Here is a 111,113-nt window from a genome sequence, read left to right on the forward strand (position 1 = left end):
GTCAGGGGTGCGAACGCCAGCAGCATGAGGCTCAGACGGTTCATGCCCCGCCTCCCCGCAGCACGTCCTTGCAGTCCATGTCCTTATAGCGCGGATCGTCCCGGTTCATCATCCGGCACAGGTTGACCCGTTCGCCGCCGCGGCGCGCGTCATCCTCGCGCCGCTCCAGGGACGCGGCCGGATCGGTCGGCGCCGGAGCGGCGATGGGCGCGAATGTGCAGGCGGCGAGGCCCCACGACGCGACCAGGGCCAGGATGACGGTGCGTGGGCTCATCTACGCACCCACCGCGAAGACGCGCCAGGCGGCGGTGATGACCACGGCCACCAGCGACGCGGGCAGGAAGATCTTCCAGCCCAGGCGCATCAGCTGGTCGTAGCGGTAGCGGGGCACGAAGGCCTTCACCAGGGCGATGGCCAGGAACCAGAACACCGTCTTGGTGAGGAAGGTCAGCAGATAGATCGTATAGGCGATCCAGGCCGGCAGGCCGTCCAGCGTCTCCTGCGACAGGAAGCCGGGGTTCCAGCCGCCGAAGAACAGGATGCTGATCATCGCCGACATGAAGACGATGTTGACGTACTCGCCCATCATGAACAGCAGATAGGTCGTCGAGCTGTATTCGACCTGATAGCCGGCCACCAGTTCGGACTCGGCTTCAGGCAGGTCGAACGGCGGACGGTTGGTTTCCGCCAGGGCCGAGACGAAGAAGACGATCGACATCGGGAACAGGACCACGATCAGGGGCCAGGTGCCCTGCCCGCCGCCGAAGGCGTACCAGTTCCAGAAATAGCCGCTCTGCCCCTCGACGATCTGCGACAGGTTCATCGTGCCGGCCAGCAGGATCACATTGATGATGATCAGGCCCAGCGAGACTTCATAGGACACCATCTGCGCCGCCGAACGCAGCGAACCCAGGAACGGATACTTCGAGTTCGAAGCCCAGCCGCCCATGATGATGCCGTACACGCCCAGCGACGAGACCGCGAAGATGTACAGGATGCCGACGTTCAGGTCCGACACCACCCAGCCCGGCGCGAACGGGATCACCGCCCAGGCCATGAAGGCCAGGACGACGGTGATGATCGGCGCCAGGATGAAGACCGCCTTGTCGGCGCCGGAGGGGATGACCACCTCCTTGAGCACGAACTTGATCATGTCCGCGAAGGACTGAAGCAGGCCGAAGGGGCCGACGACGTTCGGCCCCTTGCGCATCTGCACCGAAGCCCAGACCTTGCGGTCGGCCAGCAGCAGGAAGGCGACGGCGATCAGCACGCCGACCGTGATCAGCAGGATCTGACCGACGGTGATCAGCGTCCAGCCGCCCGGCGTGGCCCAAAAGGAAACAGCAGCGTCCATGACTTACTCCGCCGCCATCGCGACCGGGGCGATCCGCAGGGCGGACAGCTCGGCCATGGTCGCGCTGGCGCGCGCGATCGGGTTGGAAAGATAGGGGTCCGTGATCGCCGAGGCGAAGACCCGGTCGCCCAGGTCGCCCTTGACGCCCAGCTTGGACGGATCGAAGGCGGCCGGCGCCGGCAGATAGTCGATCCGGCCGAAGGTCGGATGATCGGCCATCAGCTTGGCGCGCAGCTGATCCAGGGTGTCGTAAGGCAGGGTCTGGTCGACGCGGGCGGACAGGGCGCGGATGATGGCCCAGTCTTCCTTGGCCTCGCCCTTGGGGAAGACGACGCGTTCGGCCATCTGCACCCGGCCCTCGGTGTTCACATACAGGCCCGACTTCTCGGTATAGGCCGCGCCGGGCAGGATGACGTCGGCGCCGTGCGCGCCGCGGTCGCCGTGGCTGCCCAGATAGACGCGGAAGGCGTTCGAACCGGTGGGATCGACCTCGTCGGCGCCCAGCAGGAACAGCACGTCCAGCGCCCCCGGCTTCAGCATGTCCGAGACCGTCAGACCGCCTTCAGCCGGCACGAAGCCCATGTCCAGGCCGCCGACGCGCGCGGCGGCGTGGTGCAGGACGTTGAAGCCGTTCCAACCTTCGCTGACGACGCCGACCTTCTTGGCCAGGGCGCCCAGGGCGTTCAGGACGGCGGCGCCGCCCTCCCCGTTCAGCGCGCCGGAGCCGACGATGATCGCCGGACGCTCGGCCTTGGTCAGGAAGTCCATCGCCGACTTCGGCAGCTTGGCCAGGGTCTTCGAACCGGCGCCCAGATAGGCGTAGTCGAAGGTCAGGTCTGCCTGTTCGCCGATGACGCCGATCTCGACCCCGCCCTTGATCCAGCTCTTGCGCAGGCGGGCGTTCAGCAGCGGCGCCTCGATGCGCGGGTTGACGCCCACGATCAGAATGGCGTCAGCCTTTTCAATACCTTCCAGGCCGGAGTTCAACAGCCAGCTCTCGCGCGGGCCATAGCCGAGCGCAGCGCCGTCCTGGCGGCAGTCGGTGTTCTTCGAGCCCAGGGCGCGGAACAGGTCCAGCGTCGCCTTCATCGACTCAGCGTCCTGCAGGTCGCCGGCGATCACGCCGATGCGGTCGGCAGGGGCGGCCTTCAGCCTGGCGGCGACGGCGTCCAGGGCCTCGTTCCACGAGGCGGCGCGCAGCTTGCCGTTCTCACGGATCCACGGGCGGTCCAGGCGGCGGGCGGTCAGGCCGTCGACGACATAGCGGCTCTTGTCCGACAGCCACTCCTCGTTGATGCCCTCGTTCACGCGCGGCAGGACCCGCATGACCTCGGAGCCGCGGAAGTCGGCGCGGATGTTGGAGCCCAGGGCGTCCATGACGTCGATGGTCTCGGTCTTCTTCAGTTCCCACGGACGATAGTGGTACTGCCAGGGCCGGTGCGTCAGGGCGCCGACCGGGCACAGATCGTTGACATTGCCCGACAGTTCGGACGCGACCGACTTCTCCAGATAGGTGGTGATCTCGGCGTCCTCGCCGCGCGAGATCATGCCGATGTCCGGCACGCCGGCGACTTCGGTGATGAAGCGGACGCAACGGGTGCACTGGATGCACCGCGTCATGAAGGTCTTGATCGTCGGACCCATGTCCTTTTCTTCGACCGCGCGCTTGTTCTCGGCATAGCGAGACCCATCGCGGCCATAGGCCATGGACTGGTCCTGAAGATCGCACTCGCCGCCCTGGTCGCAGATCGGGCAATCCAGCGGATGGTTGATCAGCAAGAACTCCATCACGCCTTCCCGGGCCTTCTTGACCATCGGGGTGTCGGTGAAGATTTCCTGACCTTCGGCGGCCGGCAGGGCGCACGAAGCCTGGGGCTTCGGCGGTCCGGGCTTCACCTCGACCAGGCACATGCGGCAGTTGCCGGCGATGGACAGGCGTTCGTGGTAGCAGAAGCGCGGGATTTCCTGCCCCGCGCGCTCGGCGACCTGGAGCACGGTCATCCCGGGCTCGAACTCGACTTCGACGCCGTTGACCTTGGCGACTGGCATCAGCGGGCCTCTTCTTTAGCGGGAACGGCCAACTCGGCCTGTTCCGTCGTCCCATCCGGGAGGGTCTGGGTGATGGTGATCGCCTGACCGTCCATGACGTAGCGGATCACGGGATCGTCCGACTGGTTCATCCAGCGAACGAGGGTGGGATCGGGCAGATCAAGCGGCTTCCACACGATGAGGTCTTTCTCGACCCGGCAATCGGCGCGCATCCGGCCGCCGTCGACCGGGGCCCGCCACGAGGCGTGAACCACTCCGCCGGCGACGCCGTCGACGTCGATCGCCATCGGCTCTTGCCCGTGAACAGCGGCCAGACCCGCGCGGCAGACGCGGCGCAGATCGGCCGCGTTCAGAACCTCAGGCGCCGTCTGCACGGCGTCGGAAGGCTTCGCCGCAGCCGCAACCTTTTCCGCAGGCGTGGGCGCAGCTTCACGCTCGCCGCAGGCGGCGAGTGCGAAGGCTCCGATCACGATGGCGGGTGAAAGGCGCATGCCTACTCCGCCGCGATCGCGTGGCCGGCGAAGTTCGCGCGGCGGCTGCGGTAGTTGGCGATACGCTCTTCGATCTCGTGGCGGAAGTGACGGATCAGGCCCTGAACCGGCCAGGCGGCCGCGTCGCCCAGGGCGCAGATGGTGTGGCCCTCGACCTGGCCGGCGACGTCCAGCAGCAGGTCGATTTCCGACGGATCGGCCTCGCCCACCGACATCCGCTCCAGCACGCGCCACATCCAGCCGGTGCCTTCGCGGCACGGCGTACACTGGCCGCAGCTCTCGTGCTTGTAGAAATAGCTGATGCGGGCGATGGCCTTCACCAAGTCGGTGGAGTTGTCCATCACGATGACGGCGGCGGTGCCGAGGCCCGAACGCATTTCGCGCAGGCTGTCAAAGTCCATCAGCGCCGTCTCGGACATTTCGCGCGTGATCAGCGGCACGGACGAACCGCCCGGAATGATGGCCTTCAGATTGTCCCAGCCGCCGCGCACGCCGCCGCAGTGTTCTTCCAACAGTTGCCTCAGCGGGATCGACATGGCCTCTTCGACCACGCAGGGCGCGTTCACATGGCCCGAGATGGCCATCAGCTTGGTCCCGGTGTTGTTCGGACGGCCGAAGCCCGCGAACCAGCCGGCGCCACGACGCAGGATGGTGCCGACGACGGCGATCGACTCGACGTTGTTCACCGTGGTGGGGCAGCCGTACAGGCCCGCGCCGGCCGGGAACGGCGGCTTCAGGCGCGGCTGACCCTTCTTGCCTTCCAGGGATTCCAGCAGGGCGGTCTCTTCACCGCAGATATAGGCGCCGGCGCCGTGGTGGATATAGACGTCAAAGTCCCAGCCGTGGACATTGTCCTTGCCGATCAGACGGGCCTCATAGGCCTGCTTGACCGCCGCCTCCATCCGCTCGCGCTCGAGGACGTATTCGCCGCGCAGATAGATGTAGCAGGCGTGGGCCTGCATCGCGAAGGAGGCGATCAGGCAGCCTTCGATCAGCAGCTGGGGATCATGGCGCATGATCTCCCGGTCCTTGCAGGTGCCGGGTTCGGATTCGTCGGCGTTGACGACCAGGTAGTGAGGACGATCCTTCACCTCCTTGGGCATGAAGGACCACTTCAACCCGGTCGAGAACCCGGCGCCGCCGCGGCCGCGCAGGCCCGAGGCCTTGACGTTGTTGATGATCCAGTCGCGGCCAAGGTCCAGCATGTCCTTGGTGGCGTTCCATGCGCCGCGGGTCTTCGCCCCGTCCAGCGTCCAGTCCTGGAAGCCGTACAGATTGGTGAAGATCCGGTCCTTGTCTTCGAGAATGCCGACCATCAGGCTGCTCCTACGTCTGCGCCGACGGGGGGGACCGAGAGCGGACTGGCGTTCGAGGCCGAGATCGCGCTGGCCGGGCGGCGGCTGACGAGGTTCAGGGCTGGGGTTGTTACGCGGTTCGGAAGCATTAGCAGGACCGGGTGAAGGCGTAGATGAAGCGGCCGCGGGGGCGACCGAAGGCGAGGGGGGCGGGGGTTCCGCCGATACGGGTCCGGCGCTCAGCGACAGACTGGCAGCGCCGGCCAGATTGGCCAGCAGCCTGCCTGTGCCGGACGGGCTCCACCCGCCCCGGCCGCGCTTGGGCGCCCGGCGCCCTGCCCGTTTCTGATCCATCGACATGGCGCCCCCCGGCACGCTGCATCGAATTCATGGAACCACAATCGATCAACGGCGTCATGACGACATGACGTCCAACTGGCGCATCCGGCGTTTGTGGTGCCGGTTTCGGGCGTAGATGGCGCCGATGACGCAGGCCCAGCCGGCGCCGAGCATGACGTAGGACAGGGTGAAGGCCCAGTCGCCCAGGCCCGGCGTCCCCTGACGGGTCAGCAAAATCAGCATGGCCGCGCCGACCACCAGCGCGAGCCCGCCCGCGCGCAGGGGCCGTGCGACAAGGCGCAGCTCCTTGCGGTACGCGGCGCGGCCTTCGTCGCTGTCGAGGTCGGGCGCAGGCATCAGGCGGGGGCCTTCTCGACCGGCGCCGGGTCGCTGTTGGGCAGTTTGGCGATCGGCTGGGCGGCCGAACCGTCGTACAGTTTCGGATCCAGCAGGGTCTTGGCCCCGCCGGCCGGCTCGGACGTGGCGCGCCCCTGATAGGAGCCCGGCTTGGGCGTCTTGCCGGCGGCGAAGTCGTCGATGATCTGGGCCAGGGACTCGGGCGTCAGGTCTTCGAAATAATAGTCGTTGATCTGGGCCATGGGCGCGTTCGAACAGGCGCCCAGGCATTCGACTTCCTGCCAGGTGAAGCGGCCGTCGGCGGACAGATGGTCCTTGGGACCGATCTTCTCCTTGCAGACCTTCATCAGCTCATTGGCGCCGCGCAGCATGCAGGGCGTCGTGCCGCACACCTGGATCAGGGCGGTCTTGCCGACCGGCTCGAGCATGAACATGGTGTAGAAGGTCGCGACCTCCAGCACCCGGATGAAGGGCATGCCCAGCAGTTCGCCGATGGCGCGGATGGCGGGCTCGGAGACCCAGCCTTCCTGCTTCTGGACCAGCCACAGGATCGGGATCACCGCCGACTGGCGACGGTTTTCCGGGTACTTCTTGATCCACCATTCGGCCTTGGCCGTCGTATCGGCCGAGAAGGCGAACGAGGCCGGTTGTTCCTTGGCGAGACGACGAACGCTCATCGGTCCACTTCTCCGAAAACGATGTCGAGCGAGCCCAGGATGGCGGAGACGTCGGCCAGCTGGTGGCCGCTGTTGATCCAGTCCATCGCCTGCAGGTGACGGAAGCCCGGCGCCGAGATCTTGACGCGATAGGGTTTGTTGGTGCCGTCAGACACCAGATAGATGCCGAACTCGCCCTTGGGCGCCTCGACCGAGGCATAGACCTCGCCCTCAGGCGTCTTGAAGCCTTCGGTATACAGTTTGAAGTGATGGATCAGGGATTCCATCGACCGCTTCATCTCGCCGCGACGCGGCGGAACGATCTTGTTGTCCTCCAGCATCACCGGTTCGCCGGGGCAGTTGCGCAGCTTGTGGATGCACTGCTCCATGATCCGCACCGACTGCTTCATCTCCTCGATGCGGCAGAGGTACCGGTCCCAGCAGTCGCCGTTCTTGCCGACCGGAATATCGAACTCCAGTTCGGCGTAGCACTCATAGGGCTGCGACTTGCGCAGGTCCCAGGCGATGTCGGAGCCGCGCAGCATGACGCCGGTGAAGCCCCAGGCCAGGGCCTGTTCCTTGGACACCACGCCGATGTCGACGTTGCGCTGCTTGAAGATGCGGTTTTCGGTGACCAGGCTCTCGATATCGGTCAGGGCCTTGGGGAATTCGTGGCACCAGCGACCGATGTCGTCGATCAGGTCCATCGGCAGATCCTGGTGGACGCCGCCGGGACGGAAATAGTTGGCGTGGAGACGCGCCCCGCTGGCGCGCTCGTAGAAGACCATCAGCTTTTCGCGCTCTTCGTGGCCCCACAGCGGGGGCGTCAGGGCGCCGACGTCCATGGCCTGCATGGTCGCGTTCAGCAGGTGGTTCCCGATCCGGCCGATTTCCGAATACAGCACCCGGATCAGCTGGGCCCGGTAGGGAACCTCGACGCCGAGCAGCTTCTCGATGGCCAGGCAGAAGGCGTGTTCCTGGTTCATCGGCGCGACATAGTCGAGCCGGTCCAGATAGGGCACGTTCTGCAGATAGGTGCGCGCCTCCATCAGCTTCTCGGTGCCGCGGTGCAGCAGGCCGATGTGCGGATCGACGCGTTCGACGATCTCGCCGTCCAGCTCCAGCACCAGCCGCAGCACGCCGTGCGCGGCCGGGTGTTGCGGGCCGAAGTTGATGGTGAACTTGCGGTCGTCCATGTCCTTGGCGTGCGCGGTGCGGTGATCGACCGGCATGTCCTCGAACGGATCGACAGCGCCGTTCACGGGCGCGGTTACGGGGGCTCCGTCAGCCATCAGCCCTTAACTCCAGCCTTTTCGTCGCCGGGAAGCACGGGCGCCGGGTAGTCGGCGCCTTCCCACGGCGACAGGAAGTCGAACGTCCGGAATTCCTGCGTCAGCTTGACCGGCTCATAGACGACCCGCTTCTGCTCTTCGTCGTAGCGGACCTCGACATAGCCGGTCATCGGGAAGTCCTTGCGCAGCGGATGGCCTTCGAAGCCATAGTCCGTCAGCAGACGGCGCATGTCCGGATGCCCCGAGAAGATCACGCCGTACATGTCGTAGGCTTCGCGCTCGAACCAGCCGGCCGACGGATAGACCCCGGTCACGGTGGCGACGGGCTGGACCTCGTCGGTCACGACCTTGACGCGGACCCGGGCGTTCCGGGTCATCGACAGCAGGTGATAGACGACCTCGAACCGCTCCTCGCGATCCGGATAGTCGGCGCCGCACAGATCCAGCAACTGCTGGAAGCCGAACTGGTCGCGCAGCGCGGTCATGACCTCGACGATCCGCTCGCGCGGCGCCAGCAGGGTCAGTTCGCCGAAGGCGACCTGCGCCTCGACGCCCAGAGCCCCGACCATCTCGGCGCCCATCGGCGTCAAAGCGGCCTCGAACCGTTCTTGAACAGCCAGCGAGCTCATCGGTCGATGGTCCCCGTGCGGCGGATCTTCTTCTGCAGCTGCAGCAGGCCGTACAGCAGGGCCTCGGCCGTCGGCGGGCAACCCGGGACATAGACGTCCACCGGCACCACGCGGTCGCAACCGCGAACGACGCTGTAACTGTAGTGATAGTAGCCGCCGCCGTTGGCGCAGCTGCCCATGGACACGACATAGCGCGGGTCGGGCATCTGGTCGTAGACCTTGCGGATGGCCGGGGCCATCTTGTTGGTCAGGGTGCCGGCCACGATCATCAGGTCCGAGTGACGCGGGCTGCCGCGCGGAGCCATGCCGAAGCGTTCGACGTCGAAGCGCGGCATCGACATCTGGATCATCTCGACGGCGCAGCAGGCCAGGCCGAAGGTCATCCACATCAGCGAGCCGGTGCGCGCCCAGGTGATGACGTCGTCCAGCGAGGCGGTCAGGAAGCCGCGCTCGCCCAGCTCCATGTTGACCGACTCGAAGAACTTGTCGTGGATCTTGGGGTCATACCCCTCGACCATCGAACGCGCGGCCGAATTGGCGGGAACCAGGGGCCCCGCCGAAACGCCGGGCAGCGGCGAGGAAGGCGCGACTATTCCCATTCCAGGGCTCCCTTCTTCCATTCGTAGATGAAGCCGATGGTCAGGACGCCCAGGAAGACCATCATCGACCAGAAGGCGAAGATCATTCCGGCGTGCGACAGGTCGAACATCGACACCGCCCACGGGAATAGGAAGGCGACTTCCAGATCGAAGATGATGAACAGGATCGACACCAGATAGAAGCGCACGTCGAACTTCATCCGGGCGTCGTCGAAGGCGTTGAACCCGCACTCATAGGCGGACAGCTTCTCTGAATCGGGGCTCTTGGGCGCCAGCAGCATCGGCAGGGCGATGAAGAGCACGCCGATGAAGGCGGCGATGCCGGCGAAGATAATGACCGGCAGATATTCGAGCAGAAATGCGTTCATTCAAAGAACCTCGGCCGCCGGGGAGAGGCGGGATTCGGCGCTTCTTAGACCCAACGTTCGCGAGGTTCAAACCCCTGCGTCCATTGGATTTTTGTTGAGAACGGATCGCAAGTTCCCGGGCCATATGTCGCAGCCCCGACGCTTGCGGTTCTGGCCCCTTCCCGGCCCTACTGCCGCCTTGAAATCCCAACCGAAAGTCATCCGCATGAGCCTGGGCGCCCGTGTCCTGAACACCGTCGAGCGGGTCGGGAATCGCCTGCCCGATCCCGTCTTCCTGTTTCTATGGCTGATCGCCGGCCTGATCGTGCTGAGTCTGGTCGGGGCCGGACTGGGCTGGTCGGCGGTCAATCCGGTGACGGGGGACCGTCTGGTCGCGCAAAGCCTGCTGTCGCCCGAAAATCTGGAGCGGCTGATCATCGGCATGCCGCGCACCCTGGCGGACTTCCCGCCGCTGGGGATCGTCATCACCATCATCTACGGCGCGGCGGTGGCCGAAAGGACCGGGATGTTCTCCACGGCGATTCGCGGCGCGCTTCTGAATGCGCCCCGCGCCATATTGACGCCGGTCGTCGTGATCACCGGCATGGTGTCGCACCATGCATCCGACGCCTCCTATGTGGTGGTGATTCCCTTGGCGGCGGTGATTTTCGCGGCGGCGGGGCGTCATCCCCTGGCCGGCCTGGCTGCAGGCTTCGCCGCCGTGTCGGGCGGTTACGCCGGCAATCTGTTCCCCGGCGCCAGCGACGCCCTGATCCTGGGCATCACCGAGCCCGCCGCCCACCTGATCGATCCGTCCTATTCGGTGAACATCGCCGGCAACTGGTTCTTCATCGTCGGGGTGGTGTTCGTCTTCACCCCCATCGTCTGGTTCCTGACCGACCGGGTGATCGAGCCCCGGCTGGGCAAATGGACCCCGTCCGAAGGCGTCGCCGCCCCCGCGACCTCGGAAAAGGAGCCCCTGACCGCGGCCCAGAGACGCGGTCTCCAATTCGCCGGCCTGGCCCTCCTGGCCATGATCGCTCTGTGGACCCTGATCACCCTGCTGCCAGGTTCGCCCTTCGTGGATCCCGACGCCGATCCGGAACAGAGGTTCAATCCCCTGTACCGATCCCTGGTCGCCTTCTTCGCCGTGGTCTTCTTTGTCGCGGGCGCGGCCTTTGGGGCGGGATCCGGCTCGATCCAGTCCCATCGCGATCTGGTGCGGATGATGCGCGACGGCATCGCCCAGCTGGCGCCCTATATCGTTCTGGCCTTCTTCGCCGCGCACTTCGTGGCCATGTTCAACTGGTCGGGCCTGGGGCCGATCCTGGCGGTCAACGCAGCCGCCGAGCTGAAGAGCCTGGCCCTGCCCGCGCCCCTCCTGCTGATCTGCGTCGTCCTGGTGTCCTGTTTCTTTGATCTGTTCATCGGCTCGGCCTCGGCCAAATGGTCGGCCCTGGCCCCCATCGTCGTCCCGATGTTCATGCTGCTGGGCATTTCGCCGGAGATGACGACGGCCGCCTATCGCATGGGCGATTCGGTGACGAACATCGCCACGCCGCTGATGAGCTATTTCCCGCTGATCCTGACCTTCGCCCAGCGCTGGGATCCGCGCTTCGGCCTGGGCTCCCTGATGGCGACCATGTTGCCGTACGCCGGGGCCTTCCTGGTGGCCGGCCTGACCATGGTGGCGGCCTGGGTCGCCTTCGACCTGCCGGTGGGGCCCGGCGTGGGCGTTCATTACGAGCCGCCCGCCCCCGCCGTCGCCGCTCAGGAGCCCGCCACGGGCGGCCTGTCGGGCCCGCACAGCCCGCCCCAGGCGGCCGCAGTCCCTCCGTCCACGCCCCTTCCGCGCTGAGGCGGGTCTTTCTCGGAAAAGGCCGCTTGACGCGCTGGGTCAGCCCGCCTAAACGACGCCCCTCGCCGGGGCGCACAGCCGCTTCGGCCGGGAAACGCGGGTGTAGCTCAGTTGGTTAGAGTGCCGGCCTGTCACGCCGGAGGTCGCGGGTTCGAGCCCCGTCACTCGCGCCACTCTTTCTAGAAATAGACAGAGTGGCGCTACCGCCTTCCCTTCATAGTTTTCGAAACAACTCAAAAGTTTCGACCTGATACGCGGGTGTAGCTCAGTTGGTTAGAGTGCCGGCCTGTCACGCCGGAGGTCGCGGGTTCGAGCCCCGTCACTCGCGCCACTTCTTCCAGACGAAGAAGTGGCGCGCCGCCCCTCATTTCCCGACTATCTTCAGACCAGACGCGACGGCCCGGATCTTCGCGTCGAGATATCGACCCGAAATCACGACGTAACGCGTCAGTGAACGGCGAACGCCTCTTCGGGCTGAACAAAGGCGGCCTCGCCCGTCAGTTCGCCGTAAACCATGCACAGGTCCTCGAACACGCGGCTCCAGGCGAACTGGCTGACGGCCTTTTCGCGGGCGGCGCGGCCGATGGCCTCAATGTCGCGCGCAAACAGGGCCTCGACCGCCTGGGCGTAGGCGTCGGCGTCGGCGCTGGTCGCCAGTTGGCCGACCGTCTCATCCACGGTCTCCGCCACGCCCCCGGCGTTGACGCCCACGACCGGGCGGCCACAGGCCATGGCCTCCAGCACGATCAGACCGAAGGGCTCCTTGTCATTGGCGTGGACGAAGGCGTCGCAGCTGGCGATGATCCGCGCCACCGCGCGCGGATCCTTCTCATAGGGCATGGAGATCACCCGGTCCTCGGCGGGCATGCCTGAACCCGCCCCGACCAGGACCAGATGATAGGGCGCGCCCAGTTTCTGGACCGCCTCGATCAGAATATCGACATTCTTCTCCTTGGCGGGACGGCCGGCGAAGCACAGCAGGCGGGCGTCCTCGCCCAGGCCCAGTTCTCCCAACAGCCATTTCCGATCCCGGCGTTCGGGCCGGAAGGTGTCGATCTCCACCCCCAGGGGCCGGATGACGATATTGTCGACGCCCGCCTCTTCTAGTCGACGGGCTATGAAACGGCTGGGCGAGATGACGCGGTCGAACTGGGAAAACAGGCGCGCCCAGCGTTTCTCAACCGGCTTCTTGGCCCATTCGCCGAAATGCAGCGCCGCCAGCCCGGCGGGATCCGAGTGACAGAAGCCGACGACCGGACACCCGACCCGCTGGCCGGCCTCCAGCGCGCCCTGACCCGGCGTGTAGGGGTCGCCGGCCTCGATGATCGACGGCTTCATCGCCGCGACCCAGGCGCTCCAGCGCTTGACCGAACTGGGCCAGCGATAGCCATCGCCGAACGGCAGTTTTGTCGCCCGCAGTTGCACGATCCCGTCGGCCCGCGCCTTGTGCCGCGCGCCCGGGACGATCAGCGAATGGCTGACGCCCGGCCGATTCTCCTCGATCCAGGCCTTCTTCGACAGAAGATAGCGCTTCACCCCGCCCGAGCGCGGCGCATACAGCATGGTGGTGTCCACCAGCCTGGGCCGGTCGTCCATCGACGCCAGCTTCAGCGCTCTCAACGTGTCGGCGACCTCGACGTCCAACCCCGGAATCAGCCGGAGTTCGCTTTCGTGAACGTCGAGGTCGGTCAGTGTCATGAAGAGGTTCTCGCCGGGTCTGGGCTAACCAACGCCGGGGGGCGTGGGTTGGATGCGTCGCGGTGAAACGCGGTGGACCGTTCTTCCGCCCGTAAACCCCGCCGTCGGAAACCTCAATACCTCTGAGCCAAAACCTTCCGCACCCCACCTAATAGACCGCGAAATCAGCCCCTTATCCAAGCTACGGTTGCGACACGCTCTTGCAACAGACTGGACACGGCCTTGCATTCGCCTCAAATTCGATAAACTTGGGCACGGTTAGCGTCGATCCTGTAAAGGACCGTCTGCTTCGTGATCGCGTGACCATCAGGGGTTTTCTTCCGAATGCGTATTCTACTCGCGACCGCCGTAGCGATCGCCCCCTTGCTGGCTGTTACGGGCGTTCAGGCCGAGGTCGTCGTCTCGACAGCCCGCACCACGCCGATCCAGACGTCCAACGCCACCGGCACCGCGGCTGACAATGTCCGCATCGCCAGCGGCGGCTCGATCGCCGTCACCTCCGGCGCAGCGATGACGCTAGATTCGAACAATACGGTCGATATCGACAGCGGCGGCTCCATCACCATGGCCAAGGCGGCCGATGGCGCCACGGGCGTCCTAGTGAACGGCGGCAATACCGGCTCCGTCACAATGGGCGGAACGATCAACATCACGGACAGCCAGGAAACGGCGGACATCAAGGACACGGACGGCGACGGCGATCTTGACGGGCCGTTCGCCACCGGGACCGGCCGCTACGGCGTTCGGGTCACGGGCGCCTCGCCCTTCGTCGGCAATGTCCTGGTCGAATCCAGCGGCTCGATCTCCGTGGAAGGCAACAACTCCTACGGCCTCGCGGTCGAAGCGCCCCTGACCGGCAAGCTGCAGAGCCTCGGTACTGTGCGCGTCGTCGGCGACAACAGCGTCGGCATCCGCACGACCGGCCCGATCTCGGGCAATGTCGACCTTGCGGGCTCAGTGTCTGCGACCGGAGCCGGCGCCACGGGCGTGTCGATCGAAGGGAACGTCGGCGGCGCCCTGAAAATCCATTCGGCCGTGACGACCACGGGCTACCGGTACACCTCTCCGCCCCCCGTCCGCCCGACGACGGGCACCTACGACAACGCCTCGACCATATTCCTGGACGAACTGGACGCCGACGATCTGTTGCAGGGCGGTCCGGCTGTGCGCGTGGCCGCCAATGTGGCCGGCGGCGTCCTGCTGGATACGGGCCCGGCCTATTCCTCGGCCGGGATCGACGGCGACGACGACAAGGACGGCGTCAAGAACGGCGACGAGGATGACGACGGCGACGGCGTCAAGAACCGCGACGATGCGGATCGCGACGGCGACGGCGTGCCGGACGCCAGCGAAACGACCGCCTCCCTGACATCGGTAGGCGGCGCGCCCGCCCTGCTCATCGGCTCCGCAACCAATGCGGTGACCCTCGGCGCCGTGGGCGCCGGCGACGCCGCCTATGGCCTGATCAACCGCGGCTCCATCACCGGGACCGGCGTCTATTCCGGCGTCGAATCGCGCGCCCTGCAGCTGGGCGTGGCCGGCGGCCAGACCGTCACCGTCGCGGGCGGGGTGCGCAACGAAGGCGGAATCGCCTCCACGGCCGTGGACGCCAACGCCACCGCCATCTGGATCGGCTCCGGCGTCACCGCCCCGGCCATCTCGAACACGGGCAATATCCAGGCCGTCGCCTCCGGCAAACAGGCCCACACGGCCACGGGCGTGCTAATCGGCGCCGGCGCCAATGTCGGTTCGCTGACGAACACCGGCAATATCGTGGCGTCGTTCGGTGGAAACCACGGCGCCGCGACGGTCATCCGCGACCAGTCCGGCACCCTGACCCAATTGAGCAACGCCGGTTCCATCATCGGCTCGCTGTCGGCGGACTCCACCGACACGACGGCGATCGACGGCACGGTGACCGCCATCGACCTGACGGCCAACACCAGCGGCGTCACGGTTCGTCAGTACGGCATCCCGGCCGCCGCCGGCAGCACGGCGACCGATACGGACAAGGACGGGGTCCCTGACGCCAGCGAACCCGTCATCGTCGGCGCGGTGAAATTCGGTTCGGGCGCGGATGCCTTCAACGTCGAGAACGGCACGGTCATCGGCGACATGTCCTTCGGCGCCGGCGCCGACCGCCTGTCCATCAGCGGCGGCGCGGCGGTGAGCGGCGCTGTCACCGACAGCGACGGGGCTCTGGACATCAACGTCTCCAAGGGCACGCTGAACGCGACCCAGACGACCGCCACTTCCATTTCCAGCCTGAACGTCGGGGCCGAGGGCGTCCTGATCGTCGCCGTCGATCCTCAAGGCGATCGCGCCGGCGGATTCAACGTCAGCGGCGCCGCAACCCTGGCCACGGGCGCGCAACTGGGCGTCCGCTTCTCGTCCCTTCTGGAGTCGCCGGAGCGGTTCAGCGTGATCAAGGCCGGCGCCCTGAACGTCGGTGACATCAACCAGAGCCTGCTGACCGATAATTCCCCCTATCTTTACGTCGTTCAGGCGGGTGTCGATCAAGCCGCAGGGGAGGTCTACGTCGACGCCCGTCGCCGCACCGCCCAGGAGGCCGATCTGATCCCCGTCGAGGCCTCGGCCTTCGACGCCGTCTATGCCGCCCTGGGCAGCAATGAGACGATCCGGAACCTGTTCCTGGGCCAGACGAACCGGGACGGCTTCATCGACGCCTATGAGCAGATGCTGCCGGACCACTCGGGCGGGCCTCTGATGTCCCTGTCGGCCGGCGTCGACGCGGTGACCCGCGCCCTGACCGGCCGCAACGCCTCCGCCGCCCCCGGCGAGACCAGCGCCTGGGTGCAGGAGATCAACTTCTACGCCGACAAGGACAAGACCGATTCCTACGGCTTCCGCTCTGAGGGCTTCGGCGTCGCGGGCGGCGTCGAAAAGGGCACCGGCGCGGGCGCCTTCGGCCTGACCGCCGCCTTCACCTCGTCGGACATCAAGGACCCCGAGTCCGAGGCCGAGGAAGTCCTGTCGGCCAACCTGCTGGAGCTGGGCCTCTACTGGCGTGCGCAGGGCCAGTACTGGACCACCTGGGCGCGCGCGGCCGGCGGCTACGCCAGCTTCAACGCCGACCGGTCACTGGTCGCCAACGGCGTCTATCTGAACAACAAATCCGACTGGCATGGCTGGACTGCAGCCGCAGCGGGCGGCGCCTCCTACGAGCGCAACTACGGTCGCCTGAACGTCCGTCCCGAGGTGTACGCCGAGTACTTCCGCCTGTCGGAAGGCGCCCGCTCCGAATCGGGCGGCGGCAGCGGCTTCGATCTGGATATCGACTCGCGCGACAGCCACATCTTCTCGGCCGTTGCGGCGATGAACGTCGGCTACGGCTTCGGCAAGGACGGCTGGATCCGTCCGGAACTGCGCATTGGCTATCGTCAGAACCTGTCCGTCGACGCCGGCGAGACCATCGCCCGCTTCGCCAGCGGCGGCCCGGACTTCGTCCTGTCGCCGGACGGGGTCGAGGGCGGCGGCCTGATCCTGGGCTTCCGCATGAACCTGGGCAACGACCTGGGCATGCTGTCCCTGACGGGCGACGCGGAACTGCTTGAGGATTACGTCCGCTATTCGCTGCTGCTGCGGGCCAGCTTCCGGTTCTGACCGGGGCGATCGCCAAAAGACAAAGGCCGCCGGATCGCTCCGGCGGCCTTTTTGTTTGGTAGGCGGCGACGGGTTCGAACCGCCGACCCTCTCGGTGTAAATGTGGGGGTGCGCTCTTTCCCTACAATTCCCTTCGTGTCATTATGTGTCTCAAGTCCAGTCATGGCGGGCATTTGAGGCGGACGCTGTTAGATCGTCATTCCCTCGCTTTCGCTTCATCTGGTATCTGGATGGTATCTGGACATGGAGGCGACGATGGCGACCACGATCAAGGCCAAGCTGACGAAGCGGACAGTGGACGCCACCACGCCTCCGGCCGAGGGCGAGACGTGGGTGTGGGACACCGAGATCAAGGGCTTCATCCTGCGGGTGCGGCCGAGCGGTCGGAAGGTCTATGCCGTCCGCTACCGCCTCGGTTCGCGCCAAGCGACCTATACGATCGGCACCCACGGCTCGCCTTGGACGCCAGACGATGCGCGCAGCGAAGCGATGAACGTCCTAAGCCGCGTCCGTGATGGCGAAGATCCGACGACGGTCAAGCGCGCGGCTCGAGACGCCATGACCGTGACCCAGCTGGTCCAGGCCTATGTGACTGACGGCCCAGCGACGAAGCCGAACAAGCGCGCCAGCACCTGGATGAATGATGCGTCCAACCTCCGCCGGCACGTCGTGCCCCTCTTGGGTCGGAAGCTGGCGGACTCGGTGAGCAACGCCGACGCCGCCCGCGCCTATCGGGATATTGTGAGCGGCAAGACCGCCGTGGACGTGAAGACAGGGCTCAGAGGCCGCGCGATCGTGACCGGTGGTGAAGGCGTCGCTCGTCGCACCCGGACCACCGCTGCCGCCATGTTCGCCTGGGGTATCGCCCACGGCCTGGTCAAGACGAACCCCTTCGCTTCGGTGAAGCTGACGGCCGCGCCGACCCGTGAGCGGTTCCTATCGCGCCAAGAGGCTGCCAGCTTCCTGGACAAGCTGACCGAACTGGAAGCGGCGGGCACCGTCGCCAGCGTCTTCGCCGATGCCACGCGGCTGCTTCTGCTGACCGGGGCCAGGAAGACAGAAATCCTTGGCCTCCGGTGGTCAGAGGTTGAGGTCGAGCGGCGATCGCTCCGGCTGCCGCCTGAACGCACGAAGGCGGGTGGCACGTCAGGCGAGCGGCGAGTGGTCCTCTCCCCGGCCGCGCTGACCATCCTCTCCCGGCGGATGCAAGAACGGGACGAAGCCGTAGCGAAGGCCAAGGCTGAAGGCGACACACCAACGGCGTCGCCCTACGTCTTCCCGTCCAGCCGAGGCGTCGGCCACATCATCGGATTGCGCCGGCCATTCAAGCTGGCGATGGAAGCCGCGAAACTGGACGACGTGCGCATCCACGATCTCCGGCACTCGTTCGCGTCCTTCGCGGTCGCAGACAAGCAGAGCCTGTTCATGGTCGGGAAGCTCTTGGGCCACGCCAGCACCCGCACCACCGAGCGATATGCCCACCTCGCTGACGATCCTCTTCAGGACGCGGTGGCGGCGATTGGCGACCGGCTGATCCCAACGGTGGTCGAAGGGAGCGGCGGCGAGGTCGTGGCCCTCCCCCGGCGCGGTTAGTCGACAATGTCAGCGGCGGCCTGACGCTCTGCGTCGGCCCGGCTCCAGCCACACCCGAACTCCAGCCAGGCCGCCCGCTCGCCCCACGCATACCAGGCGGCGACATGAGCATCTGCGTCATCGAAGCTCCGACCCTTCTCATTTTCGGTGGGGACGGTGGGTGCGGTGGGAACTTCGGACCTATCCCCTTGCAGGGTAACCCCTTTTCGGGTCCCCACCTCCCACGAGGCCGGTCCCCACCCGCCCGGTGGTGGGGACGATGCGAACGGCGTACGCATCCCCTGGTCAACTTGTCCGAAGCCCCCTCTTCCGGGTTCTGCCTCTTGCGGACCGGGCATTCGCCCGCTCCCCGGCAGACCCCGGCCGGAAGACCACCGGGATCTGGCGCGCTCAATCGCGTCAGCCAGCGGATCAGTCAGTGTCCAACTCCAGTAGCGACGCCTTGACCCAGTAGAACCGGCGGTTTTGAGACTGAACCTTCTTTTGCTTCTTCAGGTGTTTGCCGTCGCCCTTCTCCAAATAGCCAGCGTCCAGCACCGTCTGGGCCGCAAAGCGCAGATCAAAGCCTCGGAATACCTCAGCCCAGCCCGCATCGTGGAAAAGGTAAAATGTGTCCGGGCCCGACACATGGCGCAGACCCAAGGTGGACAGCGAACGGGCCTCGCCCGCGCGATCGCTCGTTGCCTCTTCCCACTCAGTCCCCCGGTCCTCGTTGAGATTGGCGAAGCGGCTCAGCTGCTGTTCGATCGATCCCTTGAGCGTCCGCAGAACGTCCCGCTCTTCCCGTGGCGCTGATCGACCGAAGGCGTCGGCCCATCGGTTGAAGAGCATAAGGCAGGCCGCCGACGCTTCGCCACCTTCCCAGGGAGCCACACCGAAGGCGGCGGCCAATTCTCCCGCCGCCGCCACCAGGGCGAACCGGAGGGCGGCGCGGTGCACCTGGCCATGATCGTCAGCCCGCTTCGCCGTCGCCATGAAGCCAGCCATGACCTCGGCAGCAATGCGCTTCGCATCTTCAATGTCGCTGACGAAGCGCTCAAGGAACGCCGGACCCGCGTGGCCGTAGTGGTCACGGGTCGCCGCCTTCAAGGCGTCGGACAGCTCAGCCGGCCCGGTGAAGGTGTGCAGGGTTTCCCACACGCCCATGCCCTTCCCGGCGTCGGCGGCAATATCTAGGAGCCGCAGCTCTTGCCCCGCCATGGCGCGATCACCCCGGCGGCTGGACCGAATGTGATCGGCGAGGCCGATCTCCCCTGTCGACAGCATGATCGCCCGCCATTCCGACCGCTTGCGCAGCTGGCCGTCCGTTTTCGAGCGCGCCTTCCCTTGGCCGGTCGCTAGGGCATAGGCCGCCTGTCCGGCTTCCTCCGGCGCTACCAACGCCAGTTCGTCCAGGACCAACAGGGTCTCAGAATGCCCGTAGGCGATCATCTCTAGCGCGTTCGCTGTAGCGCGCCAGGAATGGGCCGAACCGAGCGGACCACCGCCGCCCCAGATCGAGCCGGCGGCGAGGCCCAGCGTGGTCTTGCCGCTAGATGAGCCGCCCCTGAAGTGGAAGCCGCCGCCCTCCATTCCCAGCGGGCGTAGAAGCGGCCCAGCGAAGCCGATCGACAGGGCCAACAGCAAAAGCGGGTTTCCGGAGGCCTTCGCGGCGACCGCTGCCCGCCAGCCATCCAGCGTGCCCGCCGTCCGATAATGCAGCGCTCCGGCGTCGCCCGTGAACAGCACCTGTTCCGCGCCCGGTGGTCCAACGACGCGAGACGGCAGCACGAAGCGGTCCCCTGGAGCCCAGCCGGTGGCGTTCACGAGCGTTATCCGGCGCGTGCACCGCAGTTCGGCCAGGCAGGCAGTGAAGCGGTCATACTGGCCCCGGCCGGGCACGATCATCAGCCCTTCACTGGCGAGCCGGGCCTTGACCCCCGCCCCGTCCGAAACCAGGGCAGAGCGCGAGACCACTTCGGTCTTCACGCGTCCGTCCGGATCACGGAAGCGGATCACCACCGCCCACCCGCTGCCGTCAGGGTCGCGCGCCTCGCCTAGCGGCTCGAACGGAGCTGAGACCTTGAAGAAGGTCTTCTCACCCTTCTTGCCGGTCACCACTTCAAACCACAGGCCTTCGGCGTCGAGCTTGAAGCCATAGGGCAGCTCCACCCCACCGGCGACGCCCTCAAACCGGGCTTCCTCAATCGCGGCAGCGGCCTCGGCCGAGCCGAACCCAACGGGCCAGGCGTCGGCCAAGTCCCAGCCGTCCGGCAGGAAGGTGGGGACATTCACCACCGACACAGCATCTGCGCCGGCCGCGCTCGCTCGCCGTGCCACATCGTCAGCAGCCTTGCGACCAGGAGCGTCGGCGTCCGGGAAGATGGTCACCTCGCGACCCGCCAGGGGAGACCAATCGACCTTACCCGTCGCCTTGGACCCGCCCGGCCAGGTCACCACCGCGAAGCCTGGGAAACGATCCCGCGCGGCATCGGCGGTCTTCTCGCCTTCCACCACCAGGACCGGGGAGGTCGGCATCTGAGCCAGGTGGTCGAGCCCATAGAGAGGGCGGGGATCGGAGAAGCCCTTCCACCGCCACCGCAGCTCGCCCGCCTCGCGCCAGCAGGTGAGCGGAAGCACCTGCTTTCCGTCCTCGGCATCAATCCGGACAACATAGCCCAGGACAGCGCCAGTCGCGTCCCGATAGGTCCAACGGGCAGACCATTTGCCCTTAGACGGGTGATGATCAGGCGGTGGCGGTGCATTGGATTGCACCGGCGCCATAGGCTCGCCGTCAGCCTTGGTGCGAACGCCGTTCGCACCACCTGTAGCGCCGGCCTCGGTTTCCGCCTTCACTCGGTCGAAGGGGTTTGAGGGTTCACTCACAGCCGCCGCCCGGCCTCGCGCTGAAACTGGATGATCCGCGCCGCCCGAGCCTGATCATGGAGGTCGGCAGCATTCACACGCGCCGCCGCCCAGGGCGCATAGATCAGGCCGCGCCAGCCGAACCAGCTGAACAACTGAACGTCATAGATTCCTCGCCGATTGAAGAAGCGCTGGAGCGCCTTCGTTTCCGAAGCTGTGAGCGCATCGCTGCAGTCATCGACATACGCGCGAATGGCGCTCGCTTTCACATCGATCTCAGCCGCAAGGAAGCCAGCGGACAAACCGGCCAAGGCCAGCGCCGCCGTCAAAAGCGGCCCCTCAAATGGAGCGGCAGGCAGATTATCAGCCCAGCCCTGAAGGCGGCGAACCTGGCGCTCGCACAGGCCCGCAACGTCGCGAGCGACGGTGGTCATCATGTTCATATCTCCTGGATTGGGGCGCACGCCGCGCGCCGAGGATTAGGTCAGCTGCGGCTTTCGAAGGGATCGACGCCAAGGCTTTCAGCAAGGCGGATAGCCGCCTCTCGTTGAGGCAGAGCCGACACGAATGCGGCGAGGCTCACCAGATCACCACCGCGATCAGAGGTGGCGAAATCGCCCCACTTGCCCGTGATCAGATTGACCTTGAAGCTGCCTGGCTTGCGATCATTCCTGAGCGGATTTCGCGCCACCCACTCCATGCCGTCGCGACGGCCGTCAGGCAGCAGGCCCCGCACCACCGCGTCCGCGTTGCGAAGGGCGGCGGCGTTCACCCGGTCGAAGTCGATTCGGCCCGTGCGATGGTCGCTGGACATCAGACCGACGCCCCATATTCTGACGTGGATCCGGCCGCGCCTTCGGCGGCCCAGCTTTCCAGGTCTTCGACCCGGTAACGGATCGCACGACCGAGGCGCACGAACTTCGGCCCCCCACCAGTCAGACGGGCCTTGTTTAGGAAGCTCTCCGAAACCTTCGCCCAGCGAGCGGCTTCGGACACGGTGAAAAGTTCAGATGGCATTGGGTTATCCTCTCTAACCGGCTCACATTGGAGCCGAGAGGGGACATGCCGCCGTTCAGAAAGGCGCTCACTAGCGCATGGCGATCACACGCTAGCGGTTGGTTAGCTTACGCCAGCGAGGCGCACTGTTCCCGCATCTATCGCTGCTTTGAGATACCGCTTGACGGTCGGTAGGGACGGCGAATCTTCCAGCTTCCATCGCATCAATACTTCGATGGCTAGGGCCTCAAGAGCCCAGGGTCGCGTCTTTTTTGCCGGAAGCGGGTTAGCCAGAATCACATTTGCAAGCGAAGCCGCATGATCACGCCCAATCCTGGCCTTCTCGGCGCGGCGGGCATTCGTCTGACCGGCTCCAGCGGAAGTCGCGGCCTGGCTGTGTTGACCCTTCTCAAGCATCCTCCCGTGCAGGTCCCGCAACCGATGTTCAGCAAGATGAGCACCTAAGCCGAAGGCGGCATGCCAAAGAACAGCCGCCAACTCGGCCACATGCTCCCCATGGTTCGCCAACTGATCCTCGACATAGGTCATAGACTCGGAAGCACCGTATACCCGCTTCGCCCAGGCAATAGCCCCGAAAGCAGGCCAGGCGGCTGCGAACCGGGGACCTTCCTGGGCGATGAAGTACGACGTTGTGATCGGCACGGCGGTGGGTTCCATTGTGCCGTTCATACGGGGTCTTGGCAGCACGACTCGACCGGCCCTGTCCGGCACCTCGGCCCAATGCAGATCCTTTCCAACCCAAGCCCAGGCTATAGCGCGGTGCATGTAGTCACGCGGGTAGTTGTGCGCTTCCAGTATAGCCACTGCCGTTTCGCGCGCTTTGAGTGCGTCACCGGAGCGCCATGGTCTGTCCAACTCGACTGGCGTTCTCGGCCCCCATACGCCTTTCGGCACTTTCGCTTTTCGGGTTTGGTCAAACCCGATCCCCACAACAGATACATCCGGAGAGACTGTCACCAGTTGGGCAGACTCGCGACTACCGAGCAGAAAAACTGCGCCGGCCTCCGTCACTTCTTGAAACCCAAAAGCCCGCGCCTGCACCGGAGCGGACGCCGGTGCAGGCATTCCCACTTCCTCCTCAGGTCGCAACCGTTCCCAGTTTAGGGAACAGTCCTCTCCCGTAGACAACCGATAGGTCGGAAAGGTCATCCAGGAGCCCGACCAGACAAGGCGACAACAGCGCCGGTTCGATCTTGTTCGTCGATGACTTCAACTCCATGCGCATGGAAGGCCGCAATGATTTTGGCCGACGTCGCGTCCCGTGCGCTGACACCCGCTTCCAACCGATTGATCGTGGTCCAGGCGACGCCACTGCGTTCAGCCAGGTCCCGCATGGACCATTTGAGTATCGCCCGCCCAGCACGGCAGGCCTCCGGTGTAACTGCCATTCGCTCTCTTTCAGTCTAACGCAGAGTTAGATGATACAAGTGTATCAATCTCGTTGACAAGAGGGGACCGTTAAGCATACAAGTGTATGCATACGGAGACGGTCATGCAGATCACCAACGAAACCCGCCGCAGCGTTATGAAGGTCGCCTGGGCTCTGTTCCGGGAAGCCGCCACGAACGGCGTAGCCCGCCCCTTCCACGATGCACTGGCCGGAGCCTGGCGCTTCATCAAGCGCATGGCGGCGGCAAAGAAGCCGTCCAGGATTATCGCAAACGGCGGTTGCCTTGAGTTCCGGACCCCGCTCGTCCGCAGCCCCATCGCACGTCGCTATGGCGCCATGGCCCGCGTCGGCGGCCGGTCGAGCCTGGCCTACCTCACCGCGCGGGTCGGATCTTGAAGGAGGAACCAATGGCCCGATCATTGCCGAAGAAGGGGCGCGCCGGCGCGACCCGGCCGCTTTCCAACCCAAAGGGAGACACCACCATGAGCGCTGCTATCGCCCTCCACCCGAAGGCCACCACCGCACGCCGCCAGGCCCAGGCCGAGGCCTGCCCCGTCGCCGCTCTAGCAGACGAAGCCGCAGACCTTGTCGCCGCTTGGCAGGGTTTACGCGCCGCCATCCTGCCTCACCGAACGGAAACTTGGATCGGGCTGGCCGAAGTCATAGGGGAGCCTGCACCAACGGACCACGAAGAGGAGGTCAGTGCACGCGGGGTCCAGACGGCGATCAGGGAGCGCCTCGAAGGAATACAGGGCATCGCGCTTCATCGACGGGCCGCTAGTGCGAAGGGCGCGGCTTTTCAGGCGCTCATATTGAACCTGCACGTGAGCGATCTTCACTGCCTGGGCCTGGAGGCCGAGCCGACCCCCGAGCAACGCGACGGCATGGAAAAGAGCGAACACGCCGTAGAGCGAGGCCTGACTTCGATCATTCATTACCTCGCTGGCGCAGACGGCGAACTGCCCCCGCACCTGATTAAGCACTACATGATGGCGGCCCACGATCAGCCTGCAAGCTGCATTGAGCGAGCCGTGGCCCACTTCCGCCAACGCTAAACCAGAATGCGAACGCCGTTCGCGCCGCCCGCCAGGCCAGCCCTGGCGGGCTTCTTCGTGCTCAATTCCTTGCGAAGACGCCTGATGTACGCGGCCGCCGATGGATGGCACGGGCGGCCTTGGGTCCCCTGGACTCCAGCAAACCGAACCCCCTACCCCCCAGTTTAGTGCTGCATGCCGCTCAAACGTTCAGCCGTTCCCCGCGAGGGCAAGGGGAGCCCCACTTGCGCGCGGGGCAGGAGCGCGGAGGGGTTGGATCATGCCGCTAGATCTTCGGCCTGGAGCAACGGGCGAAGTTCAGAGCTTGTGAACATTGTCCCCACCCGTACCCACCATTCAGCAGTCGGTGGGTACGGCGTCTGGGAGCCAGAGAGCTAGAGATTGAAGGATTCTAGAAGAGAGTTCCCACCGGTCCCCACTGTCCCCACCCCTATCTAAGCTCTTTCGTTGCGAGGACCTGAAGGCGCAACGGTTCAAGGAGCCCTCCATCCAAGGCAGTGCGTCGGAATGCTACGGCGACGTTGCAGGCGCAACGGCTGTTGCACCGCTCGCGCAACCGCACACTATTTCACTCAAACGCTCTGCCGCACCCTATAGGCGGAAAGCGTCCGGGAAGGACCCGCAACTCCGATGTTCACCAGGTTCATAATGCTTGAACTGGTGAACGTGGCGTGAAGGCGCGCTCTGCCCCACCGTATAGAGGCCACCCCCCTAGGAAGGACCCGCGATCTCGACCGCAGGCCTGCCTCGCGCAAGTGGGGCCTCCCCCGCCCCCCAGCGCGGCGCGGTCGTGGAGGCCTCGTAACGAAGGCCTCGAACGGCGCTTGGATGGCCTCGAAATCCTGCGCGCGGGTATCTATTTGGTATCTGGTCAGCTTGACCAAGCATTCACCCCTGAAGGGGATTGCTCTAACGCGCTGTAATCATTGATAAACGGTGGTAGGCGGCGACGGGTTCGAACCGCCGACCCTCTCGGTGTAAACGAGATGCTCTGACCAGCTGAGCTAGCCGCCCAAGAAACCGAAGTGGAAACCGGAGCCGGGCTTATGCCCGTTGGGCTTCAACCGTTCAAGGCGCTTTTCAAGCCTTCGCCGGGGCGAAAGCGCGCGGTGCGGGAGGCGGGCCGGGCCACGGCCTGACCTGTCTGGGGGTTGCGGGCGACGCCGGCCTTGCGATCGACGGGGGTGAAACTGCCGAAGCCGATCAGCTTGACGTCCCGGCCCTGGGTCAGGGCTTCCACCACGCCGTCGGTGAAGGCTTCGAGCGCCGTCTTGGCCTGATCGCGGCTGATGTTCGCGGCCGTCGCCATACGGCCGATAAGTTCGGCTTTCGTCATGTCATCCTCCCAAGCGAGCCAGTAAAGGGCGGATCGGCGGTTGCGTCAAAAGCGAAAACGCCGCCGACAGAGGTGTCGGCGGCGTTTCGTCTGCGACTTAGGTCGCGGTTCAGTGGCTGACGGTCGCCGCAGCGCCGTCAAGCGGAGGCACGGGCGCGGGCAGAGGATCCGTCGCCTCATCCCATTCGACCGGTGTCAGGGGACCGGTCAGGGCCCAGTGCAGGGCCTCGTCCGCCGTGGAGATCGGCACGATTTCGAGCGCCGATTTGACGTTGTCCGGCACGTCCGCCAGGTCCTTCTCGTTCTCCTGCGGTATCAGCACCGTCTTGACGCCGGACCGCAGGGCCGCGAGCAGCTTCTCCTTCAGACCGCCGATGGCGGTGACCCGGCCGCGCAGGGTGATCTCGCCGGTCATGGCGATGTCCTTGCGGATCGGGATGCCGGTCAGGACCGAGACCATGGCCACGGTCATGGCGGCGCCGGCGGACGGACCGTCCTTGGGCGTCGCGCCGTCGGGCACGTGGACGTGGATGTCGGTCTTCTCGAACACCGGCGGCTTGACGCCGAAGGCCAGGGCCCGCGACCGCACATAGGAGGCCGCCGCCGAAATCGACTCCTTCATCACGTCCTTCAGGTTGCCGGTCACGGTCATGCGGCCACGGCCCGGCATCTTGATGGCCTCGATGGTCAGGATGTCGCCGCCGAACTCGGTCCAGGCCAGGCCGGTGACGATGCCGACCTGATCCTCCTCGTCCGTCTCGCCATAGCGGAACTTCCGGACGCCGGCGTATTCGGCCAGCTTCTCGGCGTCCACCGTGATCGACGTGACCTTGGTCTTGGCCATCTCGCGCACGGCCTTGCGAGCCAGGCCGCCCAGGGCGCGTTCCAGCGACCGCACCCCGGCCTCGCGGGTGTAGTAACGGATCAGGTCGCGGATCGTGTCTTCCGGCACGATCAGTTCGTCGGCCTTCAGCCCATGGTCCGTCAGCTGCTTGGGCAGGACGTGACGCTTGGCGATCTCGACCTTTTCGTCCTCGGTGTAGCCCGACACCCGGATGATCTCCATCCGGTCCATCAGCGGCTGCGGCATGTTCAGGCTGTTGGCCGTCGTCACGAACATGACCTGGGACAGGTCGTAGTCCACCTCCAGATAGTGGTCGCCGAAGGTCGAGTTCTGGGCCGGGTCCAGCACCTCGAGCAGGGCCGAGGACGGGTCGCCGCGCCAGTCGGACCCCAGTTTGTCGATCTCGTCCAGCAGGACGAAGGCGTTGGTGGTCTTGGCCTTCTTCATCGACTGGATGATCTTGCCGGGCATGGAGCCGATATAGGTCCGGCGGTGACCGCGGATCTCGCTCTCGTCGCGCACGCCGCCCAGCGACATGCGGACATATTCACGCCCGGTCGCCTTGGCGATGGACTTGGCCAGCGAGGTCTTGCCGACGCCGGGAGGGCCGACGAGGCACAGGATCGGCCCCTTCAGGCTGCCGGTACGGGCCTGGACCGCCAGATATTCGATGATCCGTTCCTTGACCTTCTCCAGGCCGAAGTGGTCCTCCTCGAGGATCTCCTCCGCCTTGACCAGATCGATCGGCTTCTGCTTGGCCTTGCCCCACGGCACGGACAGCAGCCAGTCGAGATAGTTCCGGACCACGGTCGATTCCGCCGACATCGGCGACATGTTGCGCAGCTTCTTGACCTCGGCCTCGGCCTTGGCGCGGGCTTCCTTGGACAGGCGCGTCTTACGGATGCGCTTCTCCAGGTCCATGATCTCGTCGCGCGCGTCGTCGGTCTCGCCCAGCTCGCGCTGGATCGCCTTCATCTGCTCGTTCAGATAATATTCGCGCTGGGTCTTCTCCATCTGGCGCTTCACGCGCGAGCGGATCTTCTTCTCGACCTGCAGGACCGAGATTTCGCCCTCCATCAGGCCATAGACCTTCTCCAGCCGCTTGGGCACGTCGAAGGTTTCCAGCAGGCCCTGTTTGTCGATGATCTTGACCGACAGGTGGGCGGCCACCGAGTCCGCCAGCTTGGAGGCGTCGGTGATCTGGGGGATGGAGCTGAGGGCCTCGGGCGGGACCTTCTTGTTCAGCTTCACATAGTTTTCGAACTGTTCGACCACGGCGCGCAGCATGGCCTCGGTCTGGGAGGCGTCGCCCGGCTCGTCCTCGATCTCGACGGCCTCGGCCTCGAAATAGTCCTCGCGGTCGGTGAAGCGGGTCAGGCGCGCCCGGCCCTTGCCCTCGACCAGAACCTTGACGGTGCCGTCGGGCAGTTTCAGCAGCTGCAGCACGCTGGCCAGCACGCCGATCGGATAGATGGCGTCGGGCGACGGATCGTCGTCGACGCTGTTCTTCTGGGTCGCCAGAAGGATCTGCTTTTCGCCCTTCATGATCTCGTCGAGGGCCTTCACCGATTTCTCGCGGCCGACGAAGAGCGGCACGACCATATGCGGGAAGACGACGATGTCTCTCAGCGGCAGGACGGGCAGGATCTTTGTTTCAGTCATGATGCGTACTCCTGGGCCATTGATGATCTCCGGCCCGCCGCCACGGTCGCCCGGACAAGAGGTCCGACCAGCGCATGACAGCCCGTCGATTCCGACGGCGTTCGGATGAGTATGTGGTTTGAAAGAGCCGTGGTTCAAGCGTGGCTGGCGAACGGCCCACACCTGCGTGGTTTGGACGCCGCACGCACATGCGGAATTGGCCCTGTCCTCGCCGTTTCGCGGCGAAGTTGGGGAGGGCGTGGGACGCCGGGTCTGCACCCGGGGTTTGAGGTTTTAAGTACCGTTTCGGCGCAGTCGTCGTCCCACGCGGTCGTTTTCCACACGCACTCCGGCTGGCGGCCCTATTCTTCGAGCCTTGCCGGATCGGCGGGCCGTCTTGCGACGGCTTCGCCGGGGCGGACATGCCGACAAGGATCGACAGCGGCCCGCTTTCCTAGGCGTGCGGCGAGCAGGAGGCGGCATCCATCGCCGCCCCTAAGGACCCCGGCGGTCTCCTCCCCGCCGGCTTCATCGCTCGACCACAGCCCCGCCGCCGTCAGGGCGCTGGATCCGACGCCCTCCCCATCGGCGGGGATGAGAGGATGATAAGGGCGCCGGCGGGTATGGCGGGCAAATAGGGGCGAGATTCTTTTAGGGCGTTGAAATCGTTCGATTCAGACCAGCGTCATTGTGACAGTTGGCCTAGGTTGTCGATCATCACTTTCGTCATTCCGGGCGGAGGGCCGCTTGGCCCGCAGACCCGGAACCCAGCGGCGCGCGAGAGCGCGAACCTGCCGCGGATTAGGTCGTCCGGCATTGTGCGGCGGATGGATTTCGCCTTTGGCGCCGCTGGGTTCCGGGTCTCCGCTGCGCTTCGCCCGGAATGACGAAAGAGGGAGGGCGGCGAGGTGAATGTAGCGCTTTACGTCCGCATTACGCCGGCCCGCGCTTTCGACATGGCGGCTTTACGGGGTTTGGGCGTCTTCTGGTCGGCGAAGGAGAGACCATGAGCCGTTCACATCTACTGGCGGAATCGCTGAAACGATCCGCAGACAAACCGTCCACACTGAAGATGGCCTGGACCGTCATCGGCGCTCTGTTCGGTGCGCCGATTCACCGGGGGCCGTCGCGATGATGCAGGGCCATCTGGAAGGCGGGGCCGCCGAGCCGGTCCCGCCGCGACGATACAGGGTCGTGGCACGTGCGGCCGGATGGGCCGTCGCGGTCAACGGCGCGGCGACCCGTCCCCTGCCTGATCGGGCCGCAGCCGAACGGCTTGCGGCGCGGCTGCAGGCCGAGGCCGATCGGTTGAACCGCGACCAGCACAGGCGGGCGCAATGATCGCCGCCCCTCCCCCTTCGCCGCCCGCTGTCGAAACCCTGACGATCCAGCCCGCGAACGGCCGCTGGCTTGTCACCTCGAGCGACGGTTTGTTCGAGGGCGTCTTCACCGACGCCAAGAGCGCCGTTCAGTGCGCCCGGGCCGAGGCGGAAGCCCATCCCGGTCATATGCTGGTGCTGGGCGGCTGATCAGATCTTCCCCCGCTTGCGGGGGAAGTGTCGCGTCGTGGCGCGAAGCGACACGCGTGACGATGGGGGAAGTCTTCTTCCAGCAAGCCAGCCTCCCCTCTCCGACCCTGGTCCGCTGCGCGGACGCCGGGCCACCTCTCCCGCAAGCGGGAGAGGGTCTGAGCGGAGACAGAAAAAGGGCCGGAGCGTTGTCGCTCCGGCCCTTCATTTCAGTGCGGAGCGACGCCCGATCAGGCGGCGCCGTCGGCCTTCTTCTTGGAGGCCTCGGAATAGATCAGCAGGGGCTGGGCCTTGCCGTCGATGACCTCGGCGTTGACCACCACTTCCTCGACGCCTTCGAAGGTCGGCAGTTCGAACATGGTTTCCAGCAGAATGCCTTCCAGGATCGAACGCAGGCCCCGCGCGCCGGTCTTGCGGGTGATGGCCTTCTTGGCGACGGCGATCAAGGCGTCGTCGGTGAAGGTCAGTTCGACATTCTCCATCTCGAACAGGCGCTTGTACTGTTTGACCAGGGCGTTCTTGGGCTCGGTCAGGATGGTGACCAAGGCGGTTTCGTCCAGGTCTTCCAGGGTCGCCAGCACGGGCAGACGGCCGATGAACTCGGGGATCAGGCCGAACCGCATCAGGTCGTCAGGCTCGACGCCCTTGAGGATGTCGCCGGTGCGACGCTCGTCGATTTCCTTGACCTGGGCGCCGAAGCCGATCGAGGCCCCTGCCCCGCGCGCCGAGATCACCTTCTCCAGCCCGGCGAAGGCGCCGCCGACGATGAAGAGGATGTTGGCGGTGTCGACCTGCAGGAACTCCTGCTGCGGATGCTTGCGGCCGCCTTGCGGAGGCACGGAGGCGACGGTGCCTTCCATGATCTTCAGCAGGGCCTGCTGCACGCCCTCGCCCGAGACGTCGCGGGTGATGGAGGGATTGTCCGACTTGCGGCTGATCTTGTCGATTTCATCGATATAGACGATGCCGCGCTGGGCCCGTTCGACATTGTAGTCGGAGGCCTGGAGCAGCTTCAGGATGATGTTCTCGACGTCTTCGCCCACATAACCGGCTTCGGTCAGGGTGGTGGCGTCGGCCATGGTGAAGGGCACGTCGATGATGCGCGCCAGGGTCTGGGCCAGCAGCGTCTTGCCCGACCCGGTCGGGCCGATCAGCATGATGTTCGACTTGGCCAGCTCGACGTCGTTGTTCTTCGTCGCGTGGTTCAGACGCTTGTAATGGTTGTGAACGGCGACCGAGAGGACCTTCTTGGCGTGCGACTGGCCGATGACGTAGTCATCCAGGACGTCGCGGATCTCCTTCGGCGTGGGGACGCCGTCGGTGGTCTTCTTGAACCCGATCTTGTGCTCTTCACGGATGATGTCCATGCACAGTTCGACGCATTCATCGCAGATGAACACGGTCGGGCCCGCAATCAGTTTGCGGACCTCGTGCTGGCTCTTTCCGCAGAACGAGCAGTACAGGGTGCTTTTGGCGTCAGAGCCGGCTGCTTTGGTCATAGACCCTTATCTCACTCCCGCGGAGCGGACCGAAATGGCCCGAAACGCGCTTCCTCCACGTTGATTCCAGCACTCTGGACGCAAAGGTCTTCAAAAAATGACAATCACCCATCCCACGTTCAACGACAACCCCGAAGGCGGCAGGGGAATGTTGCAAGGCGGGGATGGATCAGTGTCGGTGGGGATCAAGGCGAATGTCTGACATGGGGAGCTTGCAGGATTTGCGCCAGTCCCGGACGAAGTCGGTAGACGCGCCGGACCGGGGCGCGGCGCCCATCGTGGCCTTTGATTTCGACGGCACCCTGACTATTCGCGACAGTTTCACCGAATTCCTGCGCTGGCGCGCCGGTCCCGGCGGCTGGGCCCTGGGCCTGGTCAAGCTGGCGCCCGCCCTGGCCGTCTATGCGCGGGACCGGGATCGGGGTCGGATCAAGGCCGCCTCGGTGAAGGAATTCCTGGCCGGCGAGACGAAGACGGCCCTGGAGGCCGAGGCGACGCAATTCGCGGACACCGTCTGGGATCGCTTCATACGGCCCGACGCGCTGAAGGTCTGGAACGATTGGGGCGAACGCGGCGCCCATCGCGTGATTGTGACCGCCTCGCCCGAGACCACGGTGGCGCCCTTTGCACACAGACTGGGCGCCGAGGCCTTGCTGGGCACCCCGCTGGTGTTCGATTCGGAACAGAGGGTGACGGGCGCATTCGCTGGGCCGAATTGTCGCGGGCTGGAAAAGGTGCGGCGTCTGAAGGCCGCCTATGGCGAGGACATGGTGCTGACCGCCGCCTATGGCGACACCTCGGGCGACCGCGAGATGCTGGCCATGGCGAAGCAGCCCGGATTCAGGGTGTTCCGCCAGAAGCCGTGACGGTCAGGCGCCGTCCGCATCCACATCAAACACGACCGCCTTGCCGCGCGAGGTCGGGTCCCATCCCGCCTCCATGGCCGAGGCGACGGCGTTGCGGACCGCATCGACATTGACGCGCTGCTTCTCGACGTCGGGCCGGCCGTTGGGGCGCAAGGGCGGCGGAAACTGCACGATGGCTTCGCGCTTGAAATCGACGTGGCGCAAAGACACGGCCATGCCCTCCCAGACGTTGCCGCCCTTGGGTTGAGGCTGGCGACGGATTTCCCAAACATAGGTCTCGCCGTCGACCTCGACCGTGCCGCTGGGATCTCGTGTGAACTGCATGACGGTTCCGATAGCACAAAATGAAAAGGGCGCGCCGCGACGGCGCGCCCTTTCGCCATATCATCCGGCGGTTTAGTGGCCGGGCGTCTTGACGCCGTCGGCGTCGGCCTGTTCGCGCTTGTCGTAGACGTGGTCGACGATGCCCCAGGCCTTGGCCTCTTCGGCCGACATGAAGTGGTCGCGGTCCAGGGTCTTTTCGACTTCTTCGTAGGTCCGGCCGGTGTGGTGGACGTAGATCTCGTTCAGACGCTTCTTGGTGTAGCGGATGTCGGCGGCGTGCAGCTCAATGTCCGAGGCCTGGCCGCGGAAGCCGCCCGAAGGCTGGTGCACCATGATACGAGCGTTCGGCAGGGCGATGCGCTGGCCCGCGGCGCCGGCCGTCAGGATCAGCGAGCCGGCCGAGGCCGCCATGCCCATGACCACGGTCGAGACCGGGCTCTTGATGTACTGCATGGTGTCATAGATCGCCAGCGCCGAGGACACCTGTCCGCCGGGGCTGTTGATGTACATGGAGATCTCCTTCTTGGGGTTCTCCGATTCCAGGAACAGCAGCTGGGCGCAGATCAGCGAGGCCATCGTGTCCTCGAAGGGCCCCGTCAGGAAGATGATCCGCTCGCGAAGCAGGCGCGAGAAGATGTCGAAGGAGCGCTCGCCCCGGCTGGACTGCTCCACCACCATGGGGACGAGGTTCATGTTCATCAGTTCGATCGGATCGCGCATATGGCCTTCTCGATAATGCGGGGGACGGGCGAATCAGTGATCGCACGCCTTGTTAGTCTGCATATCGCGTCATGAAGACCTCCTTACAAGGCCGGCCCTGGACACGAAAAAAGCGGAGGCCTTGCGGCCCCCGCCTTTTGGAACATCAAACTCGGGGAGCGATCAGCCCTCTTCGTCTTCCTTCAGCAGCTCTTCCTTGGTGATCGGCTTGTCGGTCACTTCGGCCAGGCCGACGATCAGGTCGACGACCTTTTCCTCGTAGATCGGGGCGCGCATCTGGGCGGCGGCGTTGGGGTTCTGGCGGTAGAAGTTCAGGACGGCCTGCTCCTGGCCCGGATAGTTGCGGGCTTCCTGAAGCAGGGCGGCGTTCAGCTCCTGGTCGGTGACCTGGACATTGTTGGCGCGGCCGATCTCGGCCAGGACCAGACCCAGGCGCACGCGACGCTCGGCGATCTTGCGGTATTCGGCCTTCAGGTCTTCGTCGGACTTGGCGGCGTCCTCTTCCGGCAGACGGCCGGCGGCCTTGTCGGCCTCGACCTGTTGCCAGATGCCGTCGAACTCGGCCTCGACCATCTTCGGCGGCAGCGGGAAGTCATGGGCCGTGTCCAGCTGGTCCAGCAGGGCACGCTTCAGCTTGAAGCGGGCGGCGCCGGCGTATTGCTGGTTCAGGTTCTGGCTCAGCAGTTCCTTCAGCTTGTCCAGGGATTCCAGACCGATGCGCTTGGCGAAGTCCTCATCGACCTTGGCTTCGACCTCGGCCTTGATGGCCTTCACCTTGACGTCGAAGGTGGCCAGCTTGCCGGCCAGATGGGCGGCCTGATAGTTTTCCGGGAAGGTGACCTCGATGGTCTTTTCTTCACCGACCTTGGCGCCGGTCAGTTGCTCTTCGAAGCCGGGGATGAAGCGGCCCGAGCCGATCACCAGGTCCGCGTCCTCGGCGGCGCCGCCGTCGAAGGGTTCGCCGTCCAGCTTGCCCAGGAAGTCGATGGTCAGTTGGTCGCCCTCGGCGGCCTTGACGGTCTTGCCCTTCTTGTCCTCGTAGGACTTGGCCTGGCCGGCCAGCTCGGTCAGGGCTTCGTCCAGATCGGCGTCCGAGGCTTCGTAGGTCGGGCGGTCCAGCTTCAGGGTCTTGGGATCGACCGGGGTGAAGTCCGGCATGATTTCCAGGGCCATCTCATAGGCCAGGTCTTCCTGACCGGCGATGACCTTGTCCATGTCGGAGGTCAGCTTCATCTCGGCCGGGGCGGCCGGACGGACCTTGGCCTCGTCCAGGGCCTTCTGGCTGGTCTCGTTCAGTTCGGCGTTGATGATCTCGCCCATGAACTCGCGGCCGAAGGTCTTCTTGACGTGGGCGACCGGCACCTTGCCCGGGCGGAAGCCCTTCAGCTTCACCTGGGGGGCGACTTCCTTGACGCGGGCTTCGAGCTTCTCGTTCAGCTCCGCGACGGGAATGGTGACCGCGAGCACGCGGCTGAGGCCTTCGTTCGACTTTTCGACGACTTGCATGGTCGGGATTTCTGACGCTCTGGGGCGCATGGACCGTCGAGACGGCCGGCGCGGAATGGATAAAGCAAGAAGGCCGCCCCGTTAGGAGCGGCGCCTCGAAGCCCGCCCTTATGTCGAGAAGGGCTCCAAAGGTCAACGCGAGCGTGGCCTCGGACAGTGGTTTCACGCCGCATCGGGGGTTATGTTGGCCGAATGAGCCAGCCAGCCTCCCCCATCGGCGTCTTCGTCACGCCCGTCACCCCGCTTCAGCAGAACTGCACCACCGTCTGGTGCACCGCGACGAACAAGGCCGCCGTGATCGATCCGGGCGGCGCGGTCGATGCGGTTCTGGGCGAGGTTGAGCGGCGGGGGCTGACCCTCGATCAGATCTGGATCACCCACGGCCACCTGGACCACGCCGGCGGCGCGGCCGAGATGCAGGAGAAGACCGGGGTCCAGATCACCGGGCCGCAGAAGGCCGATCAGTTCTGGATCGACCGGATCGTGGAAAGCGGCCGGATGTACGGCCTGCCCGACGCCCGCCCCTTCACCCCCGACCGGTGGCTGGAAGACGGCGACACGGTCAGCCTGGGCGAGACGACCTGGGAGGTGCGCCACTGCCCCGGCCATACGCCGGGCCATGTGATCTTCTTCAATCGCGCGGCGCGATTCGCCCAGGTCGGCGACGTTCTGTTCAAGGGGTCGGTGGGCCGCACCGACTTCCCGATGAGCGATCCGCCCGCCCTGATCCGCGCCGTGGTCGAGAAGCTGTGGCCGCTGGGCGACGACGTGACCTTCGTGCCGGGGCACGGGCCGATCTCGACCTTCGGCGAGGAGCGGCGGACCAATCCCTTCGTGTCGGATGCGGCGCTGCAAAGGGCGCCGATCCAGCGGGAACCGGTGGGGCCGGCTTAGATTCCTTCCTTCTCCCCTTGCGGGAGAAGGTGGCCCGAAGGGCCGGATGAGGGGTCCGGCGGCGGGCCAACTCGCACCACCTTACCCTCACCCTTTCGCGCAAGGACGATCGCTGCGCTCTCGTGCGCTCAATCCCTCTCCCGATGGGAGAGGGTGTCTATCTAGCGGCGCAGAAGCATGCCGATGATGACGCCGACGCCCAGGGCGTAGAGGGTGGTCTTCATCGGTTCATCGCGGATGCCGTCGCGGGCGGTTTCGACCCGGCCGACCACCTTGCTGCGGATCAGTTCGGCGTCGTCGCGCAGGGCCTGACGCAGGGAGGTCGTATTTTCGAAGCTGCGGCGCTCGCCTTCGGCCAGGATGGCGTCGGCCTGACGGTCCAGGCGCTGGGTCAAGGTGTCGTCTTCCAGGACGATGTCGTCGGGCGATGCGGGGGTGATGGGGGTCTGGGTCATGGTGATCTCCGGGGTTCGGACACTGAACCGGCGCGCCCCGATCCAGTTCCAACCCGGCCGTGAACATTGCGGGTCGCGTGGCGTTCTTTCAGCCTCAAAGGAGAAGACCATGACCTATGTCGAACCCACGCCCCCCGGAACGCCGCAACCCGAGATCCAGCCGGACCCGACGCCCCAGCCCGAAATCGATCCGTCCGACACGCCCGACGAAATGCCGCCGATGGAGCCCGGCGGCGGCGGCGAAGGCGATTCCCGCCCCTACGGAGCCGATTGAAGTCAAACCACAAAGACGTTCAGAGGCGGGACAGTAAAACGAAGTTCCGCACGGAACCGTCACCGAGTCACAGGGTTCACTTCGGCAAGCGCAACCGCAGCACTGAAAGGAACACCGATGGACAGCCAACCCACGCGACCCTCCGGCGTTTCCAAGCGAGGCTTCGCCTCGATGGATCCGGAACGGCAGCGCGAGATCGCGCGCAAAGGGGGCGCCAGCGTCCCCAGCGAAAAACGAAGCTTCTCCCAGGACCGCAGCCTGGCGGCCCAGGCCGGACGCAAGGGCGGCGAGGCCTCTCACGGGCCGAAGAAGGACGCGGCTTCGAACGAAGCCGAGTGATACGGCTTCAGTGACATTCTGCAGGGCGGCGCGTCAAAGATGCGCCGCCCTTTTTTTTGGTCCGGTCGGTCTGCGGACAGCTCATGAATGAGAGAGACAGCGACACGGTCAAAGGTCGGACGCCGGCGCCCGTAAGCGGACGTTTCAAACGGCTGTTATGGGTGGTTAGCGGACATTTCGACCGCGAAGGTATTCCACCGTGTAGGCCAGTGTTGGGATGACGATTACAACCACAGCAAGGAGTCCGAGTCGCCCGCCCCACTCAGCGGGGAAAATGGACTGCAAGGCCCCGAAGGTTACACCAGCCAAGCCGCCCCACAAGCCGATGCGCAATCTCGACATTCTATTACCTTTAGTGTTCTCGCCGCCTACAGAACAACCACAAGCGGTCCGGTTCTGCAATGGGTCGGTCCCCACTCTCAGGCCGGGATCTGGACACTGCCCGGATCACCGGTGAGCTGACCTTCCGGACTTCGCCTAGGGGTGGGAAGCGGACTTAAGGAATTTCGACCGCAGCGATGCCAACCTCGCCACCACTGAACTTCTTGTGGCTGCCCCGAACAATCGTCCCCGGAGCGAAAGCCCACTCCTCGTCTTCAGGCATCTCCCCCTCGACGCGATAAGTGTCGGCTGACAACTGTGTCGCTTCGACCGGACGCCAAACGCTCGTGCCTTCGTTCAATAGCGGCATGTAGATGGTGGGCATCTCAAACTCCTCCCGCCATGCTGGATCGCGGAACGATTGTCCGCAATGGGTCGCGAAGCGAAATTGACCCACCGTCAGAAAGCCGACCGTCAGATCACGACTGCAGGCGCTGCCGGCCTTGCGGAAGCTCGCCCCGGGGGTTCACCCTCGCAGCAAGGCCAGGGCGACGCGGGGTTCGGGCGAAACCTCGAAACCGGCCATGGACCAGCCGGACTCCTTGGCCAGTGCGGCGACCGAATCCCGCGTGAACTTGCGCGAGCTTTCGGTGTGGATGGTCTCTCCGGCCATGAAGTTAAAACGGGCCTCGCCGACATGCGCGGCGGTTTGACGCGTGGCCTGGAGGTGCATCTCCATTCTGGACTGATCCGGGTTCCAGACGGCGCGGTGGGCGAAGGCGTCGAGGTCGAAATCGGCGGCCAGGTCGGCGTTGGCGCGGGCCAGGAGGTTCAGGTTGAAGGCGGCGGTGACGCCCTGGCTGTCGTCATAGGCGGCGACCAGGATCGCGGGATCCTTGACCAGATCGACGCCCAGAATGAACAGCGCCCCCTCCCCCAGCATCCGACGCGCCGAGGCCAGGAACCGCACCGCCTCCTCGGGCTCCAGATTGCCGATGGTCGAGCCGGGGAAGAAACCGATGCGCCGGCCGTGCGGCAAATCGTCCGGCAGGGGCGCCAGATGTTCGAAGTCGCCGAGCAGCGGCTGGACCCGCAGGCGGGGATAGTCGGCGCGGATACGGGCGGCGGCGTCCAGCAGGGCCGTCTCGCTGATGTCCAGCGGCACATAGGCGCCGAGGTCGGGCGCGGCGTCGAGCAGGAGGCGGGTCTTTTCGCTGGCGCCCGATCCGAACTCGACCAGGACGGCGTCGGGGCCGAAGTCGGCGGTCAGGGCGGCGGCGCGGTCGCGCAGCAAGGCCGTCTCCTGACGGGTCGGATAATATTCCGGCAGGGCGGTGATGTCCTCGAACAGGCGCGAGCCCTCGGCGTCGTAGAACCATTTGGGCGGCACGGCCTTCTGGCCGCGCGACAGGCCCTGGACCAGGTCACGCCGGAAGGCGGCGGTCTGGGTGTCGTCCTCGGGGGAAAGCTTGCGCTCGCGCGGAGCGTCTTCGGCCAGTCTCAGACCCATGAAGGCCCACCTCTGTTGGGGGTAGAAGAAGTTGCGATAGGTGATGCGGGCGTGGCCGGGGGGCGTGGCGAATGCGCCGCCGCGCAGGACCATCTGATTGGCCATGAACTTGCCATTGTACTCGGCCGCCGTGCCCGGCGTCGGCTGGAAGCCGGGGTATGGGGCGTAGGCGCTGGACGTCCACTGCCAGACCTCACCCGACAGGTTGGAGAAGGCGTCGGGGGCCGTGGTGGCGGCGTGCTCCCACTCGGCCTCGGACGGCAGGCGTTTGCCGGCCCAGCGGGCGTAGGCGTCGGCCTCGTAGAAGCTGACATGACGCACCGGGGCGGAGGGATCGACGGGAACGCGGCCGGTCAGGCCCATGACGGTCCAGTCGTCGCCGTCGCGGCGCCAGTAGAGGGGCGCGGTCCAGGCCTCGGCCTTCACCGTGGCCCAGCCGTCGGACAGCCACAGCTCGGGTCGGGCGTAGCCGCCATCGGCGATGAAGCCCAGCCAGTCGCCGTTGGTCACGAGGTCGGCGGCCAGGGCGAAGGGCTCGAGCCAGACCCGGTGCGACGGGCCCTCGTTGTCGAAGGCGAAACCGGCGCCGTCGTGACCGATCGAGACCAGGCCGCCGTCGAAGGCGACAGCGCCGCCGCGCGGACCCTCAACCGGCGCCTGACGCGGCTCGACCGCATAGGCGGCCGGGTCTAGCGGCGAGCGGGACATCAGGTTCAGCAGGTCCATCAGGAATAGCTCCTGATGCTGCTGGTCGTGGTGGAGGCCCAGTTCGAACAGATAGAGTTGCTGACCGCTGGACGGCCCCGAGGCCAGCCAGGCGGCCATGCGGCGATCGATCTCGCGCCGATAGGCCAGGACCTCGTCCACCGAGGGGCGGGTCATCAGGCCGCGCTGGGGCCGGGGCACCCGTTCGCCCAGGGCCTCGTAGTAGGAGTTGAACAGCTGCTGGAAGCGCGGATCGACCGGCGCGTAGCCCGGATCGGCCGAGAGGATCATCGCCTCGAAGAACCAGCTGGTGTGGGCCAGGTGCCATTTGCCGGGACTGCAATCCGGCATGGACTGGGCCGACAGGTCCTCGGGCGAAAGGCCGTCGGCCAGGGCGGGCATGGCGGCCCGGGTCTCCCTGAAACGCGCCACATCCGACGCCGCCCGCGTATCGGGCTCGAAGCGAGCATTCATGTCAGCCGTTCCGTCCCGCCTCAGCCCCGAAGCCCCGGCGGGCGTCGCGTCGTCCAAGCAGAACGAACGTCACGCCTCAGCCGGAGTTCCCCTGATCTAGGAAGCGTAACGGTGAATTCAACGCACCGGCTTGCCGCCGTGTTTGGCGTACTCCAGCCGGGCGATGCTGCGGTTGTGAACCTCGTCCGGGCCGTCGGCGATCCGCAGGGTGCGCACCGTCGCATAGAGTTCGGCCAGGGGCGTGTCGCCCGAGACGCCGGCGCCGCCGAAGGCCTGGATGGCGTCGTCGATGACCTGAAGCGCCATGCGGGGGGCGGCGACCTTGATCTGGGCGATTTCGGAGCGGGCGTTCTTGGCCCCCGCCTCGTCCATCATCCAGGCGGCCTTCAGCACCAGCAGGCGGCACATCTCGATATTGGTGCGGGCGTCGGCGACCCTCTGCTCCCAGACCGAATGTTCGGCCAGCTGTTTCCTGAAGGCGGTGCGGTTCAAGAGGCGCTTCACCATCAGCTCCAGCGCCCGCTCGGCCGCGCCGATCACGCGCATGCAGTGGTGGATACGGCCGGGGCCGAGGCGCCCTTGCGCGATCTCGAACCCCCGGCCCTCGCCGGCGATCAGGTTCGAGGCGGGGACGCGGACGTTCTCCAGCACCACCTCGGCGTGGCCGATGGGGCGTTCGTCATAACCGAAGACCGACAGCATCCGCTCGACACGGAAGCCGGGCGTGTCGACGGGGACGATGATCTGGGACTGCTGGGCGTGGGTGGCGGCGTCGGGGTCGGTCTTGCCCATGACGATGGTCACCGCGACGTTCGGGTGGGCCATATTGGTCGACCACCATTTGCGGCCGTTGATGACATAGTGGTCGCCGTCGCGCTCGATCCGGGTCTGGATATTGGTGGCGTCGGACGAGGCGACCTCGGGCTCGGTCATCAGGAAGGCCGAGCGGATCTCGCCGGCCATCAGCGGCTTCAGCCAGCGGTCCTGCTGGGCGGCGTCGCCGTACATGTGCAGGACTTCCATATTGCCGGTGTCGGGGGCGTTGCAGTTGAACACCTCCGACGACCACAGATGGGCGCCCATCATCTCGGCCAGGGGGGCGTAGTCGAGGTTGGTCAGGCCCGCGCCATGCTCGCCCGGCAGGAACATGTTCCACAGGCCCGCCTCGCGGGCGGCGGCCTTCATGGCCTCCATGACCGGGGGCTGGCGGTTCGGGTTCTCGCGAACCTGGGCGAAATATTCGGCCTCGCGCGGGATGACCTTTTCATCGAGGAAACGGCGCACGCGGGCGTGCCAGTCCAGGGCGCGGTCGGAATGTCTGAAGTCCATGTCGTTTCCTCGTTTTTCGTTCGCGTCTCTGACGGGCGCTGAAGACGAAAACGGCGCGGCCCCGAGGGGAGCCGCGCCGCAATCAACTGTTGCTCAGCCTGCCATCAGCGCTTCAGCAGCGGGGCCAGTTTCTGGGCGATCATCATGTCGCCGGCGATCTTCAGCTTGCCCTGCATGAAGGCCATCATCGGATCCAGCTTGCCTTCCGACAGGGCCATGAAGTCATCCCATTTCATCGAGATGGTGGCGTCGGCGGGCTTGTCTTCGTTGGTGACGGTGTTCGGCGCCGAGGCGCCGTCGATGAAGATCTTGCCCTCGTCGCCGAGGTCGAGCTTCACGGTCTTGCCGAGGCCGGAGTTGTCGCCGACGGCGCCGCGGATGTGTTCTGTGACTTGTGCGAGATCAGGCATTGGAGGCGTCTCCCTTGGACGTTGGAACACATGCCGTAACCCGCATCGCGCAGGGCGCCAAGATCACGTCGGGTAAAGCTGTCGTCACTTGTCGTCGGACGAGCGCGAATACAGGCCGGCCAAGGCCAGCGCGGCCATGAAGAAGACGAAGGCCGCGACGATAGCGGCGACGAATGGGACTGCGTCCTGGGGCATGCGAAATCTCCTCCGCCCACGATTGCGCCGTCAGACAGGGTTCGCCTTGATCCGGATCAAACCGTCACGCTTCGGGATCGCCGTCCCGGAACCGCCATTTCATCGCCAGCACGCCCGAGGCCATGACCAGGGCGCATGAGTTGGCGATGGTCACCGGCCAGGCCTGGGTCATGACGCCATAGACGACCCACAGGGCGAAACAGGTCACCGTCAGGGAATAGGTCTTCAGACTGACCGAGGAGGCGTCGCGCTCCTTCCAGATCTTGACCGCCTGGGGCGCGAAACTGGTCACGGAGCAGACCGCTGCGGCCGAGCCGACGATATTGGCGATCAGGTCGCTCATGCCGCATCCCCTGCGGCCGCGACCGCCCGATGTCAGGGCCGGGATACAGGCGGCGGCCGCCGCGCCTGCGTCGCCTGTTCGAAGGCGTAACCAAGGGAAAGGATGCGCGCGTCATCCCATTTTCCACCGATAAAGCTGAGACCTACGGGCATATTCTGATCAAACCCCATCGGCACGGTCAGGTGGGGATAGCCGGCGACGGCGGCCAGACGGCTGGCGGCGCCCTGCATGTCGTCGTCGTCCCTGGGGTCATTGGTCCAGGCGCGCGAGGTGGTGGGGGCGACCAGGGCGGACAGGCTGTGCGCCCGCATCAGCCGGTCGATCCCCTCATCCCCCGCCAGTCGCATCGAGGTGGCGCGAGCGGCGATATAGTCGGGGTCGTCCAGCCCGCCCAGGGCCTGGGCCTGTTCGAAGATGTCCTGGCCGAACAGCACGGTCTCGCGCGGTTCGGCGGCGTTGAAGGCGATGACGTCGGCCAGGGTGCGTGTCTTGACCTGGGTCGGGTCGGTCGAGGCCAGATAGGCGTTCAGATCGTGCTTCAACTCGTACAGCAGCACCTTGAACTCTGCCTCGCCCAGGGTGCGGCCGTCAGGCCCCTCCGGCAGATCGACCAGGACGGCGCCGGCGTCGCGCATAGCTTGGAGGTTCTGTTCGAACACCGCCTGGGTCTCGGGCGAATAGCCCTTGAGGAAACGCATCACGCCGATGCGCGCGCCACGCAGCGACCCGGCGTCGAGGGCGGCGACATAGTCGGTCTTGCGCGCATCCGCCTCGACCGTGGCGGCGTCGGCAGGGTCCGAGCCGGCGATGACGGTCAGCACCCGCGCGGCGTCGCGAACGGTCGCCGCCATCGGGCCTGCGGTGTCCTGGGAATGGCTGATCGGCACGATGTGGGTGCGCGAGACCAGGCCGACCGTGGGCTTGAACCCGACGATCCCGTTGACCGAGGCCGGACAGGTGATCGAACCGTCCGTCTCTGTGCCTATGGCCGCAGGCGTCAGGCCCAGGGCCACCGCCGCGCCGCTGCCGGACGAGGAGCCGCAGGGGGTGCGGGCGAGATCATAGGGGTTCAGGGTCTGGCCGCCGACCGCGCTCCAGCCGCTGATCGAGTCCGACGAGCGGATATTGGCCCATTCCGACAGATTGGTCTTGCCGACGATGACCGCGCCCCCGGCGCGCAGACGGGCGACCAGGGGCGCGTCGCGGCCCGGCGCATTGTTCGCCAGAGCCAGAGACCCGGCCGTGGTCGGCATGTCCGCCGTCTCGATATTGTCCTTCAGCAGGATCGGCATTCCGGACACGGCGGACACGCCGCGGCCGGTCGGCGAAGAGTCGCTCCAGCGCAGGACGGCGTGGGCGCTGTCGTTCAGGCGGCCGGCCGCGACCACAGCTGCGGCGGACGGATATTCCCCGGCCTGACCGCCCGCCCCGGCCGCACATCCCGCCAGGGACAGCGCGACCGCAGCCGCGAGGATCAGTCGGCGGCCGGTTCCGCCCGCTTGCCGATCGTGCGGTCCAGGAAGTCGAGATAGGTGCGCCATTGCTGAAGTTGCCTCGGTTCGCCGCGGACGCCGTGTCTCTGGCCGGGATAGAGCATCATCTCGAACGGCGTGCTCTTGGCCTGAAGGGCGTCGATCACGCGGGTGGCGTTGCCGAAGATGACATTGTCGTCGGCCATGCCGTGCAGGATCAGCAGCCGGCCGGTCAGATCGTCCAGGCGCGGCAGGACGTCGGTGGCGGCGTAGCCTTCGGGGTTGTCCTGCGGCGTGGACATGTAGCGTTCGGTGTAATGGGTGTCGTAGAGGCTCCATTCGGTCGGCGCCGCGCCCGCCAGTGCGGCCGCCAGATCCGCATCCTTGTCGGTCAGGGTCAGCAGGCTGAGGAAGCCGCCGAAGCTCCAGCCCATGACCGCGATATGGTCAGGATCGACATAAGGCAGCGTCTTCAACCATTTGGCGGCCAAGGCCTGATCCTCGACCGCAGGAAGACCCAGGCGGCGATAGATGCTGGTCTCGAAGGCCTGGGACCGGTCGCCCTCGCCGCGGTTGTCGACGCGGAAGACGATATAGCCGGCCTCGGTCAGCAGTTGGTTGGTCAGGGGCTGCCAGCTCTTCTGCACGCCCGCGCCGGTGCCGGGGCCGCCATAGACCTGCATCACCACCGGGTACTTCTTCGACGGATCGAAGTCGGGCGGCGTGGTCATGCGCCAGACCAGGGTTTCGCCGTGGCTCTGCATCGTGCCGAACTCGGGCGTGCGAAGACGCGAGACATAGGGGGCGAAGGCGTGGGCGGCGTCGAGCCTGTTCTCTTCGATCCAGCGGATCCGCGTGCCGTCGATACGGTACAGGGCCGACTGGGGCGGGGTCTTGGGATCGGAATAGTTGCCGACATAGGCCGTCGCCGGCCCGTTGACCGAGACGTTCCACCAACCGCCGGCCGGGGTCACCGCCACCGGATCGACCGTGCGGTTCAGGCTGGCGCGGAACATCTGCTGTTCAATCGGCAGTTCCTTGCCGTCGCGCATCGAGGCGGTGAAATAGACCTCGCCGGTCTGTTCGTTGACGCCGTCCAGATGTTTGACCGGATAGTCGCCGCGCGTGATGGCGCGCAGGCGCCGACCGTTGCGGTCGTACAGATACAGGTGGCGCCAGCCGCTGTCCTCGTTCGACCAGATGAACCGGCCGTCCGCCAGGACATGGAAGTCGTTGTTCAGATCGACCCAGGCCTGGGCCTTCTGGCTGAGGATCACGCGCGCGGCGCCGGTGGCCGGGTCGACGCTGAGCAGGTCCAGCGTCTTCTGGTCGCGCGACTGGCGCTGGACATACAGGGTCTTGCCGTCGTCGGCCCAATCGACCCGCGCCAGATAGATGTCGGTGTTCGCCCCCAGGTCCACCTTGACCCGCGCGCCGGTCTGCAGGTCGCGGACATAGAGTTCGACCACGGCGTTGGGCCGGCCGGCGCGGGGATAGCGCTGCTCGACCATGGTGGCGCCGGCGCCGGTGATCTCGAACCGGGGCACGATATCCACCGGGCTTTCGTCCACGCGGGTCAGGGCGATGTAGCGTTCGTCGGGGCTCCACCAGTAGCCGGTGTCGCGGTCCATCTCCTCCTGGGCGATGAACTCGGCCGTGGCCCAGGTGATCAGGCCGGCGCCGTCGTCGGTGATCGGCGTCTCCTGGCCGGTGGCCAGATCATAGATCACCAGGTTCTGGTCGCGGACATAGGAGACGTAGCTGCCCTTGGGCGAGACCTTGGCGTCGATCTCGTCGGCGGCGGTCTCGGTCAGGCGACGCACCTTGCCGTCGGCGCGGCTGGCCAGGAAGATGTCGCCTTCCAGCGGCGCCAGGATGTAGCGGCCCAGCTGGTCCCAGGAATAGTCGACGACGCCGCGGGCGCTGATCCGCATCCGCTCGCGCCGGGCCTTCTCGGCCTCGGACAGTTCGCCGGCGTCGGGGACCAGGGCGCGGGCGTCGATCAGCTTATAGGCCTCGCCCTCGCCGGTCGGGGCGGCCCACAGGTCCTGGACGTCCACATTGTCCTCGCGCGAGCGCAGGAAGGCCACCAGTTGGCCGTCGGGCGACAGGCTGACCCCCTTGGCCACCGGGCCGTTCAGGCTGGGGCTGGAGAAGACCCGCTCGGGCGTCAGGATGTTGGAGGGCGACTCCTGGGCGACCGCTGAACCGGCCGAGAGGAGGATGGTCGAGGCGAGAAGAATTGTGCGCATGGTCGGCGACGCTAGCGGCGCTTCTGCAAGCCGTCACGAGGAAAAGTCGTCATCGGAGCGATGGCTTTTCCTTCCCTGCGAGCGGGTCTCAGATTAGAGAAGCGCACGATGACCGACGCCGCCCTCTCCCCCGCTCCCGTCAAAGCCAGCCCGTTCAACGAACTGGAGGTTCTGTGGGTCCGCCACTGGACCGACAGCCTGTTCAGCTTCGGCGTGAAACGGCCCGAGGATTTCCGCTTCCGTTCGGGCGAGTTCGTGATGATCGGCCTGCCGGGAGAAGACGGCGGCAAGCCGGTGCTGCGCGCCTATTCCATCGCCAGCCCCTGCTGGGCCGAGGAGCTGGAGTTCTTCTCGATCAAGGTCGCCGACGGTCCCCTGACCTCGCGCCTGCAGAAGATCCAGCCGGGCGACACGGTGCTGATGGGCAAGAAGCCGACGGGCACCCTGGTCCTGGACGCCCTGACCGGCGGCGAGCGGCTGTTCCTGATCGGCACGGGCACGGGCCTGGCCCCCTGGCTGAGCGTGGCGCGCGATCCCGAGACCTATTCCCGCTTCGGCCATGTCTATGTGATCCACACGGTGCGCAGCGTCGCGGACCTGGCCTATCGCGACTTCTTCACCCGCGAGATCCACGACGATCCGCTGATCGGCGACGAGGCCAAGGCGCAGCTGACCTATTATCCGACGGTCACGCGCGAGGAATTCCAGACCCCCGGCCGGATCACCGACCGGATCAAGTCGGGCGACTTCTTCCGTGACCTGGGCCTGCCCGAAGGCTTCGATCCGGCCAAGGACCGCGTCATGCTGTGCGGCTCTATGGCCATGATCAAGGAAGCCGGCGAACTGCTGGAGACCTATGGGCTCAAGGAAGGCTCCAACGCCGAGCCTGCCGACTATGTGCTGGAACGCGCCTTCGTCGGCTAGGGGTTGAAAAGTCCGCCCATCCCGGCGAAAGCCGGGGCCATGCACCACCCTGCCCTTGTCGCCGTCGACGCCCGCGTCGATCCCGCCGAATGCCAGTCGATGGCCGAGGTCCGCCAGGGCGTCGACGCCCTGGACCGCGCCCTGGTCGCCCTGCTGGCCGAACGCCAGCGCTATATGGAGGCGGCCGCCCGCATCAAGCCCGACCGCGACGCCGTCTTCGACCAGGCCCGCATCGACGACGTCGTGGCCAAGGTCCTGACCGCCGCCGAAGCCCACGACCTGGCGCCCGAGATCGCCGAACCGGTCTGGCGCCTGCTGATCGACCGCTGCATCGCCCACGAGTTCGCGGTCTACGACCGGACTCGAAGCTAACGCCTTACAGTGATATTCTCCTGACATGGCGCATCAGGAACCTTCTATCTTCAGCCAGCCTGACCCCGAGGCGGACGCCCGATCCCTGGAAGAGGCGGAGGCCGATTTCGCGGCCGGCCGGGTCGTCCCGCATGAAGAGGTCGCAAAGTGGCTTCTGACCTGGGGCACACCTGAGGAAGGCCCGCCGCCGGAGTCTTGGGGCCTGGATGACTAGGGTGGTTTGGACGATCAGGTCCCTTCGGAGCCTCCGGTCGATCCAAGCCTATATTTCCCACTTCAACCCGCTGGCCAGTCAGCGCATAGCCATTCGGCTCAAGGCCGCCGGCGATAGTCTGGCTGATTTCCCCGAACGTGGAGCGCCGATAGGCGGCGGTCGCCGCCAGTTGACGCATGTCCCACCCTATTTGCTGCGTTACCGCGTAGTGGGAGACATGGTGGTGATACTCGACATCAGACATTCCGCCCAGGACCTCGACTAGCCTCGCAGCCCTCGCAGCATCAGCTCGTGGCGATAGGCGGCCACGTCGGCCAGGGCGACATCCAGCGCCGTCTTGACACGGTCCAGCGCCGGCGCCGCCAGGGTCTGTTCCGCCGCTTCCGCCTCGGCGCAGATCGAAGCCAGGTCGCCGGCGCCGATGCTCGCCGCCGCGCCCCGGATGGTGTGGACTCCGTCCCGCCAGCCGTCGATCTTCGGATTCAGCAGGGCGGACCAGAGGGCGGCCTGTTCGACGAACAGGTCCAGCACCTCCTCCGAAATCGACGCGTCGCCGCCGGTCATGCCCTCCAGCACGCTGAAGTCGACGGCGCCGGTCAGGTCGCGACGCGCCATCAGGCGGCCTCTTCCTCGCCCTTGGCCAGGCGCGAGTTTTTCGACGACCACAGCAGATAGATGGCCACGCCGATCAGGTTCCAGACGACGAAGCCGACCTGGGTGACCGGCTTCAGGCTCAGGAAGAAGACAATACAGCCGATAACCGTTACCGCTCCGACCAGGGGCCACAGCGGCGCCTTGAACACCCGACGGCGGCCCGGCTCGCGGATCCGCAGCACCACCAGACAGACCCCGACGGCGCAGAACGCCGCCAGTGTGCCAGCGTTGGCCAGAGAGGCCAGTTCATCCAGCGGCAACAGGCCCGCCAGGATCGCCACCACCACAGCCGTGAAGACCGTCACCACCGCCGGCACGCCGCGCACCGACACCTTGGCCAGGCGACGCGGCAGCAGGCCGTCGCGCGCCATACCGAGGAAGATGCGGCTCTGGCCGAAAAGGAAGGCCAGTAGCACGGTCGGGAGCGCGATCACCGCCGCCGCCGCGATCCACTGGGCCGCCGTCCCCTGCCCCATCTGACGCAGGATCAGGGCCAGGGGTTCAGGGCTGTCGGCGAAGTCCGCCACGGGCCGGGCGCCGATGGCGGCGGCCGCGACCACCAGATACAGGGCCGTGCAGATCAGCATCGAGCCGACGATGCCGATCGCCAAGTCGCGCTCGGGCTTCTTGGTTTCTTCCGCCGCCGTCGAGATGGCGTCGAACCCATAGAAGGCGAAGAAGATGATGGCCGCCGCCGCCATGACCCCGGTCTGGACGAAGGGCGCGCCGAAGCCGTTGGGCATGAAGGGGGTGAAATTCTCGGTCTTGAAGGCCGGCAGGGCGATGGCGACGAAGACGACCAGGGCGGCGATCTTGATCACCACCAGCACGGCGTTCAGCGTCGCGCTCTCCTTGGTGCCCAGCAGCAGCAGGCCCGTCACCACGCCGATGATGGCCACGGCCGGCAGGTTGATGATCCCGCCCGCATGCGGCCCGGCGACCAGGGCGGCCGGCAGATCGACGCCCAGACCGCTAAGGAAGCCGACCGCGTAACCGGACCAGCCCACCGCCACGGCGCTGACCACCAGCGAATACTCCAGGATCAGGCTCCAGCCCACGACCCAGGCGATCAGCTCGCCCAGGACGGCGTAGGAATAGGTATAGGCGCTGCCCGCCGCCGGCATCATGGTCGACAGCTCGGCATAGGCCAGGGCGGCGCAGGCGCAGACCAGGCCGGCCAGGCCGAAGCTGATCAGCACCGCCGGCCCCGCCAGCCCCGCCCCGACCCCGATCAGGGTCAGAATGCCGGTCCCGACGATGGCGCCCACGCCCAGGGCCAGCAGGTGCGGCCAGCTCAGCGTCGGTTTCAGCCGCGGTCCGTCGTGCGGCGCCGTCATGACGTCGATCGAACGACGCCGGTTCCAGAAGGCCATGATGCTTGCTCCCCCGCCGCCCCACGCGACCGATTCCGTGCGGACCATGCCCGTCAAAGAAAGTTTGCGAAAGCGCTTGCCAACCCCCCAAGGGCTGGGTAGTAGGAGCGCCCTTCGGCAAGGCCTCTCGCCCCCGAAGACGAAGACGACCGGTCGGGTGATTAGCTCAGTTGGTAGAGCAGCTGACTCTTAATCAGCGGGTCGTAGGTTCGAACCCTACATCACCCACCATCGTCTTTCCCTTCAGAAATCAGAAAATTCAGCCGCTCTCCGGAACGAGACGGCTGTCGAACCGACTGCGAAATCACGGTTCCGCGGCGTCGCCGGGTTGAGAGTCAGCAACTCGCATCTCGCCCTCAACCGTCTTCGCCCGCCAGCGTCTTGGCTGGCGGGCGTCGCATCCGGCCTGCCCCTAGCGGTAGAGGGCCCGCTCTCGCGAGATGTCTTCACTGCTGTAGGGTTGAGCATCGCTGTCGAACCGGCTCCAACCGGAGGCGCGATAGGCTTCGCCCCGCGACACGGCGTCAAAGCCCTGGCGGCCGTTCAGGATGGCCTCGACCCGGCTTTCATCGTCACCGTCTGACTTGACGCTGACCAGGGTTCCGCCGCGCCGGACCCCTTCGGCGTAGACATTGGCGTCTTCGTCCGAGTGGCCGGCCTCCTTCAGGGCGCCGAGCAGGCCGCCTGTAGCGCCCCCGGCCGCCGCGCCTATGGCGGCGCCGACCGCCGTCGAGGCGAGCCAGCCTGCCGCCACGACCGGCCCAAGCCCGGGGATGGCCAACATTCCCAGACCGGCCAGGAGACCGGCCCCGGCTCCGGCCAGGCCGCCGGTCGCCGCGCCCGTGCCGGCTCCGTCGGCGACATCATTCTCTCCGTCGCCGTTGCGGTCGCCGAGCGGGCCCGCGCCGTCCTTGTGGGGATGCGAATGGCCGGCGTGCCAGTTGTCGGCGTTGTTGGACACGATGCTGATGTCGTCAGGCTTGAAGCCGGCGGCTTCCAGATCTGACACGGCCTGCAGGGCCTGGGTGTGGGTGTCGTAGAGACGGGTGACGGTCGCCATTGGGCGCTCCTGAATCTGATGGTTTGAAAATCTGGGGAGACGCGCGCGCCTATTGCGCGGTGACGACGCCCTTGTAGTCGACCGAGACGGTGGCTTGAGCGCCGTCCTTCATGGCCGTGGCGGACCAGACGCCGTTCTCGTTTTGCATCAGCGGTCCGACGTCCGTGTAGCCTTGCTTCTCGATCGCTTCCCGGGCCTGGCCTTCGGTGAAGGAATTGGCGCCGGGCGTCAGCGCCGTGGTCTGGGTGGAGTCGTCCATATCCACCGCAGGATTGCGGGGCGTTTCCGACGTCGAGACCGCCGGACCTTCGACCGGTCCGGTCGTCTGGTCATTGTCGCCGCAAGCGGCCAGCAGAGCGCCGGCGGCGACGAGCGCGAAGATGGGCTTGATCATGATGCGTGTCCTTTCGAGATACAGATTTGAAGTGGCCGCCGCCTCAAATCGTTCCGAAAGAAACGCCAATTAGGGCCATCATCCGCGCAACAGAGCCGTAACGATCGCCTGAACTACGACAACGGCTACGGCTTTTACTGCAACGCTTTGCAATTGGCTGATTGCTCGGCAGACATGACGCAATCATCTGGTTCAGAGCTACTGAAGCCAGGCTCACTCGACCTATTTCCAGGCGGAAGTCTTTACACCGGAAGGTCTCGTTCGGCGGGGGCTTGCCCGGCCCGGTCAAAACCGCGTCGCGGTTTCACCCGCGGCAAGGCGCTAGACCTTGGCGATACGTCCCCCTCCGGTCTCTATCGCATCCAGCAAGTCCATGACGGCGTCGAGGGTGTCCGCCTCGCGTGCGGGTTTGTCCCAGCGGATGCGGCTGACGCGCGGAAACCGCATCGCCACGCCCGACTTGTGCCGGGTCGAACGCTGAAGCCCCTCGAAGGCGATCTCCAGCACCAGGCCGAAATCCCGCTCGGCCCGCACCGACCGCACCGGGCCGAACCGGTCCACCGTGTGGTCGCGCACGAACTTGTCGAGTTGTTTCAGTTCTTCGTCGGTGAAGCCGAAATAGGCCTTGCCCACGGGGGTCAGCGCCCCCTCCTCCGTCCACACTCCGAAGGTATAGTCGGAATAGAAGCTGGACCGTTTGCCGTGCCCGCGCTGGGCGTACATCAGCACGGCGTCGATGACGTGAGGATCCCGCTTCCACTTGAACCACGGCCCCTTGGGGCGGCCCGCCACATAGGGGCTGTCCCACCGCTTGAGCATCAGCCCCTCGGCCGCCGCCCCGACCGGCGGATCGGCCCGCAGCCGGGCCAGGCTGTCCCAGTCCGCATAATCGACCAGGGGCGACAGATGCAGCCGCCCGCCCCCATGGCCATGGACCAGGGTCTCCAGTCGCGCCCGCCGCTCACGCAGGGACAGGCTTCGCAAATCCGTCGCGCCGTCCGCCAGCAGGTCATAGGCGACCACCGCCGCCGGAAAGGCCGCCATGGTCTTGGCGTCCACCGTCTTGCGGTTCAGCCGTTGTTGCAGGTCGCCGAAGGGGGCGATGGCGCCGTCGCGCCAGACCACCAGTTCGCCGTCCAGCGCGCCCTCGAACGCCAGGGCCTCCATCACATCGGGGAAGGCGCCCGAAATCTCGTCCCCGGTGCGGGACCACAGTTTGCGGACCGCGCCCTCGACCACCGCCTGAACCCGGATGCCGTCCCACTTCCATTCGGCGGCGTAGTCGGCCGGGGCCATCTTGGGAAAATCGACCGCCTCGTCGACAGCGACGGCCAGCATCACCGGCCGGAATCGACCCGGCGCGTCCGGACTGGGCGGTTCGGCCCGTCCCTCAAGCCAAGCGAACAGGTCGCCATAAGGGGGCGGGACCGCATGCCAGACCTCCTCGATGGCCGAAACGTCCACGGGCTCCAGGGGCGTGATCGTCTCCGCTTCGTCCGGCGACGGCGGGGCCAGACGCGTCTCGGGCCGCATCATCGCCGCCGCCGTCTTGGCCAGCCGGCCCGACAGCCCAACCCGCAACCCGCCGGTCATCAGCTTCAACAAGGCCCAGCGTCCCTTGGGCTCCAGGGCGTCCAGCCAGCCCTCCAGCAGGCCCTTGACCTCGGCGCGGGTCGCGGTCCGCAACCCCTCGATCACCTCGCCCAGTTCGGGCTCGCGATTGGGCCTGCGGTCGGACGGCGCCGGCCAGATCAGGGCGACCGTCTCGGCCAGGTCGCCGACATAGTCATAGGACCAGCCGAACAGCACCCCGTCCACCCGCGCCTCGACCGCCTTGCGGATCATGGCGGGCTTGGCCGCATCGAAGGTCAGGTCGCCGGTCAGGGCCGCCAGGGCCCAGCCCCGATCCGGATCGGGCGTCGTCTTCAGATAGTCCCGCACCAGCACCAGTTTGGCGTTCCGCGAGGCGGTCAGCGACAGGCGGTCCAGAAGTTCAGCGAAGGCGCGCATGGGCATCCATATTGGGCGCTCGAGACGTCGCCGTCAGCCCAGAACGAAAAACGCCCCGGAGGTTTCCCTCCGGGGCGCAGATCGATCACGCGACGATCAGTTGAACAGGCCGGCGATGACGGCGGTGATCAGACCGCCTGCGACCGCCGCCAGCACCACGTCATTGCCGCTCCGGACATACTGATAGCCGCGCGGCGGCGCGCGCAGGCCGTAGCGGCCGAAGTCGTTCACCACATAACCGTTGCTGCGGTAATAGGACGGCATGCGCTGGCCATAGCTCCAGGTGCGAACCGCATAGCCGCGCGGGGCGACATAGCGCGGCGCATGATAGCGACGCTGGGCCTGCTGCCAGCGGCCGTACTGCCGTTGATCCTGGCGATACTCCTGACGATCCTGACGCTGGTCCCGACGGAAGTCGCGGCGATCATCCCGGCGGTCGTGGCGCTCATCGCGTCTTTCGTCACGACCGTCATGGCGATTGTGCTGGCGGTTGTCCTGGCGCTGTTCGTAGCGGCGGTCGTCACGAGACTGGGCCGAGGCGGCTCCGGCGGCGCCCACGGCGGTGGCGGCCAGGACCGCGGCCATCGTGGCGGTGAGAATCTTCTTCATGGGATGTCTCCATCTGCGGCCGAACCATTCGACTGCCCACACTATGGAGACCGGCGGCTGAGGCGGGTCTGAACCGGCGCGGTCGCCTGCCGTTCAGACCAGGACCGCCTTTCAGCCTCAATCAGGCGGCGACCGACTGTTCCGCAGGCGACATGGCGCGGCCCACGGCCTCGCGTCCGCCCGGAACACGGCTCATCATCTCAGCCAGGGCCCCGAAATCGATGGGTTTGGTCAGATAGGCGTCCGCGCCCGCGTCCAGGCCGGCCTGATGATCTTCACTGCGCGCCGAGGCGGACAGCACGACGATGGGCGTGTCGGCGTTGAGCCCCTGGCCTTCGCGGATCCTGCGGGTGGCGGTCAGGCCGTCCATCACCGGCATGTTGACGTCCATGATGATCAGGTCGAACTGCTGCTCGCTCGCCGCCTCCAGGGACAGTTGCCCGTTCTCGGCCGTGGCGGTGACATGCGAGGCCGTGCTCATCCAGGCCTCCAGAATCATGCGGTTCACCGGATGGTCCTCGACCACCAGCACCCGCAGGCTTTCACAGCACTCTATCTCGGTCTCGACCCGTTCGATCGAGACACGGCGGCTCCATTCCACCACCTCGGCTTCGACGGTCAGGGTGAAGCTCGACCCGTGGCCCACGGAGGAATCGACGCTGATGTCGCCGCCCATGATGTTGGCCATGCGTCGCGCGATGGTCAGCCCCAGGCCCGTGCCGCCGAACCGGCGCGTCGAAGAGGCGTCCACCTGGGTGAAGGGCTGGAACAGCCGCTCGAGATCGGTCGGAGAAATGCCGGATCCGCTGTCGGTGACGCAGAACTCGAACCCGACCCTGCGGTCGGAAATACGTCGGCCGCGCACGACATAGCGGATTTCGCCGACGTCGGTGAACTTGACCGCGTTCGAGAGCAGGTTCTGCACGACCTGGCAGACCCGTAGCGGATCCCCGCGCACCACGGCCGGAATATCCCCTTCCAGTTCGGACACGAAGGTCAGCCCCTTGGCCTCGGCCTGGGCCTCGAAGGGTCCGGAAATCCGGCGCTGCAGGTCATCGACGACGATATCGACGACTTCGAAGGTCATCTTTCCCGCCTCGATCTTGGTCATGTCGAGGATGTCGTTCAGCAGGGACAGAAGATTGTCGCCGGAATTGCGGATGATCGACAGATATTCGCGCTGGGTCCCTTCAAGTCGCGTGGCGCTGAGCAGCTGCGCCGCCCCGAGGACGCCGTTCATCGGCGTGCGAAGCTCGTGCGAGATGACGCCCAGGAAGTTCGACTTTGCGTCGTTGGCGGCGTCCGCCTTGTCGCGTGCAGCCTCCAGTTCCTCGATCAGATGGGCCTGATGCGCCTGGAAGGCGTCGATCCGGCGTTCGCGCAGCATGGTCATGGTGACCAGGACGAACAGGCAGGCCATGGTGAACGGCAGGACGGCCAGCATCGACCAGAACTGCGGCGTCCCCCACAGGCTGAACAGGATAACGCAGGCGGCGACGCCATAGGGCGAAGAGATGATGACGGCCTGCCGCGGCGAATTGCGCAACTGGGCGAAGACCAGCACATAGCCCGAAATGATCAGGGCGACGGCCAGGGTCTGACCGAACGCCGAATTCGAAAACCAGGCCATCAGCGGCGCAGCGGCCCATGCGGCGGTGGTGACGGTCGCCACGGCGGGGAAAACCATGCCCCAACCGACATCGACGCGGTGGCTGAGCTTGTGTTCGACGACGCCGCGGATGGAACCGGCCGCCAAAGTGACCACGAACCATATCATGGCCTGCCACCACGCCACCGTGCCCAGCAGACCCAGGGCCCAGCTGGCGATGATCAGGTACCGCAGATATTGGGTCTGCAGGATGGCCGTCAGGGCCTGAGCAGGATCGCCCGCGCGCCGGTCGCCCGCAAAGGCCTTCGCGACGCCGTCAGATTCCACCATGTTCCAGCCGTCCCCACGTTCTGTTTGGTCGCGTGACGCTAGGACGAAGGTTCTAAGACGGAGTGAACGCTGGTTTTCTTCGCAATCAGGCGCTGTGGGAATCTTCGACGGGGGTGAGAGCCCGGATCGACAGGGCGTGAATCGGGCCCGACAGCTCCTGTTTCAGCACCCCGTTGACCGTCCTCTGCCGCTCCAGCCGCGACTGTCCTTCGAAGGCCGCGGAAACGACCACCAGATTGAAGTGGCTTTCGCCGCCGGGCTTTGCGTCCATGCCGCCTTCGTGGTGGTGGCCGGCGTGCCGTCCGCTGTCGTCTTCGATCTCCAGCCGTTGCGGCGAAAGCGCGGCGTTCAGTTTTTCACGGATAATCGTCGCCACGGGGCCGTCTGACATGATCGTTTCCTTGAAGAGGTCCAATTCCACACTACACTTCGGGCGATGTCCGCTTCCTTTCAATACAAGCCGCGCTTCACCGACATTCGGGTCAAGCCGCCGAAGCCCGAGGAGGAAGCCGCCAAGGCGGACGTCCTGCACCTGAAGCCGGGCGAAAAACCGTGCCAATGGCCCGACTGCCGCAAGGCCGCGACCGCCAGGGCGCCCAAGTCGCGCGAGCGGCTGAACGACTTCTACGAATTCTGCCAGGGGCATGCGGGCGAATACAACAAGGGCTGGAACTTCTACGCCGGAATGAGCGAAGGCCAGGTCCGCGCCGTCCAGGAGAACGAGGCGATGACCGGCGGTCGTCCGACCTGGGAGATGAAGGCCGGCAAGTTCACGCGCGAGGCCGCCGCCTTCTCCGCCAAGATGGGCACAGCGAACAACACCGGCGCCGGCTCCTGGCGTGACAGTTTCGGCCTGTTCGGCCGTCGCGGCGACCAGGCCCCGCAGTCCCCGACCGAGGATCGCCGAATCGGCAAGCTGGAACGCGCCGCCCTGGCCGATCTCGATCTCGATCCCGGCGCCGAAAAGGCCAAGATCAAGTCTCAGTACCACGACCTTCTGAAACGCTTCCATCCGGACACCAACGGCGGCGACCGCGGCGCCGAGGCCAAGCTGCAACGCGTCATCAAGGCCTGGAAGACACTGAAAAAGGCGGGCCTGGCCTAAACCAGGCTGGCGGATCCGCGCCTTCAGTCGGCGTAGATCATCTTGCGGGTCATGCCGCTCTCTTTTTCATAGTCACGCAAACCGCTGAGCCGAAGCCTGGTTGCAGCCGAAGTCAGGGCTGCCCGGCTCCATCAGTCGACGCCGTCATCAACGGGGCCGTCGGCTCCCGGAAATAGCGGTCGATGCCGTCAGCGACCGACTTCATCAAACGGCGACGCGCGCGTTCGTCGGTCAGCAGACGCTCGTCCTCGGGATTGGTGATGAAGCCCATTTCCAGCAGCACGGCCGGCACATCGGGCGCCAGCAGCACGGCCAGGCCGGCGTCACGGTGGCTGCGGCGCAGCAGCGGATGGTCCGAGCCCTCCAGATGGGTCAGCAGGACGCGGGCGAACTGGGCCGAGCGGTTCTGGGTGGCGCGCTGGGTCATGTCCAGCAGGATGCGGTCCACCGACGGGTCCCGCCCCGGCAGGTGCAGTTCGCGGTGCCAGTTGTCGGTCCGCGTGAACTCGCGCACGGCCCGTCCGGCGCCCTGTTCCGACAGGGTATAGACGCTGGCGCCGCGCAGGGCCGGATCGGACCCGGCGTCGGCGTGCAGCGAGATGAACAGATCGGCGTCCGACTGGCGGGCGATGGAAACGCGGCGATACAGATCGACATAGGTGTCATCGGCCCGCGTCAGGCGAACCCGATAGCGGCCGGTGCGCTCCAGCTCGGTCTTCAAAACCAGGGCGGCGGCCAGGGTGACCTGTTTCTCACGGGTCAGGGCTCCGCTGGCGCCCGGGTCCTTGCCGCCGTGCCCCGCGTCGATAACGATCAGCGGGCGTTCGGCGCGACGCGGCGCAGGCGTCGTCCGCGGCGCGGGTCGTGACGCGGCTATAGCTCCACCGACGGCCTTCAGATCGACGACATAGCGATAATGGGCCACCCCGTCGCCGGGCGGCAGCAGAAAGCGGCGCTCGATCTCGCTGCCGCGCGCCAGCTCCAGCTCAATCCGTGACGCCCCGCCCGAGGCGCTGACCTGATAGGAGCGGACCAGGCCCGAACCGCCGCCGTTCAGGCCGCGGCCGGGCGCGACGCCGTTCAGGGCCAGGGTGACCCGGCCCGCGGCGCCTGTATCGATGACGCGCCCCTGTGTCGACTTGTCCAGATCGATGACCACGCGGGTCCGGTCGCCGTCCGCGCCGAAGCGCACGCCCAGGACATCCCCCTGGGCGCCCCAGGCGAAACCCCGCGTCGAAAACAGGGCGACCGTGCAGATGACGACGAAGGCCAAGGCGGTCATCGCCCATTCCCTCGCGCCCCAGCGCTCTACACCTGTCAAAACACGACCGCCCATAACGACGTCGAACCCAATCCTACTGGAACCTGGTCGCCATGATGCCAGATGCTCGTATTCAGGGGGTTAAGGCCGAACACCTTTTAATTCGCGTCCGGCGTGACTATGATGTGACTGCTCGCGAACCGATCGCGCCTTCTTCGCCTCAGCGGAACCCGGCGCGCCCTCCTCGCGGCGCTGACTTTTCACCAATCCGAGAACCGCGCCGGCGTCGCCGGTGGTTCGAAGAGCGGACCAGTGTCGCGGCCTTACCCGTTTCAACGGATTGGCGCGCACGGTTCAGGACCGACGACCTCCATGGGCCTTTCCGCCTGCGTCCCCCTACGGCTTGACCAAGCCCGCTTCGCCGTTTTCGGCGAGGGGATTTCGCGCGCCCCGGCCCCTCCCCCCATTCGGCGAGCCGCCGTGACCCTGTCCAGAGTTCTGGAAGGGCCGGCCCGTGCGCGCCAGAGAGAGACTTTCCATGTCAAAGACAATGCTGATCGACGCGGCCCACCCGGAGGAAACCCGGGTCGCCATCGTGGACGGACGCCAGATTGAGGAATTCGATTTCGAATCCCGTGCGAAGCGCCAGCTTCGCGGCAATATCTACCTGGCCAAGGTCACCCGCGTAGAGCCCAGCCTGCAGGCCGCCTTCATCGAATACGGCGGCAATCGCCACGGCTTCCTGGCCTTCAACGAAATCCACCCGGACTATTACCAGATCCCGGTCGCCGACCGCGAAGCCATCATGGCCGAAGCGCATGACGACGACGATGACGACGATCTGGGCCGCGAATCCGACGACGACGCCGATCCCGAAGCCGCCCTGGCCGACGAGGAGCGCCTGAAGCGCCGCCTGATGCGCCGCTACAAGATCCAGGACGTCATCAAGCGCCGCCAGATCCTGCTGGTCCAGGTCGTCAAGGACGAGCGTGGCGCCAAGGGCGCGGCCCTGACCACCTGGCTGTCGCTGGCCGGCCGCTACTGCGTCCTGATGCCCAATACGGGCAAGGGCGGCGGCATCAGCCGCAAGATCACCAACACCTCCGACCGTCGCCGCCTGAAGAGCGCCGTCTCGGCCCTGGAAGTGCCCAAGGGCATGGGCCTGATCATCCGCACGGCCGGCGCCAAGCGCACCAAGGCCGAGATCAAGCGCGACTATCAATATCTGCTGCGCCTGTGGGAGACGATCCGCGAGACCACCCTCGCCTCTCACGCGCCCTCGGTCATCTACGAGGAAGAGAACCTGGTCCGCCGCGCCGTGCGCGACATGTTCGACAAGGATTTCGACGGCATCCAGGTGGAGGGCGTCGAGGGCTTCAAGGAGGCGCGCGACTTCATGCGCGTGCTGATGCCGTCGCAGGCCAAGAAGGTTCACCTGTATCGCGGCTCGCGCCCCCTGTTCGCGGCCAACGGCATCGAGGAGCTGCTGACCCAGATCCACCAGCCGGTCGTACCGCTGAAGTCCGGCGGCTATCTGGTCATCAACCAGACCGAGGCCCTGGTGGCCATTGACGTCAACTCCGGCCGCGCCACCAAGGAACGCAACGTCGAACAGACGGCGTTCAAGACCAATATGGAAGCGGCGGAAGAAGCCGCCCGCCAGCTGCGCCTACGCGACCTCGCCGGCCTGGTCGTGATCGACTTCATCGATATGGATGAGGGCAAGAACAACCGCACCGTCGAACGCGTGCTGAAGGACGCCCTGTCGTCCGACCGCGCCCGCATCCAGATGGGCCGTATCTCGCCCTTCGGCCTGATGGAGATCAGCCGCCAGCGTCGCCGCCTGGGCGTGATCGAAGGCGCGACCGAGGCCTGCCCGCACTGCCAGGGCACCGGCCGCATCCGCTCCGCCGAATCCGCCGCCCTGATGACCCTGCGCGCGGTCGATATCGAGGCCGGCAAGAACGGCGCGGGCGTCGTGGTGCTGAAGGTCTGCACCGCCGTCGGCCTGTATATCCTGAACCACAAGCGCGCCTATCTGCAGTCGCTGCTGGAACGTCGCGGCCTGAACGTCATCGTCCAGATCGACGACAGCCTGGGCCAGGGCGAGCACAATATCGAACGGACCGAGACGAACGAGGACTTCGTCGCGCCCGAGATCGAGATGCCCAACCTCGACGACGACTTCGACGCCTCGCTGTACGAAGACGAGGATGAGGACGACGACGAGGAAATCGTCGGCGACGACGAGGACGAGGACGATGTCGAGGCGCTGGACCGCGAGGACAGCGACGACGACGAGCCGCGCGAACGCGCTGAACGCGCCGAGTCCGGCGGTCGTGATCGTGGCCGGGGCCGCAACCGCCGCCGTCGCGGCGGTCGTCGGGACGAAGAGACCGCCGAGGTCTCCGACACCTCAGAAGCCGCTGATACGCTGAACCTGGACGACGCCTCGGACGACGAAGAGGACGAGAACGGCCGTCGCCGTCGCCGGGGTCGCCGTGGCGGTCGCCGCGTCCGCGAGGACGGCGAGCGTGACGTCTACACCTGGGTCCGCGGCCGCACCCCGTCGCTGGACGATCCTTATGTCTGGTTCGACCCGCTGAACCCGGGCCGTCCCGAGGCGCGCGCCGAACGTCCGGATCGCGCCGAGCGTCCCCAGGCCGCACAGGCCGAGGTCGAAGGTCTGGACGCCGTGGCGTCCGAGGGCTCGGGCGAGGAAGGCGGCCGTTCGCGTCGCCGTCGTCGTCGTGGCCGGGGTCGGGGCGGCGACGCCATCGGCCAGGAGATCAAGGTCGAGAACCGCGCCACCAATGAGGGCATGCCGCCCGACGGTTCGCCCCTGACGCCGACGGCCGTAGCCGATGGAGCCGGGGCCGACGCCGTCCAGGCCCAGACGCCGGAGACGGACGCCCCCGCCGTCGCGCCCGAGCCCCAGCGTCGTCGCGTTCGCCGCAAGTCGGCCAGCGCCGACGCCGTGGTCCAGCCGGCACGGGAAACCGAAACCGCGCAGGAACCGATCGAGGCCGCCGCCGAGCCGCACGTCGAGCCGCACCCCGACACGGCCATCGAGCCGAACGAGGCGGCGCTTGAAGGCGCGCCGGTCGAACTGGACGTGACGCCGCAAGAGGCCCTGGCCGCCGAGCCGGTCATGGTCTCGCCGGTCGAACGGCCTGTCCCGCCGGTCGCTGTCGAACCCCAACCGGCGGCTCTGCCGGAACCGTTCGTCGCCCCGACGCCCGAGATCGACGTCGAGGCGATCATCGCCGAAGACCCGAACCAAATCTCGGCCCCACCCGAAAAGCCCAAACGTGGGTGGTGGCGCCGCTGATCGGTCACGATTAGACTGTCAGGATGCAGACGGGGGTCGGCCGCTACTGGAGTACGCCATGACGTGGCTTCCCCGTTCCGCATCTCGTGTTCTGGCCGCGGCGGCGGTGGGCTTCGCAGCCCTCGTCGCCGCCGGCCAGGCCTCGGCCCAGAGCCTGATCCGCGACACCGAGATCGAGGGCATCATCCGCGAATGGGTCGATCCGGTCTTCGTCTCCATGGGGCTGAACCCGACCGACGTCGAAGTTCTTCTGGTCAATGACAACGAGCTGAACGCCTTCGCCACGCGTGGGCGGATCATGGGCGTCAACACCGGCCTGATCCTGCGGACCAAGAACCCCAATGAACTGCTGGGGGTGATGGCGCACGAGGCGGGCCATATCAAGAACCGCCACACCCTGCGCGACGGGGCCCAGAACGCCGCCAAACAGCCGATGTTCATGACCATGGCCCTCGGGGCCCTGGCCATCGCCGCCGGCGCGCCGGACGCGGGTCTCGCCCTGCTGGGCTCCAGCCAGTATTTCGGCACGATCGGCGCGCTTCAGTATATGCAGGGCCAGGAGGGCGAAGCCGACCTGACCGGCGCCCGCGCCCTGGAGGGCGCCGGCGAATCCGGCGCGGGCCTGGTCTCCTTCTTCGAGAATTTCCGCGCGCAGGAGGTCTTCTCCGACGCCCGCCGCTATCCGTATTTCCGCAGCCACCCCCTATCGTCGCAGCGCATCGAATCCATGCGCCGCTTCGTCCAGGACCAGCCCCATTACGATCATCGCGACAGCCCCGAGCGGATGGCCCAGCACGCCCTGATCCTGGCCAAGATCCACGCCTTCATGGATCCGCCGAACACCACCCTGCGCGCCTATCCCTCGACCAACACGGCCCTGCCCGCCCGCTACGCCCGCGCCATCGCCTGGTATCGCGACGGCCAGACCGACAAGGCCCTGTCGGCGGTGGACGCCCTGATCGCCGAGGACCCGCAGAACCCTTATTTCGCCGAACTGAAGGGCCAGATCTATTTCGAGGAGGGCCGTCCGGTCGAGGCCGTCGCCGCCCACCGCGAGGCCGTGCGTCTCAAGCCCGACGCCCCCCTGCTGCGCATCAACCTGGCCCACGCCCTGATCGGCACGGACGATCCCAAGAACCTGGACGAGGCCATCGACCAGCTGAAACACGCCACCGTCGCCGAGCGGGAGAACACCATGGCCTGGCGCCTGCTGGGCCAGGCCTACGCCGCCCAGGGCAAGGAGGGCGAGGCCCGTCTGGCGACGGCCGAGTATTATTTCGCCGCCGGCCAGGAGCGCGAAGCCACCCAGTTCGCCCTGCGGGCCCGCAGCATGCTGGACCCCAATTCCATCGAATGGCGCCGGGCGGTGGACATCGTCCTGGCGTCAGGCGCCACGCCCGACGATCTGCTGGACCTGGATCGTCGCGACGCCGCGCGCAAGCCGACCACGCTGAACTGACGCCCTGCCCCCCCTACTGACTGCGAGCCTTCATGACCGACGACGCCCCCGCGCCTGAGCCCCACGCCCCGCCGCCCGCCCCGCCGCCCGCCAAGAGCAGCCGCCTCACGGGCGCAGTCGCCGGCTATGTCGCGCTGGGCGTCTCGGTCGTGGCCCTGGGCCTGGCCGCAGCCCCCTGTTTTGGCGGCGGTTCGGGCGACGACGTCCGCACCTATCTGCTGACCCACCCCGAGGTGCTGCAGGAGGCCAGCCTGGCGCTTCAGGCCAAGGAGGGCCAGGCCCGCGTCGACGACACCAATACAGCGGCGGCCGCCAATGCCACCCTGCTGGCCCCCGACGCCCGCGACCCCGCGTTCGGCCCGGCCGACGCCAAGGTGACGGTGATCGAGTTCTTCGACTTCCGCTGTCCCGGCTGCAAGGCCGTGGCGCCCCAGTTCCGCGCCCTGATGGCGGCCCACCCTGACGTCCGCTTCGTCTTCAAGGATTGGCCCATCCTGGACCGGGGCGAGGACGTCGCGTCCCAGTACGCCGCCCGCGCCGCGCTGGCCGCGCACCAACAGGGCAAGTATCTGGAGGTCTACGACGCCCTGATGTCCGAGCGCGCCCTGACGCCCGAATCCACCGACCGCATCCTGGCCCAACACGGCGTGGACATGGCGCGCGCCAAACAGACCCTGGTCGCGCCCGAAACCACCCGCCACATCGCCGACATCCACACGGCGGCGGCGGCGCTGAAGCTGCAGGGCACCCCCACCTTCTTCGTCAACGGCAAGGCCGCGGCCAGCATCGACCCCGCCGAGATCGCCCGGATGATCGAAGCCGCCAAGCGCTGATCTGAAGCCGCAAGGCAGTCCACACAGCAAAACGGCCCCCGGATTTCTCCGGGGGCCGTTCTGTTAGGCGACGACATCCGTCTGGCCTCAAGCAGCGCGTGAGCGCGTTAGGCCAAAAGAATGATTACTCGATGATCTTGGCGACGACGCCGGCGCCGACGGTGCGGCCGCCTTCACGGATGGCGAAGCGCAGGCCCTGGTCCATGGCGATCGGGGTGATCAGTTCGACGTTCAGCTCGGCGTTGTCGCCGGGCATGATCATTTCGACGCCTTCCTTCAGCTGCACGATGCCGGTCACGTCGGTCGTGCGGAAGTAGAACTGCGGGCGATAGTTGGTGAAGAACGGGGTGTGACGGCCGCCTTCTTCCTTGGTCAGGATGTAGGCTTCGGCCAGGAACTTGGTGTGCGGGGTGATCGAACCCGGCTTGCACAGAACCTGACCGCGCTCGACGTCTTCGCGCTTGGTGCCGCGCAGCAGAACGCCGACGTTGTCGCCCGCTTGACCTTGGTCCAGCAGCTTGCGGAACATTTCGACGCCGGTGCAGGTCGTCTTCTGGACCGGACGGATGCCGACGATCTCGACTTCTTCACCGACCTTGACGATGCCCTTTTCGACGCGGCCCGTGACCACGGTGCCGCGGCCCGAGATCGAGAAGACGTCTTCGACCGGCATCAGGAAGGGCAGGTCGACCGGACGTTCCGGCTGCGGGATGTAGCTGTCGACGGTTTCCATCAGGGCCAGAACGCGCTGTTCGCCGATTTCCGGGTTCACGCCGTCGGTCGCGGCCTTGGCCGAGCCCTTGGTGATCGGAATGTCGTCGCCCGGGAACTGGTACGACGAGAGCAGCTCGCGCACTTCCATCTCGACCAGCTCGAGCAGTTCTTCGTCGTCGACCAGGTCGACCTTGTTCATGAAGACCACCAGGGCCGGCACGCCGACCTGACGGGCCAGCAGGATGTGCTCGCGGGTCTGCGGCATCGGGCCGTCAGCGGCCGAAACCACCAGGATCGCGCCGTCCATCTGCGCCGCGCCGGTGATCATGTTCTTCACATAGTCGGCGTGGCCGGGGCAGTCGACGTGCGCATAGTGACGGTTGGCCGTCTCATATTCCACGTGCGCGGTGTTGATCGTGATGCCGCGCGCCTTTTCTTCCGGCGCAGCGTCGATGTCCGCATAGGCCATCGCCTTGGCGCCGCCGGCCTTCGCCAGCGTCATCGTGATCGCCGCCGTCAGCGTCGTCTTGCCGTGGTCAACGTGGCCGATCGTGCCGATGTTGCAGTGCGGCTTCGTGCGTTCGAACTTTTCCTTGGCCATTTTCTAGCTCCTAGGTCCCCGAACCGGGGTTCCTGCAGTCTGGGGGTTAAGGGCGCCCGGCCCTTGGCGGACCGGGCGCTTTTTAGGTCCGCTTCTCCGAAAGGAAAAGCTTAGGCGTACTTCTTGATCACTTCGTCGGCGACGTGCTGCGGCACCGGCTCGTAGTGGTCGTATTGCATCGTGAACTGGGCGCGGCCCTGCGACATGCCGCGCAGCGTGTTCACATAGCCGAACATGTTGGCCAGGGGCACGAAGGCGTTCACGACGGTGGCGTTGCCGCGCATGTCCTGACCCTGGATCATGCCGCGACGGCCGTTCAGGTCGCCGATGACCGAGCCGAGGTATTCCTCGGGGGTCACGACCTCGACCGCCATGATCGGCTCGAGCAGCTTCGGCGCGCCCTTTTCCTTCAGTTCGCGGAAGGCGGCGCGGGCCGCGATTTCGAACGCCAGCACGCTGGAGTCGACGTCGTGGTACTTGCCGTCCGTCAGGGTCGCCTTGAAGTCGATCAGCGGGAAGCCGGCCAGCAGACCCGAATCCTTGATGGAGTTCAGACCCTTTTCGACGCCCGGGATATATTCCTTGGGCACCGCGCCGCCGACGATCGAGTTCTCGAACACGAAGCCCGAACCCGGCTCGCCCGGTTCGAAGGTGATCATGACGCGGGCGAACTGGCCCGTACCGCCGGTCTGCTTCTTGTGGGTGTAGTCGATGTCGACCTTGCGGCCGAGGGATTCACGATAGGCGACCTGCGGCGCGCCGATGGTGGCCTCGACCTTGTAGGTGCGCTTCAGGATGTCGATCTTGATGTCCAGGTGAAGCTCGCCCATGCCCTTCAGGATCGTCTGGCCCGACTCGTGGTCGGTCGAGACGGTGAAGGACGGATCTTCCGAAGCCAGCTTGGCCAGGGCGACGCCCAGCTTCTCCTGGTCGGCCTTGGTCTTGGGCTCGACCGAGATCTCGATGACCGGGGCCGGGAATTCCATCTTCTCGAGGATGACGGGCGACTTCAGCGGATCGCACAGGGTGTCCCCGGTGCGGGTTTCCTTGAGACCGGCCAGGGCGACGATGTCGCCGGCGAAGGCTTCCTTGACGTCTTCACGGTTGTTCGAGTGCATCTGCAGCATCCGGCCGACGCGCTCTTTCTTGTCGCGGCTGGAGTTCAGCAGGCTCATGCCCGTTTCCATCTTGCCGGAATACAGGCGGCAGAAGGTCAGCGAACCGACGAAGGGGTCGTCCATGATCTTGAACGCCAGAACCGACAGGGGCTCGTCGTCCGAGGCCTTGCGGGTGATCGGCTCTTCCGTCTTGAAGTCGATGCCCGGCGTCGGCGGGATGTCCAGCGGCGACGGCAGATAGTCGACCACGGCGTCCAGCAGGGTCTGCACGCCCTTGTTCTTGAAGGCCGAGCCGCACAGGATCGGATAGAAGGCGCCGGTCAGCACGGCTTTGCGGATGCACTTCTTCAGCACTTCGACCGAAGGCTCGACGCCATCCAGATAGGCCTGCATGGCTTCGTCGTCGAGTTCGACGGCGTTGTCGATCAGGTACTGGCGGGCTTCATTGGCCTTGTCGACCAGGTCCGCCGGGATCTCGCCGACGTTGAAGTTGGCGCCCAGGGCGTCGTTGTCCCAGACGACCGAGCGCATCTCGACGATGTCGACCAGGCCGGACAGGGTGTTTTCCGAACCGATCGGGAACTGGATCGGCACGGCCTTGGCGCCCAGGCGGTCGCGGATCGACTGGACCGAGGCGTCGAAGTCGGCGCCGATCTTGTCCATCTTATTGACGAAGACGATGCGCGGCACCGAATATTTGTCGGCTTGGCGCCAGACGGTTTCGGTCTGCGGCTCAACGCCGGCGTTGCCGTCCAGCACGGTCACGGCGCCGTCGAGGACGCGCAGCGAACGCTCGACTTCGATGGTGAAGTCCACGTGTCCGGGGGTGTCGATGATGTTCAGGCGCTTGCCCTGCCAGAAGGCGGTCGTCGCGGCCGAAGTGATCGTGATGCCGCGTTCCTGCTCCTGGTCCATCCAGTCCATGGTCGCAGCGCCGTCGTGCACTTCGCCGATCTTGTGGTTCTTGCCGGTGTAATAGAGAATCCGCTCGGTCGTCGTCGTCTTGCCCGCGTCGATGTGGGCCATGATGCCGAAGTTGCGGTAGTCCTCGAGCTTGTGCGTACGAGCCATGAAAACGTGCCTTGAGAAGTAGGTCTAGGACGCGGGTGGCGCCCTCGGGATGATCGTCGATGCAGCGGATAAGCGAGCGCGGGCGATTTAGCTCAAACCGCCCGCGCCGGATAGTCTTAGATAGGAACCGCCCATTACCTTTGAAAGGGAGACGGTTTTAAGACGCTTACCAGCGATAGTGGCTGAAGGCGCGGTTCGCCTCGGCCATCTTGTGGGTGTCTTCGCGCTTTTTGACCGCGGTGCCGCGGTTGTTCGAGGCGTCCAGCAGCTCGGCCGCCAGCTTCTCGGTCATGGTGTTTTCACCGCGCTTGCGCGCAGCGTTGACCAGCCAGCGGATGGCCAGGGCGCGACGACGGTCCGGACGGACCTCGACCGGCACCTGATAGGTGGCGCCGCCGACGCGACGCGAGCGGACTTCGACCGACGGGGCGACATTGTCCAGGGCGGCGTGGAAGGTGGCGACCGGCTCCTGGTCTTTCTTCTTGTCGGCCAGGATGTCGAAGGCGCCGTACACGATGTTCTCGGCGACGGCCTTCTTACCTTCGTACATGACGTAGTTCATGAACTTGGTGACGATCAGGTCGCCGAACTTGGGATCCGGCAGAACTTCGCGCTTCTGGGCGCGGTGACGACGCGACATGGAGTATTCCTTGCAGTGCCCGGCGCTCGCCGGGAAGATCTCGAAAAGGCCTCCGGGCGCAAAGGCCCGGATGCGAATGGCTTACTTCGGACGCTTGGCGCCGTAGTGCGAACGACGCTGCTTGCGGTCCTTGACGCCTTGCGTGTCGAGCACGCCGCGCAGGATGTGGTAGCGAACGCCGGGCAAGTCCTTCACGCGGCCGCCGCGGATCAGAACAACCGAGTGTTCCTGAAGGTTGTGGCCTTCACCGGGGATGTAGCAAACGGCTTCGTAGCCGTTCTTGGCCAGACGGACCTTGGCGACCTTACGCAGAGCCGAGTTCGGCTTCTTCGGGGTCGTGGTGTAGACGCGGGTGCAGACGCCGCGACGCTGGGGCGAACCCTCCAGAGCCGGCACCTTATTACGGGTGGGCTTGGGCTTGCGCGGCTTGCGGATCAGCTGGTTGATCGTAGGCATTCGAAACTTATCTCGACTTCTGATGGAGGCGTGTGTCTTTCGACCGAAGCGCCTCTCGCCTTCTTGTGAACGGGGGACCATCCCCTCGCCCGGGTGTCATCGAGACTGATCGCGTGACCCGAACAGTCCCTTGGTTCGCTCCGGCGCACCGGAAAACACAAAGGGCCGGAACGCGCGCTTTGGGCGTTCCGGCGGGCGCAGCCCGTCCGTTCAATTGTCACGATCTCAGCGACCGGCGAACCGGCCACGCCTCGAAAGTGGGCGGCTTCTACGCGCGATAGGGGGATTGGTCAAGTGCGGCGGCCGCCCCCTGGCCCTGGCCGACAGCCAAGACGCGAACAAACCCAACCTGCGCCCGAAAGCGGCCACGCTTGCAGCCCAGCCTCGTTTTAGGGTGACGGGGGGTCAGGATGCGGACCGAGGGCGATTGGCCGGCGAGAGGGCGAAGAGCGGGGCTGGTGGTAGCCTCGATGGGCCTGAATGCGGGCCTGATCGCGCTTTTGTCAATCACCGACACCCGCCCCGGCCGTCCCGGCGCCCCGGCAGCCACGCCCCTATATCTCTATATCGAACCGCGCCCGCGCCTGGCCCAGGAGCGCGCGCCCGTCCGGGCCGTGGCGGCGTTCCGCACGGGCGTGCAAGGCGTCGTGGAGGACGCGGACGGTGTCCCGCGCCCCGACGACAGCCGCATGGAGCCGTCCGCCGCCCCTGTACCCACCCCGGCGCCCGGCGACGCCGTCGATTCGCGCTGGCGCGTCGGCCCCGGCGCGCCAGCGCGGGGCCTGCCCCTGTCCTGCGAGGAGCCGAACAGGCTGTCGGTCGAGGCGCGTCGCTACTGCGACGACCGGGCGCGACGATTCGCGGGGACGGCGCGGCCCATCGTCGGCTCAGGCGAAACCGAACGCGACGCCGTTTTCGCTCGCCAAGGGGCCAGACGATTGGCCGCATGGGAGGCGCAACGCGCTGAACCTCCGCGCGGCGATCCGCCTTGCGAGACGCCCCACCCAGTCGCAGGGTGCGAAGGCGTCAATATCGAAGTCGAACTCTTCTCTTCGCGGGACGGTCTCCTACCCAATCTGCGAAAGCGTCGTGAATGAGCGTATCCGCCCTGCCCCGTCCGAATCGACGACGCCCCGACTGGCGCAAGGCGGGTCTGGCGACGGCGTCTGTCGCCATCAACACCGCCCTGATCGCCGCCCTGTCCTTCACTGCTCTGGGGATCGAGGGGCGAGACTTTATCGCTGAACCGCCGCCGATCTATCTGGACATCGAACCCCGCCCCCTGCTGCCCGACGAACGGCCCCGCGTGGCGATCCTGGCCACGCCGGACATCGCGCCCGCCGCAGCCGCCCGGACGTCCTCGCCCACGCCCGAGACCCAGGCCGTCCCCCGCCCTGCCCCATTGCGTCCGCGTCTGGCCGCACCGGCCCCGCCCGGCGCGCCGCCGCCGGCCGACGTCTGGCGCGTAGATCCCGCCAATCGGTCCGGGGCCATGGCGCGGTCGCTGCGCCAGGGCCTGCCCGGCTGCGCCTCGCCAGATCTGCTGAACGAGATGGAGCGCCGCCACTGCCGCGACGTGTTCGCGCGCCGGGGAGAGAACGCCGCGCCGATCACCGGCTCAGGCAATCCCCAACGCGACGCCGGCTTCGCCCGCGAGGGGGCGCGCCGTCTGGCGGAGTGGGAAGCCAAGCGTCGCCCCCTGTCGGGCGGCGTCGGCGTGGTCGGCCCTGCGGACTGCGTCGGCTCGAACTTCGGCACGGGCTGCGCAGGCGCTCAGTTGAACCCTTCGCTCGCCCCGGATTCCAGCCGCAACGTCCAGACCCGTCGTGACGGCCATCGCGCCGGCGGCGTCCCGATCACGCCCGGCGCCTCCGCCCCGATAGAACGCTGGAAGGACTGAACGAAAAAAGGGCGGCGCCGTCGCCGGCGCCGCCCTCTTCATTTCATCACATCCGAACCCGGAGATCAGCCATCGCTGCTCTCCAGCTCCAGTTGCAGATCGGCCGGCAGCGGCTCGATCGCGTCTTCGCGGGCTTGCGTCAGCTCTGCATCGCGATCGTTGGCGATCTTTTGCAGGGCCCGCAGATAGGCGCCCGTACCGGCCGGGATCAGGCGGCCGACGATGACGTTTTCCTTCAGGCCTTCCAGCATGTCCTTCTTGCCGTGGACCGAGGCGTCGGTGAGGACGCGAGTGGTCTCCTGGAAGGACGCCGCCGAGATGAAGCTGCGGGTCTGCAGCGACGCCTTGGTGATGCCCAGCAGGACGGGCTGGGTGGTGGCCTGGCGGCCGCCGCGCTTCTCGACCTTCAGGTTTTCCAGAACGGCTTCGGCCACTTCGACGGTGTCGCCGCGGATCAGGGTGGTTTCACCCGAATCCAGGACTTCGACCTTCTGCAGCATCTGACGCACGATGACTTCGATGTGCTTGTCGTTGATCGGCACGCCCTGCAGTCGGTAGACCTCCTGCACTTCGTTCACCAGATACTCGGCCAGCGCCTCGACGCCCTGGATGCGCAGCAGATCGTGCGGATCCGGGTTGCCGTCGATGATGTAGTCGCCCTTCTGGATCAGATCGCCGTCGTGGACGGAGATGTGCTTGCCCTTCGGGATCAGGAACTCGACCGGTTCGCCCTGCACGCCGTCGGCGTTGACTTCCGGCGTGATCTTGATGCGGCGCTTGTTCTTGTAGTCGCGACCGAATTCGACGCGACCATCCATCTCGGCGATGACCGCGCAGTCCTTGGGACGGCGGGCTTCGAACAGTTCGGCGACGCGCGGCAGACCGCCGGTGATGTCGCGGGTCTTGGCGCCTTCGGTCGGGACGCGGGCGATGATCTCGCCCGGCTTGACCTCGTCGCCGTTCGACACGGACAGAACCGCGCCCACGGGCAGCAGGTAACGGGCGTCAGAGCCCGAGGCCAGCTTGGCGTAGGCGTCGCCCAGGGTGACGCCCATGGCCGGACGCAGGTCCGAACCACGCGGGCTGGCGCGCCAGTCGCTGACGACGCGCTGGGCGATGCCCGTCGCTTCGTCGGTTTCTTCCTTGACCGACAGGCCTTCGACCAGATCCTCGAAGCGGATCAGGCCGCCGACTTCCGTCAGGATCGGCGTGGTGTAGGGGTCCCACTCGGCCAGACGTTGGTTCTTCTTGACCTCGCTGCCTTCCTTGACCCGGATCCGGGCGCCGTAAGGCGCCTTGTGGGTCTCGCGATCCTTGCCGTCCACGACCACGGTCACGATGACGTTGCGGCTCATCGCCACCAGGTCGCCGTGGGCGGCGGTAACGGTCGGGCCGGTGATCTTGGCCACGCCGGCGTTGGTCGCCTCCATGAAGGAGGTTTCCGCCACCTGAGCCGTACCGCCGATGTGGAAGGTCCGCATCGTCAGCTGGGTGCCCGGCTCGCCGATCGACTGGGCGGCGATGACGCCGACCGCTTCGCCGATGTTGACGTTGGTGCCGCGCGCCAGGTCACGCCCGTAGCAGTGGGCGCAGATGCCGGCTTCCGCCTCGCAGGTCAGGGCCGAACGGACCTTGACCGACTGAACGCCGGCGGCGTCCACGGCCTCGACCACTTCTTCCACCAGATAGGTGTCGGCGGGGAACAGGACCGTATCCGTGCCCGGCTCCTTGATGTCCTCGGCCGCATAGCGACCCAGGATGCGGGCGCCCAGCGAGACCAGAACGTCGCCGCCTTCCATGACCGCGCGCAGGGTGATGCCGCGCGTCGAGCCGCAGTCGTCTTCGGTGACGATCGAGTCCTGCGCCACGTCCACCAGACGACGGGTCAGATAACCCGAGTTGGCGGTCTTCAGCGCGGTGTCGGCCAGACCCTTACGGGCGCCGTGGGTGGAGTTGAAGTATTCAAGGACGGTCAGGCCTTCCTTGAAGTTCGAGGTGATCGGCGTCTCGATGATCTCGCCGGAGGGCTTGGCCATCAGGCCGCGCATGCCGCCCAGTTGCTTCATCTGCGCCTGCGAACCCCGGGCGCCGGAGTTGGCCATCATGAAGACCGAGTTGATGTCGGGGTTTTCACCCTCGATCAGCACGCGCGGCTGCGCGATCTCGCCCATCATGGCGTCGGCGATCCGGTCCGTGGCCTTGGCCCAGGCGTCGACGACCTTGTTGTACTTCTCGCCGCGCGTGATCAGGCCGTCGGCGTACTGTTGCTCGTACTCCTCGACCTGGGTGCGGGTTTCGGCGACCAGTTCGGCCTTCTTCGCCGGGATCACGATGTCGTCCTTGCCGAACGAAATGCCGGCCTTGGCGGCTTCGCGGAAGCCCAGGCCCATCATCTGGTCGGCGAAGATGACCGTCGCCTTCTGACCGCAGTGGCGATAGACCACGTCGATCAGATTGCCGATTTCCTTCTTGGTCAGGTTCTTCTCGAGCAGGCGATAGCCGACGTTCGGGTTGCGCGGCAGCAGGGCGCCCAGCTTCATCCGGCCCGGCGTGGTGTCGATGACCTTGGTCACCTCCTTGCCTTCGGCGTCCTGTTCCGTCCAGCGCGCCTTGATGCGGCTGTGCAGGGTCACGACCTTGGCGTCCAGCGCCGCGTCGATCTCGCCCATATTGGCGAACAGCTTGCCTTCACCCGGCTCGCCGTCCTTGACCAGCGACAGGTAGTACAGACCCAGGACGATGTCCTGCGACGGCACGATGATCGGCTTGCCGTTGGCGGGCGACAGGATGTTGTTGGTCGACATCATCAGGACGCGCGCTTCCAGCTGGGCCTCGAGGCTCAGCGGGACGTGCACGGCCATCTGGTCGCCGTCGAAGTCGGCGTTGAACGCCGTACAGACCAGCGGGTGCAGGCGGATGGCCTTGCCCTCGATCAGCTTGGGTTCGAACGCCTGGATGCCCAGACGGTGAAGCGTCGGCGCGCGGTTCAGCAGCACCGGGTGTTCGCGGATGACCTCGTCCAGGATGTCCCAGACGGCGGGCTGTTCGCGCTCGACCATGCGCTTGGACTGTTTGACGGTGCCCGACAGGCCCTTGGCGTCAAGGCGCGCGTAGATGAACGGCTTGAACAGCTCCAGCGCCATCTTCTTGGGCAGGCCGCACTCATGCAGCTTCAGTTCCGGTCCCACGGTGATGACCGAACGGCCCGAATAGTCGACGCGCTTGCCCAGAAGGTTCTGACGGAAGCGGCCCTGCTTGCCCTTCAGCATGTCGGCCAGCGACTTCAGCGGACGCTTGTTGGCGCCCGTGATGACGCGACCGCGACGGCCGTTGTCGAACAGCGCATCGACGGACTCTTGCAGCATCCGCTTTTCGTTACGGATGATGATGTCCGGCGCCCGCAGCTCCATCAGGCGCTTCAGGCGGTTGTTCCGGTTGATGACGCGGCGATACAGGTCGTTCAGGTCGGAGGTCGCGAAACGACCGCCGTCCAGCGGCACCAGCGGACGCAGTTCCGGCGGGATGACCGGCACGATAGTCAGGATCATCCACTCGGGCTTGTTGCCCGATTCCAGGAAGGCCTCGATCAGCTTCAGGCGCTTGGACGCCTTCTTGGCCTTCATTTCCGACGGGCTGTCCGCCAGCTCGCCGCGGTGCTTTTCAGCCTCGGCGTGCAGGTCGATGCCCATCAGCAGGTTGCGGACGGCCTCGGCGCCGATCTCGGCGGTGAAGCCGTCATCGCCGAATTCTTCCTGATAGCGATAGAACTCGTCTTCCGTCAGCAGCTGGTTCTGCTTCAGCGGGGTCAGGCCCGGCTCGGTGACGATGTAGTTCTCAAAATACAGGACGCGTTCCACGTCCTTCAGCGCCATGTCCAGCATCAGCGAGATGCGCGACGGCAGCGACTTCAGGAACCAGATGTGGGCGACCGGGGCGGCCAGGTCGATGTGACCCATGCGCTCACGGCGAACGCGGGCCAGCGTGACTTCGACGCCGCACTTCTCGCAGATGATGCCCTTGTACTTCATGCGCTTGTACTTGCCACACAGGCATTCGTAGTCCTTGGTCGGGCCAAAGATACGGGCGCAGAACAGGCCGTCACGCTCGGGCTTGAACGTGCGGTAGTTGATGGTTTCCGGCTTCTTGATCTCGCCGAACGACCACGAGCGGATCTTCTCCGGCGAGGCCAGGGCGATCTTGATCTGGTCGAAGGTCGGGGTGACCGGGACCGGGTTGAAGATGTTCAGGACTTCCTGGTTCATCTTGGTTCCTTGCTGCGGCTAGAGCCGCGAAAATAGAGAAGAGTGGAGAGTGGCGAGTGGTTAGTGGCGAGTGAGGCCCGAGCGGCGGCGGCGATTTCTCGCCACTCGCCACTCGTCACTCGCCACTTCAAACTCAGCTGTTCTCCAGCTCCACGTTCAGACCCAGCGAACGCATTTCCTTGATGAGCACGTTGAAGCTCTCGGGAATGCCGGCCTCGAAGCTGTCGTCGCCGCGGACGATGGCCTCGTAGACCTTGGTCCGGCCGGCCACGTCGTCGGACTTCACCGTCAGCATCTCTTGCAGGGTGTAGGCGGCGCCGTAAGCTTCCAGAGCCCAGACCTCCATTTCCCCGAAGCGCTGACCGCCGAACTGCGCCTTACCGCCCAGCGGCTGCTGGGTGACGAGCGAGTACGGGCCGATGGAGCGGGCGTGGATCTTGTCGTCGACCAGGTGGTGCAGCTTCAGCATATAGATGTAGCCGACCGTGACCGGACGCTTGAACTGCTCACCGGTCTGACCGTCGTACAGGATCGACTGGGCCGACTTGTTCAGCCCCGCCTCTTCCAGCAGGCGTTCGATGTCGCCGATGTGCGCACCGTCGAAGACCGGGGTCGCGAAGGGCACGCCCTTGGACAGGTTCTTCGCCAGTTCGATCAGTTCTTCCTCATCCTGCGGCAGCGGGGTTTCCGGGCCGTAGATATGCGTCAGACGATCGATCAGGGCCTGCTTCTGACCACCCTGCTGCCAGGCTTCCAGCAGACCGGAGATCTGCTTGCCCAGGCCGGCGGCGGCCCAACCCAGGTGGGTTTCGAAGATCTGGCCGATGTTCATGCGCGAAGGCACGCCCAGCGGGTTCAGAACGACGTCAACGTGGGTGCCGTCTTCCAGGTGCGGCATGTCCTCGATCGGCAGGATCTTGGAGATGACGCCCTTGTTGCCGTGACGGCCGGCCATCTTGTCGCCGGGCTGAAGCTTGCGCTTCACGGCCACGAAGACCTTGACCATCTTCATCACGCCGGGGGGCAGTTCGTCGCCGCGTTGCAGCTTCTCGACCTTGTCTTCGAAACGACGGTCCAGTTGCTTACGCGCATCCTCGAACTGGCGCTTCATCGCCTCCAGCTCGCCCATGGCCTTCTCGTCGTCCAGGGCGATCTGCCACCACAGACCACGGCTGACCTCGGCCAGCTTCTCTTCGGTCAGTTCGCCGCGACCGATGCCCTTCGGGCCCGAGACGGCGTTCTTGCCCAGGATCAGCGGCTTCAGGCGGCCATAGACGTTGCGCTCAAGGATCTTGAGCTCATCGTCGCGGTCCTTGCCCAGGCGTTCGATCTCGGCGCGTTCGATCGCCATGGCGCGCTCGTCCTTGTCGACGCCGTGACGGTTAAAGACGCGAACGTCAACGATCGTGCCGGCGACGCCGGGCGGCAGGCGCAGGGAGGTGTCGCGCACGTCCGAAGCCTTCTCGCCGAAGATGGCGCGCAGCAGCTTCTCTTCCGGGGTCATCGGGCTTTCGCCCTTCGGCGTCACCTTGCCGACCAGGATATCGCCCGGCTGGACTTCGGCGCCGATGGCCACGATGCCGGCTTCGTCGAGGTTGCGCAGGGCTTCCTCGCCGACGTTGGGGATGTCGCGGGTGATTTCTTCCGGGCCCAACTTCGTATCACGCGCCATCACTTCGAATTCCTCGAGGTGGATGGAGGTGAAGACGTCGTCGCGCACGATGCGCTCCGAGATCAGGATGGAGTCTTCGAAGTTGTAGCCGTTCCAGGGCATGAAGGCGACCAGGGCGTTGCGGCCCAGGGCCAGTTCGCCCAGGTCCGTCGAGGGACCATCGGCGATGACGTCGCCGGCCTTGACCTGGTCGCCCACGCGCACGATCGGGCGCTGGTTGATGCAGGTCGACTGGTTGGAACGCTGGAACTTCGACAGGCGATAGATGTCGACGCCCGAACGGGCGGCGTCCACGTCGCCGGTGGCGCGCACGACGATCCGGGTGCCGTCGATCTGTTCGACGACGCCTTCACGACGGGCGACCACGACGGCGCCGGAGTCCACGGCCACGACCGCTTCCATGCCGGTGCCGACCAGCGGCGCGTCCGACTGCACCAGAGGCACGGCCTGACGTTGCATGTTCGCGCCCATCAGGGCCCGGTTGGCGTCATCGTTTTCCAGGAAGGGGATCAGGGCGGCGGCGACCGAAACGACCTGTTTCGGCGACACGTCCATCATGTCCACGGCGTCGCGGTTCAGCAGCTGGGATTCGCCGTTGATCCGGCCGGGGACCAGGTCCTCGACGATGACGCCGTTCTTCAGTTCGATGTTGGCCTGAGCGATCGTGTATTTCGACTCTTCCATGGCCGAGATGTAGACCACCTCGTTCTGGGCCACGCCGTCCTTCACGCGACGGTACGGGCTCTCGATGAAGCCGTACTTGTTGACGCGCGCGTGGGTGGCCAGCGAGTTGATCAGGCCGATGTTCGGGCCTTCCGGCGTTTCGATCGGGCAGATGCGGCCGTAGTGGGTCGGGTGCACGTCGCGGACTTCGAAGCCCGCGCGCTCACGCGTCAGACCGCCCGGGCCAAGCGCCGAAAGGCGACGCTTGTGGGTGATTTCCGACAGCGGGTTCGTCTGGTCCATGAACTGCGACAGCTGCGACGAACCGAAGAACTCGCGAACCGCAGCGGCGGCCGGCTTGGCGTTGATCAGGTCGTGCGGCATGACCGTGTCGATATCGACCGAGGACATGCGCTCCTTGATGGCGCGCTCCATCCGCAGCAGGCCGACGCGGTACTGGTTCTCCAGCAGCTCGCCGACCGAACGAACCCGGCGGTTGCCCAGGTTGTCGATGTCGTCGATCTCGCCGCGGCCGTCCTTCAGGCCGACCAGGATCTGCAGCACCTTCAGCACGTCGTCCTTGCGCAGGACGCGGATCTCGTCGGAAACCTCGGGGGTCTCCAGGCGCATGTTCATCTTGACCCGGCCGACGGCCGACAGGTCGTAGCGCTCGCTGTCGAAGAACAGCGAGTTGAACATGTTGTCGGCGGCTTCCGGGGTGGGCGGCTCGCCCGGACGCATCACGCGATAGACGTCGAACAGGGCGTCCTCACGGGTGTCGTTCTTGTCGATGCGCAGGGTGTTGCGCATGTAGGCGCCGACCGTGACGTGGTCGATGTCCAGCACTTCGATGGTGGTGAAGCCGTTTTGCTCCAGCACTTCGATGGTCGGGGCGTCCAGCTCGTCGCCGGCCTCGGCGAAGATCTCGCCGGTTTCGAAGTTGACGGCGTCATTGGCCAGATACTTGGTGACCAGAGCGTCGGCGGCCAGCGACAGCGAGGTCGTGGTGTCGCCCAGCTTCTTGGCGGCGCGGGCGCTGATCTTCTGGCCGGCCTGGGCGATCACTTCGCCGGTGTCGGCGTCGACCAGGTCGAACTCCGGCTTCACACCGCGCCAGCGTTCGGCCTTGTACGGCGTGACCCAGCCCTCGCCGCGCTTCTCGTAGGGCACGGTCTCGTAGAAGGTCTTCAGGATTTCTTCGCCGTCCATGCCCAGACCCATCAGGAAGGTCGTGGCCGGCAGCTTGCGGCGGCGGTCGATGCGGACATAGACCACATCCTTGGCGTCGAACTCGAAGTCCAGCCACGAACCGCGGTACGGGATCACGCGGGCGGCGAACAGCAGCTTGCCCGAGCTGTGCGTCTTGCCCTTGTCGTGGTCGAAGAAGACGCCCGGCGAACGGTGCATCTGCGAGACGATCACGCGCTCGGTGCCGTTGACGATGAAGGTGCCCTTGTCCGTCATGAGCGGGATGTCGCCCATATAGACGTCCTGCTCCTTGATGTCCTTGACCGAACGGGCTCCCGTTTCCTCGTCGGTTTCGAACACGATCAGGCGCAGCTTGACCTTCAGCGGCGCGGCATAGGTCATGTCGCGCTGGATGCATTCTTCAACGTCGTACTTCGGATCCTCGAACTCGTACGAGACGTATTCCAGAATGGCGCGTTCGTTGAAGTCCTTGATCGGGAACACCGACTTGAAGACCGCCTCGATGCCCTGCTCCTTGCGCTGGCCCGGACGGACCTCGCGTTGCAGGAACTGTTCGTAGGAAGCGCGCTGGACCTCGATCAGGTTCGGCATCGCGACCGCTTCGGGGATGCGCCCGAAGGATTTGCGGATGCGCTTCTTGCCGGTGAACGAAGTGGCGGAAGCGATCTGACCGTTGATGGCGAGATCGTGGGCGACGTCAGTCATTCAGTGTTTCCCATGGCGCGCAATCCGGGGAAATCGCGCGTGAAATGCAGCAGCCACGGCGCGCGTTTTTAAGCGTCCGCAGCCAGGTTTTCGGCGTCCACCCTCGGCCCGCTGCCGGGCCAGGACGCCTGAAATGTACCGGCTCCCTGGGGAAGGAGCCGCGCCTTCGCTCCGGTCGGAGGGCGACGGACCGGGCCTCGGCGCTTGCGCGCAGACTCTTTAGGAGTGTTGCGGAACGCGGACATATACTCGCTTCCACGGCGAAATAAAGACCTGGGTCGCAGTTTTTCGGGAACCAGACGACGGCATGGAGAAACCGGCGCCTACGCACCCGGTTGACAACCCCGGCGACCGCCGCATGATCGTTCCAGGGGAGAGCGAAACATGCACCGACGCCTTACGATCCTGGCCGCCGCCGTTCTGCTGTCCGGCTGCCTGTCGATGAACGTCCCGGAGGACGCCTTCTTCTATCCCGACACCCGGCTGGCCGCCGAAAAGATCACCCTGCCCGCCGATATCCCTATGGATTTTGAGGCCGACGTCCTCAGCCTTCCCTACTCGGGCGGAGCCGTGGGCGTCACCCGCGTTCGGACCGGTCGCGCCGGCGCGCCCCTGATCCTGTTCTGCGGCGGCAATCTCTTTCGGCGCAGCGCCGGCGCGGGCAGGACCGCCGCCAAGCTGGCGCCGTTCGGCGAGCCCCTGATGTTCGACTATCCCGGCTATGGCGACACGGCGGGCCAGGCTGACTACGCGACCTTCATGGCCGCCGGCACGGCCGTCGCCGACGCCGCCCGCGCCCAGGCCGACGCCGAGGGCCGCAAGCTGATCGCCTGGGGCCATTCCCTGGGCGGCCCCGTCTGCGCCCAGGCCGCGCAATATATGCACGCCGACGCCCTGGTCTTGGAGACGACGACCCCCAGCACCCGCGCCGCCGTCGACACCATGGTCGGCTGGGCGCGCCCCTTCGTACGGATCCACATCGCCCCCAATCTGAACAGCATCGACATCCCGGCCGCGCTTCAGGGCTACCCCGGCAAGGTGGTGGTGCTGGAGGCGGGCCGCGACGACACCCTGCCCGCGTCGCTCAGTCGCCGCCTGGCCCGAGAACTCGAAGCCGAAGGCGTCAAGGTCGAACACCTCAGCTTCCCTCAGGCCGGCCACAACGACGTCGGCGAACAGCCCGACTTCCAGACCAGGGTCGCGGCGGCGCTGGGCCTGTGAACCCTCTCCCGCCGGGAGAGGGCTTGAGCGCACGAGAGCGTCAGCGATCGTCCTTAACGCGAAAGGGTGAGGGGCAAGATGGTGCGAGCTGGCCCACCGGCGCTCCCTCATCCGGCCCTTCGGGCCACCTTCTCCCAACGGGAGAAGGGAAAATCCCTCTGCCGCACAGCGTGACACCCTGCTAGCGTCGCCTTATGACTCGCATCGCCCTACCCCTGCTCGCCGCCCTCTCGCTCGCCGCCTGCGCCACGCGCGGCGAGCCCGTCACCTATGCCGAGACCGCCTCGGCCGCCGCCCGCGCCGCCGCCGAGGTGGAGGGCCAGTCCTCGCTGACGCCGCAACAGGCCTGGGACGCGGGCAACACCGCCTATCTGGCCTGGAACGGCGCCCGGCGCGGCTGGACCACGACCGAAAGCGGCCTGCAGTACCGTCGCGTCGGCAAGGCTCATCCCGAAGGCGCCCAGCCGTCGGCGACCGACACGGTCAAGGTCCACTATCGCGGCACCTTCATCGACGGACGCGAGTTCGACAGCTCCTACGCCCGCAACGCGCCGGCCGAGTTCCCGCTGAACCGCGTCATCAAGGGCTGGACCGAGGGCGTCGCCCTGATGCGGGTCGGCGAGATCTATGAGTTCGTCATCCCCGCCTCGCTCGGCTACGGCGGCCGCTGGGTCGGCGGCGACGAACTGCCGCCCAACTCGACACTGCGCTTCTCGGTCGAACTTCTGGACGTGAAGCCGGCGGCCTGATCGGACAATCCCCCCATGGCTCCGCTTCGTTCCGACACCCTGGCCTCGGCCCTGTCGCGCATCTTCGAGGGGCCGATGATCGATCGGGCCAGTTGGTTCGCCCTGACCGGCGGCGAGCGGCTGTTCACGGCGGGGGATCCGTCAGACACCCTGTATCTGGTCCGTTCGGGCCGTCTGGGCGTCTTCCACAGCGAACCGGATCAGCCCGTCCATCTGCTCGGCGTCGTGCGTCCCGGCGAGCCGGTCGGTGAAATGGCCATGCTGGCGGGGACGCCGCACACCGCCGACGTCGTGGCCCTGCGTGACACCGAAATCCTGGCCCTGCCGCGCGAAGCCTTCTTCGAGGCCGCCCGGACCGAGCCGGACCTGATGGTCGAACTGTCGCGGCTGATGATCCACCGCGCCCGCGAGCGGGCGGGCGGCGCGGCCGAACCCAGCGTCTTCGGCTTCGTCTCGGCCCGCCCCCGTCCGATCCGCGCCTTCGTCGAACGGATCGCCGCCGCGATCCAGGCCATGGGCTTCACCTGCCGGGTCATCGACCAGTCGGCCCTGACCTCGGCCGCCGAATGGTTCAGCCGGGTCGAGGACGGCCACGACTATGTCCTCTATGTCGCCGAACAGGGCCAGCCGGCCTGGGCCGAACTGTGCGCCCGCCAAGTGGACCGGCTGTTCATCGTCGGCAGCGGCCTCCTGGCGCCGCCCGCCGACCTGCCCCGCCGGATGGGCTTCGGCGACGGCCGGCGTCTTACCGACCTGATCCTGCTGCGCGATCCACGCATGAACCAGCCGGCCAACACCCGGGTCTGGCTGAACGTGCTCCAGCCCGACCGCTGGTTCCATTGCGTCTCGGGCGTGGCGGCCGACACCGAGCGGATGGCCCGCGTCATCACCGGCACGGCCGTGGGTCTGGTTCTTTCAGGGGGCGGCGCACGGGCCTATTGCCACATGGGGGCGATCAAGGCGCTGGAAGAGGCCAGGGTGCCCATCGACTTCGTGGGCGGCGCCTCCATGGGGGCGGTCGTGGCCGCCGGCCCCGCCCTGGGCTGGTCGTTCGCGCGGCTGGACTACGAGATCCGCCGCGCCTTCGTCGAGTCCGATCCCCTGTCCGACCTGGCCTTTCCCATCATCGCCATGTCCCGCGCCCGCAAGGTGGCGGGCCTGCTGGAGCGGGCCTATGGCGACATAGATCTGGCCGATCTGGCCCTGCCCTTCTTCGCCGTTTCGTCCAACCTGACCTCGGGTCGCATTGAGGTCCATCGCACCGGCCTGATGCGCCGGGCCATGCGCGCCTCCATCGCCATTCCCGGCGTCCTGCCGCCCGTGGTCATGGACGGCCAGGTGCTGGTCGACGGGGCGGTGCTGAAGAACTTCCCCACCAGCGTGATGCGTCAGCTGAACAGCGGCCCCATCATCGGCGTGGACATGTCCCAGACCCGCGGCGTCGATCCGGCCGCGCTGGAAAATCCGCCCTCCTGGTGGAAATGGGCGCTGTCGGGGGCCTGGAAGTCCGGCCCGCCCATCGTCTCCATCCTGATGCGCTCGGCGACCATCACCACCGACGCGGAGATGGATCAGTCGCGCGCCGCCGCCGACGTCCTGATCCTGCCCAAGATCGGCGGAACCGACATCCGCGACTGGAAAGCCTATGACGAACCGGTCGCCGCGGGATACGAGGCGACCAAGGCGGCGCTGGCGGACCTGCCCTGCCCGGTGGGGCGCATCCGCAATCGCCCCGGCTCAGGGGCTATAGCAGCAGGGCCAGAACCGACAGGAGCGTAGCTGTCGCCACGGCGTTCAAGGCCATGCCCAGGCTGGCGAACGCGCCCGCCGTCGCATCGACCTGAAACGCGCGCGCCGCGCCAAATCCGTGGGCCGAGACCCCGATCGCCAGACCGCGTGCGCGGAAATCCCGGATTTTCAGAGCATTGAACAAGGGGGTCGCCGTCATGGCTCCGATCACCCCGGCGATCAGCACAATGACCGCCGCCAAGGCCGGAACCCCGCCCAGTTGCTGGGCGACGGCCATCGCCACCGGGGTCGTCGTCGCCCGCGGCGCGATCGACGCCAGGATTTCACGCGGCGCACCGAACAAGGTCAGAACACCCACCGCGCTGACCACCGCCGTCGTCGCTCCCGCCGCCAGCGCCAGGCTGATCGGAACAGCCAGCCGCCGGATCAGCGCCCGCTGCGCCCAAACCGGAACCGCCAGGCCCACGACCGCCGGTCCCAGCAGGAAGCTCAGCGCCTCAGTCGCGCTCCTGTAGGTGGCGTAGCCGGTGCGGGTGATCAGCAACAGACCGATCAGAACCGGCGTCGCCAGTAGAACCGGATGGCAGAGCGGATGCCTTTCGCTGCGACGCGACAACTGGTCGGCGCCCTCGAACACCACCAGCGTAACCGCCAGCCAGAACAGCGGCGTGGTCATCAAGGCGTTCACGACATCGCCTCCCCGCCCTCTTTGTCCCCTGCGTCTCCAGGCCCAAACCGCGTGACCGCCCACCGGAACACCAGCGCAGTCACCACCATCGTCAGAAGCGTCGAAACCGCGGTGGCCGCCAGAATACCGATCCCGTAGCGGGACAAGGGCTCGCCCTCGTCAATCAGTCCGACCGCCGCTGGCACGAACATGATCGACAGGTGCGCCGTCAGCCACGCCGTCACCGCCTTCAGAGTGGGCCGCTCGCGCGGGACCAGCGCCAGCCAGCCCAGCAGTAGAACCAGACCGATAACGGACCCCGGAAGCGGCAGACCCGTCACCCTGTGGATCACCTCGCCCATCAACTGGCAGGTCATCAGAAGGGCTATGGCGGCGAGCATGGTCACAGCGGCGCGCAGACCCGCTCCAGCCAGGCCCGCACCTCGCCCTCGACCAGAGGCCCGACCTTGGCCAGGGTCTCGGCGTGATAGGCGTCGACGTAAGCCCGTTCGGGCGGGGTCAGCAGATCCACCGCGATCAGCTTGCGATCGATGGGCGCAAAGGTCAGCTGTTCGAACCCGTGCATCGGCCGCTCGCCGCCCTCGGGAACCACGGCCGGCGTCACCACCTGCAGGGTCTCGATGCGGATGCCCCAATGGCCTTCGCGGTAATAGCCGGGCTCGTTGGACAGGATCATCCCCTCCAGCAGCGGCTGGCCGGTGCCCCATTTGGCGATCCGCTGCGGCCCCTCGTGGACGCCCAGATAGGAGCCGACGCCGTGGCCCGTCCCATGGTCGTAATCCAGGCCCGCCGCCCACATCGGCGCGCGGGCGATGGCGTCCAGCGCCATGCCGCTGGTCCCGGCCGGGAAGCGGATCGTCGCCATGGCGATATGGGATTTCAGCACCAGGGTGAACTTGTGACGCTGGTCCGCCGTCGGCTCGCCCACCGCCATGGTGCGGGTCACATCGGTCGTCCCGTCCAGATACTGGCCGCCGCCGTCCACCAGCAGCAGGGAGCCGTTTTCGATCCGGCGGATCGTGGCGCCGACCGGCTTGTAATGCGGCAGGGCGCCGTTCGGACCGGCCCCGGCGATGGTGTCGAAGCTCAGGTCCTTCAGCGCCCCGGTCGCCTCGCGGAACCGCTCCAGCGTCTCCACCACCTCGCGCTCGTCCGGCAGGGTCTGCTGGGCCGTCGTATCGACCCAATGCAGGAAGTTGGCCAGGGCCGCGCCGTCGCGGATATGGGCCCGGCGGCTGCCCTCGATCTCGACCGCATTCTTGGTCGCGCGAGGCAGGGCGCAGGGGTCCGCCGCCCGCACCACCGTCGCTCCCGCCTGCTCCAGCCGGTCGAAATACCAGGCGGACGACAAGGCCGGATCGATCATCACCTTCTTGCCCGCCAGACCGTCCAGCGCCTCGGCCAGCCGTTCCGGCGCCTCCAGCTGGACCGCGTCGCCCAGCCAGGCCGGCAGCTCATTCGTCACCTTGGCCCCGTCCAGGAACAGCCGCGCCCTGCCGTCGGCCTCCAGCACGGCCTGGCCGATCGGCAGGGGCGAACGGATCACGTCGCCGCCGCGCACATTGAACAGCCAGGCGATCGACATGGGCGCGGTCAGCACCACGGCCTCGGCGCCGGCGTCCGCCACGGCCTTGCCGATCCGCGCCCGCTTCGCCGCATGGGGCTCGCCGGAATAGACGTCTTCATGCGGAACCACCGGGGCGGTCGGCTGGGCCGGACGATCCGCGCCCCAGGCCTGGTCCAGCGGATTGACCTCGACCGGCTTCAACTCGGCCCCGGCCTTCTCCGCCGCCCGCTTCAGGGCGACCAGGGCGTCGGGGCTGTGCAGCTTCGGATCATAGCCGATCACCTGCCCCGCGCTCGCCGTCTCCAGATAGGCGGCGACGTCGTTCAGGTCGCGCCGCTCGAACAGGGCCGGATCGGTCTGGGCCTTGACCTGAACCGTATAGCGACCATCGGTGAACAGGCTGGCCCGGTCCTGGAACACCACCGCCGCCCCGGCCGAGCCGGTGAAGCCGGTGGCCCAGGCCAGCCGCTCGTTGGCGTCGGGCAGATACTCGTTCTGGTGCTCGTCCTCGTGCGGAATCAGGAAGCCGTCCAGCCCCTGCTTGGCCATCTCGGCGCGCAGCAGCGGCAGGTGTTTGGCCCCAAAGGACGGATCGGTGGTCTCATCAAAGGTCTGGCGCATCGTCTCGTCTCTCGTTCCTCAGCCCATCCGCCGCAGCACCAGGGCGCTCCAGGCGTCGTGATGGATGCGCTTCTCCAGCCGGAAGCCGCGCGACGTATAGGCCGCCGTCACCCGGCGTTCCTGGGTCCGCAGCAGGCCCGACAGGATGGCGACCCCGCCCAGGCTCAGCGCCATCTTGATGTCCTGCGACAGGGCCACCAGCGGCGGGGCCAGGATATTGGCGAAGACCAGATCATAGGGCCCGTGGCGGCGCACCCGCTGATCGTTCAGGCCCGAGGCGTGGACGAAGCTGGCGTGGGCCTGGTTCAGGGCGGCGTTCTCATTGGCGATCCGCACCGAGGGGGCGTCGATGTCGGTGCCGACCGCGATTCGGCTGCCCGTCCGCGCCGCCGCGATGGCCAGGACGCCCGTGCCGCAGCCGACATCCAGAACCCGCTCGAACCGTTCGCGCTTCAACAGGTCGTCGAAGGCCTCCAGACAGCCGACCGTCGTGCCGTGGTGGCCGGTGCCGAAGGCGGCGCCGGCGTCGATCTTCAGATTGACGGCGTTGGGCGGCACCCGTCCCTCGTCATGCGCCCCATAGACGAAGAAGCGCCCGGCCCGCACCGGCGGCAGGCCCGACAGCGACATGGCCAGCCAGTCGGCGTCGGCCAGCTTCTCGACCGTGACGGTGACCGGATAGTCGGCCAGGGTCGCCTTCAGCCCCTCGACCTCCTCGGCCGTGGTCGGGAAGGCGTCGATGCGCCAGATGTTGCGATCCTCGTCCTCTTCCAGGATGGAATAGGTCGCGCCCTCCAGCGTGGGATCGGCGTCGATGGCGGCGGCGGCGGCCTCTGCGTTTTCGCGCGGACCCCGTGCGATTATCTGAACTGCGGACTCGGACATTTTTCAAACACCGCTAAGATGACGAATCATTGCGATCCGGCGCTTCGTCTTCCCGACGCCGCCGGGCTTTTTAACGAACCGAGGGGTCGGGGAATACATGGCCAAGTCACCGTCTACGTCTAAAACTGCGTCGCCGAAGCCGGCGACCGCCGCTTCCAAGCCTAAAGCTGCGCCGAAGTCGAGCGCCGCGAAGGCCGTCGCCGAGAAAACCGTCACGCCCAAGGCCGCCAAGCCCGCCGCCGTGAAGACCGCCGCCGCCAAACCGGCCGCTGCAAAAACACCCGCCAAGACGACCGCGTCCAAGGCCGCTGTCGCCAAGACGTCGCCAGCCAAGCCCAAGGCCGCCCCGGCCGCCCCGGCCGCCAAGCCGACCGCCAAGCCGGCCGCACCCGCCGCTTCCAAGTCTGCCCCCGTGAAGGCCGCCGCGCCCAAGGCGACGACGAAGACCGCCGCCAAGGCCGCGCCGAAGACGTCTGCGCCCAAGCCCGCCACGGCCAAGCCTGTCGCAGCCAAGGCGCCGACGCCCAAGGCTCCGGCCGCTGCGTCCAAGCCGGCTGAACCCGTCGCCGCTCCGGCGCCCAAGCCCGCCGCCGCTGCACCGGCGCCCGCGCCGACGCCCAAGCCGGTCGAAACGCCCAAGCCCGCGCCGGCCGCCGCGCCTGCGCCCAAGGCTGAGGAAAAGGGCTTCTTCGCCAAGCTCGGCGACATGATCTTCGGCAAGCGCTGATCACGGCTCACAGACCAGACTGAAGTCGCCGGACGGTTCGCCCCGTCCGGCGATTTTCGTTTCAGCGCAGCCGTTCCGCCAGAAAATCCACGAACACCCGCACGCGCGCCGGCATATTGGCGCCGCCGACGAAGACCGCATGGATCGGCTCCCGGTCGCCCGGATTGAAGTCCTCCAGCAAGGGAACCAGCCGCCCCGCGTCGATGGCGTCGGCCACGCTGAAATTCCCGACCCGCGTCACCCCGACCCCGGCCACCGCCAGCTGAGTCAGGGTCTCGCCGTTGTTCGCCTCGATCGGCCCCCGCACCGTCAGGGCGTAGTCGCGGCCGTCCCGGCGAAACGGCCAGACGGGCTCGGCGCGGCGGAAGTTGAAGTTCAGGCAATCATGATCGTGCAGGTCTTCCGGAACCGTCGGCGTCCCGCGGCGGGCCAGATAGTCGGGCGAGGCGACGATGGTCCGCCCCGTGTCGCCCAGACGCCGCGCCGTCAGCGGACTGTCGGCCAGCGGCCCGAACCGGATCGCCACATCCGCCTGCCCCGCCGCCACATCGACCACGACATCGGTCAGGTTGATGTCGATCAGGATATGCGGATAGCGACGCACGAAATCCCCGAGCAGAGGCACCACATGCTGGCGGCCATGAGCCAGTGAGGCGCTGACCCGCACCCGCCCGCGCGGTGCCCCCTGATCGGCGATGCCCTGTTCGGCGTCGTCCAGGTCGGCGAGGATGCGACGCGCCGCGCCCAGATAGGTCTGGCCCTCGGCCGTCAGGGTCAGGACGCGCGTCGTGCGCAGCATCAGCCGCACCCCCAGCCGCGCCTCGATCCGGTCGACGGTCCGGCTGACCGCCGACGGGGTCAGTCCCAGGATCCGACCGGCGGCGGAGAAACTGCCGCTTTTCGCCACGGCGACGAAGATCTCCATCTCCCGCGCCCGGTCCGCCCCATTCATCTGCATCTTTGCGTCCAGATCAAAAATCCTTGGCCTCCCGCCTGCCTACCGCCGCTGCGGCGCGGCGTCCATCTGTGCGTCCGAACACAGACGAGGGACAGTCATGGACTATCGCCAACTTGGATCATCGGGCCTGCGGGTTCCCGTCCCGCATTCGCGGCGCTCGACGCCGCCAGCGCCGTCCTGCCGTCCTATCCCCACAGCCCCTGTCGCCAGCAGGAAGGGTTCGCGCGCCTGAACCCGCCGCTGGTCTGAACCTCCCAAAGGTCTCCTCCCCCATGAAACTCAATCCTCCCCTCCTCGCCCTCGCGGCCGGGGCCTTCGGCATCGGCGTGACCGAGTTCGCCCCGATGGGCCTGCTGCCGGTCATCGCCACGGACCTGGGCGTCTCCATTCCCACGGCCGGCCTGTTGATCAGCGCCTATGCCCTGGGCGTCATGCTGGGCGCGCCCCTGATGACCCTGACCACGGGGCGCGTGCCCCGACGCGCCCTGCTGATCGGCCTGGCCGCCGTCTTCACCCTGGGCAATCTGATGGCGGCCGTCTCGACCGACTACGCCATGCTGCTGGTCGCGCGGGTCGTCACCTCGCTGAACCACGGGGCCTTCTTCGGCGTCGGCTCCATCGTGGCCGCCAGCCTGGTGCCGCCCAACCGTCAGGCCGGCGCGGTCGCGGCCATGTTCATGGGCCTGACCATCGCCACCGTCGTCGGCGTGCCGCTGGCGGCCTGGGCAGGCGACGTCCTGGGCTGGCGCGCCTCCTTCTGGGCCATCGCCGGCATCGGCCTGATCGTCATGGCCGCCCTGCGCCTGACCCTGCCCAAACTGCCGGCGCCGGTCGGCGGCGACGCCCTGGCGGAGGTGCGCGTCCTGGGTCGCGGCCCCGTTCTGTCGGCCCTGGCCCTGACCGTGATCGGCTCCAGCGCCATGTTCACCGTCTTCACCTATATCGCCCCGATCCTGCATGAAGAGGCCCACGCCTCCATCGGCTTCGTCACCGCCATGCTGGTCGTCTACGGCCTAGGCCTGACGGTCGGGAACTGGCTGGGCGGCAAGTTCGCCGACCGGTCGGTGGATCGCACCCTGATCATCACCCTGGCGTCTCTGGCGGCCATACTGGTGCTGTTCGCCTTCACCATGCCGTTCGCCGTTCCCGCCCCGTTCGTGATCTTCATCTGGGGCGTGGCCAGCTTCGCCCTGGTGCCGCCGCTGCAGGTGCGGGTGATGGCCGCCGCCTCGGATGCGCCCAACCTGGCCTCGTCGGTCAATATCGGCGCCTTCAACCTGGGCAACGCCGTCGGCGCGGCCGTGGGCGGGGCGGTGATCGCCGGGGGCCTGGGCTATCCGGCGGTCGCCCTGGCCGGCGCCGCCTCTGCGGCCCTGGGTCTGGTTCTGGTCCTCTTTCTGACCCGCAAGCGCGCCCCCGCCACGGCTCCGGCCATAGGCTGACGGCTCAGCCCCTGGAAAAGACGCGACCTCGGCCGACGCCGGGGTCGCATCCTCCATCGCGTGGCGACGGCGGAATATCGATAATAGTTGACTTTTGCGAGGGGACTTCTATATCGCGTCCAGCCTCGGGACAGGTCTGCGATACGCGCCGCCCGCTCGCCCAAAGAGGGGCGGTTCCGTTGCTGTTACGCACGCAGACGCTTTCTCTCCCAAGGATTCATGACCGAATTTTCCCAACTGGGCCTCTCGCCCACGACCCTGCAGGCCGTCGCCGACACCGGCTACACGACCGCCACTCCGATTCAGGAACAGGCGATCCCTGTGGCCCTGGCCGGCCGCGACGTCCTGGGCATCGCCCAGACCGGCACCGGCAAGACCGCCGCCTTCACCCTGCCCCTGGTCGAACGCCTGGCGTCGGGCCGAGCCCGCGCCCGCATGCCGCGCGCCATCGTCCTGGCCCCGACCCGCGAACTGGCCGACCAGGTCGCCGAGAGCTTCGCCAAATACGCCAAGGGCACCAAACTGACCTGGGTGCTGCTGATCGGCGGCGTCTCCATGGGCGACCAGGTGGCGGCGCTGAACAAGGGCGTCGACGTCCTGATCGCCACCCCGGGCCGCCTGCTGGACCTGTTCGAACGCGGCAAGATGCTGCTGACGGGCGTCGAGATCATGGTGGTGGACGAAGCCGACCGCATGCTGGACATGGGCTTCATCCCCGACATCGAGCGGATCTTCAAACTGACGCCGCCGCGTCGCCAGACCCTGTTCTTCTCGGCCACCATGCCGCCCGAGATCACGCGTCTGACCGCCGCCTTCCTCAAGGATCCGACCCGGATCGAGGCCTCGCGTCCGGCCATGACGGCCGACACCATCACCCAATATATCGTCCGCATCCCGACCTCGGACCCCAAGGCCAAGCGCGCCGCCCTGCGCGCCCTGATGAGCCGCACCGACGTGCGCAACGGCATCGTCTTCTGCAACCGAAAGTCTGAAGTCGATATCGTCGCCAAGTCGCTGAAGACCCACGGGTTCGACGCCGCCGCCATCCACGGCGACCTGGACCAGTCGCACCGCACCAAGACCCTGGCGGACTTCCGCTCGGGCGCGCTGAAGATCCTGGTGGCCTCCGACGTCGCCGCACGCGGCCTGGACATCCCGGACGTCAGCCACGTCTTCAACTACGACGTCTCGCACCACGCCGACGACTATGTCCACCGCATCGGCCGCACCGGTCGCGCGGGCAAGCTGGGTCAGGCCTTCATGATCGTGACCCCGGCCGACGACAAGTCGCTGGATAAGGTGCTGAAGCTGATCAAGATGGATCCGCAGGAGCTGGTCCTCGACGACGTCGATTTCGATGCGATCAAGGACGGCGGACGGGACGACAAACGCTCGTCGTCTCGGTCGAGCGAGTCCCGCTCGGGCGAACGCGGCGGTCGCGGCCGGTCGCGCGCCGCCGAGCCGGCCCAGACTCCCGCCCCCGCTGTCGCTCTGGCCGAGACGGACGCCGCCGAGGCGCCGACGCGCTCGCGCAGCCGCCGCAAGGCCAAGCCCGAGGTTTCCGTCGAGACCGTCGTCGAAACCGAGATGGCTCCTGTCGTTGAGAAGCCCGCTGGCCGCGGCCGCAGCCGCGCCCGGTCTGAACCCCGGCCCGAAGCGAAGATCGAACCCCGGATCGAATCCCGGATCGAGGCTGAGCCCGCTCCCTCGGAAGAAGCCCGCGCCGCTCGCACGGATCGCGAGCCTCAGCTCCGTCAGTCGGACCGTCGCGGCGAGCGTCGTCCGGAAGAACGCGAACGTTCGGGCGTCAAGGGTTTCGGCGACGACATCCCCGCCTTCCTGCGTCGCCCCGTCGTCATCCGCGCCTGATTTGTAACGCCGTTTACCCGGTATTACGGATAGGCCTCTAATCTCCCCGAAGTTCCAGAACGGGACTTCGGGAGAAGCGAATGACAGCGCAGGTCGAAACGGCGGTTCGGGGACCGGAAGCCTATTCTCTTGCGCGCAACGCCATCGCCGCAATGGAGAAGGCCGGCGTCTGGCCCACGCCGCTGAATTTCGAACTCTGGATTCATTATCTCGGCGACCCCGAAGGTCCTCTGGGTATCGAGATCAAGCGTCTTCTGGCTGAAGACGTCGTCATATCCGACGAGACCTCGGAAATGCTCGCCGCCGAATTCCTGCCCCGCGGCCGTCTGTCGGAAGAGATTCGCGACGCCGGCGCCGTGCTGGATCGCGAGTTGGCCAGTGTCTCCGCCGCCATCGCCAAGGCCCACAAGACCCAGACCGACTTTGGCGAGACTCTGGCCGACGCCTCGCAGACCATGGACACCGCCGTCGAGGACGCCTCCGCCCTGAAGAGCCTGGTCGGCGGACTGTCCACGGCCACCCAACGCGTTCGCCGCGAGACCGCTAGCCTCGAAAAACGCCTGGAAAGCTCCAACAAGGAAGTCGCCCGTCTTCGCGAGCATCTGGAACAGGTGCGCCGCGACGCGATGACCGACGCCCTGACCAATCTGGCCAACCGCAAGGCCTTCGACGAGCGCCTGGAACAGGCCTGCGCCGACGCCGGCCGCACGCCCCTGACCCTGGCCATCCTCGACATCGATCATTTCAAGCGGTTCAACGACACCTGGGGCCATCAGACCGGTGATCAGGTGCTGCGGTATGTCTCCACCATCCTGTCACGCGTCTGTTCCGGCAATCGGTTCGTGGCGCGGTTCGGCGGCGAGGAGTTCGCGATCATCTTCCCGGGCGAGAGCCCTGGCGCCGTCATGGCCGCGCTGGAGCATATCCGCGAAGAGGTCTCCTCCCGTTCCCTGCGTCGGCGCTCCACCAACGACGATCTCGGCGCCGTCACTCTTTCCGCCGGATTTGCGGAACATCTGCCCCGTGAAGGCGCCGCCGCCCTGCTCGAACGCGCCGACGAGGCCCTCTATGCGTCCAAGCGCGGCGGCCGCAATCGCGTCACCAGCGCGCGCGCGCTTGAAAACGCCGCCTGAGCCGCGACTTTCTGCCATAGTCGGCCCATGCGCAGCCTCGCCTTCAATATCGCCTACTGGATCCTGTCGATCAGCTATGGCCTGACCGCCGCCTTCGCCGCCCTGGCGCCGGGACGCGGCGCCACCAGCCGGGTCATCCGCGCCTATGTCAGGCGGATGGTCCAGGCCATGGCGGTCTTCGCCGGCATCAGGCTGGATGTACGCGGCAAGGAACGGCTGCCCCCGGGCGCCTTCATCATCGCCTCGAAACATCAAAGCTGGGGCGACGGCTTCGCCACCTACGACCAGTTCGACGACCTGGCCTTCGTCACCGGCGACCATCTGGAGAAGTTTCCCCTGCTGGGCGGGGTGCTGAAGAAGCTGGGGGCCATCGTCGTCAACAGCTGCGGCGGCCACGAAGCCCGCCAGGCCCTGGCCACCCGCGCCGCCGAGGCCAAGGCCGAGAACCGCAAGATCCTGATCTACCCCGAGGGTCATCTGGCGCCGGTCGGTCAGAAGTTCCGCTACCGTTCGGGCGTCTGGCACATGTACCGCGACTTCGACATGCCGGTCGTGCCCCTGGCCACCAACCTCGGCCTGTTCTGGCCCGAGGAGAAGTACGAGAAGCACGCAGGCACGGCGACGCTGGAGTTCCTGGACCCCATCCCGGTTGGCCTGCCCAAGGACGAGTTTCTGGCGCGGCTGGAGGCGGTGGTCGAGACCCGCACGGCCGAACTGATCGCCGAGGCCACGGGACAGCCGGTCACGCCGGCGGTTCTGATGGATACGCCTAAATAGGCTTCGGTTTCTTCCCGGACGCCTTGCGCACCGCCACCTCCAGGGCCCGTCGCGCCCAGACGACGGCCTCCTCGGGGTCGTCCAGCGCCGTCTCCGGCAGGGTCCAGTATCCCATGGACATCGTCCGCCCGTCCTTGGTCGGATATCTGAATTGCCTACACCCGGCCTCGACGAAGGCCTCGCCCAGCGCCTCGTCGCCCTTCAGCCAGACCACCCCGTCATCCAGCAAGGCGAACATCACGCCCGAGGCATAGACTCCGGCCCCGCCGAACATCCGCTTGATCTCCAGCCGCCCCAGGCCCGCGAAATGTTCGCGCACCCATTCGCCGAAGGCCGCGTCGTAAGCCATCTCAGACGGCGGCGGCCGGGACGATGGTGACGCTCTCGCCGCAGCCGCAGGCGTCGGTCTGGTTCGGATTGTTGAACACGAATTTGGACGCCAGCCGGGTCGTCTCGTAATCGATCTCGGTGCCGATCAGGAACAGCACGGCCTTGGGTTCGATCAGGATGGTGACGCCCTTGTCCTCGACCACCTCGTCCAGCGGGCCGATCTCGTCGGCATAGGCGAAGGTGTACTCCTGCCCGGCGCAGCCGCCGTTCTTGACCCCGATCCGCAGACCGATGTGGTCGTTCTCCGCGTTGTCCAGGATCTCGCGCACGCGTTCGGCGGCGGCGTCCGTCAGGGTCACGGCCTTCGGACGCGGGCGGCGCGGACGGGATGTGGCCTGGAGTTCGGTCATTGGACTATCCGGTCAGAACATGTTGAGCGCGAGTTTGGCCTCGTCGCTCATCTTCGAGGAATCCCAAGGCGGATCGAACACCAGATTGGCCTTGGCGCTGCGCACCCCCTCGACCTTCTCGACCGCCGTCTCGACCCAGCCCGGCATCTCGCCGGCGACGGGGCAACCCGGGGCGGTCAGAGTCATATCGACCACCACGTCGCGGTCGTCGGACACATCGACCCGGTAGATCAGGCCCAGCTCATAGATGTCGACCGGGATTTCCGGATCATAGACCGACTTCAGGGCCTCGATCAGCTGTTCGGTCAGGGTGTCCAGCTCGGCCTGCGACAGGGCGCTCTTCTGGGGTTCATCCCAGGCGTCCTTGAAGGCGTCGCTGTCTTGAATGGTGTCGTCTGTCATCAGCTTACACGAAGAAGTTCCGCGCCTTGATCAGCGCGTCCACGAAGGCGTCGGCATCCTCCACGGTGTTATATAGGGCGAAGGAGGCGCGGGTGCTCGACGTCACCCCCATTCTTTTCGACAACGGCTCGGCGCAGTGCTGTCCGGCCCGCACGGCCACGCCGTAACGATCCATGATCTGGGCCACGTCATGGGCGTGGGCGCCCTCGACGGCGAAGGTCAGGATCGCCCCCTTGCCTTCCGCCTGCCCCAGGATCCGCAGCCAGTTCTGCCCTTGAAGGCGATCGACGGCGTGCTGGTACAGCGAATGCTCATGCGCCTGAACCGCCGCCCGGTCGTATTGCGCCAGCCATTCCAGGGCCACGCCCAGGCCGATGGCCTCCAGAATCGGCGGCGTCCCCGCCTCGAAACGATGCGGCGGCTTGGCATAGGTGACGCGGTCCTGTTCGACCGTCTCGATCATTTCGCCCCCGCCCTGATAGGGCGGCAGGGCCTCCAGCGCCTCGGCCTTGCCGTACAGGGCGCCGATGCCGGTCGGCCCGAACAGCTTGTGACCGGTCAGGACATAGAAGTCGCAGCCGATGGCCTGGACGTCCGGCGTCGCATGCACCGCGCCCTGGCACCCGTCGATCAGCACCTTGATCCGGGAGTCGGGGGCGCCGGCCGCATGCGCCAGTCGCGTGATCTCGGCCACCGGATTGATGGTCCCCAGCACGTTCGACATATGGGTGACGGCGACCATCCGCGTCTTGGGTCCCAACAACTCGGCATAGGCCGTCATGTCCAGCGACCCGTCGTCCAGCACCGGGATCCACTTGATCACCGCCCCGCGTCGTTCGCGCAGCAGGTGCCAGGGCACGATGTTGGAATGGTGCTCCATCTCCGAGACGAGGATCTCGTCGCCCGGTTCGATGCTCAACCCAAGCCCATTGGCGACCAGATTGATCGCCTCGGTCCCGCCCTTGGTCCAGACCACCTGCTCGGCGCTTTCGGCGTTCAGGAAGCGGGCCACGATCTCGCGCGCCTTCTCGAAGGCCTCGGTCGCCTCGTTCGACAGGGTGTGCAGGCCGCGATGGACGTTGGCGTATCCGCCCTCCATCGTCGCGACCAGGGCGTCGATCACCGCGCGCGGCTTCTGGGCCGAGGCCGCATTGTCCAGATAGACCAGCGGCTTGCCGTTCACCGACCGCGACAGGATTGGAAACTGCGCCCGCACGGCATAGGGATCAAATCCTCCCCCCTTGGGGGAGGTGGCGTGGCGCTCTTGCGCCGCGACGGAGGGAGCAGGATCAGTCACAACCGCGCCGTCAGCCATTCCCGCGCCACCTCTCTCGCGCCTTCATTTTCTATCCGGTCGATGACCTCGATCAGGAAGGCCTGGGTCAGCAGGGCGCGGGCCTCCTCGGCCGGAATGCCGCGCTGCTGCATGTAGAACAGGGCGCTCTCGTCCAGCGCCCCCACCGTATTGCCATGCGCGCACTGCACGTCGTCGGCATAGATGATCAGTTCCGGCTTGGCGTCGATCTCGGCCCGTTCGGATGCGATCAGGGCGTGGTGGCCCATACGCGCATCCGTGCCGTCGGCCCCGCGCTCGACCACGATCTTGCCCTGGAAGACGCCGCGCGCGGTGTCACGAGCCACGCCCTTGATCAATTGCGACGTCGCGCCGTCGCGCTCCATGTGCCGCACCACGCTGGTCAGGTCGGCCTGCCGCGATCCATTCAGCAAATACAGGCCGTCGGCCTGAACCTGCGCCCCCTGGGCGAAGTGAGCGATGCGGGTCTCGATCCGCTGCAGCTTGGCGCCGGTGGCGATGATGGTCTGGCGATAGACGCCGCCCGCCTCGACCTTCACATGGGCTTCGGCGATGGAAATGGCGTCCTCCGGCTCATCGACCAGGACGACGCGCGTCACCTCGGCCCCGGCCGCCACGTCCAGCTCCAGCGTATTGTGGGCGACATAGGCCGAGCCCGTGCCCTCGTGCGTCTCCAGCAGCAGCAGCTTGGCGCCCGCCCGCACGGCGACCCGCGCCCTGGCCGTATGGCCGGTCCCGACGGCGTCCGAGATATAGCGCAGCCGCAGCGTCTGCTCGCCCGAGGCGATGAAGTCGGTCACGCCCACCGGCCGCCCATTGGCGAAGACGATGGCCTCTCCACCCAGGGCGTAGAACGGCCCCGGCGCGCCCACGGCGGCCGTGCCCGACGGCGCCGGCGCCTCGCGCAGATGACGCTTCAGGTCGCTGTATTTCCACGCCTCATCCCGCCGCGACGGGAATGTGGCCGCGTCGGCCAAGTCGATGGCGCAGGTCGCGCTCATGCCAGTTCCGGAAGATATTTGTCATATCCTTCCGCCTCCAGCTGATGCGCCAGTTCCGGCCCGCCCGAGGCCACGATCCGCCCGCCGGCCAGCACATGGACCCGGTCCGGTTTGATGTAATCCAGCAGGCGCTGATAGTGGGTGATGACCAGCATGGCCCGGTCCGGGCGACGCAGGGCGTTCACCCCTTCCGACACGATCCGCAAGGCGTCGATGTCCAGGCCGGAATCGGTCTCGTCGAGGATCAGCAGCGACGGCTCCAGCAGGGCCATCTGCAATATCTCCATCCGCTTCTTCTCGCCGCCGGAGAAGCCGACGTTCAGCGGCCGCTTCAGCATGTCGAAGTCCATCTTCAGCGCCTTGGACGCCTCACGGACCAGCTTCAGGAAGGCCGGCGCCGCCACCTCCTCTTCCCCGCGCGCGCGCTTCTGCGCATTCAGCGCCGTCCGCACGAAGGTCAGGGCCGGCACGCCGGGGATTTCGATCGGATACTGGAAGGACAGAAAGACGCCCTTGGCCGCCCGCTCAGCCGGCTCCAGCGCCAGCAGGTCCTCGCCCGCCCATTCGACCGATCCTTCCGTCGCCTCATAGCCCGGCCGTCCCGACAGGGCGTAACCCAGGGTCGACTTCCCGGCCCCGTTCGGCCCCATGATGGCGTGCACCTCGCCGGCGGGCACTTCGAGCGTCAGGCCTTTGAGGATCGGCTTGTCGCCGACGGAGACCTGGAGGTTGGAGATGGAGAGCATGTTCAATCAGTCGTTCGGAGTGGGATGAACGACGCTCAAATCCTGTCGAGCGTCGTAGAAGGCGATGACACGAATGCCGTCCGGGCGTTCGCGATAGACGATGATCTTCTTCCAGTCGGCTGCGCTCCATTCGAGAAGCCCAGGCCAGCGGGACAGATGACCTTGATGAGGATGCTCGGCCAGACGCCAGAGCGTGGCTTTGATCTCCGTTTCCGCCTTGTCCGCAGTTGCAAGACTGTGCGCGTCAAGGTGATCCAGAAAGTCGGAGAACGCCGTCAGCGCGGGCTCAGACCATTCGAAATCCTTCACCGCGTACGACGCGCCGCAAGCCGGGCCTCCGCTTCCTCGTTCGAAATAATCCGCCCCTCACGCTCCGCGGCCAGTCCCGCTTCGATCTGCGCGATCTGGTCCGCCGACAACGGCGAGCCACGATGAACCTCACTGTCCGTGATGAAACCTTCGGCCGCCGAGGCGATAAATTCGCCGACCGGCATCCCGATCTCGGCCGCCGCGCGCTTCAGGCGGTCGGCGGCGTCTTCATGGAAAGGAACGGCAATCGTTTCCATCAGAATGTCCTCAACGTTCGGATCAGACCAGATTTGTCGATGATACCACGATCCACCCCCAAGATGGCGGCCGCCCCGGCCGCCAGAACATCGAGCGTCAGGCCATTTAGAATCGGCTTTTCACCGACGGAGACGTGGAGATTGTCGATGGCGATGCTCACCCCACACTCCCTTCCAGGCTGATCGCCACCAGCTTCTGCGCCTCGACGGCGAACTCCATCGGCAGCTTCTGCATGACGTCGCGGACGAAGCCGTTGACCAGCAGGGCCACCGCCTCCTCCTGCGACAGCCCGCGCTGCTGGGCGTAGAACATCTGGTCGTCGCTCAACCGCGTCGTCGTCGCCTCGTGCTCCAGCTGGGCCGAGCCGTTGCGGGCCTCGATATAGGGGATGGTGTGCGAGCCGCATTCCTTGCCGATCAGCAGGCTGTCGCACTGGGTGAAGTTGCGCACCCCCGTCGCCTTCGGATGCACCGAGACCAGGCCGCGATAGGTCGAGTCCGATTTCCCCGCCGACACCGCCTTGGCGATGATCCGCGACTTGGTGTTCTTGCCCAGGTGGATCATCTTGGTGCCGGTGTCGGCCTGCTGACAGCCGTTGGTGATGGCGATGGAATAGAACTCGCCCGAGCTGTCGTCGCCCTTCAGGATGCAGGACGGATATTTCCAGGTGACGGCCGAACCGGTCTCGACCTGGGTCCACGACACCTTCGACCGATCCCCCCGGCAATCCGCCCGCTTGGTGACGAAGTTGTAGATGCCGCCCTTGCCCTCGGCGTCGCCGGGGTACCAGTTCTGGACCGTCGAATATTTCACCTCGGCGTCGTCCAGCGCCACGATCTCGACCACGGCCGCGTGCAGCTGGTTCTCGTCGCGCATCGGCGCGGTGCAGCCTTCCAGATAGGAGCAATAGCTGCCCTTATCGGCGATGATCAGGGTGCGTTCGAACTGCCCCGTCTGGGACGCATTGATGCGGAAATAGGTCGACAGCTCCATCGGGCAGCGCACGCCCGGCGGAATGTAGACGAACGACCCGTCCGAAAAGACCGCGCTGTTCAGGGCCGCGAAATAGTTGTCGGAGACCGGCACCACCGACCCCAGATATTGCCGCACGAGCTCAGGATATTCGCGCAAGGCCTCGGAAATGGGCATGAAGATCACGCCGACCTTGGCCAGTTCCTCCTTGAAGGTGGTGACCACCGAGACGCTGTCGAACACGGCGTCCACGGCCACGCGCGGCGCGCCCTGCACCCCCGCCAGCACCTCCTGCTCCTTCAGCGGGATGCCCAGCTTCTTGTAGATTTCCAGGATCTCGGGATCGACCTCGTCCAGCGACTTCGGCCCTTCCTTCTGCTTGGGCGCCGCATAGTAGAACAGCGACTGGTAATCAACCGGCTCATACTTCACCGCCGCCCAGGTCGGTTCCTCCATCGCCAGCCAGCGTTCATAGGCGGCCAGACGCCATTCCAGCATCCATTCCGGCTCGCCCTTCTTCTCGGAGATGAAGCGCACGATGTCGGCGTTCAGCCCACGCGGTGCAAACTCCTGCTCGATGTCCGACGTAAAGCCGTGCGCGTACTTCTCCAGCGCGGCGACGGCGTCGATGGTTTCCTTGACGGCGGCCATCAGGCGACCTCTCTCACGCGCGCGGCGGCGCGTGTCTTGTGCTTGTCGTAGGCGGCGATCCAGGCGTCGGCGAACCGCACCCAGTCGCTCTCGGTCGTGCCCCAGCCGCCGGAGACGCGCACGCCCCCGGTCGCCAGAGCGTTCAATCCCATGGCGCTGATGGTCTTGGACGGCTTCACCTTGCCGGACGAACAGGCCGAGCCCGCCGAAACCATGACGCCGTCCATATCAAGAATGATAAGTTGTTGAGGACTGTCCCAACCCTCGACCGCCATGAACAGGGTGTTGGGCAGACGCGGCACATCTCCGCCGATCACGGTCGCCCCGGCGGCCTCGACCCTGACCTCGGCCGCATCGCGCCAGCCCACATGCGAGGCCATCGTCTCCAGATCCCGCGCCGCACAGTCGGCGGCCACGCCGAACCCGGCGATGCCCGGCACATTCTCGGTCCCGGCGCGCAGACCCCGCTCCTGCCCGGCTCCGTGCAGGATGCGAACGCCCGACACGCCTTCCTTCAGGATCAACGCCCCGACGCCCTGCGGCCCGCCCAGCTTGTGGGCCGACAGGGTCAGGCTGTCCGGGTCCAGAACGCGCATGTCGACCGGGATCTTGCCCGCCGACTGGATCGCATCGACGTGCAGCCAGCCGCCGGCCGCGCGCACCAGGGCTGCGGCCTCGACCACCGGCTGGATCACGCCGCTCTCATTGTTCGCATGATGAATGGCGACCACAGCCCGGCCCGGACGCGCCAAGGCCTGCGCCAACCAGTCCAGATCGACGACGCCGTTCGCATCAACCGGCAGCACCTCGACAGGCGCGCCGGCGTTCGCCGCCGCCTCCGCCACGCACGGATGTTCGGTGGCGGAGACGATCAGCCGCTCGCATCCGGCCGCCAGCGCGCTGGCGATGGCCTGGGCGTTGGCTTCCGTGCCGCCGCTGTTGAACACGACCGCCGTCGGATCGGCGCCGACGAATTGGCCGACCTGAGCCCGCGCCGTCTCGACCCGCGCCCGCGCGCGTCGCCCGGCCGCATGGACCGCCGACGGATTGCCGTTGTCGGCCAGAGCCTTGGCCATGATCTCAAGCACCTCGGGCCGCACCAGGCCCGAGGCGTTGTAATCCAGATAGATCGCGCTCATGCCGCCACCCCCACAGCTTGGGGCGGTTCGACATTGCGCCGACGCTGGCCTGTGCGGTTCATCACCACGTCTTCCAGCGACACCCCGGCCAGATAGCGATGGATCTCGTCGCCCAGGTCTTCCCACAGATCATGGGTGATGCAGCGTTCGCCGGCCATCATGCAGCCCTTGGGCGAGCCATGCGCCACGCAGCGCGTCGCCCGGATCGGTTCGTCCACCGCCAGCACGATCTCGGCCACCACAGTCTCATGCGCCCCCTTGGCCAGCCGATAGCCGCCGCCGGGTCCGCGCACGCTCTTGACCAGGTCGCTCTTGCGCAGACGGGCGAACAACTGCTCCAGATAGCTCAGCGAAATCTCCTGGCGCGCGGCGATTTCAGCCAGCGAAACCGCCCGGATCTCGCCGCTTTCGCCGCGTCCGTTCTTCGCCAGATCGGCCATCGCCATCACGGCGTATCGTCCCTTGGTCGACAGACGCATATTGCAGCCTCAAAAATTGCGCGCTTTTCGCGGCTCTTGTGCTAGAACCCGCGCCTTCGCAAAGGCGCCTCGCTTGCGGAGGGACTTAGAAAGTCCCACCTCAGCGGTCAAGTATTACGCACACGCGAAACGACAGTTGAACGGATTCCAGAGCCCCTATGCCTGAAGTCATCCTGCCCGGCGCCTCCGGTCGCATCGAAGGCCGCTATTCCCCGGGCAAGCGCCCGAACGCCCCCATCGCGTTGATTCTGCACCCACACCCCAAGGCGGGCGGGCATATGAACAACCCGGTGACAGTCACCCTGCACCAGCTGTTCCAGCAGCGCGGCTTCGCCACCCTGCGCTATAATTCGCGCGGCGTCGGCAAGTCGCAGGGTGAATTCGATTCGGGCATCGGCGAACTGGCCGATGCGGCCACGGCCCTGGACTGGCTCCAATCGAACAACCCCGGCGCCAGCCAGACCTGGGTCGGCGGCTATCAGTTCGGCGCCTATATCGGCATGCAGCTTCTGATGCGCCGCCCCGAAACGGACGGCTTCATCTCGGTCTCGCCCCCGTCCAACATGTACGATTTCAGCTTCCTGGCCCCCTGCCCGGCCTCGGGCCTGTTCCTGCACGGCACCGCCGACACCGTCGTGCCCCCGGCCGAGGTCGAACGCGTGGTCAACAAGCTGCGCACCCAGAAGGGCATCATCATCGACTATGAGCTGGAAGAGGGCGCCAGCCACTTCTGGCAGGACCACATCAGCGCCGTCGAACGCCGTGTCGGCGCCTATCTGGACAAGCGTCTGGAAGAAAAGCCGGCCTGATCCGATCCTCGGGTCGCGCGTTGGAGACCCGGATGGAACATGACATCGTCATTATCGGCGGCGGCGCGGGCGGGCTTGAGCTCGCCGCCCGCCTGGGCCGTCGGTTCGGCCCGCGCGAGGGCCGCCGTCGCGTCCTGCTGATCGATCACTCCATCTTCCACCTGTGGAAGCCCAGCCTGCACGAGGTCGCTGCGGGGTCTCTGGACAGCCACCAGGAGGGTCTGTCCTATCCGGTGCTGGCGCGGCGCAATCATTTCAGCTTCGCCTTCGGCGATCTGACCGGCCTCGATCCGACGAACAAGACCCTGACCCTGGGCGAAATCCGGGATCAGGACGACGCCGTCCTGGTTCGCCCCCGCACGGTGAAGTTCCGCACCCTCGTCCTGGCCATCGGCAGCGGGTCGAACCTGTTCGGCACGCCCGGCGCCGCCGAACACGCCCATCTGCTGGAGGACGTGGCGGACGCCGAGGCGTTCAACAAACGGCTGACCGCCGCCTTCCTGGCGACCGCCTATTCCGACGGGCAGACGATGAACATCGCCATCGTCGGGGCCGGCGCCACCGGGGTCGAACTGTCCACCGAACTGATCGAGGGGCATGACGAACTGTCGGCCGGCCTGACCGAGGGCCAGAAGTTCGAGCTCGCGGTCACCCTCGTCGAGGCCGCGCCCCGCATCCTGGGCGGCCTGCCCGAACGGGTCTCGGCCAAGGCCGCCCATGCCCTGGAAGAGAAGGGCGTGCGCCTGCTGACCGACGCCAAGGTCAAGGCCGTCCACGCCGGCCGGCTGGACACCTCCAGGGGCGAGGTGCCCGCCGACCTGATCGTCTGGGCGGCCGGGGTGAAGGCGGCCGAGACCAACCGCGACCTGGGCCTGACCACCGGCCGCCTCAATCAGTTCGTGGTGGACGACCACCTGCGCACCTCGGCCCCTGACATCTACGCCATGGGGGACTGCGCCGAGGCGCCGGGGCCCGAGGGGCGTCCGGTCCCCGCCCGCGCCCAGGCGGCGGCCCAGCAGGCCGCCTATCTGGCCAAGGCCCTGGCCATGGCTCGGTCAGACCCGTCGCGTGATTCCGGCCCCTACGTCTATCATGACAAGGGTTCGCTGGTGTCCCTGGGCGGCGACCGGGGCGTCGGCTCCCTGATGGGCAATCTGGGCGGCCCGAACTTCCTGATCGAGGGCCTGATCGCCAAATGGGCCTATATGGCCCTGCACCTGGACCATCACCGCGCCATCCTGGGCGTCCGCCGCACCGCCATCCTGGCCCTGTCGCGCCTGCTGCACCGCCGTGTCTCCGGACGGCTGAAGCTGCACTGAGGCGCGCGCGGCCCAGGGCTCAGTGCAGCGGTTCCTCGGCGATTGGGGCCGGACCGTGGGCGCGCACGCACCAGATCACGCTGACGATCATCATCAGTATGGCCAGGATCTCGATCACAGCCGGTCCCCGTCCCTCCCAGATGTAGCCGTAGACGAAGGCGAACACGGTCTCGAACACGATCATCTGCCCCAGCATGGTCAGCGGCAGACGGCGGCTGGCCTGGTTCCACAGGGCGTTGCCGATGATCGAGGCGAACAGGGCCACGCCCAGGCAGACGCCGGCGAGCTTCAGCCACGCGCCGCCGGTCCAGCCCTGGGTCGTCAGCGCCGCGGGAATCGCCAGGAGCAGCGCCAGACCGCCCGTGACCACCCCGGTCAGCAGGGACCAGTCGTGGGGCGACACCTGTGTCAGCCGCGCCATCCAGCGGCTGTTGCCCACCGCATAGACCGTCCAGGAGATCAGGGCGCCCAGGGCGCAGCCCAGACCGATCAGCGTCTGAATCCCGGTTGGTCCGCCGGAAACGCCATGGCCCTGAGACAGGGCGCGCCAGCCGATCAGCCCCACCGCCACGGCCGCCAGGACGATGGGCGGCGCCGTCCGAGACGCCGGCGGCCCGCCTCCATCCTTCAGCCCCCACAGGGCCACCACCACCGGCACCATGCCCACGATCAGGGCCGACGCCGCCACCCCGGCCAGGTGAACGGCGACGACCACAAAGGCGAAATAGACCAGATTGCCCGCCAGGCTCAGCCAGACGAGGGCGCGCCACGTGCCCGCCTCGATCAGGGGCGCCAGCCGCCGCCAGCGCGGGGCGATCAGAACGACCGCGATCAACCCGTAGGCCAGATAGCGTCCGGCGGTCAGCAACAGCGGCGACGCCTCCGGCGCGAACTTGGGCGCCAGGAACACCAGCCCCCACATCGCGCCTGCCCCCAGGCCGGAAGCCACGCCCCACAGCCGGTCCGAGGATGCCGTCATTGTCGCGCTCCGCCTTCAACCCCGGCCGCGCTTACACGGTTTGTCAGGCGGCGAACACCGGCCCCCAGACCGAAGGATCGACCGCCCCCTAAGCCGCCTCGACCGCCTCTTCGGCCGGAATCGTGCGGATCATATAGTCGAAGGCCGACAGCCCCGCCTTGGAGCCTTCGCCCATGGCGATGACGATCTGCTTGTAGGGCACGGTGGTCACGTCGCCCGCGCCGAATATGCCCGGCTGCGAGGTCTCGCCGCGATGATCCACCTCGATCTCCCCGCGCGCCGTCAGGGCCACGGCGCCGCGCAGCCATTCGGTGTTCGGCACCAGGCCGATCTGGACGAAGACGCCTTCCAGATCGACGTCATGATGGGCGTCCGAGTTGCGGTCCTTGTAGGACAGGCCCGTCACCTTCTCGCCGTCGCCGTGCACCTGGGTCGTCAGGGCCGAGGTGACGATCCGCACGTTCGGCAGGGTCGCCAGCTTGCGTTGCAGCACCGCATCGGCCCGCAGTTCGCTGTCGAATTCGATCAGGGTCACATGGGCCACGATGCCCGCCAGATCGATGGCCGCCTCGACGCCCGAGTTGCCGCCGCCGATCACGGCCACCCGCTTGCCCTTGAACAGCGGCCCGTCGCAGTGCGGGCAATAGGCCACGCCCTTGTTCTTGTACTGGTCCTCGCCCGGCACGTTCATCTGGCGCCAGCGGGCGCCGGTGGCCAGGATGACGGTGCGCGACTTCAGACTGGCGCCGTTCTCCAGCACCACCTCGTGCAGACCGCCGGGAACCTCGGCCGGAACCAGCCTGGCCGCCTTCTGCAGGTTCATGATGTCCACCTCGTACTCGCGGACATGCTGTTCCAGATGGGCGGCCAGTTTCGGCCCCTCGGTGTGCGGCACCGAGATGAAGTTCTCGATCGCCATGGTGTCCAGCACCTGGCCGCCGAACCGTTCGGCCACGACGCCGGTGCGGATGCCCTTGCGCGCCGTATAGATGGCGGCCGCCGCCCCGGCGGGGCCGCCGCCGACCACCAGCACGTCGAACGGGTCCTTGGACTTCAGCCGTTCGGCGGCCCGCGCCTCGGCGCCCGAATCCAGCCGGGCGACGATCTGCTCCAGCTCCATCCGGCCCTGGCCGAACAGTTCGCCGTTCAGGAAGACCGTCGGCACGGCCATGATCTTGCGCTCCTCGACCTCGTCCTTGAACAGGCCGCCTTCGATGGCGACGTGTTTGATGCGCGGGTTCAGCACGCTCATCAGGTTCAGGGCCTGCACCACGTCGGGGCAGTTCTGGCACGACAGCGAGAAATAGGTCTCGAACACATAGTCGCCGTCCAGGTCCTTGATCTGCTGGATCACCTCCTGCGCCGCCTTGGACGGATGGCCGCCGACGTGCAGCAGGGCCAGCACCAGCGAGGTGAACTCGTGGCCCAGCGGAATCCCCGCGAACCGCACGCCGATGTCGGTGCCCTTGCGGCGGATCAGGAAGCTGGGCTGGCGTTCGTCGTCATAGTCGCGGCCCATCTCGACCTTGCCGTGCGAGACCGAGACGATCTCCTCCAGCAGGGTCTTCAGCTCCTGCGACTTCGGCCCGGCGCCCAGCGAGGCGACCAGTTCGACCGGATGGACGATGTTCTTCAGATAGGCCTCGAGCTGAGATTTCAGATTGGCGTCCAGCATGGGAGAGGTCCTTGAAACAGTTGAACTCATGACGCCTGCAAGCCCGACCGCGGGCGAGGCGAGACATGAAGAAGGATGTCGGCGGGGGCTGGAAACGCAACGCGCCCCCGCCGACGGACGGGTCCGGCGCCGGGCCGGACCCGATGGGTCGCGTCAGTCTTAGATCTTGCCGACGAGGTCGAGCGACGGGGCCAGGGTGGCTTCGCCTTCTTCCCACTTGGCCGGGCAGACTTCACCCGGGTGCGAACGCACATATTGCGCGGCCTTGACCTTGCGCAGCAGTTCGGCGGCGTTGCGGCCGATGCCTTCCGAGGTGGTCTCGGTGAACTGGATCACGCCGTCCGGATCGACCAGGAAGGTCGCGCGATCGGCCAGGCCCACGCCCGGACGCATGGCGTCGAAGTTGTTTGTCACCAAGCCCGAGGGGTCGCCCAGCATGGTGTAGGTGATCTTGCCGATGGCCGGCGACGAGTCGTGCCAGGCCTTGTGCGAGAAATGGGTGTCGGTCGACACCGAATAGATCTCGACACCCAGCTTCTGGAACTCGGCGTAGTGGTCGGCCAGGTCTTCCAGCTCGGTCGGGCACACGAAGGTGAAGTCGGCCGGATAGAAGAAGAAGATCGCCCACTTGCCCGCCACATCGGCGTCGGTGACGGTCAGGAACTTGCCGTCCTTGTAGGCCTCGGCCGTGAAGGGTTTGAGGGTCGTGTTGATAAGGGCCATGCAGGGCTTCCATTCCGTTGGGAGGTTGGGGAGGCCCGCTTCCTACCGCACCGCAGCGGATAAGTGTAATCACTTATTTGCAGGTGCGTGATAGATTTTGGTTATGACAAGAACGGACATTAAGTGCAGGGCGGATAGGTTCGGAAATGCGCTTCGTACTCAGCCATTGTGCCGGGGAAATTCATAGCACTGCGTCTTTCATCGACGCGCTCGGGATCCTCCAGCTTGTCCACGACCCAACGACCATCCTTGCACGTCATCTGCGTGCCATAGCGCTGCGGCCGACCCTCATTGATCGCCAAACGGTCATACATCAGGCCATAGCTCTGACCATCGACCTCTCCCTGCGCGACAAGGGGCTCTAGCACCGGAACGAATCGTCGCCAGTTTTCTAAGTCGGAATGCTGAATGATCAGAAAGGCGGCGCCGGCAGCCTGCTCGCCATAGACCGATTTCTTGAACCAGCCCTCAGGGGGGACCATGGTCAGAAGTTCGTCGAGCAACGCCTTATCTACGGCCCCTATGCTTTCCCAAGCCAAGGACTCAGCGGACTGTCGCTCATCCGCAGGCAAGGTGCTGAAGTCCAGAACCGTAAAGACGCGTCTCCCGACCTGATCCAAAGCCCCCATACGTTCGAGCCGCTCGCGGTCTGAAGTTGGGGGAGGCAAATCAGCCTGTCGCGCCTTCTCGACAGCGATAGCCTCGGCGACTGGCGCAACAAAGGCTCTTGCCTCGGCGCTCACCTCGGTCGGCGCGTGCTGAACCAGCATCGCCGCAGCCAAGATCAAACCAATCTTAGCGCCCCTCCACAACCGAAAGAGGAAATGATCGCGCCTTCATGGCGAAGTTTAGGCGAAGTTCAATACAGCAGGAACCCCCGCCGCGCCTCTTCCCACCCCGCCTCATCCGGCCGCGTCGCCGCATCCAGATCCCCCGGCCCCGCCGCCGCGTCATCCACCCATTCCCGCAAGCCCGGTCCGCCGTTGATCACATCGATGGGCAGTTTTCCGAACGCATACTCGTACGGGAAATCCCGCCACAGATCGTAGTCGGGGTACAACCGCCGGATCGCCTTGAACCCCAGGGCCTGCACGCGCCACGGCTTGAAGGCGGCATGGTCATAGCCGGGGTGATCGACATGGATCTGCACCCCGCTGCACAGCTGGCCGACGTGCTTATGGAAGGTCGGCTCGAACCACATGTCGCGTAAGGTACAGCCGCCCAGCCACTCCGGCGCCAGAGCGTGCATCTCGGCGATCACCGCCCGCGCATCAATGTCCGGCGCCCCGAACAGCTCCAGCGGCCGGGTCGTGCCCCGGCCTTCCGACAGGGTGGCCCCCTCCAGCATCACCGTGCCGGCGTAGCAGCGCGCCATGCTCAGGTTCGGCGCATTGGGGCTGGGATTGACCCAGGCCCGCTCGCCCAGCGGCCAGCCGAAGCCCGGCCCCGCCTCCGGCGCCCAGCCCTGCATCTCCACCACCCGGTAATCCACATCCAGCTTGAACTGGTCGATGAACCACAGGCCCAGTTCGCCCATCGTCATCCCGTGCCGCATCGGCATCGGCGCGGCCCCGACGAAACTCTCCCAGCCGGGCTTCAGCGTCTGCCCCTCGACCGGCCGCCCCGCCGGATTGGGCCGGTCCAGCACCCAGACCGACTTGCCGTGTTTCGCCGCCGCCTCCAGCACGTACAGAAGCGTCGTCACATAGGTGTAGATGCGGCAGCCTAGGTCCTGCAGGTCGATCAGGACGACGTCGAACGTCTCCATCCACTCGTCCCTGGGCCGCCGCACCTCGCCGTACAGGCTGAAGACCGGGAAGCCGTGCACCGGATCGCGATAATCCGGGCTCTCCATCATATTGTCCTGAAGATCGCCCTTCATCCCATGCTGCGGTCCGAAGGCGGCGGTCAGATTGATCTCGGGACAGGCGGCCAGCGCCTCCACCGCATGACCCAGATCCTTCGTCACCGAGGCCGGATGCGCCAGCAACGCCACGCGCCGCCCCTTCAACTGGGCCTTCAGGGCGTCGTCGGACAGCAGGCGGTCGAGACCGAAATTCATGGCAGTTCCAGCGCGAACGAGTCGGGATGATGAAAGTCCGGCTTATCCGATGGATGCGCCAGGGCCCAATAGGCGATCGCCCCGTCCAGCCCCCCGTCCAGCCTCTCGACCACAGCCGTCAGCCCGACCGCGTCCGTCGCATCCTCCGGCAGGTCCACATCGACCGTCAGCCCAAACCGCCCGGGCGCCATGCGCGTGACGATGAAGGGCGGCGCGATCTCCAGCGCTCGCATTCCCTCGCGATAGCCGTCGAACCGATAGGCCGCCCAGGCCCCCGACGGCGACAGATTATATTCGACATAGCCGTCCGCCGTCCGCACGAAGGCCTCGAAACAGGTCGTCCGCCACAGCTCGTCCGTTCTGGCCCGCGCCGCCGCCTGCGGCCAGCGCACCATTTCAACCGGCCCGGCCACGACATATTCGAGGCTCAACACCCGCCCCGCCCGCCGCGCCTCGACCTCCGGCGTCAGCCCGGCGGGGGAACAGGTCGGGTGCGGGATCAGGGGCAGACGCATTGGTCCTTCGTAGCGAAGGCTTGACGCCGGTCAACGCTGCGCCTTATCCAGAACCCATGTTCGCCGCCCGCGCCATCGCCGGCCTGTATTACCGCCCGCTGTAAGCGAGCGGCCCGCGAACACGCGCCGCCTTCGCTGGCGACGCGCTCTTCGGAAATGGAAGACGACCGCCGGCATCCCTGCTAACGGAGCCCCGCCATGACCGAACACGCCTTCAAATCCGACTTCCTCCGCACCCTCCAGGCGCGCGGCTACATCCATCAGATCACCCATCCGGTCGAGCTGGATGCGGCGGCGGCCGACGGCGTGGTCGCCGGCTACATCGGCTTCGACGCCACCGCCCCGTCGCTGCACGTGGGCAGCCTGATCCAGATCATGATGCTGCGCCGGCTCCAGCAGGCCGGCGGCAAGCCCATCGTCCTGATGGGCGGCGGCACCACCAAGGTCGGCGACCCGACCGGCAAGGACACGTCGCGCCCCCAGCTGACCGAAGAGACGATCCAGTCGAACATCGACTCGATCCAGACGGTCTTCGCCAAATTCCTGACCTTCGGCGACGGCCCGACCGACGCCGTCATGGTCAATAACGACGACTGGCTGTCGGGCTACGGCTACATCCAGTTCTTGCGCGACTTCGGCACCCATTTCACCGTCAACCGGATGCTGAGCTTCGACTCGGTCAAGCTGCGCCTCGAGCGCGAGCAGCCGATGACCTTCCTCGAGTTCAACTACATGCTGATGCAGTCGGTGGACTTTCTGGAGCTGAACCGCGCCCTGAAGGTGACCTTGCAGATGGGCGGGTCGGACCAGTGGGGTAATATCACCTCGGGCGTCGATCTGGTCCGCCGCGTGGACCAGAAGGCCGCCTTCGGCCTGACCACCCCGCTGCTGACCACGGCCTCGGGCGGCAAGATGGGCAAGACCGCCCAGGGCGCCGTCTGGCTGAACGCCGAACAGCTGAGCCCCTATGACTACTGGCAGTTCTGGCGCAACGCCGAGGACGCCGATGTCGGCCGCTTCATGCGCCTGTTCACGGACCTGAGCCTGGAGCAGATCGCCGAATACGAGGCCCTTGAAGGCGCCGCCATCAACGACGCCAAGAAGGCCCTCGCCGACGCCGCCACCACCCTGCTGCATGGCGCCGAGGAAGCCGCCAAGGCCCGCGCCGCCGCCGAGACCGCCTTCGAAAAGGGTCAGGTCTCCGCCGATCTGCCGACCGTCGAACTGCCGGTGGTCGAGGTTTACGGCGCCATGATCGCCGCCGTCGTGACCAAGGCCGGCCTGACCGCCTCGAACGGCGAGGCGCGCCGCCTGGCCCAGGGCGGCGGCCTGCGCCTCAACGACGCCGCCGTGTCCGACGGCGCCCAACTGCTGACCGAGGCCGACCTCAAGGACGGCGTCATCAAGCTGGCGGCGGGCAAGAAGAAGATCGTGCTCGTTCGCCCGATTTGATTTCCGCTCATCCCGGCGAGGCTCGGGCCCCAGGGCTTCGCAAGCTTCGCCGGACTAGGCGTCCGCTGCGCCTGATCCGACGTATTGTCGCGCGACAGAACCAGCCCCGGCTTTCGCCGGACCCATTCGGAGTATGAAATGTCCGCTGCCGAAGGCCAGCCCGCCCCCGCCCTAGACCTGCCGACCGACAACGGCGGCCAAGTCTCCCTCATTGCCCTGAAGGGCAAGCCTGCGGTCGTCTATTTCTATCCCAAGGACGACACGACCGGCTGCACCCGCGAGGCCCAGGACTTCACCGCCCTGGCGCCCGACTTCGCCGCCCTGGGCGTTCCCGTCATCGGCGTGTCCAAGGACACGGTGAAGAAGCACGATCGGTTCAAGGCCAAGTACGACCTCGCCGTCGTCCTGGCCTCGGACGAGGACGGCGCGGCTTGCGAGGCCTGGGGCGTCTGGGTGCAGAAGAAGCTCTACGGCCGCGAATATATGGGCATAGAGCGCGCCACCTTCCTGATCGACGCCGACGGCCGGGTCGTCCGGGCCTGGCGGAACGTCAAGGTCGCCGACCACGCCGCCGCGGTTCTGGAGGCCGCCCGTTCATTGGGTTGAATTCCGATTCTGAGTTTCGCCAAATGCGAGAATCTCAATCAACAATCGCGTGATGAGGCGGCAAAACGGCATCAATCGTGGTTAACAGGGCATGAACAGTCTTGCCCGTGTCATCGTTGCACCGGATAAACCTCACCTCGACGTGGGGGCGTTGCGTAATGACCGTGCAAGAACAGTCGCCGGAATCATCTTGGTTCGAACGTTTTTTGCCCGTTCGATACCTTTACCTGCGCAGCCGTGACGATATCCGGGCCTATGCCCTGACCGCGCAGAGACAGCTGGTTCTGGGCACCGTCGCCGT

The 111,113-nt window shown here is 66.5% G+C and carries 106 protein-coding genes and 4 tRNA genes (2 of these 110 running past the window's edge); 38 read left to right on the top strand and 72 right to left on the bottom strand.

The window, feature by feature from the left end:
• The 12 genes from ACW18C_RS09985 to ACW18C_RS10040 all read right to left on the bottom strand — a co-directional run.
• A protein-coding gene (locus ACW18C_RS09985; RefSeq protein WP_008262419.1) for a hypothetical protein crosses the window boundary here: on the bottom strand, window positions 1-44 show its start. The gene continues 181 nt to the left of window position 1, outside the view; only the first 44 of its 225 coding nucleotides appear in the window; it begins with the start codon at window positions 42-44; its stop codon lies beyond the left edge, outside the window.
• Complete coding sequence (locus tag ACW18C_RS09990) at window positions 41-274, bottom strand: hypothetical protein (protein WP_040349591.1); 234 nt, start codon at window positions 272-274, stop codon at window positions 41-43. The genes ACW18C_RS09985 and ACW18C_RS09990 overlap by 4 nt, the downstream gene beginning before the upstream one ends.
• The gene (gene nuoH, locus ACW18C_RS09995; RefSeq protein ID WP_008261920.1) at window positions 275-1,354 is read right to left on the bottom strand and encodes an NADH-quinone oxidoreductase subunit NuoH; all 1,080 of its coding nucleotides are present in this window, start codon (window positions 1,352-1,354) and stop codon (window positions 275-277) included.
• Between the two features lie 3 nt (window positions 1,355-1,357).
• On the bottom strand, window positions 1,358-3,403 hold the full coding sequence (gene nuoG, locus ACW18C_RS10000) for an NADH-quinone oxidoreductase subunit NuoG (RefSeq protein WP_492070727.1): 2,046 nt from the start codon (window positions 3,401-3,403) through the stop codon (window positions 1,358-1,360).
• The gene (locus ACW18C_RS10005; protein WP_492070728.1) at window positions 3,403-3,894 is read right to left on the bottom strand and encodes a hypothetical protein; all 492 of its coding nucleotides are present in this window, start codon (window positions 3,892-3,894) and stop codon (window positions 3,403-3,405) included. The genes nuoG and ACW18C_RS10005 overlap by 1 nt, the downstream gene beginning before the upstream one ends.
• 2 nt (window positions 3,895-3,896) lie before the next feature.
• Window positions 3,897-5,210 (bottom strand): NADH-quinone oxidoreductase subunit NuoF, encoded by a 1,314-nt coding sequence (nuoF, locus tag ACW18C_RS10010; RefSeq protein ID WP_008264145.1) that lies wholly within the window; start codon window positions 5,208-5,210, stop codon window positions 3,897-3,899.
• 393 nt (window positions 5,211-5,603) lie between these two features.
• Window positions 5,604-5,885: a hypothetical protein gene (locus ACW18C_RS10015; protein WP_008263388.1), complete on the bottom strand. Its 282-nt coding sequence runs from the start codon at window positions 5,883-5,885 to the stop codon at window positions 5,604-5,606.
• Entirely contained in the window at window positions 5,885-6,562 is a 678-nt protein-coding gene (gene nuoE, locus ACW18C_RS10020) for an NADH-quinone oxidoreductase subunit NuoE (protein ID WP_154725273.1), read from the bottom strand. Before nuoE ends, ACW18C_RS10015 begins: the two co-directional genes overlap by 1 nt.
• Window positions 6,559-7,833, bottom strand: coding sequence for an NADH-quinone oxidoreductase subunit D (locus ACW18C_RS10025; RefSeq protein WP_035306242.1), 1,275 nt, complete (start codon window positions 7,831-7,833; stop codon window positions 6,559-6,561). The genes nuoE and ACW18C_RS10025 overlap by 4 nt, the downstream gene beginning before the upstream one ends.
• Window positions 7,833-8,462 (bottom strand): NADH-quinone oxidoreductase subunit C, encoded by a 630-nt coding sequence (locus ACW18C_RS10030; RefSeq protein ID WP_008260708.1) that lies wholly within the window; start codon window positions 8,460-8,462, stop codon window positions 7,833-7,835. Before ACW18C_RS10030 ends, ACW18C_RS10025 begins: the two co-directional genes overlap by 1 nt.
• Window positions 8,459-9,082: a NuoB/complex I 20 kDa subunit family protein gene (locus ACW18C_RS10035; protein ID WP_154725271.1), complete on the bottom strand. Its 624-nt coding sequence runs from the start codon at window positions 9,080-9,082 to the stop codon at window positions 8,459-8,461. The genes ACW18C_RS10030 and ACW18C_RS10035 overlap by 4 nt, the downstream gene beginning before the upstream one ends.
• Window positions 9,052-9,429, bottom strand: coding sequence for an NADH-quinone oxidoreductase subunit A (locus tag ACW18C_RS10040; RefSeq protein WP_008262515.1), 378 nt, complete (start codon window positions 9,427-9,429; stop codon window positions 9,052-9,054). Before ACW18C_RS10040 ends, ACW18C_RS10035 begins: the two co-directional genes overlap by 31 nt.
• Before the next feature lie 205 nt (window positions 9,430-9,634).
• On the opposite strand from ACW18C_RS10040, the gene ACW18C_RS10045 reads away from it, so the two are divergent.
• The 3 genes from ACW18C_RS10045 to ACW18C_RS10055 all read left to right on the top strand — a co-directional run bounded on the left by ACW18C_RS10045 (window position 9,635) and on the right by ACW18C_RS10055 (window position 11,597).
• On the top strand, window positions 9,635-11,266 hold the full coding sequence (locus tag ACW18C_RS10045; protein WP_492070731.1) for an AbgT family transporter: 1,632 nt from the start codon (window positions 9,635-9,637) through the stop codon (window positions 11,264-11,266).
• A 96-nt stretch (window positions 11,267-11,362) separates the two neighbouring features.
• Window positions 11,363-11,439: transfer RNA gene (locus tag ACW18C_RS10050), tRNA-Asp, on the top strand.
• Window positions 11,440-11,520: 81 nt separating this feature from the next.
• Window positions 11,521-11,597: transfer RNA gene (locus ACW18C_RS10055), tRNA-Asp, on the top strand.
• A 116-nt stretch (window positions 11,598-11,713) separates the two neighbouring features.
• On the opposite strand, the gene ACW18C_RS10060 is transcribed toward ACW18C_RS10055, so the two are convergent.
• A complete protein-coding gene (locus ACW18C_RS10060; RefSeq protein ID WP_292150783.1) occupies window positions 11,714-12,964 on the bottom strand; it encodes a glycosyltransferase in 1,251 nt (416 codons plus the stop codon).
• Window positions 12,965-13,288: 324 nt separating this feature from the next.
• Here ACW18C_RS10060 and ACW18C_RS10065 point away from each other — a divergent pair, with 324 nt between their 5' ends.
• Window positions 13,289-16,588, top strand: a complete 3,300-nt coding sequence (locus ACW18C_RS10065) for an autotransporter outer membrane beta-barrel domain-containing protein (RefSeq protein WP_492070732.1) — start codon at window positions 13,289-13,291, stop codon at window positions 16,586-16,588.
• Window positions 16,589-16,843: 255 nt separating this feature from the next.
• A complete protein-coding gene (locus ACW18C_RS10070; protein WP_492070733.1) occupies window positions 16,844-18,181 on the top strand; it encodes a tyrosine-type recombinase/integrase in 1,338 nt (445 codons plus the stop codon).
• A 411-nt stretch (window positions 18,182-18,592) separates the two neighbouring features.
• On the opposite strand, the gene ACW18C_RS10075 is transcribed toward ACW18C_RS10070, so the two are convergent.
• The 6 genes from ACW18C_RS10075 to ACW18C_RS10100 all read right to left on the bottom strand — a co-directional run bounded on the left by ACW18C_RS10075 (window position 18,593) and on the right by ACW18C_RS10100 (window position 23,430).
• Window positions 18,593-20,944 (bottom strand): DUF927 domain-containing protein, encoded by a 2,352-nt coding sequence (locus ACW18C_RS10075; RefSeq protein ID WP_492070734.1) that lies wholly within the window; start codon window positions 20,942-20,944, stop codon window positions 18,593-18,595.
• A gap of 98 nt (window positions 20,945-21,042) precedes the next feature.
• Entirely contained in the window at window positions 21,043-21,462 is a 420-nt protein-coding gene (locus ACW18C_RS10080) for a hypothetical protein (protein WP_492070735.1), read from the bottom strand.
• 47 nt (window positions 21,463-21,509) lie between these two features.
• A complete protein-coding gene (locus ACW18C_RS10085) occupies window positions 21,510-21,839 on the bottom strand; it encodes a hypothetical protein (RefSeq protein WP_492070736.1) in 330 nt (109 codons plus the stop codon).
• Window positions 21,839-22,042 (bottom strand): helix-turn-helix transcriptional regulator, encoded by a 204-nt coding sequence (locus ACW18C_RS10090; protein ID WP_492070738.1) that lies wholly within the window; start codon window positions 22,040-22,042, stop codon window positions 21,839-21,841. The genes ACW18C_RS10085 and ACW18C_RS10090 overlap by 1 nt, the downstream gene beginning before the upstream one ends.
• A 102-nt stretch (window positions 22,043-22,144) precedes the next feature.
• Entirely contained in the window at window positions 22,145-22,699 is a 555-nt protein-coding gene (locus ACW18C_RS10095) for a hypothetical protein (RefSeq protein ID WP_492070740.1), read from the bottom strand.
• A 488-nt stretch (window positions 22,700-23,187) separates the two neighbouring features.
• The gene (locus tag ACW18C_RS10100) at window positions 23,188-23,430 is read right to left on the bottom strand and encodes a helix-turn-helix domain-containing protein (RefSeq protein ID WP_492070742.1); all 243 of its coding nucleotides are present in this window, start codon (window positions 23,428-23,430) and stop codon (window positions 23,188-23,190) included.
• A 104-nt stretch (window positions 23,431-23,534) separates the two neighbouring features.
• Here ACW18C_RS10100 and ACW18C_RS10105 point away from each other — a divergent pair, with 104 nt between their 5' ends.
• Both ACW18C_RS10105 and ACW18C_RS10110 read left to right on the top strand, forming a co-directional pair.
• The gene (locus tag ACW18C_RS10105) at window positions 23,535-23,828 is read left to right on the top strand and encodes a hypothetical protein (RefSeq protein WP_492070743.1); all 294 of its coding nucleotides are present in this window, start codon (window positions 23,535-23,537) and stop codon (window positions 23,826-23,828) included.
• A gap of 11 nt (window positions 23,829-23,839) precedes the next feature.
• On the top strand, window positions 23,840-24,487 hold the full coding sequence (locus ACW18C_RS10110) for a hypothetical protein (RefSeq protein ID WP_492070744.1): 648 nt from the start codon (window positions 23,840-23,842) through the stop codon (window positions 24,485-24,487).
• Window positions 24,488-25,424: 937 nt separating this feature from the next.
• Here ACW18C_RS10110 and ACW18C_RS10115 read toward each other — a convergent pair.
• The 3 genes from ACW18C_RS10115 to lon form a co-directional block, all read right to left on the bottom strand.
• A tRNA-Val gene (locus ACW18C_RS10115) sits at window positions 25,425-25,501 on the bottom strand.
• A gap of 46 nt (window positions 25,502-25,547) precedes the next feature.
• Window positions 25,548-25,823: an HU family DNA-binding protein gene (locus ACW18C_RS10120; RefSeq protein ID WP_008260193.1), complete on the bottom strand. Its 276-nt coding sequence runs from the start codon at window positions 25,821-25,823 to the stop codon at window positions 25,548-25,550.
• Window positions 25,824-25,932: 109 nt separating this feature from the next.
• Window positions 25,933-28,329 carry an endopeptidase La gene (gene lon, locus ACW18C_RS10125; protein WP_008262217.1) on the bottom strand — a complete coding sequence of 799 codons (2,397 nt, stop codon included), beginning with the start codon at window positions 28,327-28,329 and terminating at the stop codon, window positions 25,933-25,935.
• A 985-nt stretch (window positions 28,330-29,314) separates the two neighbouring features.
• Between lon and ACW18C_RS10130 the strand changes: the two genes are divergently transcribed.
• Genes ACW18C_RS10130 through ACW18C_RS10140 form a run of 3 tightly spaced genes read left to right on the top strand, consistent with a single transcriptional unit; the run spans window position 29,315 to window position 29,837 of the window.
• Window positions 29,315-29,443, top strand: a complete 129-nt coding sequence (locus tag ACW18C_RS10130) for a hypothetical protein (protein WP_008261949.1) — start codon at window positions 29,315-29,317, stop codon at window positions 29,441-29,443.
• Window positions 29,440-29,649, top strand: coding sequence for a hypothetical protein (locus ACW18C_RS10135; protein WP_183195150.1), 210 nt, complete (start codon window positions 29,440-29,442; stop codon window positions 29,647-29,649). The genes ACW18C_RS10130 and ACW18C_RS10135 overlap by 4 nt, the downstream gene beginning before the upstream one ends.
• Entirely contained in the window at window positions 29,646-29,837 is a 192-nt protein-coding gene (locus tag ACW18C_RS10140) for a hypothetical protein (RefSeq protein ID WP_035306228.1), read from the top strand. Before ACW18C_RS10135 ends, ACW18C_RS10140 begins: the two co-directional genes overlap by 4 nt.
• 230 nt (window positions 29,838-30,067) lie before the next feature.
• On the opposite strand, the gene clpX is transcribed toward ACW18C_RS10140, so the two are convergent.
• Window positions 30,068-31,336, bottom strand: a complete 1,269-nt coding sequence (gene clpX / locus ACW18C_RS10145) for an ATP-dependent Clp protease ATP-binding subunit ClpX (RefSeq protein ID WP_008260240.1) — start codon at window positions 31,334-31,336, stop codon at window positions 30,068-30,070.
• 194 nt (window positions 31,337-31,530) lie between these two features.
• Between clpX and ACW18C_RS10150 the strand changes: the two genes are divergently transcribed.
• On the top strand, window positions 31,531-32,202 hold the full coding sequence (locus tag ACW18C_RS10150) for an HAD-IB family hydrolase (protein ID WP_492070747.1): 672 nt from the start codon (window positions 31,531-31,533) through the stop codon (window positions 32,200-32,202).
• A gap of 3 nt (window positions 32,203-32,205) precedes the next feature.
• Here ACW18C_RS10150 and ACW18C_RS10155 read toward each other — a convergent pair whose 3' ends face one another.
• From ACW18C_RS10155 to tig, 3 genes are all read right to left on the bottom strand, one after another.
• A complete protein-coding gene (locus ACW18C_RS10155) occupies window positions 32,206-32,526 on the bottom strand; it encodes a hypothetical protein (protein WP_183195148.1) in 321 nt (106 codons plus the stop codon).
• Between the two features lie 72 nt (window positions 32,527-32,598).
• A complete protein-coding gene (locus tag ACW18C_RS10160; RefSeq protein ID WP_008264353.1) occupies window positions 32,599-33,246 on the bottom strand; it encodes an ATP-dependent Clp protease proteolytic subunit in 648 nt (215 codons plus the stop codon).
• Between the two features lie 162 nt (window positions 33,247-33,408).
• A complete protein-coding gene (gene tig / locus ACW18C_RS10165; protein WP_492070749.1) occupies window positions 33,409-34,752 on the bottom strand; it encodes a trigger factor in 1,344 nt (447 codons plus the stop codon).
• A gap of 192 nt (window positions 34,753-34,944) precedes the next feature.
• Here tig and ACW18C_RS10170 point away from each other — a divergent pair, with 192 nt between their 5' ends.
• The gene (locus ACW18C_RS10170) at window positions 34,945-35,646 is read left to right on the top strand and encodes an MBL fold metallo-hydrolase (protein ID WP_372706003.1); all 702 of its coding nucleotides are present in this window, start codon (window positions 34,945-34,947) and stop codon (window positions 35,644-35,646) included.
• A 161-nt stretch (window positions 35,647-35,807) separates the two neighbouring features.
• On the opposite strand, the gene ACW18C_RS10175 is transcribed toward ACW18C_RS10170, so the two are convergent.
• Window positions 35,808-36,101 carry a hypothetical protein gene (locus tag ACW18C_RS10175; RefSeq protein WP_492070751.1) on the bottom strand — a complete coding sequence of 98 codons (294 nt, stop codon included), beginning with the start codon at window positions 36,099-36,101 and terminating at the stop codon, window positions 35,808-35,810.
• A 109-nt stretch (window positions 36,102-36,210) separates the two neighbouring features.
• Between ACW18C_RS10175 and ACW18C_RS10180 the strand changes: the two genes are divergently transcribed.
• Together ACW18C_RS10180 and ACW18C_RS10185 are read left to right on the top strand one after the other, a co-directional pair.
• A complete protein-coding gene (locus ACW18C_RS10180; RefSeq protein ID WP_197019705.1) occupies window positions 36,211-36,375 on the top strand; it encodes a hypothetical protein in 165 nt (54 codons plus the stop codon).
• A 117-nt stretch (window positions 36,376-36,492) separates the two neighbouring features.
• Window positions 36,493-36,714, top strand: a complete 222-nt coding sequence (locus ACW18C_RS10185; RefSeq protein ID WP_291752576.1) for a con-10 family general stress protein — start codon at window positions 36,493-36,495, stop codon at window positions 36,712-36,714.
• 496 nt (window positions 36,715-37,210) lie between these two features.
• Here the strand turns inward: ACW18C_RS10185 and ACW18C_RS10190 are convergent, their stop codons facing one another.
• The 7 genes from ACW18C_RS10190 to ACW18C_RS10220 all read right to left on the bottom strand — a co-directional run bounded on the left by ACW18C_RS10190 (window position 37,211) and on the right by ACW18C_RS10220 (window position 45,725).
• Entirely contained in the window at window positions 37,211-37,420 is a 210-nt protein-coding gene (locus ACW18C_RS10190) for a hypothetical protein (RefSeq protein ID WP_492070754.1), read from the bottom strand.
• Window positions 37,421-37,561: 141 nt separating this feature from the next.
• Window positions 37,562-39,724: an ergothioneine biosynthesis protein EgtB gene (gene egtB, locus ACW18C_RS10195; protein ID WP_492070756.1), complete on the bottom strand. Its 2,163-nt coding sequence runs from the start codon at window positions 39,722-39,724 to the stop codon at window positions 37,562-37,564.
• Between the two features lie 117 nt (window positions 39,725-39,841).
• Window positions 39,842-41,053 carry an acyl-CoA dehydrogenase family protein gene (locus ACW18C_RS10200; RefSeq protein WP_492070758.1) on the bottom strand — a complete coding sequence of 404 codons (1,212 nt, stop codon included), beginning with the start codon at window positions 41,051-41,053 and terminating at the stop codon, window positions 39,842-39,844.
• Between the two features lie 104 nt (window positions 41,054-41,157).
• On the bottom strand, window positions 41,158-41,463 hold the full coding sequence (locus ACW18C_RS10205; protein WP_035306210.1) for an SCP2 sterol-binding domain-containing protein: 306 nt from the start codon (window positions 41,461-41,463) through the stop codon (window positions 41,158-41,160).
• A 259-nt stretch (window positions 41,464-41,722) separates the two neighbouring features.
• A complete protein-coding gene (locus tag ACW18C_RS10210; protein ID WP_492070759.1) occupies window positions 41,723-42,001 on the bottom strand; it encodes a SemiSWEET family sugar transporter in 279 nt (92 codons plus the stop codon).
• Between the two features lie 32 nt (window positions 42,002-42,033).
• Complete coding sequence (locus tag ACW18C_RS10215; RefSeq protein WP_492070761.1) at window positions 42,034-43,542, bottom strand: amidase; 1,509 nt, start codon at window positions 43,540-43,542, stop codon at window positions 42,034-42,036.
• Window positions 43,476-45,725, bottom strand: coding sequence for a S9 family peptidase (locus tag ACW18C_RS10220; protein ID WP_492070762.1), 2,250 nt, complete (start codon window positions 45,723-45,725; stop codon window positions 43,476-43,478). The genes ACW18C_RS10215 and ACW18C_RS10220 overlap by 67 nt, the downstream gene beginning before the upstream one ends.
• A gap of 108 nt (window positions 45,726-45,833) precedes the next feature.
• Between ACW18C_RS10220 and ACW18C_RS10225 the strand changes: the two genes are divergently transcribed.
• The 4 genes from ACW18C_RS10225 to ACW18C_RS10240 are packed head-to-tail and all read left to right on the top strand — an operon-like array spanning window position 45,834 to window position 47,500.
• Window positions 45,834-46,649 carry a ferredoxin--NADP reductase gene (locus tag ACW18C_RS10225; protein ID WP_492070763.1) on the top strand — a complete coding sequence of 272 codons (816 nt, stop codon included), beginning with the start codon at window positions 45,834-45,836 and terminating at the stop codon, window positions 46,647-46,649.
• Between the two features lie 39 nt (window positions 46,650-46,688).
• On the top strand, window positions 46,689-47,021 hold the full coding sequence (locus tag ACW18C_RS10230; protein ID WP_035306208.1) for a chorismate mutase: 333 nt from the start codon (window positions 46,689-46,691) through the stop codon (window positions 47,019-47,021).
• Between the two features lie 25 nt (window positions 47,022-47,046).
• Window positions 47,047-47,235, top strand: a complete 189-nt coding sequence (locus ACW18C_RS10235) for an antitoxin (protein ID WP_292147187.1) — start codon at window positions 47,047-47,049, stop codon at window positions 47,233-47,235.
• Window positions 47,228-47,500, top strand: a complete 273-nt coding sequence (locus ACW18C_RS10240; protein ID WP_291754927.1) for a type II toxin-antitoxin system RelE/ParE family toxin — start codon at window positions 47,228-47,230, stop codon at window positions 47,498-47,500. The genes ACW18C_RS10235 and ACW18C_RS10240 overlap by 8 nt, the downstream gene beginning before the upstream one ends.
• Here ACW18C_RS10240 and ACW18C_RS10245 read toward each other — a convergent pair.
• The gene (locus ACW18C_RS10245) at window positions 47,497-47,850 is read right to left on the bottom strand and encodes an Hpt domain-containing protein (RefSeq protein WP_492070764.1); all 354 of its coding nucleotides are present in this window, start codon (window positions 47,848-47,850) and stop codon (window positions 47,497-47,499) included. The genes ACW18C_RS10240 and ACW18C_RS10245 overlap by 4 nt on opposite strands.
• Window positions 47,850-49,262 (bottom strand): amino acid permease, encoded by a 1,413-nt coding sequence (locus ACW18C_RS10250; RefSeq protein ID WP_492070766.1) that lies wholly within the window; start codon window positions 49,260-49,262, stop codon window positions 47,850-47,852. The genes ACW18C_RS10245 and ACW18C_RS10250 overlap by 1 nt, the downstream gene beginning before the upstream one ends.
• Window positions 49,263-49,417: 155 nt before the next feature.
• Here ACW18C_RS10250 and ACW18C_RS10255 point away from each other — a divergent pair.
• Window positions 49,418-49,493 (top strand) — tRNA-Lys (locus ACW18C_RS10255).
• A 181-nt stretch (window positions 49,494-49,674) separates the two neighbouring features.
• Here the strand turns inward: ACW18C_RS10255 and ACW18C_RS10260 are convergent.
• The 6 genes from ACW18C_RS10260 to ACW18C_RS10285 form a co-directional block, all read right to left on the bottom strand.
• A complete protein-coding gene (locus ACW18C_RS10260; protein WP_492070768.1) occupies window positions 49,675-50,322 on the bottom strand; it encodes a hypothetical protein in 648 nt (215 codons plus the stop codon).
• A 49-nt stretch (window positions 50,323-50,371) separates the two neighbouring features.
• Window positions 50,372-50,716, bottom strand: coding sequence for a hypothetical protein (locus ACW18C_RS10265; RefSeq protein ID WP_492070769.1), 345 nt, complete (start codon window positions 50,714-50,716; stop codon window positions 50,372-50,374).
• Window positions 50,717-51,037: 321 nt separating this feature from the next.
• Window positions 51,038-52,726 (bottom strand): cisplatin damage response ATP-dependent DNA ligase, encoded by a 1,689-nt coding sequence (locus tag ACW18C_RS10270; RefSeq protein ID WP_492070771.1) that lies wholly within the window; start codon window positions 52,724-52,726, stop codon window positions 51,038-51,040.
• A gap of 96 nt (window positions 52,727-52,822) precedes the next feature.
• Window positions 52,823-53,335: an RcnB family protein gene (locus ACW18C_RS10275; protein WP_492070772.1), complete on the bottom strand. Its 513-nt coding sequence runs from the start codon at window positions 53,333-53,335 to the stop codon at window positions 52,823-52,825.
• 121 nt (window positions 53,336-53,456) lie between these two features.
• Window positions 53,457-55,274 carry a response regulator gene (locus ACW18C_RS10280; protein ID WP_492070773.1) on the bottom strand — a complete coding sequence of 606 codons (1,818 nt, stop codon included), beginning with the start codon at window positions 55,272-55,274 and terminating at the stop codon, window positions 53,457-53,459.
• Between the two features lie 85 nt (window positions 55,275-55,359).
• Window positions 55,360-55,665, bottom strand: coding sequence for a BolA family protein (locus tag ACW18C_RS10285; RefSeq protein WP_035306246.1), 306 nt, complete (start codon window positions 55,663-55,665; stop codon window positions 55,360-55,362).
• A gap of 45 nt (window positions 55,666-55,710) precedes the next feature.
• Here ACW18C_RS10285 and ACW18C_RS10290 point away from each other — a divergent pair, with 45 nt between their 5' ends.
• On the top strand, window positions 55,711-56,379 hold the full coding sequence (locus ACW18C_RS10290; protein ID WP_008261316.1) for a J domain-containing protein: 669 nt from the start codon (window positions 55,711-55,713) through the stop codon (window positions 56,377-56,379).
• A 112-nt stretch (window positions 56,380-56,491) separates the two neighbouring features.
• On the opposite strand, the gene ACW18C_RS10295 is transcribed toward ACW18C_RS10290, so the two are convergent.
• Window positions 56,492-57,661, bottom strand: coding sequence for an N-acetylmuramoyl-L-alanine amidase family protein (locus tag ACW18C_RS10295; protein ID WP_008258855.1), 1,170 nt, complete (start codon window positions 57,659-57,661; stop codon window positions 56,492-56,494).
• A 517-nt stretch (window positions 57,662-58,178) separates the two neighbouring features.
• Between ACW18C_RS10295 and ACW18C_RS10300 the strand changes: the two genes are divergently transcribed.
• From ACW18C_RS10300 to ACW18C_RS10310, 3 genes are read left to right on the top strand one after another with little or no spacing between them, the layout of a single operon-like run.
• Window positions 58,179-60,971, top strand: coding sequence for an Rne/Rng family ribonuclease (locus tag ACW18C_RS10300; RefSeq protein ID WP_492070774.1), 2,793 nt, complete (start codon window positions 58,179-58,181; stop codon window positions 60,969-60,971).
• Window positions 60,972-61,029: 58 nt separating this feature from the next.
• Window positions 61,030-62,430 (top strand): M48 family metalloprotease, encoded by a 1,401-nt coding sequence (locus tag ACW18C_RS10305; RefSeq protein WP_035311293.1) that lies wholly within the window; start codon window positions 61,030-61,032, stop codon window positions 62,428-62,430.
• Window positions 62,431-62,462: 32 nt separating this feature from the next.
• Window positions 62,463-63,263 (top strand): DsbA family protein, encoded by an 801-nt coding sequence (locus ACW18C_RS10310; protein WP_492070775.1) that lies wholly within the window; start codon window positions 62,463-62,465, stop codon window positions 63,261-63,263.
• A 124-nt stretch (window positions 63,264-63,387) separates the two neighbouring features.
• On the opposite strand, the gene tuf is transcribed toward ACW18C_RS10310, so the two are convergent.
• From tuf to rpsL, 4 genes are all read right to left on the bottom strand, one after another.
• Window positions 63,388-64,578 (bottom strand): elongation factor Tu, encoded by a 1,191-nt coding sequence (gene tuf, locus ACW18C_RS10315; RefSeq protein WP_040349698.1) that lies wholly within the window; start codon window positions 64,576-64,578, stop codon window positions 63,388-63,390.
• Window positions 64,579-64,688: 110 nt separating this feature from the next.
• Window positions 64,689-66,767: an elongation factor G gene (gene fusA / locus ACW18C_RS10320; RefSeq protein ID WP_372705954.1), complete on the bottom strand. Its 2,079-nt coding sequence runs from the start codon at window positions 66,765-66,767 to the stop codon at window positions 64,689-64,691.
• Between the two features lie 166 nt (window positions 66,768-66,933).
• Window positions 66,934-67,407, bottom strand: a complete 474-nt coding sequence (gene rpsG / locus ACW18C_RS10325) for a 30S ribosomal protein S7 (protein ID WP_008260172.1) — start codon at window positions 67,405-67,407, stop codon at window positions 66,934-66,936.
• 81 nt (window positions 67,408-67,488) lie between these two features.
• Window positions 67,489-67,863: a 30S ribosomal protein S12 gene (gene rpsL / locus ACW18C_RS10330; protein ID WP_008260482.1), complete on the bottom strand. Its 375-nt coding sequence runs from the start codon at window positions 67,861-67,863 to the stop codon at window positions 67,489-67,491.
• 458 nt (window positions 67,864-68,321) lie between these two features.
• Here rpsL and ACW18C_RS10335 point away from each other — a divergent pair, with 458 nt between their 5' ends.
• Together ACW18C_RS10335 and ACW18C_RS10340 are read left to right on the top strand one after the other, a co-directional pair.
• A complete protein-coding gene (locus ACW18C_RS10335; protein WP_492070777.1) occupies window positions 68,322-68,960 on the top strand; it encodes a hypothetical protein in 639 nt (212 codons plus the stop codon).
• Complete coding sequence (locus ACW18C_RS10340; RefSeq protein ID WP_492070779.1) at window positions 68,957-69,763, top strand: hypothetical protein; 807 nt, start codon at window positions 68,957-68,959, stop codon at window positions 69,761-69,763. Before ACW18C_RS10335 ends, ACW18C_RS10340 begins: the two co-directional genes overlap by 4 nt.
• Window positions 69,764-69,828: 65 nt before the next feature.
• Here ACW18C_RS10340 and rpoC read toward each other — a convergent pair whose 3' ends face one another.
• Window positions 69,829-74,025, bottom strand: coding sequence for a DNA-directed RNA polymerase subunit beta' (gene rpoC / locus ACW18C_RS10345; RefSeq protein ID WP_492070780.1), 4,197 nt, complete (start codon window positions 74,023-74,025; stop codon window positions 69,829-69,831).
• A 133-nt stretch (window positions 74,026-74,158) separates the two neighbouring features.
• Window positions 74,159-78,274, bottom strand: a complete 4,116-nt coding sequence (gene rpoB, locus ACW18C_RS10350) for a DNA-directed RNA polymerase subunit beta (RefSeq protein WP_492070781.1) — start codon at window positions 78,272-78,274, stop codon at window positions 74,159-74,161.
• Between the two features lie 384 nt (window positions 78,275-78,658).
• On the opposite strand from rpoB, the gene ACW18C_RS10355 reads away from it, so the two are divergent.
• The 3 genes from ACW18C_RS10355 (at window position 78,659) to ACW18C_RS10365 (ending at window position 82,023) form a co-directional block, all read left to right on the top strand.
• Window positions 78,659-79,495, top strand: coding sequence for an alpha/beta hydrolase (locus ACW18C_RS10355; protein WP_492070783.1), 837 nt, complete (start codon window positions 78,659-78,661; stop codon window positions 79,493-79,495).
• 194 nt (window positions 79,496-79,689) lie between these two features.
• Window positions 79,690-80,244 carry an FKBP-type peptidyl-prolyl cis-trans isomerase gene (locus ACW18C_RS10360; protein ID WP_492070785.1) on the top strand — a complete coding sequence of 185 codons (555 nt, stop codon included), beginning with the start codon at window positions 79,690-79,692 and terminating at the stop codon, window positions 80,242-80,244.
• A 15-nt stretch (window positions 80,245-80,259) separates the two neighbouring features.
• Entirely contained in the window at window positions 80,260-82,023 is a 1,764-nt protein-coding gene (locus tag ACW18C_RS10365) for a patatin-like phospholipase family protein (RefSeq protein WP_492070787.1), read from the top strand.
• Here ACW18C_RS10365 and ACW18C_RS10370 read toward each other — a convergent pair.
• From ACW18C_RS10370 to ACW18C_RS10385, 4 genes are read right to left on the bottom strand one after another with little or no spacing between them, the layout of a single operon-like run.
• Window positions 81,989-82,681: an LrgB family protein gene (locus tag ACW18C_RS10370; protein WP_008258778.1), complete on the bottom strand. Its 693-nt coding sequence runs from the start codon at window positions 82,679-82,681 to the stop codon at window positions 81,989-81,991. The genes ACW18C_RS10365 and ACW18C_RS10370 overlap by 35 nt on opposite strands.
• A complete protein-coding gene (locus ACW18C_RS10375; protein ID WP_035310803.1) occupies window positions 82,678-83,061 on the bottom strand; it encodes a CidA/LrgA family protein in 384 nt (127 codons plus the stop codon). Before ACW18C_RS10375 ends, ACW18C_RS10370 begins: the two co-directional genes overlap by 4 nt.
• 2 nt (window positions 83,062-83,063) lie before the next feature.
• A complete protein-coding gene (locus ACW18C_RS10380) occupies window positions 83,064-84,869 on the bottom strand; it encodes an aminopeptidase P family protein (RefSeq protein WP_492070788.1) in 1,806 nt (601 codons plus the stop codon).
• A gap of 18 nt (window positions 84,870-84,887) precedes the next feature.
• Window positions 84,888-85,754, bottom strand: a complete 867-nt coding sequence (locus tag ACW18C_RS10385; protein WP_035310799.1) for a 50S ribosomal protein L11 methyltransferase — start codon at window positions 85,752-85,754, stop codon at window positions 84,888-84,890.
• 97 nt (window positions 85,755-85,851) lie between these two features.
• Here ACW18C_RS10385 and ACW18C_RS10390 point away from each other — a divergent pair, with 97 nt between their 5' ends.
• A complete protein-coding gene (locus ACW18C_RS10390; protein ID WP_492070789.1) occupies window positions 85,852-86,481 on the top strand; it encodes a hypothetical protein in 630 nt (209 codons plus the stop codon).
• A 61-nt stretch (window positions 86,482-86,542) separates the two neighbouring features.
• Here ACW18C_RS10390 and ACW18C_RS10395 read toward each other — a convergent pair whose 3' ends face one another.
• Complete coding sequence (locus ACW18C_RS10395; RefSeq protein ID WP_196066346.1) at window positions 86,543-87,439, bottom strand: LysR family transcriptional regulator; 897 nt, start codon at window positions 87,437-87,439, stop codon at window positions 86,543-86,545.
• Between the two features lie 272 nt (window positions 87,440-87,711).
• On the opposite strand from ACW18C_RS10395, the gene ACW18C_RS10400 reads away from it, so the two are divergent.
• From ACW18C_RS10400 to ACW18C_RS10415, 4 genes are all read left to right on the top strand, one after another.
• Entirely contained in the window at window positions 87,712-88,881 is a 1,170-nt protein-coding gene (locus tag ACW18C_RS10400; protein WP_292148263.1) for an MFS transporter, read from the top strand.
• Window positions 88,882-89,100: 219 nt separating this feature from the next.
• Window positions 89,101-90,750 (top strand): DEAD/DEAH box helicase, encoded by a 1,650-nt coding sequence (locus tag ACW18C_RS10405; RefSeq protein ID WP_492070791.1) that lies wholly within the window; start codon window positions 89,101-89,103, stop codon window positions 90,748-90,750.
• Window positions 90,751-90,830: 80 nt separating this feature from the next.
• On the top strand, window positions 90,831-91,883 hold the full coding sequence (locus tag ACW18C_RS10410; RefSeq protein ID WP_492070793.1) for a GGDEF domain-containing protein: 1,053 nt from the start codon (window positions 90,831-90,833) through the stop codon (window positions 91,881-91,883).
• 27 nt (window positions 91,884-91,910) lie between these two features.
• Window positions 91,911-92,660, top strand: coding sequence for a lysophospholipid acyltransferase family protein (locus ACW18C_RS10415; protein ID WP_291754968.1), 750 nt, complete (start codon window positions 91,911-91,913; stop codon window positions 92,658-92,660).
• Here ACW18C_RS10415 and ACW18C_RS10420 read toward each other — a convergent pair.
• The 12 genes from ACW18C_RS10420 to ACW18C_RS10475 all read right to left on the bottom strand — a co-directional run bounded on the left by ACW18C_RS10420 (window position 92,653) and on the right by ACW18C_RS10475 (window position 100,672).
• Window positions 92,653-93,009, bottom strand: coding sequence for a TfoX/Sxy family protein (locus ACW18C_RS10420; protein ID WP_492070795.1), 357 nt, complete (start codon window positions 93,007-93,009; stop codon window positions 92,653-92,655). The genes ACW18C_RS10415 and ACW18C_RS10420 overlap by 8 nt on opposite strands.
• Window position 93,010: 1 nt before the next feature.
• Entirely contained in the window at window positions 93,011-93,400 is a 390-nt protein-coding gene (locus ACW18C_RS10425) for a HesB/IscA family protein (RefSeq protein WP_035306948.1), read from the bottom strand.
• A 12-nt stretch (window positions 93,401-93,412) separates the two neighbouring features.
• Window positions 93,413-93,802: an SUF system Fe-S cluster assembly protein gene (locus tag ACW18C_RS10430; RefSeq protein ID WP_183195062.1), complete on the bottom strand. Its 390-nt coding sequence runs from the start codon at window positions 93,800-93,802 to the stop codon at window positions 93,413-93,415.
• A gap of 4 nt (window positions 93,803-93,806) precedes the next feature.
• Entirely contained in the window at window positions 93,807-95,018 is a 1,212-nt protein-coding gene (locus ACW18C_RS10435) for an aminotransferase class V-fold PLP-dependent enzyme (protein WP_492074001.1), read from the bottom strand.
• Window positions 95,019-95,095: 77 nt separating this feature from the next.
• The gene (sufD, locus tag ACW18C_RS10440; protein WP_492070797.1) at window positions 95,096-96,118 is read right to left on the bottom strand and encodes a Fe-S cluster assembly protein SufD; all 1,023 of its coding nucleotides are present in this window, start codon (window positions 96,116-96,118) and stop codon (window positions 95,096-95,098) included.
• Entirely contained in the window at window positions 96,115-96,864 is a 750-nt protein-coding gene (gene sufC / locus ACW18C_RS10445) for a Fe-S cluster assembly ATPase SufC (RefSeq protein ID WP_492074003.1), read from the bottom strand. Before sufC ends, sufD begins: the two co-directional genes overlap by 4 nt.
• A 6-nt stretch (window positions 96,865-96,870) precedes the next feature.
• On the bottom strand, window positions 96,871-97,173 hold the full coding sequence (locus ACW18C_RS10450; RefSeq protein ID WP_008260743.1) for a type II toxin-antitoxin system RelE/ParE family toxin: 303 nt from the start codon (window positions 97,171-97,173) through the stop codon (window positions 96,871-96,873).
• Complete coding sequence (locus tag ACW18C_RS10455; protein WP_492070798.1) at window positions 97,170-97,430, bottom strand: hypothetical protein; 261 nt, start codon at window positions 97,428-97,430, stop codon at window positions 97,170-97,172. Before ACW18C_RS10455 ends, ACW18C_RS10450 begins: the two co-directional genes overlap by 4 nt.
• Window positions 97,430-97,591: a hypothetical protein gene (locus ACW18C_RS10460; protein WP_492070800.1), complete on the bottom strand. Its 162-nt coding sequence runs from the start codon at window positions 97,589-97,591 to the stop codon at window positions 97,430-97,432. Before ACW18C_RS10460 ends, ACW18C_RS10455 begins: the two co-directional genes overlap by 1 nt.
• Entirely contained in the window at window positions 97,588-99,054 is a 1,467-nt protein-coding gene (gene sufB, locus ACW18C_RS10465) for a Fe-S cluster assembly protein SufB (RefSeq protein ID WP_492070802.1), read from the bottom strand. Before sufB ends, ACW18C_RS10460 begins: the two co-directional genes overlap by 4 nt.
• Window positions 99,054-100,193 (bottom strand): cysteine desulfurase family protein, encoded by a 1,140-nt coding sequence (locus ACW18C_RS10470; RefSeq protein WP_492070804.1) that lies wholly within the window; start codon window positions 100,191-100,193, stop codon window positions 99,054-99,056. Before ACW18C_RS10470 ends, sufB begins: the two co-directional genes overlap by 1 nt.
• Window positions 100,190-100,672, bottom strand: a complete 483-nt coding sequence (locus ACW18C_RS10475; RefSeq protein WP_008264270.1) for an Rrf2 family transcriptional regulator — start codon at window positions 100,670-100,672, stop codon at window positions 100,190-100,192. Before ACW18C_RS10475 ends, ACW18C_RS10470 begins: the two co-directional genes overlap by 4 nt.
• 158 nt (window positions 100,673-100,830) lie before the next feature.
• Here ACW18C_RS10475 and ACW18C_RS10480 point away from each other — a divergent pair, with 158 nt between their 5' ends.
• Together ACW18C_RS10480 and ACW18C_RS10485 are read left to right on the top strand one after the other, a co-directional pair.
• Window positions 100,831-101,481, top strand: a complete 651-nt coding sequence (locus tag ACW18C_RS10480; protein WP_008262115.1) for an alpha/beta hydrolase — start codon at window positions 100,831-100,833, stop codon at window positions 101,479-101,481.
• A 32-nt stretch (window positions 101,482-101,513) separates the two neighbouring features.
• Entirely contained in the window at window positions 101,514-102,800 is a 1,287-nt protein-coding gene (locus tag ACW18C_RS10485; RefSeq protein WP_492070806.1) for an NAD(P)/FAD-dependent oxidoreductase, read from the top strand.
• A gap of 19 nt (window positions 102,801-102,819) precedes the next feature.
• On the opposite strand, the gene ACW18C_RS10490 is transcribed toward ACW18C_RS10485, so the two are convergent.
• From ACW18C_RS10490 to ACW18C_RS10515, 6 genes are all read right to left on the bottom strand, one after another.
• On the bottom strand, window positions 102,820-103,779 hold the full coding sequence (locus ACW18C_RS10490; protein WP_492070807.1) for a DMT family transporter: 960 nt from the start codon (window positions 103,777-103,779) through the stop codon (window positions 102,820-102,822).
• An 88-nt stretch (window positions 103,780-103,867) separates the two neighbouring features.
• Entirely contained in the window at window positions 103,868-105,454 is a 1,587-nt protein-coding gene (ahpF, locus tag ACW18C_RS10495) for an alkyl hydroperoxide reductase subunit F (protein WP_492070809.1), read from the bottom strand.
• Between the two features lie 159 nt (window positions 105,455-105,613).
• Window positions 105,614-106,177: an alkyl hydroperoxide reductase subunit C gene (ahpC, locus tag ACW18C_RS10500; RefSeq protein WP_008260815.1), complete on the bottom strand. Its 564-nt coding sequence runs from the start codon at window positions 106,175-106,177 to the stop codon at window positions 105,614-105,616.
• Between the two features lie 119 nt (window positions 106,178-106,296).
• The gene (locus ACW18C_RS10505) at window positions 106,297-106,947 is read right to left on the bottom strand and encodes a DUF6624 domain-containing protein (RefSeq protein WP_492070811.1); all 651 of its coding nucleotides are present in this window, start codon (window positions 106,945-106,947) and stop codon (window positions 106,297-106,299) included.
• 89 nt (window positions 106,948-107,036) lie between these two features.
• Window positions 107,037-108,239, bottom strand: coding sequence for an exo-beta-N-acetylmuramidase NamZ family protein (locus tag ACW18C_RS10510; RefSeq protein WP_492070812.1), 1,203 nt, complete (start codon window positions 108,237-108,239; stop codon window positions 107,037-107,039).
• Window positions 108,236-108,754, bottom strand: a complete 519-nt coding sequence (locus ACW18C_RS10515; RefSeq protein ID WP_492070814.1) for a DOMON-like domain-containing protein — start codon at window positions 108,752-108,754, stop codon at window positions 108,236-108,238. Before ACW18C_RS10515 ends, ACW18C_RS10510 begins: the two co-directional genes overlap by 4 nt.
• A gap of 198 nt (window positions 108,755-108,952) precedes the next feature.
• On the opposite strand from ACW18C_RS10515, the gene tyrS reads away from it, so the two are divergent.
• The 3 genes from tyrS to ACW18C_RS10530 all read left to right on the top strand — a co-directional run.
• The gene (gene tyrS, locus ACW18C_RS10520; protein ID WP_492070815.1) at window positions 108,953-110,206 is read left to right on the top strand and encodes a tyrosine--tRNA ligase; all 1,254 of its coding nucleotides are present in this window, start codon (window positions 108,953-108,955) and stop codon (window positions 110,204-110,206) included.
• Window positions 110,207-110,344: 138 nt separating this feature from the next.
• Entirely contained in the window at window positions 110,345-110,812 is a 468-nt protein-coding gene (locus tag ACW18C_RS10525) for a peroxiredoxin (protein WP_492070816.1), read from the top strand.
• 158 nt (window positions 110,813-110,970) lie between these two features.
• Window positions 110,971-111,113 carry the 5' end (the start) of a peptidoglycan DD-metalloendopeptidase family protein gene (locus ACW18C_RS10530; RefSeq protein ID WP_492070817.1) on the top strand. The gene runs 1,003 nt beyond the window's last position, so the window shows 143 of its 1,146 coding nt (coding positions 1-143); its start codon is at window positions 110,971-110,973; its stop codon lies off the right edge, out of view.

Source organism: Brevundimonas sp. FV1ye7S, from assembly GCF_058680995.1.

What these genes read in the sequence shown, in the direction of transcription:
- ACW18C_RS10405 (WP_492070791.1), top strand. Translation starts at nt 89,101, where the DNA reads ATGACCGAATTTTCCCAACTGGGCCTCTCGCCCACGACCCTGCAGGCC.
- ACW18C_RS10395 (WP_196066346.1), bottom strand. Translation starts at nt 87,439, where the DNA reads ATGCAGATGAATGGGGCGGACCGGGCGCGGGAGATGGAGATCTTCGTC.
- ACW18C_RS10215 (WP_492070761.1), bottom strand. Translation starts at nt 43,542, where the DNA reads ATGGCGCACCTATCTCGACTTCCTGGACCGCACGATCGGCAAGCGGGC.
- ACW18C_RS10400 (WP_292148263.1), top strand. Translation starts at nt 87,712, where the DNA reads ATGAAACTCAATCCTCCCCTCCTCGCCCTCGCGGCCGGGGCCTTCGGC.
- ACW18C_RS10290 (WP_008261316.1), top strand. Translation starts at nt 55,711, where the DNA reads ATGTCCGCTTCCTTTCAATACAAGCCGCGCTTCACCGACATTCGGGTC.
- ahpC (WP_008260815.1), bottom strand. Translation starts at nt 106,177, where the DNA reads ATGGCCCTTATCAACACGACCCTCAAACCCTTCACGGCCGAGGCCTAC.
- ACW18C_RS10525 (WP_492070816.1), top strand. Translation starts at nt 110,345, where the DNA reads ATGTCCGCTGCCGAAGGCCAGCCCGCCCCCGCCCTAGACCTGCCGACC.
- rpsL (WP_008260482.1), bottom strand. Translation starts at nt 67,863, where the DNA reads ATGCCTACGATCAACCAGCTGATCCGCAAGCCGCGCAAGCCCAAGCCC.
- sufD (WP_492070797.1), bottom strand. Translation starts at nt 96,118, where the DNA reads ATGAGCGCGACCTGCGCCATCGACTTGGCCGACGCGGCCACATTCCCG.
- ACW18C_RS10240 (WP_291754927.1), top strand. Translation starts at nt 47,228, where the DNA reads ATGACTAGGGTGGTTTGGACGATCAGGTCCCTTCGGAGCCTCCGGTCG.
- ACW18C_RS10280 (WP_492070773.1), bottom strand. Translation starts at nt 55,274, where the DNA reads ATGGTGGAATCTGACGGCGTCGCGAAGGCCTTTGCGGGCGACCGGCGC.
- ACW18C_RS10080 (WP_492070735.1), bottom strand. Translation starts at nt 21,462, where the DNA reads ATGATGACCACCGTCGCTCGCGACGTTGCGGGCCTGTGCGAGCGCCAG.
- ACW18C_RS10470 (WP_492070804.1), bottom strand. Translation starts at nt 100,193, where the DNA reads ATGAGCGCGATCTATCTGGATTACAACGCCTCGGGCCTGGTGCGGCCC.
- ACW18C_RS09990 (WP_040349591.1), bottom strand. Translation starts at nt 274, where the DNA reads ATGAGCCCACGCACCGTCATCCTGGCCCTGGTCGCGTCGTGGGGCCTC.
- ACW18C_RS10475 (WP_008264270.1), bottom strand. Translation starts at nt 100,672, where the DNA reads ATGCGTCTGTCGACCAAGGGACGATACGCCGTGATGGCGATGGCCGAT.
- rpoC (WP_492070780.1), bottom strand. Translation starts at nt 74,025, where the DNA reads ATGAACCAGGAAGTCCTGAACATCTTCAACCCGGTCCCGGTCACCCCG.
- ACW18C_RS10410 (WP_492070793.1), top strand. Translation starts at nt 90,831, where the DNA reads ATGACAGCGCAGGTCGAAACGGCGGTTCGGGGACCGGAAGCCTATTCT.
- ACW18C_RS10380 (WP_492070788.1), bottom strand. Translation starts at nt 84,869, where the DNA reads ATGCGCCAGACCTTTGATGAGACCACCGATCCGTCCTTTGGGGCCAAA.
- sufC (WP_492074003.1), bottom strand. Translation starts at nt 96,864, where the DNA reads ATGCTCTCCATCTCCAACCTCCAGGTCTCCGTCGGCGACAAGCCGATC.
- lon (WP_008262217.1), bottom strand. Translation starts at nt 28,329, where the DNA reads ATGACTGAAACAAAGATCCTGCCCGTCCTGCCGCTGAGAGACATCGTC.
- nuoH (WP_008261920.1), bottom strand. Translation starts at nt 1,354, where the DNA reads ATGGACGCTGCTGTTTCCTTTTGGGCCACGCCGGGCGGCTGGACGCTG.
- ACW18C_RS10505 (WP_492070811.1), bottom strand. Translation starts at nt 106,947, where the DNA reads ATGCTGGTTCAGCACGCGCCGACCGAGGTGAGCGCCGAGGCAAGAGCC.
- ahpF (WP_492070809.1), bottom strand. Translation starts at nt 105,454, where the DNA reads ATGCTGGACGCCAATCTGAAATCTCAGCTCGAGGCCTATCTGAAGAAC.
- ACW18C_RS10190 (WP_492070754.1), bottom strand. Translation starts at nt 37,420, where the DNA reads ATGCCCACCATCTACATGCCGCTATTGAACGAAGGCACGAGCGTTTGG.
- ACW18C_RS10085 (WP_492070736.1), bottom strand. Translation starts at nt 21,839, where the DNA reads ATGTCCAGCGACCATCGCACGGGCCGAATCGACTTCGACCGGGTGAAC.
- ACW18C_RS10065 (WP_492070732.1), top strand. Translation starts at nt 13,289, where the DNA reads ATGCGTATTCTACTCGCGACCGCCGTAGCGATCGCCCCCTTGCTGGCT.
- ACW18C_RS10235 (WP_292147187.1), top strand. Translation starts at nt 47,047, where the DNA reads ATGGCGCATCAGGAACCTTCTATCTTCAGCCAGCCTGACCCCGAGGCG.
- ACW18C_RS10385 (WP_035310799.1), bottom strand. Translation starts at nt 85,754, where the DNA reads ATGTCCGAGTCCGCAGTTCAGATAATCGCACGGGGTCCGCGCGAAAAC.
- ACW18C_RS10375 (WP_035310803.1), bottom strand. Translation starts at nt 83,061, where the DNA reads ATGCTCGCCGCCATAGCCCTTCTGATGACCTGCCAGTTGATGGGCGAG.
- sufB (WP_492070802.1), bottom strand. Translation starts at nt 99,054, where the DNA reads ATGGCCGCCGTCAAGGAAACCATCGACGCCGTCGCCGCGCTGGAGAAG.
- ACW18C_RS10170 (WP_372706003.1), top strand. Translation starts at nt 34,945, where the DNA reads ATGAGCCAGCCAGCCTCCCCCATCGGCGTCTTCGTCACGCCCGTCACC.
- ACW18C_RS10060 (WP_292150783.1), bottom strand. Translation starts at nt 12,964, where the DNA reads ATGACACTGACCGACCTCGACGTTCACGAAAGCGAACTCCGGCTGATT.
- ACW18C_RS10130 (WP_008261949.1), top strand. Translation starts at nt 29,315, where the DNA reads ATGAGCCGTTCACATCTACTGGCGGAATCGCTGAAACGATCCGCAGAC.
- egtB (WP_492070756.1), bottom strand. Translation starts at nt 39,724, where the DNA reads ATGAATGCTCGCTTCGAGCCCGATACGCGGGCGGCGTCGGATGTGGCG.
- ACW18C_RS10295 (WP_008258855.1), bottom strand. Translation starts at nt 57,661, where the DNA reads ATGACCGCCTTGGCCTTCGTCGTCATCTGCACGGTCGCCCTGTTTTCG.
- ACW18C_RS10340 (WP_492070779.1), top strand. Translation starts at nt 68,957, where the DNA reads ATGAGCGTATCCGCCCTGCCCCGTCCGAATCGACGACGCCCCGACTGG.
- ACW18C_RS10250 (WP_492070766.1), bottom strand. Translation starts at nt 49,262, where the DNA reads ATGGCCTTCTGGAACCGGCGTCGTTCGATCGACGTCATGACGGCGCCG.
- ACW18C_RS10025 (WP_035306242.1), bottom strand. Translation starts at nt 7,833, where the DNA reads ATGGCTGACGGAGCCCCCGTAACCGCGCCCGTGAACGGCGCTGTCGAT.
- ACW18C_RS10285 (WP_035306246.1), bottom strand. Translation starts at nt 55,665, where the DNA reads ATGTCAGACGGCCCCGTGGCGACGATTATCCGTGAAAAACTGAACGCC.
- ACW18C_RS10180 (WP_197019705.1), top strand. Translation starts at nt 36,211, where the DNA reads ATGACCTATGTCGAACCCACGCCCCCCGGAACGCCGCAACCCGAGATC.
- ACW18C_RS10430 (WP_183195062.1), bottom strand. Translation starts at nt 93,802, where the DNA reads ATGACAGACGACACCATTCAAGACAGCGACGCCTTCAAGGACGCCTGG.
- ACW18C_RS10175 (WP_492070751.1), bottom strand. Translation starts at nt 36,101, where the DNA reads ATGACCCAGACCCCCATCACCCCCGCATCGCCCGACGACATCGTCCTG.
- fusA (WP_372705954.1), bottom strand. Translation starts at nt 66,767, where the DNA reads ATGGCTCGTACGCACAAGCTCGAGGACTACCGCAACTTCGGCATCATG.
- ACW18C_RS10075 (WP_492070734.1), bottom strand. Translation starts at nt 20,944, where the DNA reads ATGGCGCCGGTGCAATCCAATGCACCGCCACCGCCTGATCATCACCCG.
- ACW18C_RS10030 (WP_008260708.1), bottom strand. Translation starts at nt 8,462, where the DNA reads ATGAGCTCGCTGGCTGTTCAAGAACGGTTCGAGGCCGCTTTGACGCCG.
- tyrS (WP_492070815.1), top strand. Translation starts at nt 108,953, where the DNA reads ATGACCGAACACGCCTTCAAATCCGACTTCCTCCGCACCCTCCAGGCG.
- ACW18C_RS10070 (WP_492070733.1), top strand. Translation starts at nt 16,844, where the DNA reads ATGGCGACCACGATCAAGGCCAAGCTGACGAAGCGGACAGTGGACGCC.
- tuf (WP_040349698.1), bottom strand. Translation starts at nt 64,578, where the DNA reads ATGGCCAAGGAAAAGTTCGAACGCACGAAGCCGCACTGCAACATCGGC.
- ACW18C_RS10275 (WP_492070772.1), bottom strand. Translation starts at nt 53,335, where the DNA reads ATGAAGAAGATTCTCACCGCCACGATGGCCGCGGTCCTGGCCGCCACC.
- ACW18C_RS10390 (WP_492070789.1), top strand. Translation starts at nt 85,852, where the DNA reads ATGGCCAAGTCACCGTCTACGTCTAAAACTGCGTCGCCGAAGCCGGCG.
- ACW18C_RS10300 (WP_492070774.1), top strand. Translation starts at nt 58,179, where the DNA reads ATGTCAAAGACAATGCTGATCGACGCGGCCCACCCGGAGGAAACCCGG.
- ACW18C_RS10415 (WP_291754968.1), top strand. Translation starts at nt 91,911, where the DNA reads ATGCGCAGCCTCGCCTTCAATATCGCCTACTGGATCCTGTCGATCAGC.
- ACW18C_RS10425 (WP_035306948.1), bottom strand. Translation starts at nt 93,400, where the DNA reads ATGACCGAACTCCAGGCCACATCCCGTCCGCGCCGCCCGCGTCCGAAG.
- ACW18C_RS10135 (WP_183195150.1), top strand. Translation starts at nt 29,440, where the DNA reads ATGATGCAGGGCCATCTGGAAGGCGGGGCCGCCGAGCCGGTCCCGCCG.
- nuoG (WP_492070727.1), bottom strand. Translation starts at nt 3,403, where the DNA reads ATGCCAGTCGCCAAGGTCAACGGCGTCGAAGTCGAGTTCGAGCCCGGG.
- ACW18C_RS10155 (WP_183195148.1), bottom strand. Translation starts at nt 32,526, where the DNA reads ATGCAGTTCACACGAGATCCCAGCGGCACGGTCGAGGTCGACGGCGAG.
- ACW18C_RS10140 (WP_035306228.1), top strand. Translation starts at nt 29,646, where the DNA reads ATGATCGCCGCCCCTCCCCCTTCGCCGCCCGCTGTCGAAACCCTGACG.
- nuoE (WP_154725273.1), bottom strand. Translation starts at nt 6,562, where the DNA reads ATGAGCGTTCGTCGTCTCGCCAAGGAACAACCGGCCTCGTTCGCCTTC.
- ACW18C_RS10200 (WP_492070758.1), bottom strand. Translation starts at nt 41,053, where the DNA reads ATGGACTTCAGACATTCCGACCGCGCCCTGGACTGGCACGCCCGCGTG.
- ACW18C_RS10150 (WP_492070747.1), top strand. Translation starts at nt 31,531, where the DNA reads ATGTCTGACATGGGGAGCTTGCAGGATTTGCGCCAGTCCCGGACGAAG.
- rpoB (WP_492070781.1), bottom strand. Translation starts at nt 78,274, where the DNA reads ATGACTGACGTCGCCCACGATCTCGCCATCAACGGTCAGATCGCTTCC.
- ACW18C_RS10045 (WP_492070731.1), top strand. Translation starts at nt 9,635, where the DNA reads ATGAGCCTGGGCGCCCGTGTCCTGAACACCGTCGAGCGGGTCGGGAAT.
- ACW18C_RS10095 (WP_492070740.1), bottom strand. Translation starts at nt 22,699, where the DNA reads ATGGAACCCACCGCCGTGCCGATCACAACGTCGTACTTCATCGCCCAG.
- ACW18C_RS10210 (WP_492070759.1), bottom strand. Translation starts at nt 42,001, where the DNA reads ATGAGCGACCTGATCGCCAATATCGTCGGCTCGGCCGCAGCGGTCTGC.
- ACW18C_RS10245 (WP_492070764.1), bottom strand. Translation starts at nt 47,850, where the DNA reads ATGGCGCGTCGCGACCTGACCGGCGCCGTCGACTTCAGCGTGCTGGAG.
- ACW18C_RS10270 (WP_492070771.1), bottom strand. Translation starts at nt 52,726, where the DNA reads ATGCGCGCCTTCGCTGAACTTCTGGACCGCCTGTCGCTGACCGCCTCG.
- ACW18C_RS10035 (WP_154725271.1), bottom strand. Translation starts at nt 9,082, where the DNA reads ATGGAAGAAGGGAGCCCTGGAATGGGAATAGTCGCGCCTTCCTCGCCG.
- ACW18C_RS10485 (WP_492070806.1), top strand. Translation starts at nt 101,514, where the DNA reads ATGGAACATGACATCGTCATTATCGGCGGCGGCGCGGGCGGGCTTGAG.
- nuoF (WP_008264145.1), bottom strand. Translation starts at nt 5,210, where the DNA reads ATGGTCGGCATTCTCGAAGACAAGGACCGGATCTTCACCAATCTGTAC.
- ACW18C_RS10260 (WP_492070768.1), bottom strand. Translation starts at nt 50,322, where the DNA reads ATGGCGACCGTCACCCGTCTCTACGACACCCACACCCAGGCCCTGCAG.
- ACW18C_RS10360 (WP_492070785.1), top strand. Translation starts at nt 79,690, where the DNA reads ATGACTCGCATCGCCCTACCCCTGCTCGCCGCCCTCTCGCTCGCCGCC.
- ACW18C_RS10120 (WP_008260193.1), bottom strand. Translation starts at nt 25,823, where the DNA reads ATGACGAAAGCCGAACTTATCGGCCGTATGGCGACGGCCGCGAACATC.
- rpsG (WP_008260172.1), bottom strand. Translation starts at nt 67,407, where the DNA reads ATGTCGCGTCGTCACCGCGCCCAGAAGCGCGAAGTTCTGCCGGATCCC.
- ACW18C_RS10105 (WP_492070743.1), top strand. Translation starts at nt 23,535, where the DNA reads ATGCAGATCACCAACGAAACCCGCCGCAGCGTTATGAAGGTCGCCTGG.
- ACW18C_RS10090 (WP_492070738.1), bottom strand. Translation starts at nt 22,042, where the DNA reads ATGCCATCTGAACTTTTCACCGTGTCCGAAGCCGCTCGCTGGGCGAAG.
- ACW18C_RS10310 (WP_492070775.1), top strand. Translation starts at nt 62,463, where the DNA reads ATGACCGACGACGCCCCCGCGCCTGAGCCCCACGCCCCGCCGCCCGCC.
- ACW18C_RS10185 (WP_291752576.1), top strand. Translation starts at nt 36,493, where the DNA reads ATGGACAGCCAACCCACGCGACCCTCCGGCGTTTCCAAGCGAGGCTTC.
- ACW18C_RS10225 (WP_492070763.1), top strand. Translation starts at nt 45,834, where the DNA reads ATGACCGACGCCGCCCTCTCCCCCGCTCCCGTCAAAGCCAGCCCGTTC.
- ACW18C_RS10100 (WP_492070742.1), bottom strand. Translation starts at nt 23,430, where the DNA reads ATGGCAGTTACACCGGAGGCCTGCCGTGCTGGGCGGGCGATACTCAAA.
- ACW18C_RS10510 (WP_492070812.1), bottom strand. Translation starts at nt 108,239, where the DNA reads ATGAATTTCGGTCTCGACCGCCTGCTGTCCGACGACGCCCTGAAGGCC.
- tig (WP_492070749.1), bottom strand. Translation starts at nt 34,752, where the DNA reads ATGCAAGTCGTCGAAAAGTCGAACGAAGGCCTCAGCCGCGTGCTCGCG.
- ACW18C_RS10110 (WP_492070744.1), top strand. Translation starts at nt 23,840, where the DNA reads ATGGCCCGATCATTGCCGAAGAAGGGGCGCGCCGGCGCGACCCGGCCG.
- ACW18C_RS10515 (WP_492070814.1), bottom strand. Translation starts at nt 108,754, where the DNA reads ATGCGTCTGCCCCTGATCCCGCACCCGACCTGTTCCCCCGCCGGGCTG.
- ACW18C_RS10220 (WP_492070762.1), bottom strand. Translation starts at nt 45,725, where the DNA reads ATGCGCACAATTCTTCTCGCCTCGACCATCCTCCTCTCGGCCGGTTCA.
- clpX (WP_008260240.1), bottom strand. Translation starts at nt 31,336, where the DNA reads ATGACCAAAGCAGCCGGCTCTGACGCCAAAAGCACCCTGTACTGCTCG.
- ACW18C_RS10205 (WP_035306210.1), bottom strand. Translation starts at nt 41,463, where the DNA reads ATGCCTGATCTCGCACAAGTCACAGAACACATCCGCGGCGCCGTCGGC.
- ACW18C_RS10355 (WP_492070783.1), top strand. Translation starts at nt 78,659, where the DNA reads ATGCACCGACGCCTTACGATCCTGGCCGCCGCCGTTCTGCTGTCCGGC.
- ACW18C_RS10230 (WP_035306208.1), top strand. Translation starts at nt 46,689, where the DNA reads ATGCACCACCCTGCCCTTGTCGCCGTCGACGCCCGCGTCGATCCCGCC.
- ACW18C_RS10455 (WP_492070798.1), bottom strand. Translation starts at nt 97,430, where the DNA reads ATGGAAACGATTGCCGTTCCTTTCCATGAAGACGCCGCCGACCGCCTG.
- ACW18C_RS10365 (WP_492070787.1), top strand. Translation starts at nt 80,260, where the DNA reads ATGGCTCCGCTTCGTTCCGACACCCTGGCCTCGGCCCTGTCGCGCATC.
- ACW18C_RS10305 (WP_035311293.1), top strand. Translation starts at nt 61,030, where the DNA reads ATGACGTGGCTTCCCCGTTCCGCATCTCGTGTTCTGGCCGCGGCGGCG.
- ACW18C_RS10265 (WP_492070769.1), bottom strand. Translation starts at nt 50,716, where the DNA reads ATGATCAAGCCCATCTTCGCGCTCGTCGCCGCCGGCGCTCTGCTGGCC.
- ACW18C_RS10490 (WP_492070807.1), bottom strand. Translation starts at nt 103,779, where the DNA reads ATGACGGCATCCTCGGACCGGCTGTGGGGCGTGGCTTCCGGCCTGGGG.
- ACW18C_RS10005 (WP_492070728.1), bottom strand. Translation starts at nt 3,894, where the DNA reads ATGCGCCTTTCACCCGCCATCGTGATCGGAGCCTTCGCACTCGCCGCC.
- ACW18C_RS10160 (WP_008264353.1), bottom strand. Translation starts at nt 33,246, where the DNA reads ATGCGCGATCCGATCGAACTGATGAACATGAACCTCGTCCCCATGGTG.
- ACW18C_RS10015 (WP_008263388.1), bottom strand. Translation starts at nt 5,885, where the DNA reads ATGCCTGCGCCCGACCTCGACAGCGACGAAGGCCGCGCCGCGTACCGC.
- ACW18C_RS10040 (WP_008262515.1), bottom strand. Translation starts at nt 9,429, where the DNA reads ATGAACGCATTTCTGCTCGAATATCTGCCGGTCATTATCTTCGCCGGC.
- ACW18C_RS10420 (WP_492070795.1), bottom strand. Translation starts at nt 93,009, where the DNA reads ATGGCTTACGACGCGGCCTTCGGCGAATGGGTGCGCGAACATTTCGCG.
- ACW18C_RS10480 (WP_008262115.1), top strand. Translation starts at nt 100,831, where the DNA reads ATGCCTGAAGTCATCCTGCCCGGCGCCTCCGGTCGCATCGAAGGCCGC.